This window comes from Spirosoma flavum, assembly GCF_042686045.1.
GTDB lineage: Bacteria > Bacteroidota > Bacteroidia > Cytophagales > Spirosomataceae > Spirosoma > Spirosoma flavum.
Window position 1 is genome coordinate 1 of record NZ_JBHUOM010000025.1, and the last position, 83286, is coordinate 83286.

An 83286-nucleotide genomic window follows, 5' to 3' on the forward strand; every position below is an offset into this window, starting at 1 on the left:
CGGCAGCCCCCCCGCGTCCGTTGGACAGCCACAGGGAGTAGGTGGTGCCGGGCTGCAGGGTGGGGGGCAGGGTGAGGCTGAGCTGGTAGGCATCGCTGGCGGGCAGGTTGATGGTGGCCTGCAGGGTGGGCCCGCCGTTGGTGGGTATTAGGCGGACCAGGGGGGTGGCCCCGCTCAGGAGCAGGTTGCGGCCGAAGACGCGCAGGGTACCGCCGGGGGGTGCCTGGGGGGAGTCCAGGTGGAAGCCGGTGGCCTGGTTGATCAGGACGGCGGGGCTGCGCTGGCCGGCGTCCTCGATCCAGACCTGGAAGAGGTCCTGGCTGAGGGTGGTGGGGATGCGGGCGGTGAGGTGGTTGAGGGTCTGGGTGAGGATGGGCAGAGGGACGGGGGTGGTGCTGGTGCCGGCCAGCAGGAAGGCGTTGGCGTTGGCGGTGAAGTTGCCCTGCAGGCTGATGGCCTGTCCGGGCAGGGTGGCGGGGGGGGCGTTGAAGATGCGGGGTTGGGCCAGGGCGGTGGGCCGGCCGGCGCCAGCCAAAAGCAGGCTAAGTACTACGTAAAATAGACGATAAGGGACAAATGGGATTGTTAACATTTTAATATATTCCGGATATATATAGTTAAAGAAATAATAAGATATTTTACCTGGTACGCAACTTATTTTATCAATACGTGTTGATCATTTAATATTACAAATAAATTAAGATTTACCAAGGCTTGAGAAGCTGTTTGAGTTAATCTTAATTGGATTATAAAAGCGGCTTTTCCGGTAGCCTTACTGATGCGTGAATAAGTCTATAACAGTTGCGCTTTGTTAGTGATATGGCAAAACACAAACAAGTAGATTTCGAAGTGTTCCTCCGAAGCTGTGTTGAATTGGATCAAGCAGGCTGGAGTCGGATCGATTACGCTTATCATCAATAGTATTTGTAAGGAGTTCTATTATATAAAATGGTTAGGCTATGGCCTCAGATTTAGGAACCGTTAAGATGTCATTATATAAGGCTTCTTCAAATCGAAAATAAATCACCAGTTTGGGGCTATTCTGCACCCTCTGATTCGTTTTTCAACCATTATTGGCCAAGATGACAATTTCATAAGGTTAGCCAGTGAACCGACGTATACACCCAGAAGATCTCCAAATCTCTCCCTACAAAGAAGTGATTTAAACACTTACATTTCAGTAGGTCTGCGCAAAATAACCAGCCCCAGGGTGACCGATATTAACGATGTGCTACTCGATAGGTACAACGAACAAATAAATCGTTATGCCACCCCTGGTGAGTGAAGTTCCCTTGTTCACAATGCCAGTATCTAGTGGGAAAACGGATTGAAAGATATGCCGATTTTCACCCCGCCCCATCGGTGAGCCAGACCCGTTTCAAATTCTCTGCTAAGCACCGACTGATAATATTCCAGATACAGGTTTTTGTAACTAAACACGGCGCCAACGTTCGCCTGGAAAGTAGTACGCGTCAGTTGGTCGGCTGTAATCACGTACGGGCTACTCCGATTGAAGAGGCCGCCTTGCAGGCTAGCATCGTAGGCCACTACACTGACTAAGGGTTGGGCATACACATACAGTTGCAGCGGCAACTGCCGATTGGTCGGGGTAGGACCGAAGGGTGAATTGAACCTACCCGCCATCACTACAACCCCCGTTTGCAACCGATCCGCGAATGTGCCAACCTGGGCCTGAGCCGTAGCACTGACCGACAGCGCATGACGATAGGTATAGAGTTGTTTTTCGTAAGTGAGGGCATAATTCAAGATCACGTCGTTGCGAATCTGATGTTGCCAGCCGTGGGGTTCGATCCCGTTTGTGAGCCGATGAAGCGCGGCCTGTATTTCGCCCCCAAACGCAACCGGCCCAATCATACCCGTACTCAGCTGCGACGACACTCTGATTCGGCGCAACGTATCAGTAGATATACTGAATGTTTTGAGCAGAATACAGCCCGCAAACGGACGGTCGCCGATCAAAATGGCATTGCTTTGGATACTAGTCGGAGTAAATCCGAAGTGCTCGAAGGCCAGCCCGTACTGTACTTGATTGCCGGTGGCTTTAACGAGTAGTTTGGTAAGCGGATTTTTTCGGAGCGCCGGATTGACGACTTCCAGATTGTAGCCTTGAGTATAGTAATAGTCCGTGGCCGTGAAGAAGTCGTTGTCGTAGTGTAGGCGGATGAAATTACCCTGGCCTATTTGTCGAAATGAGGCTGTATTGTCAATACGTTGCGCTAAGCCCAACCCGGAGACCAAGCTGCCTAAAAGGGCCAAAAAGGGTTTTATCTTCTGCATGCTAAGCCATCTACGACTATTCTGTGGTTGCGGATTGACGTGTGCTTTAACTCGGGTGTAGATTCCCATTTTGAACGCTCAGACACTGAACAACTGTCGTACATCGAAATTCGCATTGGCGACTACCAGCACGAAGCAGACAGTATCGATAATAACCAGGATCATGCGATTGCTGGAACGTACGGCTACTACTTTGGGTAATTGGTTAACATCCATCCACCTAGTGATTTCCATTTTTGGTAATCTGCCAGAAGAATACACCGGATTTGGGGGAGGCAGGCCAACTAATAAAACTTTTACCTAGATAAATTTGCGCAACCATTTAGTTGCACGTATATTTGCAACCAGTTAGTTGCATTTGATCAGTCAACACTATGAAACGAGATGTTTTCCAGGCGATTGCCGATCCAACCAGGCGAGCCATTCTGGTCTTACTGGCTGTTCAAGCCATGACGCCCAACGCGATTGCGGAGCATTTTATCAGCACCCGACAAGCTATTTCCAAACATATTCACATTCTGGTTGAGTGTGAACTCCTCAGCCAACAACAGCAGGGCCGGGAGATTTACTACCATTTCAATCCGACTAACGTACAGGAGGTAGACAAGTGGCTTCAACAGCTCAAAGACCTGGTTGAAAAACGCTTTACCCAATTAGATGACGTATTAACTAAACTCAAAACCCAACAGAAATGAATAAGGCCATCTTGATGAACTTTGTCGTTGATAAGGATAGTAAACAAATCAGGGTAGAACGCCAATTTGACGCCCCGCTTCCTATGGTGTGGGCAGCCTGGACCCAAAGCGAACTACTTGACCAATGGTGGGCTCCCAAACCCTGGAAGGCCAGAACAAAATCATTGGAGTTTAGGCTTGGCGGATCATGGCTCTATGCTATGATTAGTCCGAAAGGGGAAGAACACTGGTCGAAAGGCGACTATAAACAAATTGTACCCCTGGGAAGATTTTCGGTACTTGACGGGTTTTGCGATGAAAACGGGACGATCAACCCCGATATGCCCCAATCATTGTGGGACAACACGTTTACGGAAAAAGGAAATTCTACCCTCGTTACTATTGTCATCACGTATGACCAACTCGCTGACCTGGAGAAAATTATTGACATGGGCTTCAAGGAAGGCTTTACGGCTGGAATGGAAAACCTTGACCTATATCTAAGCACCAATTTAACCGTCGAAAACGGAATAAAACCACTAATCGGTCACAAGTGATTATGTGTTTAAGCTTCTTTGGAAAAACTGAAGAAGCTTAAACTTTTATGAAACAGTGTTTACCGATGAATTCACTGTTGAGGGCCTCAAAAGCTTTAGAGGACAGCAGTAACACCAGCCGCGAGCGAATCTAATAAAACTACTTCTTCATACCAAACTTCTACAGTCAAATGCATCAAGTCCAACCCTAGTATACTAACGTACATCCCTATCACTAAGACTATAACTTTGCTTTAGCGGCAACATGATCGCTGACCGTAGAAACTACTGATTGCAACTGATCCAGATTGATGGGCTTAATTAAATGGTCAGTAGCTCCCAACCTCATGTAGGCTTCTCGTTCCTGGTCGTTTACCTGAGACGATAGCATAATCATACAGGCTTGCTCACAACTGGGGTGAAGCAGTATCGTGCTTAACCACTTCGTTTCTTCGCCCCGGGGTACAACTCCATCCATGACCAAGGCTACAGGTCTGGACTTCCCCAGAGACGTGGCCGAAAGAAAAGCCGGGACCGATGTAAACCATTGAAGTTCCAGGTGAGAGGCCCAGGATTGAAAACCGTGTTGCCAAAATACGTAATCATCTTCATCCTCGTCTAGTAAAGCGACCCAGGGTTTGTTGGCTTCCATCATTTATTTGCCAATCCATTAATGGGGATAGACAACTATATAATCTGCCTTGGGTAAATTTGTTTAACCACTTTGTTTCATAAACCTCAGTGCGTGCCCTTACCCGAGGCTAGGAGACAGGGTGAAAACGAGTTTTTGGAGATCATGTGGGTCATCGGCGAACGGTTCGCATAGCACCCATTTTGGTAGCTTCACCCGTTCTTTTTTCAACCGTCAGTCGCTTGGTATTGGTATTAACTACGTTTTCTGATGTGAATAAACTAAGCTGAGTACTTGTTACTCTCGTCGTCTTCCACCTTGATGCGCCCTTCGGTGGGCGGGCAAATCACCGTTGTCAGTAATTTACGGTTGCCACAAATGGATTTTACTATTTTAAAGCTAATGGCTGGTATGTTTCTGGAAATAGAGGTTGCTTTTCAATCTAAAGAGTGAGCAGCGGCAGCCATAACAGGAAAGTAGACGTGAAAGGCGGCACCATGACCGGGCTGGCTGATTGCAGTAATGGCTCCTCCATGATTGATAGCAACTTTTTCACAGATGGCCAACCCGATGCCCGTACCCGGATATGTGCTCTTTCCGTGCAAGCGCTGAAACACCTGAAACACACGATCCAAATACTTCTCGTCAAACCCGATGCCGTTGTCGCTCACCTCAATCCGATGGTACAGCTCCGTCTTTCGGGCAGGCTTAATTAAGGAAGGTAGTTCTGTGGCCGGCATCGTTTGGACACTGACCCTGATCTGGAGCGGTACATCCAGCCGGCGAAATTTTAAGGCATTACTAAGCAGGTTTTGAAAGAGCTTCTCTAACTGCCCCCTGTTACCTTGCACAACAGGCAACGTGTCAATGTCCAGTTGGGCAGTTGATTCGCGGATTGACACGTCTAAATCCTGCAAGGCGGTAGCAATAACTTGGTTTAACGAAACGGGTAAAGCCGCTTCCTGTCGGGTAGTAATTCGGGAGTAGGTCAATAAATCTTTAATCAGAATAGACATCCGATTCGCGGCCATTTGCATACGCGTTAGCAGGTCAACATCGTCGCCTAATTCAGTTGCCCGTTTGGTTTGTAGCATATCCCCAAAAGACTGAATTTTCCGCAATGGCTCCTGTAGATCATGACTGGCGATGTAGGCAAACTGTTCCAGATTCTCATTCGAGCGTTGAAGATCATGAACGGTTTGCTGCAATTCGTGGGTACGCACCTGCACTTGCTGCTCTAATTCATCCGACAAATTCCGGTAGCGGGTTTCGCGTAATTCAAGGTGCTGTCTGGCCAACACTTGCTCGGCTATCGCCTGTTGACTCTGTTCGAGTGCTTCTATATGCCGTAAATGAAAAGCGATCAGATCGGCGAACAAGGTGAACAGGCCAATAATCTTGGGATTTTCGAGCTGGGCAGGGTGGGGATCGATAGCGCAAAGCGTACCAAAAAATTCGCCGGTTTTGAGAATAATGGGGAAAGAAATATAGCTCTGAAAGCCGTACATCAATGGGGTGGGATGATTACAGAACGTTTCGTTCTCCCGTACATGATCGATGATTACGGCTTGATGACTATCTCGAATTGCATTGCAAATCGTTGTTTCTACAGTTAATTCCCCCCCTGGCACTAGCCCGAACTGGATATCATCACGAACACTACAGACAATCCACCTGTCCTGAGTCACCCGAGCAACTGCCGCAAAGCCCATTCCCGTTGTCTGGCACACGACATCAAGCAGCGTAGTGATCAAGGGTATTTTCTGTACCCGGTCAATATCCTTGGCAAAATCAACGTCTGTGAAAGTCATTCTATGGGGAATGTTGGTAGACAAGGTCAAATATACCCATTCTGATACTGTGCATGATGGTTATACGACTAATGTCCACAAGGGTTATCTTTTGCCTGTCTTGTTGTTCAACAAACGTAGTGGTCGAACAAGTACCTGATTGTACTATTTGGGGCTCTTACACTCCGCTCCAATACGGTCTGCCGTTGCTGGTCCGCGCTGTTTTTTGTCGCACCTCTTCCTGCGAGTTTAGACAGCATTAAGTGCGTACAACACCTATAATGCTGGCACAGGGAAGCGAATCATAGAGCACACATATCCAGTGATTTAAGTGAGCGTGTGAAGAGAAATAGTGCATCATGCCCGGAATGTCAGTGGCGCAAAAGAGGTTTGCTTTTTGAAATAATTGGAAAAATGCGCCACATCATCAAAACCCAACGCATAAGCAATTTCAGCCACGCTCCAGTTGGTTTGCTTGAGTAATATTTTGGCCTCTTGTATCAGTCGCTTACTGATGAATTCAGTTGTGGTGCTGCCGGTTGCCTCTTTGAGCACCTTGTTAAGATGATTTACGTGTACGGCAAGGCGGTCGGCATAATCCTTTGGAGCACGTAAACTCAATCGTTGATGAGCCGAATCGAGGGGGAACTGCCGCTCCAGTAGTTCGATAAATAAAGAGGATATGCGCTGCGAAGCGTTCTGGGACGTGCTCAATGCCGACATGGGCTGAAGCTTTTGCCCATAATGAATCAACTCCATGACTAAGTTGGGTAGCAGATCATACTTATATTTATAATCGGAGCTCAGTTCCTTAAGCATTTTCCGGAAAATATAGTCAATCTCGCTAACTTCCTGCGGTGAAAGCTGAAAAACCGGCAACTGCCCCGGCTGAAACAGGGGCAGCTCCTCCAGGACGGTACCCGACTTTTGCGGAGCCAGGAAATCGGTCGTAAAGATGCAAAACATGCCGGTTTGATTACTGTCCTCTGGCAACCAGTGGTAAGGAATCTTAGGCGTAGCGAATAGCAACGCATTTTCCTGTATGTTGATCACTTTGTCGGCGTACTCCGCCCTGCTTTTGCCTCGAAGCCAGCTTATTTTATAGTAGGCTCTGCGGCTGTAAGGCATAGTCCGTTTACCTGTCGCTTTATCAAACAGCTTCTCGGTTTCAAATACATTGACGTGTCCTATCTCCCGGCTAATGCCTTCGGGAAGAGGAGCCGCATTGCGCTGATAAAACTCATCCAGTGAGGAATGCGTGTACATGGGCGTTTGTAAAAATCAACGTTACTATATTAAATATGTGTGCTAGTGAAGATAGGCAGGAAGTTAGCTCAAAGCCAAAAGCAGGTATCGGTCCATACCTGCTTTTGGCTTTGAGTAGCCTTACCGCTTTACACCTGCATACCACCCGAAGCTTCTATTCGCTGGCCGTTAACCCATCGTGCATCTTCGGAACATAAAAAGGCCACCACACCGCCAATGTCCTCCGCTACACCTGGCCTGCCCAAGGCTGTCAAGTTGCTTATAAACTGTTGCAATTGTTCGTTCTCTCTAAGGTGACCTCCGCCAAAGTCTGTCAGTATGGCACCGGGAGCGACAACATTGGCCCTGATTTTCCGTGCACCCAACTCGTTGGCCAGGTAGCGGGTAAATACTTCAACCGCCCCTTTCATTGACGCATACACTGATGAATTTGGCACAGCTATACGGGTTAAGCCGCTGGATATATTCACAATACCACCACCATCATTCATTAGGGGCAATAACTTCTGTGTCAAGAAGTAAACTCCTTTGAAGTGGATGTTCAGCAGTTCATCAAACATCTCCTCGGTTACGTCGCTAACAGGGGAGTAACCGCCAATACCTGCGTTATTAACCAGAAAATCAATGTGATCAGTGTTAAACTTACTACTCAAGGTATCCTTCAGTCGATTGACAAATGAATCAAAGCCCTTAATGTCGCCGGTATTGAGTTGAAGTGCTGCCGCTTTTTGTGCACTTTGTTCAATCTGGGCTACTACATTTTGTGCCTCTTGTGCCTGGCTGTTGTAAGTCAGAATGACGTCTATACCCTTTTCGGCAAGCCGTAAGGCCATATCTTTTCCTAATCCACGACTACCACCGGTAACCAGAGCTAGCTTACTTTTCTTTTCCATTTTGCGTTGTTTTTCGTTAGGCAAAGTTGGAGAGGAAACGCAGTTTCCTGTTTGTAAGCATCAATCCGTTATTTGCAAAATTCAAATTATTTAGCGCAATCCGTGTTTCTGGCAGTGAAGTTTATCTTGAGTTGCCAATTAAGGTGCTAAGTCCATAATCTTCTCCCATTGCCTGTCATTGATTTCGCGCACTCTGCAAATTTACCATTCTGCCATTCAGGAGATAACGTCTGGTAGACTATAGCTGATAGCCCAAAACTTGAGCGGTAGTGTGCTGATGGACCGGCCAAGAAGTTTAATTGACAACAAAGGCAAGACGTTTAAGTTAAGTAAGCCAGTATGAACAGCAAGATACAAATTGGCACTTGTGGAATCAGCAGCACTAAAGCAGCGTATGCTACGCTATTTTCCTGTGTCGAGATTCAGCAAACCTTTTATCAGCCTCCCCAACTTAGCACCTTGGAACGATGGCGAAACGAAGTGCCAACCGACTTTGAGTTCACTATAAAAGCCTGGCAACTCATTACCCACCCCGCCAAAAGTCCAACCTATAAACGGTTGAAACGAAGCCTCTCGGAGGTTGAGCGCGCAGGGGTTGGTTATTTTAAACCCACCTCTATTGTTGACGAAGCCTGGCAAGTTACCCTAAGTTGTGCCCAGGTATTGAAGGCAAAAACCGTTCTGTTTCAGTGTCCAGCCAGTTTTACCCAGAAGCCTGAGCATATTAGCCATTTGGTTGACTTCTTCTCCCGCATTGACCGGAAGGGCCTGACCTTTTGTTGGGAACCTCGTGGCACTTGGGACAAGCCTGTGATTAACGATTTATGTAAAGACCTTCAATTATGGCATGTCGTTGATCCGTTTACCAGTGCGACCGTAACTCCGGAACACAGTTACTTTCGGCTTCATGGCCGACAAGGTTGGCGTTATAAGTATGAGTCCTCTGAATTAGCCGACTTAACCGAGTTGCTACCAACCGATAAGCCTGCATATGTTTTCTTCAACAATAGTCACATGAAAGCAGATGCGTTGTTATTCAAACAACTTCTGGAAGCAGCACCTCGTTAATTGTAGTGCCCACCGCTGTTGTTTAGCAACCCTTAATATAGTTACCCTCTTCAAGTCCGAGTACTGGGTAATCCAGTGGTGGCGGTGATGGCCCGTCCTGAAAAGCATGGACCGTTTTATCCGTTCGAAGCTGTTATTAGCAGATCATGGCCCTTGGTATTCAACGCCCAATCCTGGCGATCAGCGATCCAGTGGAATAGCAACTCTCGTTCACAAGCTTTTCCAAAATCATCGGTGACGGTAAATTTAACGGCATAATGATGATGCTGGCCATCTTGGTTAGAGGGGAGTTGCCCAAAGGCCTCGACCAATTCGTCTAAGCTAACTTCTAAGTTGATCAGGGATTGCGTGTTCATTTTCATGGCAGCCGTGTTTTTGTTGGTATGTTCAGTTAATCAACAAGCCAGAAGCGGGGTAGTTTGAAGATAACCAAGTATGCACAGCTGACAAGAAGCCAGACTATAGGTCTACCAGGCAAGTATATCAAAATTCGCAGCTTTATAGTATGGGTAAATACTGTGGGGTTGAGCCTACAGCATTGGGTAAAAATCTCACCTTTTTTTCAATATTAATAAATTTTATAAGAGATAAAATGCTGAATATCAGAATTTTATCTTAATGGCATTCACTTTGGCATAATTTTGGTAAATGGGTGAGTAGATGAGTTTTTAATCTTCAGTTGTTCGCTGCTTGTAAAAGCGGCTCTACCATAGATCGATTACCTTTTTACTCAACGTTAAGACATTAAAAGATTTGAAAGCTCGGTTTTTAACCGGGCTTTTGTTTTACCTCTCTGACTATCTGCCATGAGTATGGACGAATACCCGATCCTTTTCATCGATGCTGATGAAGATGACCACACTATCTTTAAACAGGCTCTGGCGGAATTAGCCATACCTAACCCCGTGCTCGTCTTTTCGAATGCACAAACTGCTCTGGACTACCTGATAGCGACCCAAGAGTTACCTTTTTTGATTATTTCCGAGATCAGTATGCCGGGCATGAACGGGTTGGAGTTACGCCGGCAAATTGAGCAAGATCCCAACTTACGGCGAAAATCTACTCCATTTATTTTTATGACGCATCCCGTTGTAGACTACTTGGTTGACGAAGCCTACGAGTTAACAATCCAGGGGTTATTTGAAAAAAAGACTGCGTTCCAGGACTGGAAAAACCAGTTAGGAGCCATTATCGCTTACTGGAATGAGTGTAAGCATCCTAAACGCTTTGCCCGTTAAATTACCCTTCTGTAAGCAGGCTGATTTAAGGATCAAGGGGTTATATCTTGTCCTGTGCTACTAGCTGGTCTGAATGAATTAGAGGGCTAAATGCCTAATAATGCCAGTTATCCGTACATAGGCCGAGTCTTCTCTCAACAACTCATAACTGGTTGCTGGTTAACCAGCTAGATCAGTCATTTTACATATATCATAGCCTCGCTGGCACTGTCGAAGTTGATTTCTTAGCAATTTGCTTACAGGATTACTTTGTTGATTCGAAAAGCAATGTGTGGGTACTTTTTCGAGAGAAACGCCAGACGCGTCTCGGCTTCTTCCAGACTCAATTGCTCGGCTGAATCAAACACGGGCGAAAGTGTTCCGCTCGAGTCATCAAACTCCTTTACCGTAATCCAAACTCCCTGGATTGGGGCAATAAACTGAACCTGATAATAAACCATTGCCTGATTGATCTAACGTCTACATGGACTTACTTTATAAGGCTTCAATAGGGTCCTTTAAGCCTTGTAAATATAAGAGTTTTGAGAAAAATAATCGTCGGATCATTCATTACATGGAGTCATGCAAGCTGCTGGCGGACCCGAGGAGGATTTCAACTATGGCGGTTGGAACGCTCCGTATTACGATGAAGCGCTGGATCATATTGCGGAAAAACAAAAGCAACCGGCTAAGGGCCTTCTTTTGGGCAGAAAAACTTTGAGATTTTTGCTTCCTTCTTGAACATGAAGACATTTGGCCTGGCATTAATGATGTTACAAAGTACGTTATGAGTAACACGCTGGAAAAGTCAGATTGGAAAAATTCAGTTTTTCTGAAGAGCGAAGATGATATCAAAAAGCTCAAAAAATCGGAAGGTTCTGCTATTCAAATCCACGGTAGCGGTAACCTGGTCCAGACACTGTTTAAACATGATCTGGTCGATGAACTATGGCTTCTAATTCATCCGTTGATGCTCGGCACCGGAAAGAAACTCTTCGACGACGGTACGATTCCGGCGACATTCACCCTACTAGAGAGTTCGGTAATACCAAGCGGAAGTGATTGCTGCTCATTATATGCGGGCTGGAGACGTTAAGGCAGGAACTATGGGAGGTTGAGAGAAACAAGAAAATATAATTGTTTCATCAGGATGAATGGCGACCCAATACCGTGCCCGCGCCGTACTACCTTGATTTGCTCCCGTAACGAGTGCTATTAATTGTCCTTCGGTAACTTGTTCACGTTGATTTTCCATACGTTTTTTGCCTTACTAATACAGCAGCAAAGACGGGGGCTTATCAAGGGGTGTTTGTAGTTTAATCAAGAAGATTTGTAGTCAAAACAAGGTACCATTTAGGAGGAATCCTTGAGAGATGAATAAGACTTATCGAGCCTTGGTTTTAGCCCGTTCTAAATCGGATAAGAAGGGGTGAAATTCTGGAGTAATGATCACTATAAATTAGCGTTTTTACCATTCATTCCTCCGGGCTGGTTATCAAAATACCCTTACAAGCGTACCCAAACCTTTACTGGCTGAAGCACCTACCAAAAGCGACAGATCCGGCTACTTTATAAAAGTCTTGAATCCCAAAAATAATCCTCTATCCGCACCAACTGGATTTTTCGGTCAAACTCAGGGTGTTCGGTATTGATGATATAATTGTATTCGTAGACGATGATCGCCGAAGGAACTTTAAGCACTACAGTTTCCTGGCTGTTGTACCAGGTCGAACCAATTTTTTGCAGAGCAGAATAACCTGCCAAGGTTCGCCAATTGGCGGGAAGATCGTTTACCTGTACCTGTTTGATCAAGTAATCATCATCCGCGATGGAAATAACCATTACTTTATACATCGAGGCAGGCTGGATAGACCCTCGGTGAACGACTAACTCTAAGGATGATAAGGAACGGGATGAGCCGGTATAAATAACCTGCTGGCCTTTCGTATTCCATCTATTGGCACTACCTGACGAACTTAATGTACTGGCATGGATTTCTTTACTGATTCGAAATACCTCCATAGGTTATACATTATCTCCATATTCCATGGCCGTTAACCGATCGTCCACGAACTTCACGCCTGTCACCGTATTTAAGTAAGAATTAGGGCTTTTGTTGTCGAAATAAAAGTTTTTCCGGTTCAGCCACTGGTCAAATTCTTTAACCGAGCCAAATACCCCAATGCCATGTTTGATTAAGGACAAAAGCAGCAAAACCTGTTCCTTGACGTTTTCCTTAAAGGTATTTTGCGGCTTTTTGTATTCTCGAAATGTTTTGACACTAATATTGAGCCAATCCGATATGATGTCATCATTAAAATCGGTTAAGGTTTTAATGGCATTTACATACTGCCAGTTAATGTCCTTTGTATAGAGAAAGGAAAGGATTTCGCTGTCATTGATGTGCCCAGGCACATCTCGAAGAATAAGGCTCTCGGCCGATGCTACTCGTCTCATGTTGATTGATGTTTGAATCAATAACGTAAATTTAGGCAATTTTACCTTTGTTGAGAGGAATATTTTCTCTTTAGGCTAATTTGCAGGTATACATGTTCTTGGAAGAACAGGTGCGTACATTGGGATTGCGGTAGCATATTTGCAGTGAGTCTTTTTCATTAGCTTAGCATATGTATTTTCTCATTCAGTGTGTGCTTTGCGACAAGCGTCGTTAACGAACTATGGAATTTGAGTTTGCAGTCAATTCGGGATTTAATTTTTTAACCAGTTTTGGGGAGAAATTTGGCATTCCGGTTCACAGTGACACTTTAAGTATGCCGGCTACACTGGGCAAAGGATACGTCAGAAAGATTGATCTGGACCCTGAGTTTAAATTGCTCATTCATCAGTATACGTTAAAGGAAGAATTTGTTCTCAAACGACTGCCTGCGGATAAAATCTATGATTTAGTGAGCATCATTTTTCATAGTAACGAAGCACTGGCTAATCTGTCTACGGACACCCAGGAGCAGCCCGTTCAACTTGCTAAAAGTACCGAGTTCGCTATCCAGATTGCTTCGTCGGACTTAGCATCTGTCATTCGTTTTCCTGCCCATACGGCCATCAATTTTATGGTCATTGGGGTTACGGCGGCCCGTCTGAAAAGCTTGTTAGGTATTCAAAATCCTAACCCCGTCATCCAAACAATTCTGAGTGGGTCGCCTGGTTTTCTGTTCTACGAAAGCATAAGCCCGGACGTGCAGAAAACGCTTAATCAGATAACCAATGCCCGCCAAAAGGGTGAACTGAGTGACTTGTATTACCGCATCAAAGTACAGGAACTGCTGTTTGGGGTCTTTGAACAACTACTCAAGCGTGACCAGGTTCGCCATAGCCCGATTTATAAAGACGATATTGACAAATTGTTCATCGTTCGAACGGCTGTCTTATCGGATCTGGGGCAACCGCCCCACTTAGCTCAGCTGGCCAAACTGATCGGCATGAGTGAAACAAAATTGAAAGATCTCTTCAGGCAGGTGTTTGGAGACAGTGTCTATACGTATTACCAGAAAGCCCGAATGGAAGAAGCGGCATTTCTGTTGAAGCAGGGTGGCTACTCCGTTACGGATGTCGGTAATCAACTCGGCTTTACCAATTTGAGCCATTTCAGTCGGCTATTCGAGAAACATTACGGCGTTAAACCCAAGAAGTACGCTTCCGGCGGATAGGACTATTTATCCGTCTTTTCGGCCTATTTAAGGCGCAAATCAATACAGACATTTGTGGCGTGCTAACCCCCACAACTCATGAATAAAATTCTGATGCCCTATTCAAAAGGGGCACTACGCCTTAAAAATCATTTGGTGATGGCTCCCATGACGCGTAGCCGGGCCATTGATAACCTGCCCAACGCCTTAATGGCCGAATACTACGCCCAGCGTACCGGAGCCGGCTTACTCATCACCGAAGGAACAGCACCTACCCCCGAAGCCCTAGGGTATCCACGCATCCCCGGTATTTTTTCCCAGCATCAGGTTGAGGGCTGGCAAAAAGTTACGTCGGCCGTTCATGCCGGTGGCAGTAAAATCTTTGTGCAATTGATGCACACCGGACGAATCGGTCATCAGGATAACCTCCCCCAAGGAGCTGTCTTAGTGGGCGCTTCCGACCTAAAAGCCGCCGGGCAAATCTTTACAGATACCGCCGGGCTACAAGACTATTCTCAACCCCAGGCGTTGACTACCGATGGGATTGCCAACATAATAGGTGGGCATGTTGTCGCAGCTCAATATGCAATCCAAGCCGGGTTTGACGGGATTGAACTCCACGGAGCGAATGGCTACTTGCTCGAGCAATTCTTAAATCCCACTGTCAACAATCGAACGGATGAGTACGGAGGCAGCCTTCAAAACCGCAGCCGACTACTTATCGAGATGGCCAAAGCCATTGCCGATGCAATTGGTCCTCAAAAAGTTGGCATTCGTTTTTCGCCCTATTCAACGCTCGGCGATCTGCCGCCTTTTGCCGACGACGAGGTGTTTGAAACCTACCAGCATCTGGCCCAGGAACTGGATGCACTCGGTATTGCCTATATCCATATCGCGGTCAACATGCCCATTCCGCAACGAACGTTCGATGCGGTCCGCACGGCGTTTACCGGTACCATCATCCTGTGTAACGGCTTAACGCCCGAAACGGCCGAAGCGGCACTGCATAATGGCTTTGCTGATTTGGTTGCCTTTGGACGCTCTTTTTTAGCCAACCCCGATCTGGCCGAACGCATCGCTCAGCAGGCTGAGCTGAACCAGCCCGATTATACAACCCTATATACACCAGGGGCACAGGGCTACACTACTTACCCTACACTACTTAAATCAACCCTTGAATTGACCTGACATGAACGCAATCGTATTATCCAACTATGGTCCCGCTGAAAACTTACGTTTTCAGGAGATACCCACGCCCACTCCGGCGGCAACTGACGTATTGATTCATATACAGGCTTCGGCTGTCAATAAGCTCGATATTCTGAAAGCATCCGGAGCCATGCAAGCGGTTTTCCCACTACCTCTACCGTGGATTCCAGGCATCGATTTTGCCGGGGTCATCGAAGCCGTCGGCGCTCAGGTACAAGGCTTTAGTGTGGGCGATGAGGTGTACGGGGCAAGCCTACTGGGTGGAGCCAATGCCGAATACATCGCTATGAACCCCCAATTCATTGCCCACAAGCCCCGCACGTTAACCTTCATAGAAGCCGCTTCCGTACCCGTAGCCGCCGAAACAGCCTGGCAGGTGATCTTTCAGGATGCCCAGCTGGAAAGTGGCCAAACCGTTCTAATTCATGGGGGAGCCGGTGCTGTAGGTTCCTACGCGATTCAGTTCGCTCATCAGGCCGGTGCGAAGGTCATCGTAACGGCGGCCGCCGACTCGGAGGATTACGTAAAAAGCTTAGGCGCTGATGTGTTTATTGATTATAAACATGAGTCATTCGAATCCGTAGTTGACCCCGTGGATGCGGTGATTGACTTGGTTGGGGGCGAGGTGCAACAGCGCTCTTATGGGCTCATCAAAGCGGGTGGTTATCTGGTCTCGACCACCCAGCCGGTTTCGGCCGACTTGGCCGCGAAGTTTACCATTCAGGCTGTGTTTGCGCAGTTGCAACCTTCCCACCAAGGCTTATCCAACATAGCCAGCCTGATTGACGAAGGAAAACTGTCGATTAACCTCGGCGACGTATTTCCTTTAGCCAAGACCGTCGAAGCCTGGCATGCCATACTGGAAAATCCGACAGCTTCGATCCCGAAAAAGAACGGTCGGATTGTGTTGGATCACGCTTAACTCCGTAGTCGGCTTCGATTAGGCCTGGATATGCTCACAATAAATAACTCAACCTGTCAACTAAAAAAACATGGAAGACAATAAGTTAATAACAACGGCCGCTGACCAAGGTCAGCATATATCGGTGGTAGGGGATACCTATCGACTCGTGATCACAGGTGGTCAAACTCAGGGCGCTTATGCTGTCATTGATATGCTCATTCCGCCTAACGGGGGGCCAGGACCTCACGCTCATCCCCACTTTCAGGAGTCATTTTATGTCCTGGATGGTGAGATTGAAGTCAAAACCGAATCGGAGACCTACATTGCCCGGAAAGGCTCTTTTCTGAATATTCCAGCCGGGGGCGTGGTTCACTGTTTTAAAAATAAATCGGACCAGATCGCTCACCTATGGTGTACGGTGGTACCGGCTGGTTTGGACGATTTCTTTCAAGAAATTGGTACGCCTGTAGCTGCCGGTACGTTCTTACCTCCTCCCCCGATGGGTCCTGATGAGTTGAAGCGACTAGCGGCAATTGCCCAAAAGTACGGGCAGCAAGTATTCCCACCAGATTATTTAGGGTAGCCAGAAGGTTACGTTTTAGCCCTCATTGTCCAACTCAACAACTGACTCCATGACGTGGTTGAGTTGGTCTTACTAAATCAGGTGTCAAATTTCATCTTTTCGGGGGCAATTAACAACATGAATCAGCGTCAGCACTGAGGAAGCCAAGTTCGTCCAGACACATCAGCAGGTCAATCATCTTTCCTGTCGTCAGGTTATCGGCTACCCATTCATAGGTAGAAGCGTTACCGGTCTGGCTGGATGGCAGGGCATCTACATGGGATTTTTGCGATGAATCCTCTGCTTAGAAAATGAATTTAGCAATCATAGTAAATTTAATGATGGGGGTATTCCTGCCTCGGCTGCCCCCTTACCTACAACCTATAACCATCTCTCTAAAAACGAGTTGCCATCAATTCAGGTTAAACGACTGCTTGAATTCCAGGGGCGAAAGAGACATCTTAGCCTTGAAAAGTTTGCTGAACGATTGGGAATGCTCGAAGCCTAAGGCATACGCCACTTCACTAATTGATAAGTCCGTAGTCGATAGCATTTCTTTGGCTCTGTGAATCAGCTTTTCATGAATGTGCTGCTGGGCGGTTTGCCCGGTCAATACGTTGCTCCACGTTGTAGTGGAAGAGCAGGATGCCCGTGTCTTTATCCGTGTGAGCGCCGATGCTGCTCAGGTGCACCACCTTCCTAACGCCTGCGCGTTCCACAGCCTTCTTGTAATTCTGACCGATCTGGGTGATCTCGCCGATAAAGTCCAATGACTTAACAAACATATCGCCGACGGCTTCCATAGTTTCCATTAGATAGACGATGTCTGCGCCGGTGAATGCATTAGCCAAGAAATCGACGTCCTGCATAGTGCCAATGGCGGCTTTTGCGCCGATGGCGTTAATGTCGGTTTTTCGTTGGGCGTTGCTGCTGATCACAGTGACCGCGTGTTCATTTTGTACCAACGCCTGTGCGAGACGTTTGCCTATTTGGCCTAATGAGCCAGTTAATACGATGTTCATTTGCTTGTTTTTTTATACAAAAGTCCACCCTAATGCCTGAATCGCTGTTGCCAAAACTCCCTTTGTCGTAGCCAAAAGGAAGGGTGTGCACCAGGTATCCCTGCAAATTGATCCAGGTAGAGTAAAAAAATATCATTTGGCTATTCATTCAGTACACCTGATGCACAGCCTAGATAGTGCTTTCCTGGAATCAATCTTGGTGAACCCGCTCAAACGTAATGCCACCTTCAGGGAATGGAGTAAAGTTGGCCATGTACGTTTTTTGACAAGAACCCGGCAGACTACCCTGTAGGGGTTAAACTGAACTAGTTTACATTAAATTTGCTCAATTATTTATTCGTCTTTTCTCAAAAATGAAGGTTTACTTTCTGTTATCGCTCTTATTTAGCCTGTCTGTAGTAGGCAGCTACGCACAAACCGCTTCGTCCCCAACGGACCGTACCCCGAACGATCCGTTGGGGACGAAGCCGATTACCCTCAAACTAACCTTAGCCGATAATAATTACCAGAATAAGGCTCGTTCCCGCTCGGTGCTAACGCTCACCAACTCCGGCGACGCTACCTTGCCCGCTACGGGCTGGAAGTTGTATTTTAACGACGGAGACCCCGCTAGTGACGATACCAGCGTTGCGCAGGTGAAGCCCGTAAACGGTGATCTCTTCTATTTAAGTCCCGGTCCGGCATTCAAAGCTGTCCCGCCGGGCCAGTCGACGACGATGGCGTTTCTGTCGGGTAAAATTCGTAGTGCCACCGATTATGCAGCCGGGTTTTATTTGGTCTTCGACAGTAAACCGGCACAGGCCTTCCCTATTTCGCTAACCATCGACCCGGCTGGGCAGTTCGAGCGAGCCGACCGTCGTTTGGCTGAACGGATTTTTGATCAAAACGCATTGATCCAGCCAATGGCTGACGATAAATTGACGAATGTGTTTCCAACGCCCGTTTCGTATCAGGCAACAGGACAACCCTTCCTGCTGGATAATCAGGTTGTTATCGTGGCGGACAGGGAGTTCAGCGCGGAAGCAGTATTATTGGCCAACAGCTTAGCTACGGTGGTCAATAAAAAACTAACCATCCAGACCCAGGCAACGGGCAAGGCGATTACGCTACGTAAGAATTCGGCTATTGCGTTGGAGGGCTACGAGTTGCAGATTAATCAGGACGGCATAGTGCTGTCGGCCTCGGCTGGAGCGGGCATTTTCTATGGTATTCAGTCGCTGCAAACCTTACTTCCGGCCAGTGCGCTGTCGGCAAAATCGGGTTCGGTCACTCTGCCCGGCCTGCGGGTGAAAGACGCACCCCGGTTTGGATATCGCGCCCTGCTGATGGATGTAGCCCGGAATTTTCAGCCTAAATCAGAAGTACTCAAAGTGCTGAACCTGATGGGTTTATACAAATTCAACGTGCTTCATCTGCATTTTACTGATGACGAAGGTTGGCGGGTAGAGATGCCGTCTCTGCCCGAACTAACCACGGTGGGCGCCACGCGGGCGCATTCGACCGACGGACTAACCAGTATCCTGCCAGCCTACGGCTCTGGTCCGTCCGCCGATAACCCCGCCGGCACGGGTTTTTACAGCAAAGCTGATTTTGTGGAAATCCTCAAATACGCCCATGACCGACATATTGACGTGATCCCGGAAATCGAATCGCCAGGACACGCGCGGGCCGCCCTCCGGGCGATGGATGCCCGCTATGACCGACTGATGAAAGCAGGCAACAAAACCGAAGCCGAGCGGTATCTGCTCCGTGATTTAGGGGACAAATCGGTGTATCAATCGGTACAGGGCTTTACTGATAACGTGATTGATGTATCGCTGCCATCAACTTACGCTTTTCTGGAGCGGGTGGTTGGCGACCTGACAGGCATGTATAAAGAAGCCGGTGCCTCCCTGAAAACGATTCACTTCGGGGGCGATGAAGTACCAGAAGGTGTGTGGGCGAAATCGCCCGCCGTCCGGCGATTGATGGCCCAGAATTCATCTATAAAGTCTACCGATGATTTGTGGTACTATTACTTTGGGAAGATCAATCAACTACTGAAAACCCGGGGTTTGTTTTTATCGGGTTGGGAAGAGATCGGGCTGCGTAAAGTGGTACAAAACGGGAAGTCGGTGTGGGTACCCAACGAGGCTTTTGCCCACGAAAACTTCCACGTCAACGTCTGGAAAAACAGCCCCGGTTCGGGAGCTGAGGACTTAGCCTACCGCATGGCCAACGCAGGCTACAAAGTGATTCTGACACCGGTTACTCACCTTTATATAGACATGGCCTACAACCCCTCGTCGGGCGAACCGGGGCAGTATTGGGGCGGCTACGTTGATACCGACAAGCCGTTTTACTTTATTCCTTACAATTATCTGCGAAACCTAAAGGACGACAGAACCGGACAGCGTATCAATCCGTCGTCCATTAAAAGCCGGGAAGCGATTACGGAAAAAGGCAAGGCCAATATAGTGGGTATCGAGGCTGCACTCTGGTCCGAAACGAATCGAACTCCATTTCAGTTCGAGTATAAGCTACTGCCTAAACTGTTGGCGGTGGCCGAACGCGCCTGGGCTAAAGACCCGGCCTGGGCAATCGAAACAGACGACCGAAAAAGTGAACAACTATACAGGCAGGCTTGGTCTGAATTTGTTAACCGGGTTGGCAAACAGGAACTACCCCGGTTAGACGTGTATGGCGGTGGTTTTCAGTACCGAATACCAACGGCGGGGGCCAAAATCATCGAGGGAAAAGTAGTGGCCAATGTCCAGTTTCCCGGCCTGACAATCCGATATACGATGGATGGTACCGACCCCAATGCTACAAGCCAAACCTATTCCGAACCCCTGACTTTTACCAACACGATCAAACTCAAAGTTTTCAACGCGGCAGGCCGGGCCAGCCAAACGGTGACGATCAATAAATAAGGTGAACTCGGGATTGTGATTACCACTTATGAACAGGTTATATGGCCTAGGCGGGCCGATTTCTATGGTTTATGCAAGAACTGGCATATACTTTTTGTCATATTTTTTGCCCAGTGCCGAATTTTGGGATGACTGACTTGTAACCTAAAATAGGGTACTTTAGCCAGTTTATTACAAGTACTATCGACCATGCAATCCTTATCCGATTTGCTGTTATTGACTTGGGATTGATTCATTCAGGCGGTTTGCTCCAACAGTTTGGCGGCTCGCTCACAACACACAGTCTGATCTTGCTGGAACAGGATGGGGCTAGCCTACTAGAGCTGGATGGATACAATCGCATACGTGACGTTAAACCTGTTTAACGTCACGTATGCGATTGTATTGGACAGTTATTAAAGATCAATCGTACGATTAAAGAAGGGATTTCGTAAACAAGTATATTGTACATATAATAATCCTGAACGGTTGGTCACCAAAGGTTAATGCTAATCTGGACAATGTAGGTAATTTGACACTTACTAGATTTGTTTGCAGGCTCATTCTAGTTTAAATCATTCCGAGAAACGCCAAACAATAAATTATCCAGCCGATGCCGCTCTTCTCCGCCGAACTACTCCCCGTTTTCGTTTTGGCCGCGCCACGGTGGCCCGGTTTTGCACTTGCTGGACAGACGGTCGGTTAAACAATCAATGTCAATGAAGCTGCAATCGGGATCGGTTTTTCAAACGCTCTATTTTCATTTCCGCCCGCATAGGCAGGTACGCCGAGGTCCGGTGCCAGCCCCGCCGTTTTGCCGCTAGGACTCTCTTTCAGTGGCACGTTTTTTTTCTAGCCTGCCTCAATCTGGAGATTTCACCGGACAATCTATACTCAAAAAATATCTATGAGTTTATTTGGTTATCTGTTTAACTAATGACTTCAATCATGTGGGAAATGGCTTCGGGCGAATGCAATAAATCGGTTTGCTCTAACGACATTATTGCCGCTTTAGCCGCTCTATCCCGCATCTGGTTTTCGTACATGGCAATGGCGGATTGGCTGTCAGAAAACGCTTCACTAGTCAGACATTGGCTCAACTCCAAGGCGTCCAGCATCGCCATATTGACGCCTTCACCGGCATAGGGCGGCATCAGGTGAGCGGCATCACCGAGCATCGTCAGGTTGGGCAGCGCGTCCCATGTCTGGTCTACCGGCATACAGTACAGCGGCCGGACGACAAAATGAGGATCGGCCTGTTTGAATAGCTCTTGCCAACTAGGGTCCCAACCGGCGTATTCGTCGTTGAACCAGGTCAGTACCTGCGCTTTGTTGGCGAAGTTGATCCCGCTCGTGCGGTACCAGTATTCATCGGTTTTACAGCCAGTATAAAATATTAGGCTACCGTCGCCTTTGGCGCTAATGATCAGCGTTTTGTCGTCGCCGAATGCAAAGATTTTACCGCCATTGACAAGCCTATACATGCCGGGCGCTGCTGATTCCGAATCATATATCGTCCCTTCCACACTCGTGATGCCCGAATAAAAAGGCCGGATGGGCGTAATCAATGGTCGTATTTTTGAGTTGGCCCCGTCAGCGGCAATAACCATATCGGCCCGGGCCGAAGTACCGTTCTGAAACTGAAGCGCCCAAGTCGCGCCCACGAGTGTTAGTGACATTAAATAACTGTTCCACACCACCGTACCGGCTTGCAGCGAGTCCAGCAGGATGTTCCGCAACGGCCCCCGGTCGATCTCGGGTCGGAAGCCTTCGTGTCCGAAGGTTAGTCCGTCTGCTTCCGCATGTTGATTGACCAGAATAGCGGCCTGCTTATCCATGATGTGCAGCTTGTCGGCGCCGGGCCGGAAATTTGCCTTAAAAGCGTCCATCAATCCGGCTTCCCGGATCGCTTGTAAACCGGAATCGTCATGTAAATCCAAGGTAGCACCCTGCACCCGGACATCCTGGTTAACATCCCGTTCGTACACCTGTACGTCAGCCCCTTTCAATTGTAAAAGTCTTGCCAATGTTAGCCCACCGGGACCTCCACCAACGATGGCTATTGTTTTGCCTTGTATGATCATGGTTAAAAACCGTTTAAGTACAAGGCAAAATTATTTTTTTGGCATGAGCGAGAATTGTATAAATCGGTCTTTGAGATTTTTGCTTAGTTCTTTGGGAGCCACGCCCGCATATTTTTTAACCTCATGGATAAAGTGTGCCTGGTCGGTAAAGTTTTGCTCAGGAAATAATTTGCCTTCTTTGATGTGGCCAAATGAAGCCCGGAATCGTAAAATATTACAGTAAGTTTTTAGGGGTAGGCCAAACCAGTAATTAAAATACCGGTTTATTTGTCGGCTGCTCCAACCAACCGTTTCGGCAAGTTCGCTGACCGGTATGGAGCCATGAGAAGCGTACAGTAAGGCAACTAATTTTCGCTTTCGTTCATCTACTTCTTGGTTGACCAGGCTCGTTATGTGCTTGGATACCTTTTGGCAAAAACGATCAAAGTCGGTTAAGTCGTCAGGGCTAAGGCCCCAAAAATCGACAGGTAATACCGAACCCGTGTTCAGCAGCGAAGCAACCGATGTATGCAGGATATATTCGACCGCCAGTAAGGTTAAGCTGACGGCAAAAATTTTAGACTTGGGTACAATAGCTGTGGCACTTGGTTCGACATCTAACCCCCGAATCATTACATGATAGGCGTTTGTCGGAGAAACAGAAAAGAAAATATCGATTCGGCCATCGGGCAATACAACCACTTGCTGTTGCTGATCAGAAGGATTACAAAGCATCCAATAACTTTCTACAAAATCAGAAAGCGTTCGATCCGGTTCAACCATCTCAAAGTTAAGCGTACTTACTAGCATATTGTCTGGCCGAGTAGGTAATTAGATATGTATACTTAACTGAACCAGAAATACTTATAGCACTTACAAGGCAGATGAGGTGGACCCGTTTTGCGGCACACTGAACTTGCAAGTTTTGTGTGATACTCCTGCTCAAACTGTTCAGGGCTTTTGTAACCCAGCGATGAATGCTTCCGCACCTGATTGTACGGGGCCGCCCGTGCAGTATATTTCAATATAGTCGAAGATTTCGGTTCGAGCATCCTCTACACTTAAGGATGTACCTCCTTCTACTAGTTCCGATTTCAAGTGGCCGCACGGGTGGCCCCGTCCAGAACGACTCGGCAGCAGCATTGTCGTACGGATAGAGGTAGAAAAAGGAAATGATGGCTCCTATTCTGGCCGCCATGCAGCCCATAAAAGACGCCGTTGAGCATCATAACCGGGAGTTCGGATCTATGAAGAGGCTATCTCGGCCTACCGTAAATGGTATAGTCGGGCTATGGCGATGAAACATGTTTTCAACGGAGTACAAATTCAGAACACAATTACAATGAGCGTCCTGGCCTTTTTACAAACACCTTATACTATATGGGGGTAAGTCCTCGGTTATCCGATTATCGCTCACAAGCTCAGCAGTAGCTATTGGTTTTAGAAATTACGTGGCAATGGATTGAGTATTGATCTGTTTATAGCTGTTTTTTTTCATACAATGGATTACCAAACACGCTTTTATTCTTTACTGATTTTTAGCTGGTTATACAGAGTTGCTGGTTGTTTTTCTGATCTTCGGGAAGAAACCTCCGGGTTAGATAGAACTGGAAGGCATTTGAGTCGTAAGCAACCCACAAACAAGGCGTTTCTCGCTCGTCGCCTAGCCAAAAAGTTTACTTAAAAAGTGCTTAAGCAGTTTGACATCAGTAGACCGCTCATCACCCGTATACGCATTTTGATTCATCCGTCGAAACTCACCAAAGGTGCTAATTCCAAAGCCGATAAATAACATCATGACAAACGAAGTATATATAAGAATATCTAGATCTTCCATTTTATCGCTTAATTTTTAGATTGAAGTAAATCAGCACCAATAGGATAGTTGGTGGCCATAAGCCAATAAAGATGGCCCGTAACTTGTCATGGAGAAAAATATAAGTATATTCAGAAAAGAATATGAGTAGGATTGCCGATAAGAATATTGCCAATTCTGTTTTTTTGAACTTACTGTCCATGATAATAGGGATTTGTTTAGACCTACTCGCCAAGCGATATGCCTATCAAGTGTTTGGTATACGTTAATGTTTTAAATAAGTTATTTAAAATCAAGAGTTTACGGATTTGAATACGATCTTGTCTGATTGAGCTCTTAAGCCTGACTCAAATGCATCTACCCATTTTGTCGGAGTCGTTTATTGTTGAGAAATCCAATGCCTTATGATACCAGACTCCATAGAAAGTTGTATTTTTATTAGGATCATCTTGTAATCATCTCTATAGACTGTGTTCTAAATTAACGCTTACCGGATGGCTGTCATCAACTAGATCGGTGATTGTCTGAAGGTTGTACTTTGTTAAGAAGGGTGTTGCTTAACGTGGATGATTCGATATATGGTCATTGGAGAGACAAGCGCTCAAAGTAAAAAAGCGTCTTTGTTTATGCACAAAGCGATGCGTCCCCGTTGAATTAATTTTTTAAACCTGCGAATCCCTGGATTGAGCGCGATTCCAAGCATGTACATGTTGCCTTATCTATTGCCCGCCCCATACTCAGCATCGATGTAGAAGAGCGGCATTGGGCGGTCCGCCGATGCACTCCTCTACAGTCAGCGAAATGCTCCTTTGTTGACCCTAGATTAGACCATCAGATGCATTAATGTAGGTGGAAGCCTAAGCTTCGACGGGTCGCCGTTGCGCTGGTATCCGTTCAAGAAAGTGAGGTACGCCGGGCGCGAAATATACAATATGAAGCGCTGTTTCGCTGATTTTACTATCTGTCCAGTGGCCCGCACCGCTAAGCGCGGTTCCCCGCCGGGACCAGCGGCTTAATCAGTAGTATATGCCTTAACAATCTGTGTAAAATCGGCATAACGCTAGTACAAAGCCACATTTTAGCATATCTTGTTAATACTAAAGCCAATACAACCATGCAACCAGTCGCTCTTCCGATTATCGGCGTTAAGCATCCGTTAACGCCCCTGACGGCTCAGGAAATACAACGGGCCGTACGTATTCTGAATGAACAGGCTTCCATAACCGGAACCACACGGTTTGTTTCCATCTCGCTCAAAGAGCCGCCTAAAGAAACGGTTCTGGCCTTTCAGCCAGGCGGTGGGATGACACGGCAGGCTTTTGCCGTTGTATTCGATAATCAGACTAATGCCTGCTACGAAGCTGTCGTGTCGCTGGACGAAAAACGACTTCTGTCATGGACCCATGTGCCGGGTGTACAGCCAACCATGACAGCCGACGAGCAGATTGAGTGTGAACAGGCCGTACTGACGTCGCCCGAATTTCGGGAAGCATTGCTTCGATATGGCATTACCAACCCCGATCTGGTAACGGTCGATATCTGGACCGTTGGCAACTACGGAGCCGATGAAGAAAGTACCATGCGCTTGGCCAGGCCCCTATGCTTTCTTAAAGTAGATGAAACCGATAACCCCTACGCCAAACCAATTGAAGGCTTAAAACCAGTTGTAGATCTGAACACCATGCGGGTACTACGGGTTGAAGATTACGGCAAATGGCCTCTGCCACCCCAGCAGAGCAACTATCGCGCCGACCGGGTGCCCAACCAACGTACCGATCTTAAACCCCTCGAAATTACCCAGCCCGAAGGCCCCAGTTTTACGGTCAATGGCTATGAAGTGTCCTGGCAAAAATGGAATTTCGTTATCGGTTTTAATTCGCGGGAGGGCTTAACGCTGCATAACCTGACGTACGACGATAACGGAAAGAAACGGTCGATTCTTTACCGGGCTTCGCTTTCGGAAATGGTCGTTCCCTACGGCGACCCCGGTGTTACGCAGCGACGCAAAAATGCCTTCGATACGGGCGAATACGGTATGGGACAGTGTGCCAACAGCTTAGAATTAGGCTGCGACTGCCTGGGCCACATTCAGTACTTCGACGCGCACCTAACCGACAGCCGGGGCCAGTTATTGACCATCAAAAACGCGATTTGCCTTCACGAGGAGGACTATGGGATCCTATGGAAACACACTGACCGCCGGGACAACCACGTGGAGGTACGTCGGTCACGCCGGTTGGTAATCTCGTCTATCTCGACGGTTGAAAACTATGAATATGGCTTTTACTGGTATCTCTACCAGGACGGCAATATTCAGTTTGAAATTAAACTAACCGGTATTCTATCACTGGGCTCGGTACACGAGGGTGAAAAACCGAAGTGGGGAAATCTGGTAGCGCCCCTGGTGTATGCCCCAAATCACCAGCACTTTTTTAATGTTCGACTCGATTTTGCGGTGGATGGGCCACAAAACACGGTCTATCAAATGGACATTGTAGCCGATGAGGTAAACGAAGATAATCCGTTTGAGAATGGGTTTTATGCGCAGGCTACACCCTACGAAACCGAAAAACAAGCCTGCTCGAATCTCAACATCGATTCGGCGCGCTTTTGGAAAATTGCTAACGAAAATGCGCCGAATGCGCTCGGCGAATCACCCGCCTATAAATTTTTTGCGGGCGATAACTGCAAACCTTTTGCCACGCCAAACGCCAGTTGGCGCCGACGAGCGGGCTTTGTAAACAACCACGTCTGGGTAACGCCCTTCGATGAAACGCAATATTTTGCGGCTGGCGATTATCCGAATCAGCATGTCGGGGGTGACGGATTAATCAAGTGGGTCGAGCAGGATCGGCCCATCCGAAATACAGACGTAGTGTTCTGGTATACAATGGGTCATACGCATATTCCCCGGCCTGAAGATTATCCAGTGATGCCAGCGGCTTACATTGGTTTTCTACTTAAGCCACACGGTTTCTTTAACGAAAACCCATCTAACGACGTACCCCCAGCGGCTAAGACAAACAACGCGTCGGTCAGTTGCTGTCATTAATCAAGTGATGACACGAGGTTACAACAAATGTGTAGTACCAGCCTGTGATGGTGTATTTTCGCGACTAGAATTTCAACCAACCTATGGCGTAGTCGGGAAATTCAAGGACTATCCGATCGGCTAGTTGCGCGTGGATTTTGCCGAAATACAGACATACGCCGGTCGGAAACAGGCCTCATCAGCCTTAGGCTGGTCAACATATTTTCGACCGCGTTTGCCAAGAGCACGGTATTGAACACCGCTTTACCAAGCGGCTAACCCCTGGACCAACGGCCCGCCGAAGCGCGTGAACCGCACCATCTAGGAAGCCAGATTGCATAACTGAACAATGATCGAGGTTAAGACCACTAGTAAGCCTATTTGCTGGCTATTAGCCACGCTAAACGGTTGAAGATGTTGTGCGGTAGACCCCATACGAATTTGTCTGCGCTGAGTGGCAAAAAAAAATAACTATTTTTACTCGAGACCCGATTTAGTTTACTTTGGAACCATACAATCAGCCACCTGTAACATTAAAAACAATGAAAAGACTAGTATATTTCTCTCTTGCGCTATTATTGGCAGGAGCTTGTAAGCACGTTTCTGATACGGATACAAAACGTGTAGTCCTAACGGGAATTGACACTTCAAAAAAACCAGGGGATGATTTTTTTATGTACGCCAACGGCATTTGGTACGATACCGCCCGGATACCGCCCAGTCAGACAGGCGTAGGTTCGTATTCTTTTATGAATTTCCCGCAACGCATACGGTTGCAAGGAATTTTGGACAGCCTTTCGGCAAGCACTAATCCGGCAGGAGGCATCGAACAAAAGGTGGGCGATTTTTATGCGTCAGGAATGGACACATCTGCCATTAACAAACGCGGTTATGAGCCCATCAAGCCCGTACTCGCCCGCATCGATGCCGTGACCGATGTGCCTTCGTTGTTGAAGTTGGTGGCTGACGAACAAAAAGCAGGTGATGGTTCCATCGTTGGTTTTTCTGTAGGTCCCGATGATAAACACAGTTCGGTCAATATTGCTCAATTTTATCAAGCCGGAATTGGCTTGCCGGAACGGGATTATTATTTTAAGACCGATTCGTCAACACTCGCTATTCAAAAAGCGTATAAAAACTATCTCACCCGCTTGTTTGAATTGACAGGGACAGATGTCACTGCCGCCCAGAAAAACGCAGCAGTAGCCTATGAAATTGAAAAACAATTAGCCACCGTACACCGAACCAATATCGCTCTCAGGGATGTAAAGGCTAACTATAATAAACTGGCGGTCACTGCTCTGTCCAAAAAACAGCCTATCCTAAACTGGACAACGTTGTTAACCGACTTAGGCGTAAAGGCTGATTCCGTCAACGTAGGGCAACCTGCTTACTATGACAAGCTGAACACGATGTTAAGATCGGTTTCCCTCAATGATTGGAAAGTTTATTTAAAAGCCAATGCGCTAACTAATTATGCGAATTTCTTAAGTCAACCTTTTGTTGATGCGTCTTTTGCCTATACAAAAATTCTGACCGGACAAGCAGTTAAGAAAACACGTGCCGAAGAAATGACGCAAGCGGTTGATCGCTCGCTGGGACAGGCACTGGCTCAGTTGTATGTAAAAAAATATTTTCCGGAAGATGCCAAGAAACGTATGGGTGTATTGGTCGATAACCTGGAAAAAGCATTTGAAGCCCGCATAAACAAGCTGGATTGGATGAGCGATTCTACCAAAGTAAAGGCAAAAGAAAAACTGTACGCGTTCACAGAGAAAATCGGTTACCCGGATAAATGGAGAGATTATTCGAAAGTGGACGTGAAACGAAACGCTTATTTTGAAAACCGGTTGTCGGCGAATAAAAATGATTACCTCTACAGCCTGGCTAAAGTTGGAAAGACTGTCGACAGAACGGAATGGTTTTCGACTCCACCCACGGTAACGGCTTATAACAATCCTCCGCTCAATGAAATTGTTTTCCCGGCTGGAATCCTACAATCCCCTTACTTCGATTTGTATGCCGATGATGCGCTCAACTATGGCGGCATCGGTATGGTAATTGGTCACGAAATCACGCACTCGTTCGACGATCAGGGAGCCCAATATGATAAAGTCGGTAATGTGACCGACTGGTGGAAAAAAGCGGACTATACCAAATTCAAAGCCAAAACGCAACAGGTGATTGACCAATACAATTCGTTTACTGTGCTCGATTCGATGCATGTAAAAGGGGCCTTAACCGTGGGCGAAAACACCGCCGACATTGCTGGGGTTGCCATTGCTTATGATGCCTTTAAATTGACCGAGCAAGGAAAAGACACGACGAAACTTGATGGCTTTACACCCGATCAACGTTTCTTTATCTCGATAGCAAGAATATGGCGTGTCAAAACAACGGATGAGTTTATGCGTATGTATGTAAACACCAATCCGCATTCACCGGCCAAGTGGCGAGTGAACGGCCCGCTAATGAACTTCACGCCTTTTTACAAAGCCTTTGCAGTGCAACCGGGCGATAAAATGTATAAACCCGAAAATAAAAGGATAATCGTTTGGTAAGGTTTGGCCTAAAAGAAGCGCATCAAGCGGATAAGGTGCTCTGTGGTCACTTTGTCCGCTTGATGCGTCTTTGGTAGCTATCAACCCAGAAGACTAGTAACTAACCTAATTCAATTTTGCCTTTTTGCTCCGTACTCTTCTGTTTCACGCTGGAACTAGTATAAGGTATCGAAAAGGTAGTGAACAATGCAAGGGTGTATAACAACGACCAAAATAGGCTGGTAAGACTTAACCGAGGGTTAGGAAAGCGAGCGAACGGGCTGGGCCGAACGCGGAATCAGCAGCCGAAAGCAGGTGCCCGCCTGGTTATGAAAGCTCATCTCGCCCCCTAGTTGCCCGGTTAGTTCCCGAATCAGCCGCTGACCAAAGGTGGGTGGATTGACTTTACTTGTTGATCGATTGTCAATCCCGGCCCGGCCACCACGCGGCTTGTCCGTTGGGCCAGGTCGGGGTAAAACGGGCCACGTTAGTCCGGGACCGTCCAGTCCGGGACCGTTGTCCTGCACTTCAATGAGGAGTCGGTCGGCGGGCTGGTTTGGATCGGGCTGTAGCAGCACCTTCAAATACGGACGGGCTTCGTTGGTATAGGCGTATTTAAATGCGTTGGTTAACACCTCATTTAAAATCAGACCCAGCGGCACCGCTAGCTCCACATTGATCTTGATATCGGCTACCTCAATATGACAATCGAAGGTTTCCGGGTTAAATCCATAGCCGATTAGCAACCCCTTGGTCAAATCCGTTATATAGGATTTTATGGGCACATCCATTAGGTTCTCGGTTTGATAGATCTGCTGATGAATGAGCGAGATGGCTTCAACCCGTCGTTGACCATCCTGTACCGCCTGAACGGCCAGTGGATCAGTGAGTCGTTTCGACTGCATCTTAAGCAGGCTGGAGATTATGGCCAGGTTGTTCTTGACCCGGTGGTTAAGTTCACGCATCAGCATAGCTAACCGGTCAGACTGTTCGCTGATTAGCGTATTATTTTGGGAAACGGTTTGGTTGGTGTTCATCAACTGGCCATTCACCCGTTGAATGATCCGGTATTGCCACAGGCTAAGGCCCAGCAGGGCGAGTAGGGCCAGTAATCCCACCGCCTGCCAGCTGATCTGGGTGAGCTGTCGCCGATTGTCGCGATCAAGCTCATTGATTCGGGCTTGTTTCTGAGCCGTTTGGTAGCGGGTGTCGATCTCGGCAATTTGTCGACTTTTTTCTGTGCTAAGCAGGTTGTTCCGAGACTCATTGCGTAACCGCTCATAGGTTAGCGCCTGGGGATAGTCACCCTTCGATTCGGCAATCTGAGCCAATACCTGGTACACCTCCGTCAGGTGTTCCTCTTTTCGTTCCGGATCATGAGCTAGGCGGCTCAGGGCCAGCTTAGCGTAGCGTTCCGCTTCCTTGATCTGCTTCAGATGCAGCAGAACGACTGGTAGATGCAGGTATGCATAGAGGATACGCCTTTGGTCGTCCTGCTGGTGACCAAAGGCCAGACAGCGACGAAACGTCTGTTCGGCTTTCCTATAGCGACCAGCCTGTGATAAATGCTTCCCATACCAATCCAGCGCACTGTAGTAGTTATCCCAGTCGCGAGAAATTTGCATGATCGTCAGTACTTTTTGTTCAGACGAAAGCAGGGAATCAAGTTGACCCTGCCGTTCCCATTTATTCTGCTCAATAAAGAAGCCGGGAAGCCGGGTAGGCAACTGATTGTAGCGCTGGTTAAGTTGGGCAAACTGCCGGACATAGTGTTGGTAACTGGGTTCGTTTTTCTGAAAATGGTACACCTCACAAATCCGCTCAAAAACGATTTGTTGTTGATCATACAGATGAAGGGCTCGGTAGTGATTGAGAGTCTGAAGATAGGTTTGAATCGCCACCGGATGATTCCCCTCCGTTTCGGCCAAATGGCCCAGGCGTAGCATGAAGTACGCTTCCCAAGTGGTCAAATGGTTCTTCTGGGCAGTTTTTAACGCAGCCTGAATCAGATTTCTCGCTTCCGAAAACCGGGACTGCTGATTGAGTAATCGAAAATATTGGCCGATCCAAGGGAAGCGTTGAACTGGGGGCAAACGGGAGATTTGCTTACGTAAGCTCGTTTCCATTGGGCTGCGTGACACGGGTTGAGCGGTGCTAAAGAGCCCCGTTAGTAATAGGATCAGCAGCATGCCAGTGCGTATTGGACTCATCGGCGGTTTAAGTGGCTCAAGTGGGCAGGCTTTTCAAGCTTGCTTACCGGTAAGGTCTGGCTGGAGAGTAATACCTCCCGCTCAGTAAATGTACTATTTCGGTTTAGATTAATGGCGTAGAAGCGATGAAGGCTGACCAACTGTGGAAGGTTAAGCCGCGTTGCCACAAGACTTATCGTCAGCTGTATGGCATAGCGATGGGTTGCCGTCACCAGAATCGGGCTTTGTCTTCAACGATCAGCATATTGATGGGTGTTTCCATGGTTAGCGACAAATTTGATAGTCAATGACAACGGTATCCTGGATGGTCGTCAGGGCATCGGTGCTGAACTGTCCAGTCATATAGCCGTGTGAATCCCTTTGGTAGGTAAGCCTCAAATCGGAGCGTTTAATGAGTTGCGTCGGCTTGTTAGGAGGGGCGTAACGATACGTTTGGATGTGTCTGGCGAGATGAGGACTGAGGGGGAAGATTTCTCCCCAGGTCATCCACGGGAAACGGTTCAGATCATATGGAATACCCCGAACCAGCGCATAGGGACTATTCACAGAGACGTCAAAGTCACGTTGTATCACCCGGTAATAAAGAACGCCCTTGTCCGTTCGCACGTCGAGCTGCACGTATCGCCCCTGCTGATCCAATTGATAATGGGTCGAATAAGCGGGCAGGCCACTGTTATGTAAGGGCGTTCCACTTAGCCCAACAATCTGTCCGCGGGTATTGAGGCTGACCTGATAGCGATAGATGGGCTGCCCGGCCTGAGAAAACTCTATGGATGTCAACTGGCCATTGCGATAGGCATACTTGCTCGACCCAATGTGGTCTCGCACCTGCTCCAGTAGCCCCTTTCGGGTATAGGTAAGCCATTGATCTAAGGGATAATAGTGGCCACTGACAGTTAGCTCGGCGGCTGTGCCATGCTTGAGCCGGCTGGTGGAATCCATAGTATACACATAGTAATTTGAATTATAGGCCCGCCAGATCATCCGTCTACATAGACGGGTTGAATCTACATGAACGCTATGATCCGGCGGCTTGGTTCGGGCGTGTTGCTGGGCGTGTTGATCATTGGTGCAGCTACCCATAGCGGCTAGTAATCCTAAAAGAACAATCAGTTTTTTCTTCACCTCATTTACCCCAGATCATCGGACGAATACAGCTCAAAGTACGTATTTTTAGCTGTACGTACGTAGGTGCATCTTGGAAAAGTTGATAGTGACTGTTGTAAAAGTAGATCAGTATATAATAAAACTGATCAGGTATTGACAGGGCTAGTACCATACAGTCTTGTTCAACGGAAGTAAAGCGCAGGTACTTCTTCAGGTTATACGCTATAGCCGCTACGTACATTAGGTTGGCTGTTGCTTCCTGGCTCCGGTTAGTTAATTAGACTACTTAGGGCTCCATTGTTACCGAACGTGATAATGTTGCTGAGCCGTTGGCCAGCTTTGTTCGGCGTATCTTTTTGGATAGCAGCATAATAGCGGTAAATATGCTGTAAGCGCTTAGCCTGGGAGCGTTTAGTTTACCTAATGTGAGAATATATGCGCGTGGGATATACCCAAAACAGCAACATAAAAAGCGGGGAAACTATTGGGTGGTTCACTGGCTGGCCAAGCCGAAAAACGCTATCGCCTGCGTGGGCGTGTCTACATTTGTGGCGGTAGGGCCATTCAGGCGGGGAAATCGGAAATAGGCTTGAGGTACTACGTGTCCACCGCCCTTTACCGTATACAGCTCGACCACTGGCTGCTTTGCCCGCAACCAGGAGTGTTTGTCAACCGGGAGTGTTCCGGGGCCTTCTGAATGAATTAGCCTCTGCGATACAGGATTTTGCGCTATTCCGTTACGACTGGCAAAATATTCGGCGGTGGCATGGGCAGAGAGGGCCATCCCCCGGCTGGCGAAACCAAACAACGTTACCTCTCCCCCATTATAGGGCATGATTGAGTCTGCTGTTCCACTATGTCGGTCTAGCCCGGGCATGTATCAAATCGTATGTTTAGCGGGTTTTTAGTTAAGGTAATAAAGAAAAACAACCCTATCCCGTGCGTAGCGGTTTTCTTTAGTCATCTTCTATAAGGTGTAAATGGACAGGTGCACGCGTGTTCTTCTTTCCCGTATTGTCACACCAACCGATTACGAACAAGTTTAGCAGGCCGACTTTAATTTATAGTATATTTTGGTTCATAAACTACATCGCTTATGAGCAAGAAAATCATTGTCTGCTCGGACGGTACTTGGAATGACCCCGAACAACTCGACCGAGGAAGCCTGGTACCGACCAACGTCGTTAAACTAGCTCGGGCCTTGGCTCTGGCCGAGCAACCGGATCAGAAAATCTTCTACGACCCGGGCATTGGAACCGGCAATCTCATTGACCGATGGACGGGAGGACTGACGGGAAAAGGTCTCATAAAGAACCTCTTCGACTGTTACGGATTCATTGCCCAGCACTACGAACCCGGCGACAAAATTTACTTGTTCGGCTTCAGCCGAGGGGCCTATACAGTCCGTAGCCTTTCTGGACTTATCAGCCGGTTTGGCATCGATAAATCGCTCAGTCAGCAACAATTAGCCAAAGCGACTACATCTGCAGCAACCGGCCATGTGGCCGAAACACGGACTGACGAAATCCCTAACGAACTCCAATCCATTCAGCATCAGTACGAGCAGTACAAACGGGAGGCTACTGCAGAAAAAAAAGACGAGGTACTTAATGAGTTTAAGAATAAAACCGATTGTTACGAGCCTGAAATCGAAATGATTGGCGTATGGGATACCGTAGGCAGCTTAGGGATTCCGTTGCCCTTACCCCGGTTTCGCTACTTAACCATGTTCAACGCCTGGCTGGAAGGCTTGGTGCTGGGCAAATACCGATTTTTAAACGTTCAACTTAACGCCCGGGTGCATGGAGCTTACCATGCGCTGGCCATTGATGAAAATCGGAAGGCGTTTTTACCCACCCTGTGGAAGAAAGACCCAATTGCTCCGCCCGAGCAAATTCTGGAACAAGTTTGGTTTGCGGGTATCCACAGTAACGTGGGCGGAGGTTACGCGGATGCGGGTTTGTCCGACAATGCCCTGCTGTGGATGGTCAATCGGGCACAACGACATGGCCTTGTGTTTAGCGAACCGTACTTGAGCCGCCGGGTTAATCCGGATTCGTTTTACGGGGAACTGCGCGACGAGCGTAAAAAATGGACTAAGAAACTCTTGTTTACGCCCTGTCGCCGACCCATTGCCCAGCTTTGCGAAGAAGCCGGCATCCGGGTTGTTATTGCACAAAGTGCTTGCAAACGGGTAGAATCAGCTATATGCAAAAAAGTGTATCGGCTACCCGAAGGCCTTGGGCCAGCAGAGTTTGAGCCCGACTTTTGAGCTTGATAAAACTCAAACCGATTGACCTCTTACCTCAGCTATAAATAAAAGTCTATAGTGTACTAGTTCTTCAATTAAGTTATATATGATAGATCATTGTATCGTTTATGTGAGCAGCTCCGTTGAACTGCTCCGAGAGGTAGACCTATCCACTCTTCTTCTACAAAGTCGCCAGGATAATGCTTTGGCAGGTATTACAGGTGTTCTGCTGTGTCTGAATGGACGTATCATTCAAGTGCTGGAAGGAAACCAAGAAGCGATTGAGGCTCTATACAACCGAATTAAACAAGACCGAAGACATACTAATGTTACAACAATGTTTAGCCACCCAATTAAGCAACGCCTTTTTGCTTCCTGGAGTATGGGATATGAGACGCTAACGGCTCGCCAACTTGAAGAGATTACGGTAGTTGTGAATCTGGATAATGAGCAGGAAACGGTTTTTAAAGCAGCTGGCGCGACTATTTTAACGATGGTCAAAGCATTTTATGAAAGTAATCGCACTCATTAAGGGGCACTCGCCAGGGCTTTGGTATATGTCTTAAGTTGACTTGTCACTTTCCATTAAAAGGATTTTCAGGTATTCATCAGCCCCTTCAGGTAAATATGGATTCGCCGAAGGGATTTGAACTAGCTGTTGTGGGCCGTGTATACTACTGGTGCAGGATTATTAGTTTAAAGGTAGGAGGTTGTAAATGAGTCTGATACCTTACTACTTGGGTCGGCTGAATGAATTGAGAACTAGGCGGACTCCAATTGGGTGAGTCTATCTAATGCTACTTTTTGCTGAGCTTTAATTTTCACTACGTACGCTTGATAAGTACTCAACATTGATTCGTAATCGGTGACGAATTTAGCTTTTCGGTTTTTTTCGCAAACAAGATTTTTAGCCCGTTTCCGTCCTGTCTCAAGTTGGAGGATCATTTGACAAGATTGCTCCAGAGTAGCCTGACCAGCCTTGATTCGTTGCTTCGTTAGGTCAATCAACCACTGGTCGGCCTCTGAGATTATTTTTAGAGGCTTCCTCAAAATCTGTTGCCATTGCTTCTCCAGCTGCTGAAGTGCAAAAGAGATGGTGACTCCATCAAAGGCTTGGGGTGGCAATTGGGTTCGTTGTTCGTTGTCGAGAATCTCAGCCTTGACTATTTGGTTTTTTTTCAGTGAGACTGTGCTTAATGCATCGCAGGCTGTCTCTATGGTATTAAACCACCAGGAGTAATGATGAGACTGGTTGTATGGGTCAATCGTTGAGAAGATAAGAAGCATAGCGAAGAGTCTAATTTTGAGTATGTTACAAGATAGTTAATCCTTTTTAAGGAAGCAAGTTTAATTTCCTGGTAAGTTAAGCGCAGTGATCATGACCGGGTTAGCAGAAGGGGTCAACCTCATACGTAAAGGAGTTTGAATCAACCTTAGAGGGATGGACTGCTCAGTCGTTGGGTGAATCTTTGGAGCTGAACTACTGCGCTGGTGTATGATCAGATTCATCTTACCTTATTACCGATGAGACTGAACCCCGCGACAAATACACCACTTACTTGACAGTGTTTCGAATAAAATAACTATTGGCAATTCCAGGCTTTATGCAGGAATGTCGGAAGTCAACCATTTACTAACTACTTTGTAATTAATTATAATTGAGTAATTTAGTGTCTTTACACCCTGTTTTACAGGCGCCATGGATAGCCCAAAAAATACGCTTGACTGGACACTTGTCCAAGTAGATTACCTGGAAGATAACTATGGTTTTACCAGTTTCGTTGAGCTGGCTAAAGCCCTTTCCAAAGACCCTGAAGAGATTCGGGCTAAAGTCAAAGAAATGGATTTAGCTGGACTTTTTATTGTAACTGAGAACTCAACGATAAAGACCAAACTGGCTGTTCGACAGTTGATGCAGGACAACAAGCGGTTCCTGCCCAACGGATGGTTAGTTGGCTTATCTATGGGTCACTCAATGTTACGGTCACTGTGTAGTCAAATTAACGAGGGAGATACATGGTTGGAAGAGGTAGAGGAGGAGCTAAACTCGGTGCTGGATGCCTTGGTTCAACTCTTCGAACTATCTCCATTACTGACTGTTGGCGATATGCTTAAGGGTGAAGATGTCGGTCAGGCATACCGAATTACTGGACGGGAGTTTCGACCCGCCCAAAAAGAAATCAACTATTATTTGACCTATCTCTATGGGAGTGAGGGCATTCCGGAAGAGTATGACGATGAGGATGAAGAGAACGAAGACCCGCTTCATCAATCATCATAAAAATTAATGCGTTTTGGTACACAACCCCCGCTATCCGAATAATCATCCCGATTGTTCGGATAGCGGGGGTTGGTGGAATTGCTGATTAACCTAAAAATACACATCCTGTTGTCTAACTTCTGCCAGTTTGGCGATTTTTTAGGGAAGTAATTCGCAAATCGGTTCTTCACTAACTACCGGTAGCCATCGCTGATTTTTAGGGCCATAGTAGTCACCGCTTCTTATCTTGCATCACAAACACCTATCCGTACTCAATGACCGGTGAGCAAAAACCTTTTAATCAAGACATGGCCGCCAGGAATGAGCGGTTAAGCGGGGCCCTGCAAGAGGCCCATGTCGGTACCTGGGAGTTGGATCTCAGCAACCAGCAGCTATACTGGGACGAACAGTGTAAAAAGCTCTATGGGTTTTCCCAAGACGATAGCGTACTCTTTGAACAAGTCATTCGACATATTCATGTCGACGACCAGTCAAAGGTGAGGAATGCTATGATTTACGCTTTTAACCCGCGCTCAGGTGGTGATTATACCATTCATTTCAGGATGATTAAAGACGACGATCAGCAGTTGCATTGGCTTCATTGTCAGGGTAAGGCGTATTTTAATCAGGACGGGAACGTGTACCGCTTTTTAGGAATTGCTCAAGATGTTACCCAGGAAATGCAGACTCAGCAACAGCTACTGGATAGTGAAGTACGCTATCAGGTTTTAGTAGCCCAGTTGAATCGGCAAGTACAGGAACGCACTGAAGAACTGGGCGTAACTACCGAAGAACTATCCGTAAGCAATGAAGAACTAGCTGCCAGCATTGACGATCTTGTGGTTGCTAATAATGGATTACAGGCCAGCCGAGATCGCTTACAGCAACTATTTGAACAAGCTCCCCTAGCCATTGCCCTAGTTGAAGGACCCAACTACATCCTGGAGATTGCCAATTCGAGTCTCTGTGCGCTATTGGGCCGGACCTCGGTTGAATTGGTAGGGAAGCCTATGTCGGCGAGTTTCCCGAAAATCCTTGATCAATCCGTCAAAGCGCTTTTAGATGAGGTACGCCGAAGCGGTAAGCCTTTTGTTGGAACAGAGATGGCGGCTACTCTCCAGCGAGATGAACACGGTGCCATCGGCTACTACAATTTTGTCTATGAGCCCCTACGCGAACCGGATGGAATCAAGCGCGTGCTGGTCGTTATGCATGATGTAACGGAATCAGTATATTCTCGCCGAAAAATAGCGGTCATTAACAAAGAATTAGTGGCCACAAATGCAGAGTTGACTGAATCCAACGAACTGCTGAAGCGGTCCAACGAGAACCTGCAACAGTTTGCTTATATCGCAAGTCATGATTTGCAGGAGCCGCTACGCAAAATCCAATCCTTTAGCAATCTGTTGAAAAGTCAATATGCCCTCCAACTAGGTGAGGGGGTTACTTATCTGGATCGTACGGAGTTGGCCGCCAGTCGAATGTCTACATTGATTCGAGACCTGCTGAGTTTTTCGCGCATCTCCATTCAACGGGACACCAGCATTGTGGTATCGCTTACGGATGTCGTTCAGACAGCTATCAACGATTTAGATCTGGTAATTCAGGACACCAGAGCGATGGTAGAAATCGGAACTTTGCCCATGGTATTGGGCGATCCTTCACAATTAAGGCAGCTCTTTGAAAATTTGCTGAGCAATGCTCTAAAGTTTCGGCAGCCTGACCTACCTGTTCAGATTCGAGTCACGGCTCACCAGGTAGCGACGAGTGACTTACCGGCTTCGGTCAAGCCAGGCCGTGGAGCTGAGGCTTACTATCGCATTGACGTATCGGATAATGGCATTGGCTTTGATCAGAAGTACCTGGACCGTATTTTTCAGGTCTTCCAGCGGCTACATAACAAGAGTCAGTATGCGGGAACGGGTATTGGGTTAGCCATTTGTGAAAAGGTGGCTCTCAATCACGGTGGGGCCATCACAGCCAGCAGTCAACCAGGTAAAGGCGCAACATTCAACGTCTATTTACCCGCTTAAAATAGTATTATCAGTTCTTACACACCCGGCTAATCGTCGATGAACGTATTTGTCGTACCAGACTTCCTGAGGTTATCTAAGTCAATAAGCTCAATTATAAAGGTTGTTGTAATACCGCTTTAATTCCTCCAGCCGATTGCGGCTTTCCGTTAACCTAACTGCGTGTTTAGTTGCCCGAAGATGCGCCTGCATTGGGTTTTTCCCGTCTGATAACCAATCGATTGTTTCTTCCAGCCCCAGGATATGATCTTCGAGTAACTGTTTGTGATTATCCAAGATTGTGGCGTGATCTCACGGATTGATTTAACAAAAGAGTTATGCGTTTATCAGTTCCGGTTCCGTTTGGCTGTATTGACTGACTTCATCACCCATTGCGGTAAGATCATTTACCATAGCCTGCTCATCGGATAGGGTAATGCTGCCTTGTCTGATATATGTATAGTATACTCTACCCGCTATTGAAGCCTGAGCCCTGCTGCCGCTGGCTAATGCTTGGTCATAAGTTGCTCGAAGGCCAAGGGCTCTGCGTTCGCCTGCATACATTATTAGCCCCATAAGGCCTACCAAGGCCGTGCTTACTACAAGAAGTTCCATGATTGATTTGATTAAGAGGGAGTTGATTTAATTAATACCAGTGTTTTTATGATCCGCTTTTGCGGTGTTTTACTGCTTCTCGATCATAAGTCAAAACAATGTCTAGTGGCTAACTGCGCCTGTTATGCCGTAGTGGAATGGATTGCAAACAAAACAGTCTAGCTATCACCTTCCACCCTGTTAGCTATACTAGTCGAAAGAACTGTCTAATCTACCATGTCAGTCAGTGTGATACCCATCTGCTGAGGGTATATTGATCGACACTGTGGAGCAACCAGCAATAACTCTTGCCATTCGCTCTCAAGCTGTTGAATTTGACGACGGAAATTACTTCCATCAAATGCATCAACAGGCAACTGAGTGCACTGGTCATTATCAATGAGTTCAGCCTTAACAAGTTGATTGCCTTTATATAAAACCGAACTCAACATATCTAAAGCAAATTCCATACCGGAAAACCACCAACAGAAATTTCGAAGCTGTCCTTTGTTATCAATTGTAGAAAAAGAAATGAACATAAGATGACATTTTTTTTGAGAATGTTTGGTAAGAGTAACCCATAGTTGTTATTATGTAAAATTTTGCAAATTAATGGTAACTTATTATTTACCTTTTTTTCTATTAAGGTAATTTATGCTGTACAAGATAAGGGATATACGGCTATGTTACATTAGTTACGTCACAAATTATTCAATTAGATAAGCAACGAGGCAAAAGAATCAAACTGCCTTTTGATAAATATATTTTTAAGATACTAACTATTTGAAGAAATTAAGGCCGAAACTATCCACCTTATGCGCAAATTACCTGGCATAAAATTGCATACCTCTTCAGTGGATATTCTGAATCTTACCGGCAGAGGTAACACTACAGGATGTAACTAGCCAGGGTGTAGCTAACAATGGTCGGCGCGAATTGACGGGCCAAATTCTTTGCTGCCATATTCCTTTACTAGCAGACTTTGTTCCCATTCATAATGGTTATCTGGCCAATCCAGCCCAGCCAATATGCAAACTTTTGAACGAATCGGTTGAGAGTCAGCTGTAATCTTAAAGCAGGATATAACGAAATTGCCGGTTTACAAGCGACGGATTGGCGAGGTGCATCACACTCTTAAGCGAGAGTCCAGGGCGGATCAGCTCAAACAGGGAATCGCGTTTATGGATTAATTCGGGACTATGGCACAAACAAAACCGGACTAGGGTCCGGTCGTGTATATACTATCCTCTTTTTAACCAAATAGCGATGCTTTACATCTTAACGTATGATTATATATACTTATTGTTACTATAATAACAAAATATAAAACTCTTTGTAATCATAACAAGAGTATTGCATAAAAAGTTGTCGGATGACTTGCTTCTAACAATTAGTGGTCTAACATGAGTTGTAACGAAACTTACCAGAAAAGCCAACAAGCGGTTTATCGAGGTGCATCGTCTATAAGAACGGCGGGATATATTTTGATCGCGATACGCTAATGGTGAAAGCTTATTGCCTTATCGTTTCTGGTGACATTATGAGTAGGTACTCAAAACTCATTGACACATCCCTTATTGCTGACAATTGTACACGGCTGTTGTACTTAGTCATTCATCGGCCACTCTGCTGCCCGCATTAATACGAATACAGGCTTATTTGTCGGATATATGGAGATAAAAAGATTGCCCACCAGTAGCCATTTGCAAAGTAAACTAGTTTACCACTAAACTATTTATTCGATAAAAATTATCGAATAGACAAACTTCTGGTTTTTGAAATGATAAGGAAAGACATTTCAATGTAACCTATGACAAAGTATGGCAAAACGTGATATTGTAGTTATTGGCGCTTCAGCAGGTGGAGTAATGGCTTTGCGGGAGTTAGTTTCTGCATTTCCCGCCGATTTTCAGGCACCTGTATTCATAATCCAGCATGTATCATCTACATCGCCAAGCCTTATGCCGGAGATTCTTAGCCGGTCAGGTCCGTTGAAAGTGATACATCCACAGGATGGAGCCCCCATTCAAGCCGGATACATTTATATAGCGCCACCAGATCACCACATGATTCTGGAAAATGACCGTATTCTGGTCAAAAAAGGTCCAAAAGAAAACCGATTTCGGCCATCCATTGATGCATTATTTCGCTCGGCAGCGTATACATTTGGTTCACGTGTTATCGGCGTAGTTCTAACGGGTCTACTCAATGATGGTACTTCAGGTATGTGGTCGATTAAACGACTGGGGGGAATAGGTATCGTTCAGCAGCCAGAAGATGCTGCGTATCCAAGCATGCCCACTAGCGTACTGGAATATGTAGATGTAGATTATGTATTGCCATTATCTGATATTGGTGCTTTAATTTGTAAGTTGACGCAAGAGCAGGCCGCTTTAACACCCGAACTGACAGCGCACGAATTAGACCGCCTTGAAATTGAAGTTAGTGTTGCCGCACAGGGTGACGCGTTCGATATGGGTATTTTGACTATGGGAGAGCTATCACCTTTAACCTGTCCAGAATGTAGTGGTGTTCTGGTTCGCTTCGACGAGGGGCGGCTGATCCGATACCGATGCCATACGGGTCATGGATATACATCCGATGCACTATTGTCGGAACTGACTGAGTCTGTAGAAGCCTCTCTCTGGAAAACGTTACGTGGTCTTGAGGAAACTATTATACTTCTCGAACAAAGCAGTGAGGTTCTTTCTGACGCCGATGACACCACCATTGCCGACCAGTTTACGAAAAAAGCTCAGGAAACACGAAAGCTTGCTCAAGCCATTCGTAAGCTGACTTACAATCACGAACAATACAGCGAGGAAGATTTAGTGGAAAAAGCCAGAGAGGGGGAATAATCTAAAAAAGACCTTCGCTCTTATATTTCTGAAATTGGCCTTGGTAGTACCAACTGGGCTAGTAAAAAAATACGTCGTCAAGTGACGGATATAGATTTACAAAAACCAGCTTAAGTGGTTGCACTGGTAAGACGGCCATCTCACTTCATATACTTGCTAGCCGGTATTAAAACACCTTTGCGTGGATGATCAACACCTCGGTAACTGGTAGGGAAGTTCGGGTCTCCACGAAGGTATTTAGGCAGTTTTGGATAAGGGTAGATCGGGCGTTGGAAGCGGACGCCCTCTCTGGGCACACCGCCTGTAAAAGCCGTCGCAATAATTTTGTCGGGAGCACTACCTTGTTCAACCCATTTTACTAGGGCGGTTAACACGTCATGCTCACTATCTTGGGGAACGTTGAAAGAGAGATTCTGTCCACAATCGTTTAAACCAGGCCCACCTCCGCAATGAGCCATTCCGGGTACCAGAAAGAAGCGAAAAAAGTCTTCTGTTCGGGCTAGCCCTCCCTGCGCTTCAATCACTCGCTCATAGTAATTAATAGCATCCTGAAAGGGAACGAGGGGATCAGCCGTTCCAGAATACATCAAAATTTTTCCACCTTGTTTTTTCATAGCCCTCAAGTCGGGGTTGTTCGCGTTGAGAATCGGTGCCAGTACTGAATCCATCTTGGACTGATCGTGATCAAAGTCGAATGTTGTGTAATTAAAATCAGGCCCAAATACCCATTTGTACTGGTAAAAGAGCGAGGGCGGTGCCTGTTTAGGATTCTGTTCGTAGTCAAAGCCTAACGCTGAATTCTCGCTCCCCTGGGGAAGTGGTGTGTAAATTCGTTCGCCCGTTCTGGGATTTGTCGGCCCGGCATGTATTTTTTTCAGAGCGGTCAATTGGGCACTGGTGAGACAAGTGCCATCGTCGGTGCCATTTGGGCATTTAGGGAGTGTTTCCGGGTCAAAATTGCAGGCTCGGGGATCAGTCAGGAAATTATCACCGGGAGCACCGCCATCCTTCCCGGCACAGGCTTTGACAACCGCGTTGGTTATTAACGCTATTTTTTCTTTTGGCAGAAATGCACTGCCTGGTAGCTGATTGGTCGCTTTGTACGTCCAGAGGAAACCAGTATGTAAGTGAGTACGATTGTTGGCTGGAGCACCGGCCAGGATTCCGTTATAATCGTCGGGGTACCGTTGCGCTTCCATTAAGGCTTGCTGACCACCGGTCGAGCAGCCTGCGAAATAGGCGCGTTGGATCGGCTTCTGGTAATAAGCTTGCGTGATTGCCTTTGCGGTTGTCGTCATCTCGTGCGTGGCGCGATAACCGAAATCTGCCCATCGTTCGGGGTGTCCAGTGGCCTCATTGGCACTTGGGGCCGTTCCCATGTCAGTATTCGCTGTTGCAAATCCGCGCTTCAATCCATTGGCCAGGGCTGAATAGGCAATAGTTCCTGCTCCTCCTCCATTACCAGTACCCAGAAATCGACCGTTCCAACCGGTTTGCGGTAACCATACGTCTATTTTAATAGTTGATTCGGGCGTGGGTTTTAATGTGGCACTAACCCGGCAAAAGGCTGGTAAATCAGGTATGGCCTGGCTACTTCCCGACGGCGTAAATGCTCCTGCCGGCACACATTCAGCCGCTGTAATTGTCGCCCCTGCAAACGTCATTGTTGCTATTTGTTGACAGAGACAATCGGTATCAGACGAAGAAACTCCCATACCATTTTGGGCCTTCAAAGGACTGCTTGACAGCAACAAGAGCAATGCTATAATGAAAAGATAGTTTTTATAAACCATGTTAGCTACCAGTTTTGAGGTCTGCTTATTAAAGCTGTTTGGGACTGCCCTATTAGTTTTTCTACTCTGAACGATGCTCCTGAACAAGCCCGCACTGCCTTGAATAAGCTTATTTTGACAGTCATGAGGGTGCGCCTTTAGCTTTTTTTATCGTCTCATGATATTGCTGTTGCAATACATTTTTTAGAATTTTTCCAGCTACATTTTTCGGAAACTCGTCTGTCAGCATTATCGCAAAAATCTTCTGGTAGCGTGCTTCTATGTTTTTATTTGTCCAATCTTTTAACTCGTGCAGGGACACGTCTATAGCCAACCGGACGGCAGCAACGGGCGTTTCGCCCCAATCGTCATGCGGTATGCCAAACACAGCGACCTCAGCCACCGCCGGATGACGAATTATTATTTCTTCTATGTCTTTAGGATAGACATTTACCCCACCCGAAATAATCAAATCCTTCTTACGACCCGACAAAAACAAGTACCCATCTTCGTCAGTATAGCCTAAATCTCCGGTATAAAGCCAGCCCTTCCGAAGCGCATCAGCGGTTTGAAACGGCTTTTTATAATAACCTGACGTTAGAAACGGACCCCGGCCAATGATTTCGCCCACTTCGCCCGTAGGAAGTTCGTCACCATCATCGTTCACAATTTTCATGTCCGAAAACCAGATAGGCCGATCCACCGACCCAGTTTTTTGAGTCGAAACGGTTTTATCTAAAACGGTCATAAAACCTTCCGTCAACCCATACAATTCGTAGAACGTATTTGGAAACCGCTCTATCAGTTTTTCTTTGTATTGGTTCAGTAAAGGCGCGCCCACCGACAGAATATACTCGATTGTTGGTAGGGTGTTGATGGTGAACTCCGGGCTTTGCAAACACGATACGAGTTGAGTGGGAACCAGAATCGTATGCGTCACGCCCTCGCTGGCTATGGTCTGAATCACTGGCTGAGCCACAAACTCCTTCAGCAATACGTACGTGCAGCCAATAAACATTGCGGGCATAAATGTTAGCATGGCCCCGTTGAACACGATGGCACCGGAGTGCATAATTACGCTTTCGGGCTGGATGCGGAAGGCGTTGGCAAATAGAGACCCATACATGGACCGGACAAAGTGGGAGTGCATAATACCCTTGGGCGACCCGGTAGTACCACTGCTGTACATAATGTTATACAAGTCATCACTGGCCAAGTCGGGTGGAGGGGGCTCGGTTTGAGAAGCTGTCTGCCATAAAACGGGATACGATTGCCAGCCTGATAACTCTCCGTCAATAACCCAGTAGTTAGTTGCAGGGATTACTAATTCACTACGAACCTCGTCCAGAAAAGGCGCATGGGCAGTATCGGTCAGGACTAAACCAGAGTCGGCATCGTTCAGCAAGTTTATCAACCCTCGTCCCCGCACCATCGGACTCATCGGCACCAGCACAGCGCCCAGTTTAGCTACTGCCCAAAATGTTTCATACAGTTCCCGACTGTTAGGGAGTACCGTCGCCACTTTGTCGCCTTTTCCAACACCCGCCGTTCGTAGCGCATTGGCCATTCGGTTGACACTCCGGTTCAATTCGGCAAACGTAAGGCGGGTATCCCCAAAGACGAACGCCAGATGATCTGGTCTGAATTGCGCGTGCTGCGTTAGCCAATTGTTAATTGTAAGGGGATACATACATATGTGTTTAACGACTGACTGCCCGTAGAGGCTGATTCGTTGCTCAGACTCAGTAAGAGTTAGTAAATACAAAAACTGAATGCGCTGGCCCTAAACTCAACAACTCGCCAGTGATAGTTGGTCCTTGCTAAAAAAGCATTGTTTGCTGTGTTCGGCTACTCTCCACGGCTAAATCAATTACGCGGGCCAGATTCAAAATATCAGTTGGTGTAACGGCGGGTTCTGCTCCGTTGACAATGGCCTCGTAAAGATTATCGTAAAAAGGTGTGTAATTACCCCGCTCACTTTCTACCCGTTCGCTATGACCATCTCGGTAAAGTGTTCCCCATCGGTCCTGCGTTTCTGCTCCCCAGGCGGCCTGATTTGGCAACTGATTCAGCCGTAGATGTTCTTCCTGTATATCTAAACCGCTCTTAATAAAGGAGCCTTCTGTGCCATGCAGACTGTACCGAAGCTGATTGTGATAAACCATTAAACTGGATTCAAGCCTGACGACCTTATCAGGATAGCCCAGCATTATATCAAAATAGTCGGTGACGCGACTATGGGGGCGTATAATTCGGACGGTAGCTTGTACTGTATCAGGTTTACCAAATAGGTGGAGAGCCTGGTCGAGTAGGTGCGGCCCCAAATTGTATAGATTACCCCGGCTCACGCCCGGCTGTTCTTTCCAGGATTGCGTGTTCGGATCTACCGGCGAGTAACGATCATAGCGTCCTTCGAAGTCAACAACCGTTCCTATTCTGCCGTCAGCCAATAGCCGTTTGATTGTTAAGAAATCAGAATCCCACCGGCGATTCTGGTAGGCTGTGGCAAGACAGCCCTGCCGCTTGGCTAATTCCAATAATTGGTTGGCTTCACGCTCAGAAGTCGCAAACGGTTTTTCGACAACAACGTGTTTTCGATGTTCCAACGCTTTCCGGGCATAGTCGACATGCGTTTCGTTGGGCGAACAAATGAATACGAGGTCGATAGATGCATCGGCAAATAATTCATCTGCCGTAGCGACCCACTCAATGGAGGCATCGAACTGATGTACGGCATCAGGACGGCTGCTGGCTATTTTCTTTAAATGAAATCGTGGATTGACGGACAAAAACGGCGCATGGAAATATCGTCCCGACAGCCCGAAGCCAATCAAACCAACCTGAATAATGGTAGACATACCAAATAGAAAAATGCGTGAATTAGGGTACAGATAGTAAAGCAGCTGCTACCTGCTAATCTCCTGATTTGGTATTGAGTTTTTCACCCTACAACAATCACATTTGCTCGTAGGACTCCGAGTAGAAACGGTCAGAATTATTTCTCAATTACTCTAAACATACTAACAGCGGCCACCCCAAAGGAGTAGCCGCTGTTGGTATATTCGGTGAAAAAGGTCTACTCAATCTTGAGTCGCCATACGCCGTAAGGAGTTTTGCGGGTAGATTTACCACCGTTGTTTTTGGCCATGTGTTGAATTTGTGAGGTAGTCATGTATAAGTAGCCGTTATAAATGGCGTAACTGTCAGGCCATATCAACTGATTTTTGTCGGTAAGCAGAACCTGCTTTGTGAGCTGCGGACGACTTGAACTTGAGGCACCGGGTAGGCGGTATAACGTATACGCCTGATCGTCGCCCATGTATAAATTGCCCCGATTATCGATAATCATGCCGTCGGTAGAGGCTACCTTTCCCAAATCTTCGACATGGGTTGCTAAGGCGGTTGCACTCAGCGCCGTGTTGCGTAAGTTATCAGTTTTGATACGGTAGAGTTTATTGTCACTCAGCGGCTTATAGTACAAATAATTACCATCGGGCGTCATAGCAATTCCATCTGATTGAAACCGTACCGGACCCATATTGTCGCGCAATTCCCGTCCGTCAATGACGAATTTATATGTCGGATCCGCTTTTACCGACTTATCTCCCTTGAGCAGTAGCCGAGCTTTCCCACTCTTGATATCCAGGACGACGATTCCACCCTGTTTGGATTCGGTCAGGTAGGCTATCTCACGGTTCGTATCCACCCGAATGTCATTCAGATAGCTGTCGGAGCCTACCACGCCCTTCATAGGATACTCCTTCTCTACCCGATTAGTTGCCAGATTGATGCAGACGATACGATGGGCATTACCGACCACCCCGTTCTGTTTAGGACTAGCCGCATCTACTACCCAAAGTCGGTCTTTGGCATCTACGTGAACCGATTGTACACAAATCCAGCGGTTAGTCGTTATTGGCTGCCCTTCACGCCAGCTATTGTAAGGTGCATCGGGGTAGGGTTTTACGACACCATCGTTGCCGACCTCGGCCACGGCATAGCGGTAAGCATCAGTCCAGTAAGGATAATTGACAAACAGACGCCCACTTTTGGAGACTGCTACGCCGGTAAGCTGATACGTTTTATCCTGAAAGACAGACTCAAGTTTCGGTGATTGAGCGGCCAGGGGTTGGATAGTTAACCCAAGCGCAAAACCCAGCCAGGTTAGTGTGCTTCGTAAGGGAAAAGAATACATCATCGTCGAGTAATAGGCTTTGTGTTCACTATGAAAACTGTGGTATCAACTACTAATTTGCCCATTGGTTCAGAAAAGCAACGTAACGAGCCGCAGAATAGCTTGCGGATAACTTTTAGTAGACAAGCCGGTTTTTAACGGGTAAGTATAATCCGTTAAAGCACAGTGTTCATGAAAAACAAATCCCCTTTTAAAGTAATAAACTGCGGTTTGGCTGGCAGTTTATTACTACTTATTCTCAGTTTAGCCAGCTGTACGCAGAAAAAAACGTCTGAAACTGGTCAAGGCGCAGATACGTCGGGCTCCACCATGAGCAACGACAGTTCAATGGCTGGTAAGCTGGACGAGTTAAAACCCAAAGGACCAAAACCGGCCTGGGCTCCTTCCATATTACCCGCTATGCAGGTTGTGCTGAAAAAGCTAGCCAGTTACGGCTACCAGGATAAACCTATTTATGAACTACCGGCTAAAGAGGCCCGCTTAAGTCCCACTCCAACGATGGCGGTGATGGCTGTCATGAAAGATCATAACATAATGATGCCTGCTCCAAAGGTGGATACAGCCGGTCAGCAGATTCCGGTAGGAGAAGGACAATCCATTCACGCGCGTATTTACACCCCAAAAATTGGTCAGGCTCCGTTTCCGGTCATTGTCTATTATCATGGCGGGGGTTGGGTGATTGCCGATATAGATACCTACAATGCGTCGGCCCAGGCGCTAGCTGAGCAGGTTGGCGCCGTGGTCGTTTCGGTTGGCTACCGACTGGCACCGGAACACAAGTTTCCAACTCAGCAAAATGATGCTTTTGCCGCATACCAGTGGGTACTCAACAATGCCCAAACTATTAAAGGTGATCCGAAGCGGGTGGCTGTGGCGGGAGAAAGCGCGGGGGGTAATCTGGCCGCTAACGTCAGTATCATGGCCCGCGATAAAAAAATAGCCCTCCCCCGGCATCAGTTGCTGGTGTATCCAATTGCCGATAATGATGTTAATAGTGCATCTTATACTCGGTACGCATCGGCCAAGCCGTTGGATAAACCAATGATGGAGTACTTTTTCAAGCAAACGCTATCGACGGATGCCCAGCGTAGCGACCCGCGCATAGCCTTAGTGAAAGCTAACCTGCAGAGCTTACCCGGTACAACGTTGATTGCTGCTGAATTGGATCCTTTGCAAACCGAGGGTAAATTATTGGCCGATAAACTTCAGGCGGCTGGTGTAACGGTTACCTATAAACGTTACGATGGTGTTACTCACGAATTTTTTGGGATGTCTACCGTGCCGTCTGAAGCGAAGCAAGCCCAGACTTTGGCGGCTGACGAGTTGAAAAAGGCGTTGAAATGATGCCATGAGATAAATTTATCCTATTTTTGCCTAAACAGTCATTAGGTCCAATAATTAAGGATTATCAGACCTAATGACTTTAGTATATTTACACCATGAAGTCTGGACGAAAACAACCAAAGCCCACTCAGGAGGTAGTGCCCCTATCGGTAGCGAATATTAGCTTGTCGACATTACGCAGTAAAGTTGCCAACTATATGCAGTCGGGCCTGGAAGGGGCACCTAATACGCGACGGGCTTATGCAGCTGATTTGCGCCATTTTCGCCAGTGGTGCAGCGAACACCAGCAAGTGCCCGCACCAATTTCCCCCGAGGCCCTTTGTGCATATCTGGCCTTTACAGCCGAGACCGATAAGTGGGCCACGATCCAACGTCGTCTATCAGCTATTCGCAAACTTCATCAACTGCAAGGGGCTGACTTCCCTCAAAAAGACCTGCATGTGCAAACGGTAATGGAGGGTATCCGCCGTACTATCGGTGTGCGCCAGCATCAGGCTCCCGCTTTTTCCGTTGATGAGTTTCGGGATGTTATACAAAGTCTGAACATATTGGATCCCCAACAGCTTCGGGATAAACTTGTCCTGTTGCTGGGGTTTACCGGGGCCTTCCGACGTTCGGAGTTAGTAGCTCTTAATTCGGAAGATCTGTCGTTTTCGTCTGAGGGGGTGCTGGTTCGCCTTCACCGGAGTAAAACCAATCAATACGGTGACCATGAAGAGAAAGCCCTGTTCTATCATTCCGATGCAGCCCTCTGCCCGGTGCAAACTCTTCAATGCTGGCTAGGTCAGCGACCTGAGCGCGGGCCGTTACTAGTGCGCTTCCGTAAGGGGATGGAACCAGGATTGGTTCGGTTTACGTCTGAGCGACTTTCAGATAAAAGCGTGGCCCGTATTGTAAAACACTATCTGGGCGAAAACTATTCGGCTCACTCGTTGCGGGCTTCCTTTGTAACTATTGCCAAACTCAATGGAGCTGATGATCTGGAGGTTATGCAACAAACCAAACACAAGACTTCCGCCATGATTCAGCGCTACACCCGTGTTGGTAATGTCCGTCAGTTTAATGCCGGTAAGAAACTAGGTCTGTAAGGGTCTATCCGTATATAGTATATCTATTTAATGGTAACTCAGTTAGTTTATACGTGTTCATACCCACACTATGAAAATCGATTCAGTAACTCATTTTTCCACTACCGTTGAGGTAATTGGTTTAAAGTTAAAAATTTCCTGGTTTGCGCTGTAGCCAAATGTTGTTGATATCGCTTAAGGGCCACCTCATAATAATTGAGTAATCTGGACCGACTAGGTTCGTTGGGGATATTACACTGAACTCGTTGAAAGCTTTGTTCAGTAATTATAATAGCAAGTTCGAGATGTGCAATACGAACTTCATGACTCTTAATTTGCTGACGAGTTAGAGCGATAAGCCATTGGTCATGAACCGATTTTAAATTGACGGGCTTGGTTAAAACCTGTTGCCATTGTTTTTCTAACTGCTCGATTGGCATTAATAACGGTTGCTCACAGGTGGATTCACCTGGAGTAGAGGCCGTATCAACCGAACTAATTAATTTAATTAATTCAGTTTGTGTTTCCTGGTTCGCTAGGCCAATAAATTTGGCCGCCACGCTAAACACATAGTGCTCCAAAAGTTTATCGAACGATTTTTCGGGAGGAGTCATTTAGTTGGTATCGTTAAAAGCGTTATATCATAAACCCTTCTTAGCGTAACAACTCTTGGTTTATGCTGTTCCAGAACAGTCTAAGCCAAGAGCATTCTTGATATTCTTATTCCAATTAATAATGGTTTTAGTATGTTGATTGAGTTGCCATAAAGTAGCTGTCTCATCAACCAAATCACACTCTTTCTCTAACGTTGCCAGCGAATACATCAAGTCAAGTCGTAGCTTTATAAGATTTTCTATTGACCATTGGCAATCCTTTTTGAAACTACTGTTTATGGCAATATGTTCATTTGAATTTTTCCCGTTGATGACTTGATTAAGTTTATAGTGCCATTGGTGAAGTTCCTTAATAGCTTGAACCCAGTCCTCCAATAGAAAAGCGGGTTCATCTTTATCGGATGAATGTCTATCTAATGACTGATTGTTCATATCAGATAATGTTTTAGAGCCAAACTACACTAGAAACTATGATTACATGGTAATTTTTTCATTTAATGTGTAGTCTTACGACGCAATTTTGTTCAGCGTTATGATCACTCAAACAAAAAAGATATCTTGTAAAGTAAGAGATAATCCCTTGATAAACAATACTTAATAAATCAGTAAGCTTCTTCTAAAGCTCATCCTGATCGAGTTGATTAGTTGCTTTCTTCTCCTGAAGGCTAATAATCAAGTTTCTCGACAAAATAATTAACAAAGTTGATTATTTACTGATTACCAAGATCTTAGGTGCTGTGTGGTACTACAACCTCAATAAAACACTCGTTGGCTCATTAAGTCAAGGGTAGTACACCCATATAGCTGCTTTGAATTAGATTATGACTACACCTATCATCTGTTCCACCTGCCACTTTTGTTACATTATAGGCTGGTAGGGTAGAATTTTTTAATTAACCGTGAGGTTCTTTCAACCCTCTGGCTGTGACTTGACTTTCGGCGAGCCAGGTTTGTAGAACATCTGTCGCTGAGAAACCGTTGCTACGGTATGGCTTCTTCTAAAGTACCACTTTATACAGCGCTGGCGGCAAACTTGGGCATTGCCGCAACCAAGTTCATTGCGGCCAGTATTACGGGTAGTTCAGCCATGCTGTCTGAGGGAATTCACTCGATGGTAGATGCACTGAACGAGTTATTATTATTACTGGGCATAAGCCGGAGTCAGCGCCCCCCCGACCAAAAACGACCCTTTGGCTACGGCCGGGAACAATATTTCTGGTCGTACGTAGTCGCACTGCTGATTTTTGCTGTAGGCGGTGGTGTCTCATTTTACGAAGGGGTAACCCACATACAGCATCCAGAATCAATTAAAGACCCTTTCTGGAATTACATTGTACTAGGTATCGCATTTGTTTTAGACGGGTATTCATTGATTACCGCCTGGCGAGCCTTTAATGCCCAACGTGGGGGACAGTCAGTCTGGGGAGCTATAAAAGACAGTAAAGACTCAGCAACGTTTACAGTTTTGTTTGAAGACGCATCTGATGTGCTGGGCCTGATTATTGCCTTCCTGGGCGTATTTCTGGGTCATGAATTAAATAATCCTTATCTCGATGGCACCGCATCCATCTTGATTGGTCTACTTCTAGTGGCGGTGGCGGTTGTGCTGGCCCGCGAAAGTAAAAGCCTGTTGATGGGTGAGGGAGTTGACCTGGACACGACCCGTCGACTGGTGGCATTAACCGAAGCTGACCCGACAGTACTGAAAGCGATGCAAATCGCCACCATTTACTTGGGTCCGGAAGAAATTACATTGGTGCAGGGCGTTGCGTTCCAAACAGACCTGACGACTGACGCAATTAATAAAGCCATTGTGCGTATCCATGAGTCGATTCATAAGGTATTTCCCGCTATCAAACATGCTTATATACAGCCTGTACCCATGACCGAAACAGGCGAAGTAGCTCATCGGTTGCCTGGTTCGACGTAAGTATTTACCAGATCCCAGCTTACTGGTACTAATCAATAAATTGAAGCAACTCGAAGCGGTTGCCAAACGGATCCCGGAAGAAAAACCGCTGCCGGTCTTCGATCTCGGATGAGTACGAGATGTCAATTCCTTTAGCAGCCAACTCCATCTTCGCTTCGTCCAGATTAGTTATTTCAAAAGCTGGATGGCGTTTCGAGAAATTGCCCCCAGCTTCCTCGCGGACATGCAGTTGAATGTCTGCCAGCCGGAACCAAATGGCCCCTCCGGGATGCTGACCGGGAATTTCTTCCAGACCAAGTATCTCGTTATAAAAAGCTCTGGCCTCGGTTATTTTCCCTTTGGGAATGGAGATAAGAATATGGTCTAATCGCTTGAACTGGATCATGTTTCCTAGTGTGCTTTGGGTGTCGTAAATGTAAGATAACTCCCGGCTTCTTTGAATTTAACAGGTTCTTATACTTATTGCAGGTCTATTCATTTGTTCATGTTTTATAGTGATCAGCCCTAAAACATTAAAACTAAACTTATGGCTTGCCGTAGCGAAAGATTAGTTTTGTAAAGGGGCTGAACAAGCAGAATATTGTTTTTTAATCGCGTCAGTTCAAGTAGATGAAGAACATAATAGGTTAGTCGTCCAGTTTATCATAGGGTAATAGTCATTTGTAAAGCGGCTGCACCACATCTTTTTACGCTAACAATTATTACGTACTCCAGTATGAAAAAGCTATTTAGAAATGCCGCATTACTTGCTTCTTTAGCGCATTATTCCTACGGGCAGGTCAATAAAGCTGCTATGAAACCGGAATTTTACCGGCCACAGTACCACTTTTCAGCACCAAAAAACTGGATTAATGATCCCAATGGGCTGATTTATTACGAGGGTGAGTATCATCTTTTCTACCAACATAACCCCTTCGATAATGTCTGGGGGCATATGAGTTGGGGACATGCCGTCAGCAAAGACTTACTCCATTGGCAACACCTGCCGTTGGCCATTCCCGAATTTACGCACCCTGATGGCAAAACGAAAACGGCCATTTTTTCGGGGAGTGCGGTCATTGACAAGGGAAACCAGAGTGGCCTTTGCCCTGACGGTACCAAAGATTGTATGGTGGCTGTTTATACGGGCAATGTGTCGGTTGGTGAAAAGCAGACGGCTCAGTATCAAAATCTGGCTTATAGTGCCGACAAAGGGCGAACCTGGAAACAGTACGATAAAAATCCGGTACTGGATCTTAAAACAAAAGAGTTCCGCGACCCGAACGTATTCTGGTACGCACCTCAGAAAAAATGGGTGATGTCGTCAGTGAAGGCTACTGAACATCGGGTAGCATTTTTTGAGTCCAAGAACCTGAAAGACTGGAAACTGATGAGTCATTTTGGACCTCAGAGCGATACTACGAAGGTTTGGGAATGTCCTGCTCTTATGTCGGTGCCGATCGAAAATGAGCCTGGTAAGAGCAAATGGGTACTGTTCATTTCAGCCGGGCATCCACAGAAAGGATATGTGGGCATGCAATATTTTGTGGGTGATTTTGATGGTACACATTTTACGCTGGATAAAGACAACCCCAAACCGATTGCCCCCGCTGTTAGTAATGTAGTCGATTATGGTAAAGACTATTACGCAGCCATTCAGTACAACAATCTGCCAATTCAAGACAAAAATCCGGTCATGATTGGTTGGCTAAACAATTGGGAGTATGGCAATAAACTACCGACGACGCCCTTTAAGGGAGCCATGTCGCTACCTCGCCAAATTGCTCTGAAACGCACCACAGATGGCTTACAGTTAATTCAACAACCTATAGGTAGTAGTAGCAGTCTACGCGGAAAAAAAATTGAGCGACAAAACATAAAGTTGACGAACCAGATCCTGACACTGGAAAAACGCATCGCTAATTCTTACGAGATTGAGGCCGAAATTTTACCGGGAACAGCTAAACGCGTAGGTATACGACTGGCTAAAAATGGCAGTGAAGTAACCATAATTCAATATGCGAATGGTAAGCTGGAGCTTGATCGCCGGAAGTCGGGCCAGACAGATTTTAGTGACCGTTTTCCCAGCGTGGAACAAGCTCCTGTTAAACCGCAAAATGGCCTGATAAAGTTGCGCATTTTCGTTGACAAATCGGTTGTTGAAGTGTTTATCAACGATGGGGAGCGCGTGATTACTGACCTGATTTTTCCGAATAAATCGGAAGGGGAAATTGATTTATTCACTGAAGAAGGTAGTGCAGAATTTAAGAAGATAACCCTGTGGCCACTGGCCTCCGTCAAACAATAGTACTATTTGACTAACTGCTATCCTTATTGAAGTTAGGTAAAGTAGAGCAAACGAAAAACCGCTCTTTTATTCAACCGCATCGGCTTTTCTGATGACTTCCTTTTGAAGATAGGGGGTCTTCCTACATTCGTCCACTATGTCTCGTTAAAATGACATAAATATCTGAAAATCAATACAATAAAGTGTATTTTAAAAGTAATATAGCTTCATGTAAATACTGAGGCCGGTATGATTCCGTACTAAGGAACATGCCATTATGGGTCTATATAAAAGCCCTAATATGTAAACTATCCGATCGATGTCTAGTGGGGATTGTCTAAGCCCATATACTTTAAATATGGAATTAGAACGTTGGAAAGTAGTCGAATTACCCTCTACCCTTCTTTACCCCGGTTTTTACCCCTTTAACCACAATCATTCCCAAGCTCCAATTAATGGGTATACATTTGTTATCTAGTTAATGAATAAAATGGCAATCTGGTTAAGAGCCCATAGCACCCACGTATTGATTGGAATCGCGCTGGCCATTCTGCCACTGATTTATTGTATATACAACGGGATAAGCTTGTCCCCGCTTAGACCTCACGAACACCTTGTTCAGAATGCGTTGGCTTATCTTTTCCTGGTACTGTTTTCATATTTGAACCACACCGTATTTGTACCCCGCTGGTTTCTGGCTAAACAATACCGGAAATACACGCTTATCGTAATTAGCTGTATACTAGCCGCAGTCTATCTGCCATATCGTATCGAGCAATGGTTTTTCTTCAAATTGCCGTCAGAAAATACGCCACAGGCCTGGGCTCGACAATTATTTGTGGAGGAAATGATGCTGGATAAGCACTCTGGTCCTCCGTTTCAATTACATCCTGATGAACACAGGCCCTTTGATCCACAACGAGGTCCGCACCATCCGGATGATTTTTCTCATCCGTTATCCGAGGAGCCAGTCAATAATCACCATGGACCTCCTTTTATGTTACTGCTTCCGGTTAAGCTGGCCATTTTTTTCTTAGTGGGGAGTGTTAGTACCCTCATCTCCATCTCCATTCAGACGGCCACTCGGCTCCATCAGGTTGAGACTGATCAATTGCAGGCCGAGCTTCGCCAACTCAAAGCGCAGATTCAGCCGCATTTTCTATTTAATACGCTCAACAGCATTTACGCATTGGCCATCCGTAAGGATGAGCGTACCGCCGACACCATTGTTAAACTCGCGGAGTTCATGCGCTACATTATTCGTGATGCCCACCGGGATAAAGTGGCCCTGGCTAAGGAGATCAATTACATTGCTAATTACATTGATCTCCAGGAAGCCCGGCTACGCGATGCGGTTCTGATTAATTACCAACTGGATGGCGACGAAAAATCACTGGAAATTGCCCCTTTACTGCTGTTTTCCTTCATTGAGAACGCGTTTAAGTATGGTGTGAGCCCGGATGAAGAATCGCAAATAGACATTCATATACGCATTCAGGAAAAGAGTCTGAGCCTTTATGTGGCCAATAAAAAGGTGGAGGTCAGTCACCTGGAGACGTCAACGGGGGTGGGCCTGCAAAACGCCAGAGAACGTTTACGACTCCTGTATCCGGATACCCATAAACTAACCATTGATAATGGTCCGACCGATTTTCATGTCCACCTAAGCATGACCTTATTCGAATGAAAGCCATCGCACTCGACGACGAGCGCCCTGCTCTGGATGTTATTGAAGCCTTCTGTAGTCGAATTGATTCTGTAGATCTGGTTAAAACCTTCACCCGCACCGGAGAAGCCCGGCTGTATCTGGAAACGAATCCCGTCGACCTGATCTTTCTGGATATTAACATGCCGAAAGAGTCGGGATTAGTCTTTTTTAAATCCATTACCCAGCGAACCCTCGTTATTTTTACGACTGCCTATAGCGAGTATGCGTTGGAGAGTTATGAAGTAGAGGCTGTAGATTATCTCCTCAAACCCTATCTCCTCGAACGGTTTATGAAAGCCGTTCAGCGAGCTCAGGCGCGTTGGCGCGTTGATCAACAAACGAATACACTAGAAGAAACGGACCCCAAACAACTCTTCTTCCGGGCTGATTACGGCCTGGTAAAGGTGACTGTTTCCGATATACTGTTTGTTGAGGGGTTGGATAATTACTTAAAAGTCCATTTACAGGAAGGACCACCCATCGTTCTACGACTTACGTTAAAAGCCATATTGGAAAAGTTACCGACGAACAAATTCATTCGTGTTCATCGGTCGTTTATTGTCGCCATCGACAAGATCCAGTCTATTCGTGGCCGTATGATTCTGATGGAGGAAGAAGAAATTCCGATAGGAAGCAGCTATGAAAAAGAGTTTTTTAGCCTGTTTATGAAATAAAGATTTCGCCAGGATTTCGGCCCGCTCAATAAACAAGTAACTTGTTCACCCCCGTTCATAGGCCATTCACCCCAAAGGAGCGACGGCCCTGCAACACACCAACAGGCTGTTGAGTACATTTACTCAAAAAGCCTTTTTACTTGTCTAAGGTTATTTCGTATAGTATGAAAAAGAGTGTTCTGAATGCTACTGTCCTGATCGTGCTGATTCTTGGTGGTGTAGCAACAATAGAGTCGTGTAAAAAATCCAACGACTCGAGTACGGTTACACCAACTTCGGCGACCGTTAGCGCCCTGAGTTGTGGTTCAGCCACGTTTTCGGCTTCTGCTGTCAGTGGCACGGCCTACACTGGAACGGCTACGGTTCCTTACACCGGTGGCAATAGCGTGGCCTATTCAGCTGGCAGCGCGATTGGTTCTACCGGCATAACGGGGTTAACGGCCACACTTCAGGCAGGCACCCTGGCCAGCGGAGCCGGTAACCTGGCCTATGCTATTAGTGGTATCCCATCGGGAGCGGGCACGGCCAGTTTCGCTCTCAGTTTTGGTGGGCAAACCTGTAGTCTGGCCTTGACTGTTAGTTCGACCAGTTCGGGTACGACGACAACGACCAACTCCAGCACCGTGACGACCGCTTTATCGGCCACGACCAGTTCGTCGGCCAGCGGGGTAACGCAGGTGGTAGCCCTGGCCGAAGCTTTCAAAGCTACGCTGAGCAGTTCTCAGGTGACGACCATGCAGCTAACGTACACCAAGGCCAATGCTCAGAAATGGTCCAATCTACCAGCGGCTCTGTCGGCCCGTAACGGCATCAATCTGGGGGCTCTCACCACTACCCAATTAACGGCTTTTCGCAACCTGATGCAGGGATTGCTGGCACTGGGCGTTATCAACGAGGGCTACGACGAAATGATCGGCAACCTGGTCGCTGACGACTATTTGAACACCATCGGGGGAGGCTCGGACTACGGCGCGGGGAACTACTATCTCTCTTTTCTGGGTACGCCCAGCACCACGGGTTTATGGGCGCTCCTATTCACCGGTCACCACTACACCCAGCCCTATACCTTCAACGCTGGTGCGTTTACGGGCGTTACGCCCGCCTTCCGGGGCACTGAGCCACAAGCCGCTGTCACCGCAGCCAACCGCACGTATCAGGCGTTTGAGCAGGAGCGGGTAGCCTTTGCGGCTATGCTGACGGGGCTGAGCACTGCCGAACAGACAACGGCCAAATTATCGGGCACGTTCAGCGATCTGGTCTTGGGTCCAGGCCAGGATGGTAAGTTTCCGGCCACCAAGTCGGGTTTGCAGGTTAGTGGCCTGAGTGCAGCCAACCAAGCGCTGGTACTGAATGCGATTAAGCTCTACGTAAACGACTTAGAGGCTTCTGCGGCTGCTACTGTGCTGGCAAAGTACACCTCCGAGTTGGCTAATACCTACATTGCTTATTCGGGCACGACAGTGATGAGCACCCAGAATGACTACGTCCGAATTGATGGGCCAAGTGTATGGATTGAGTTTTCTTACCAGGGTGGAATTATCATCAAGAATACACCCCACTCGCATTCCGTCTGGCGTGATCATACCAGCGACTACGGCGGTAACTAAGGTCGCGGTTGATTTGATAAACTAGTTGAAGAAGCGCAGCAGTCGTTCAATTCGGAGCCTGCCGCGCTTTTTACTTATACAGGTATTGGTAGTTGATTTTCGGCTGATTCGACATCCTCATTTAACCCCGGAATTCCCCTTATTCACCACAAATTGAGGTTGATTAACCCCAAACAAGCAGCGTTGACTACACTTTTTCCGGCACCTATTTTCTACAGGCGACTTTTGCTATGTAAAGAAATTTTAGGCGTTGCAAAGGCTGCGGATTGAGCAGCTAGTCCGTCAATAAACTGCCTGTTCGCCACAACATTTTGGCTCTTTACCCCAACATCGTATTGGTTGTGCAACAGTGATGATTAGTCAGAAGTACTCATTACGTAAGCAATCAGTCGCCGGGTAAAATCGACTTAGCATAGAGTATGAAACGAAATAGCCTAACAATTAATGATCTGGTACTATAGCCGGGTAAAAACAAGTAAGTAATCAAGCATATAATGAAAAAAACGCTTTCTCTCGCCATCTTACTGGCCTCTTTCCTTTCAGTGGCCTTTTTTGCCTGTCAGGACCACGCAGTAGATCCAACCAATCCTGGTGGAACGACAGGACCGGGCAGCACCACCAGTGCCACGGGTACAAGTTCGATCGTTGACCTTGCCTCCTCTCTCACGGTTACTTCGGTCATGTCGTCATCAGCCAGCACGAACGCTACCTGCGCGACGTTCACTGGCCTAGCAAAAGTGGTCTGTCTGGCCCAGGCGTTCGAAGCGACGCTTTCTACTACCCAGTTAGCGAGTGTTCAGCTGACCTATAGCCTGACTAATGCGCAGAAGTGGTCAAACCTGCCCGCTAATCTGTCGGCACGTTACGGGGTCAATCTAGCTTCGCTCAGCACAACTCAGCTAGCGGCTTTTCGCGCCCTGATGGTTGCCATTCAGGGGCTGGGAACGGTTAACGAAGGTTATGATGAACTGCTGGGCAACCTGGTGGCTGACAACTATCTGTACTCGAACGGCGGTGGTGCTGGCTACGGAGCCGGTGACTATTTCGTGTCGATCGTCGGTACGCCGAGCACAACGGGGCTGTGGGAAATTCTCTATACAGGCCACCATTACACCCAGCCTTACACCTTCAACGGACCTACCGGTTCGGGCTATACGCCTGCCTTCCGGGGCGTTGAGCCGACAGCCGTTGTGAGTAATACGGCTACGGGTCAGACGTACCAACCTATGGAGCAGGAGCGACTGGCATTTGCCGCCATGCTAACGGGGTTGAACAGCAGCGAACAAACGGCGGCCAAGCTCTCTGGTACCTATTCGGATCTTGTGCTGGGGCCGGGGCAGGACTGGAAGTTCCCGACTACGAAATCGGGTTTACAGGTTAGTACGCTGAGTGTGGCCAACCAGGCGTTGGTGCTGAATGCGATTAAGCTCTACGTCAATGATTTGGATGCCACAACAGCCGCTATGGTACTGGCTAAATACACATCTGAAATGGCCAATACGTACATTGCCTTTTCGGGTACAACCACGGTGACGGCACAGAATGACTATATTCGTATCGACGGACCCAGTGTTTGGATCGAATTTTCGTATCAGGGCGGGGTCGTCATTCGAAGCACTCCGCACCCATACTCGGTATGGCGTGACCACACAACGGATTACGGTGGAACTAAGTAATTATTTCTTGTGAATCATTTATCTGTTTCCAACGGCCGGCCGGACGGATTGCTGTTGGTTTTAATGATCAGTCTTATCGCAATTAGTCTGCCAACAAAATCCAGGGCCCACCCTATGCCTAATTCTGTGGTGCTGCTGAACGTACACGCCAACCGAATTGACGCCGAACTTCAGATTCCTCTGGTCGAATTACAATCGGCTTGGGGTCATGCCGTCAATGATTCATCGGCGGGGTTGGTGGAGCGGCTAGGGCCGCAACTGCGGGCTTATCTCAAATCGCACATCCGTCCGCAAAGCCCCAACGGGCGTTTCTGGTCTGTATCGGTCGGCGAACTGACCGTCCGCCAGAGCCAGAACCCGATCAACGGGATATACCGCGAACTAACGGCCAAGGTGCAGATGATCCCTCCGGTGGGACCATCCAGTCCGGGTGAGGATGTGAGGCAGTTTACTTTTTACTACGACGCCGTGTTGCATCAGGTAATGACCCATAAAATTTTGGTATCGGTTCGTCAGGATTGGGAACGCGGGCAACTGGCCGAAGTCGAACCATTACAGGTCGGAACGATCAGTCTCGACATTGTCAACAACCGAATCTTACCCCTGTCGGTCAATCTGGCATCGGGTAGCGTCTGGTCTGGCTTTAGGGCGATGGTAAAGCTGGGAACCCAGCACATTGCCGAAGGTACCGACCATTTGCTGTTTTTATTTGTGCTGCTTTTGCCCGCTCCGTTGCTGGTGGCCGGGAAACGGTGGAGCGGATTTGGTGGAATTCGGTTTAGTCTTCGACACATCGTTCTCATTGTGACGGCCTTCACCCTGGGGCATTCCATTACGTTGCTGGTTGGGGCGCTAGGCTGGGTCCGGTTACCCTCGCAACCGGTCGAAATTCTGATTGCCGTATCGATTCTGGTATCGGCTGTGCACGCAATTCGTCCCATTTTTCCGGGTCGTGAAGCCTGGATCGCAGCCGGTTTTGGCCTGATTCACGGGCTTGCGTTTGCCAGTACACTGGCCAACCTGCAACTCGACGCTGGTCCAATGGCGCTGAGTATTTTAGGCTTTAACCTGGGCATTGAATTGATGCAGTTGTTACTTATTATACTGGTGATTCCTTGGCTAATGCTGTTGAGTCGAACCCCGGCGTACCCAACTGTCCGGCTGACGGGGGCTTTGCTGGCTATTATTGCCGCGCTGGCCTGGATTGCTGAACGCGTATCAGGCCAGAGTAATCAGTTGACACGAAGCATCGAGAAACTTGTTAGCTACGCGCCCTATGGACTGCTGGTGCTGGCCTTGCTGGCCATTTACCTAACTTGGCGTCAGAAGCAATCGAAGCAAATACCGGTTGCCTAATGAGCCTTGACATCACTAAACTGAGTTGGCCGGTAATGACTCCCCAGCGATTGATAAACTGCCTGGCACTGGTTTTGCTGAATAGCCTGTGCATCGTCGGGCGAGCACAATCGGTAAAAAGCGCCGGTTGGCAAGGGCAGATTGAGGTCGGGGGCTGGGCCGCTTCGGGGCAAGTCGTGCCATTCTGGCTACGGGCCAATCACTGGGGTACGGCCCCGCTGACATCACCGGCTGGAACACTTCGGGCCAGTTTCTGGAAACCCTACGCCCAGATCGACACGACTAAAACGGCCCGTCAGCGTCGGTTCGACTGGACGGTAGGGGTGCAGGTGGTAGGCAATGCGGCTACTAGTAACCAGGTCGTCTTACCTGAATTGTATGGAAAAGTCAGGTGGAAATCCGTTGAGCTGTCCGCTGGGCGCTGGCGGCAACTCACGGGCCTGGGCGATTCAACGCTCTCGTCGGGATTTATTAACGGGTCGGGTAATGCCATTCCCATCCCAAAAATTCAACTGGCAACGCTGGGGTACGTACCTTTGGGCTTCACTAAACGTTTCGTGGCAATCAATGCGGGCTACGTTCACGGCTGGTTTACGGGAGCCTATATTCAGGGGTCGTACCTGCATCAGAAATACCTGTACCTACGGCTCGGGAAACCAGCCAGTCGGGTCAACGTGTATGCCGGTATTAACCACGAGGTGCAGTGGGGCGGGCAGGCCGATTATCTGATCGGGTCATTAATTGCTGTCGATGGCAAGTTACCCTTACAGTTCAAATATTATCCGGACGTGGTTCTTGGCCTTCGTCCCAAAGACTGGCAGAATAAGGATTATACCAGTTTCGACGGTGCTTACTGGATCGGAAATGGCTTGGGTAGTACAGATCTCGGCGTTGACTTAGTTACTGATCAGGGTACCTGGTTCTTGTATCACCAGCACCTATTTGAAGATTTCTCCGGCTTGGTCTGGCAGAATGCGCCGGATGGTTTAACCGGAATCAGTTGGCACCGAAATCGGGATGCGCCTGTTAGCTGGCTGAATCGGGTTGTCGTTGAGTATTTAAGTACGATGGATCAGAGTGGCGCTACGTTCGATCTTACGTCATCCTATCAGGGAGAAGATAATTACTTTAATCATGGGCAGTATCGTGAAGGATGGTCTTATCTGAACAACACAATCGGCACGCCCTTCATTATGCCGCAAGGGGCTGTACAAACAGCCGCAAAAGGCGCTGCGTTTTTCCCAAACAATCGACTAAAGATGGTGTATCTGGGGGCTAGTGGTCAAGTCGGGCGAGGGCTGGCCTGGACCGTTCGGTTCTCGTATAGTCTTAATTATGGTACGTATTCGAACCCTTATCCGGTGGCCTACGATCAGTTTTCTGCCCTGGCCAATGTGCAGTTGCTACTGCCCAAACTAGCCAGTACCCGGTTGACCGCTTCCCTGGCGATTGACAAGGGGCAATTACTACCCAATACGGTGGGTGGATTTATTGGATTACGGAAAAACTGGTAATGAACTGTTTGCAATTAATGAAGCTGAAAAATATACTTACTACGCTGGCACTAGGACTGTTATCAGTCCAGGTAGCGCTTGCTCATTTAGGTAACATTGCCGGTGTTGTCTACGATCAATCGACTCATTTGCCATTGCGGAACGTATCGGTTCAGTTGACGGGGATGGGTAAACTGGCGCTCACCGATGAGCTGGGCCAGTTTCGCTTTACTAATCTGGTAGCCGCTCCCTATAAACTGGAGTTCTCGCATGTAGGGTGTCAAAATCAGATGATTACAGCCGTTGTGGTGAATGATCAGACTGCGTTAATCAACGTCACGCTGATTAGTGCTCCAATTCAATTGAGCCAGGTACGGGTATCAGCCACACGAGCACACGATCAGCAACTCATTAGCAGCCTGGACATTAAACTACGTCCTATCACCAATTCACAGGAAATTCTGCGGCTGGTGCCTGGTTTGTTCATCGGGCAACATGCCGGGGGCGGTAAGGCGGAACAAATTTTCCTGCGGGGATTTGACCTCGACCACGGTACCGATATTCGTCTGACGGTCGATGGCATGCCGGTTAACATGGTTTCGCACGCCCACGGGCAGGGCTACGCCGATCTGCATTTTGTGATTCCCGAACTGGTTGAGGGCGTAGATTTCAAAAAAGGGCCTTATACTACTGACAAGGGCAATTTAGCCACAGCAGGCTGGGTCGATTTTCGTACCCGTAAAGTCCTGGATCGCTCGTTTGTCAAACTGGAAGCGGGCCAGTTTAACACGTATCGTGCCGTAGCTGGTATTGATTTGTTAGGGAAGAGAGGAAAAGCAAAATCTCAGTCAGCTTATCTGGCGTCGGAATATTCGTATTCTAATTCGTATTTCGACAATCCCCAGCACTTCAAGCGGTTAAACGTAGTGGGCAAGTACCACGGCCATATTTCGGCTAACACAAACCTAACCCTGACAGGCTCTACATTCTGGAGCAAATGGAATCACTCGGGCCAGATTCCCAACCGGGTAATCGCAACGGGCTTGACCGGGTGGTTTGGCTCCGTTGATCCGACTGAAGGAGGAGAAACTAGCCGGACGAATGTGAACGCTCAACTGGTCACCGTGACGCCCAAAAATCACACGATCAAGAACCAGTTTTTTTACAGTAATTACAACTTCGAACTGTATTCCAACTTCACATTTTTCCTCAAAGACAGCATCAACGGCGATCAGATTCGGCAAAAAGAGCATCGCAATCTGTTCGGTTATGACGGCAGTTATGCTACCCAGACCAACATCGGCAAAACCAGTTGGACAACGACCCTGGGCGCGCAATACCGGCAGGACATCACCCACAGAACGGAGTTATCGCATACCAAAAACCGCGTGGAGACGCTGAACCAGATCCAGTTTGGGAACGTCAACGAAATTAATGCGGCTCTTTACGGGGATGAACTGGTTCAGGTTTCCAGTCGGTTTACAGTAAATGCAGGGTTCGAATCGATTACTTTCGGAGCCAATATGAAGATTTGTTAGCCGTTCCGGCCACCACAAAACGTGCGACGCAGGCCATTGTATCTCCCAAACTGAATTTTTACTATACCATAAACCCTAACGTTCAACTGTATCTGAACACGGGAAAAGGGTTCCATTCCAACGATGCGCGTGTGGTTACGGCTCAGAACGGACGTGAGATTTTACCCGGAGCTTACGGGTCAGATGTCGGGGTCATCGTCAAGCCATTTCCCAAACTGTTCATCAACGCAGCCGTCTGGTACTTATACATGAAGCAGGAGTTTGTATACGTTGGGGATGAGGGCGTAGTGGAACCCAGCGGTCAATCTCGCCGTCAGGGGCTGGACTTATCCGTTCGGTATCAGCTGACCAAGAGTTTGTTTGCCGATGTCGATCTGAACACTGCCACTCCTCGTTCGCTGGATGCTGAAGTTGGTCAAAATTACCTGCCGCTGGCTCCTGTATTTACCTCAACGGGGGGGGTATCGCTGCAAACGACGTATGGATTAAGTGGTTCAATGCGTTACCGATACATGGCCGACCGACCTGCCAATGAAGATAACTCCGTTGTGGCCAAGGGCTACTTTGTGACGGACATGCAGGTGAATTACGCCAGAAAGAATTACACACTAGCACTATCCGTACAAAACCTCCTGAACACGCGCTGGAAAGAAACTCAGTTCGACACCGAGAGTCGGCTGAAAGGGGAAGCGACTCCGGTCGAAGAGATTCACTTTACACCCGGTACGCCCTTCTTTGCCCGTCTGAGCCTGACCTACTTCTGGTAATTTCCCAATTGGTTCAGCGAGGGAATTTGCTCTGGTTTCAGGAAGTTGCCAGCCCATTTAATTCCTGAAAAAGATGCGCTCCGTTCGGTTTTAGTGTAAAAAAAGCAAGTTGATTCTGGAAGGCTGGCAGTCCGCGAAAGCACTTGCCCTTGACTAGGCACCTTGTCGGATCTAGCTTTTTGCAATATTGATGACCTAAGTCTCTATTTCCGGTTGATATTTTACTATTTATTGGCCCGTGAAACAGTTGATCGGGCCTTCTCATAGCATACAGCCAATAGCCGTTAGTTACGGAGATATCCAGATTCATACAGCTAAGAAAATACGTACTTCTATAAGACGAGATTGGAGTGCAACAAAATTTAAAACTTGGATGTCTTATTTTAAAAAAGATAAATTTAATTTTAATGTAATTATCTGAAATTCAATATATTGAATTATTTATTTGAGTAGATTGGAGTTTAATTTTATTGATACGATTTTTAAATTAAAGCTCAGGAAGCCCTTTTAAGTTTGACCAAAAATAGTTTTATGGCAAATAAAAAGTTGTTTTTCTAGGCAGTAACAGTTGCACTCGGATAATGACCTCCCTCCAGTTAAAACTGGCTCATAAAACTGGGTAAGAAAAGTAAGTCTGAAGAGATTACTGTTCTTATTTTATAGGGTTACATCTTTCCCTTTGCCTCAGATAAGGTCACCACTTTACCCAGCGCTCCAAACTCATGTAAATCCCCAAACACTTCCAAGCGGATCGACTCCCCGATGCCCCCCACCCGTAGGGGAGCAAAACCCGTGTCCCGAATCAGCTCCTCAATTTGTCCATCAATGCTCCGATCATCCGTCGCATAAAACAAAACAGCCGGATCGGGCTTTCGACCAGAAGCACTCGCCAGTGAGCCAGCCCCTAGGGTACCCAGCGCTTTAGCCATCTTAGCCCCTTCAGGTAGCAAAGCCGCATGGACCTGGCCCGCTGATTGAGCAGCATCGATTGTTTTGACAAAGCCTCCTTTCCCATCCGGAGCGACGGGATTAGATGGATCAACGATGATTTTACCGGCTAGTTGAGAAGCATATTGACGTAGAACCTCTTCGATGGACGCGAACCAAATAGCCAGTATGACCAGGTCTGCTTCCTCAAGGGCAGCCCCAATTTCCATCGGTTGAGCCAAGCCGCCCAGCTGCTCAGCCAGACGAGTAGCTTTTGACAAGTCCCGGTCAGCTAAAAGAAGCGGACGATTTCCTTTGGTCAGATTCGTGGCCAGCACCTGACCAATTGTACCCAGGCCAATGATAGCGTCTTTTAATCCAGTGTTAGTCTGCATAGTTTTAGATTGGTTGAATAACTATGCAAAGTTGACCTGGATCTGCGTGGGGTCTAATAAACTATCTTAAGAAATAAGATTAAGATAGTTTAAGTAGGGAACCGCTCGACGTGAGGTCTTTCCTGATTTTACTTAAGAATTCGGGAGTAATGCCCAGGTAAGACGCAATTTGGATATTGGGCAACCGTAAGGCTAATTGGGGATATTGGTCTAGAAAGGTCAGGTATCGTTCCTGAGCCGTCGAACTAATATTTTGTAAGACGTGATTTTGTAATTCGACAAACTTATTCTCAATGATGACTTTAAAAATTCGGTCGAACTTGGGAATCGTGTCATATAAAAAGTACAAGTCTTGCCGTTCAATTTGGAGCACCACAGATGGCTCAATGGCTTCAATAAACAATCGGCTTGGTTTCCGGGCATGAAAGCTGCCAATGTCGGCAATCCACCGGGCCGCCGGGCGGTCGTTTTCAGCCGCAAATTGGATATTGTGTTCAGTGCCTTTGTGATCAATGGCAAACAGCCTCAGACAGCCTGCCACCACAAAGGAGTAGTGATTACAGGGAAAGCCTTCCTGCAAGATCGCCTGTCGACGTTTTAGTTTGCGCTGGACGACGCGGGTTGACAGCAATTGTTTTTCACCTTCCGAAAAGGGGAGGTAACTCTCGAAGTGGGTGATAAGTGGCTCTAAGGTCAATGGGTGAGCCAGCAACCGGGTGAATGGCCGGTAACTGCCTAAGCCAAAGTTAAAAATTGTTTACCGGATAAGAAACGGTCTATTAATTCAGTGTCGATTTATGGAGTCACTGATGTTTTTAGCTGTTGGATCAACGTAAGCTAACAAAAAGGTCTCCAAACTCGTTACTTGAGTGCCTACTTTGTCACGAATGCAATCAACTAGTTTCCGGTCTAGTTACTGGTTGAAGGGCCTGTCAATAGCCATTCTACACTAGCGTCTTGACCGTATTCTAACCTAAACTATGGTCGATTCTCCAACTTATACATACACCTCCGAGATATATGACCGCCCGGCGCTGGCCAGTAATACCGAAATGACCGGGCCAGGTATACGAGTAGAACATTACCACCTGGAGGCTATGGCCTTACCCGCTCATTGCCACCAGAAGCACCTTTTACTGATCCATCAAGGCGTGCTACCCGTTGTTGCCAGGCGTCAAACAGGCCACCACCGAGATGTCGATCAGTTTCGCCGTGGGGATGTGGGGCTGTACCCAAGTGGGGAGTATGGCCCTTTCAGCTGGGATGGACCTGTCGACATTATTCATGTGCATTTGGATGCTCAGGAACTGGAAACCCGGGCCCGCCGAGACCTAGACCTGACCCACTTCGCCTTGCAGGAGAGGTTCCGCTCGGAGGACGGTTTACTGGCCCAATTAGGCCAGCAACTACTGGGAACTCTTCTCCAAGCTCAGGCCAATACGCTCGGGCATTTGTACGTCGAATCCTTAGCGAACACCCTCAGCTATCACCTCATTGAGCATCACGCCACCTGGAAGCGCCGTCCGATTAAAAGACCCAGCGCGCGACTGCCGACGACGGTACTGGCTCGGCTAGATGCCTACCTGGAAGCATCCGTTGAAGAACTGGTCTCGTTAGAAACCTTGGCCGGCTTAGCCAATTTAAGCGTGTTTCACTTCGCCCGTCTTTTTAAGCAAACCACCGGCTGTTCACCCTACCAATATGTACTGAAGGGGAAAATCCAACGAGCCCAGACGCTGCTACGCACAGGCGAATTACCCGTGGCTACGGTGGGCGACATTTTGGGCTTTACCTCGCCCGCCCATTTCTCGACTACCTTCAGGCGGATCGTAGGCGTAAGCCCCCGCGCGTTTCAACAGGGCTAAGTAGAGCACTTAAAGCGCAAGAAGTCATAAGAAGTGCGCAAGAATCAGGCCTTTGGCCAGAAGAGGTCAGACTACCTTTGAGTTAGTCAAAGCAGCTATTTTTCCACAGCTGCCTTACCCTCTTACGTTTATGAATCCTGTTATTTTAGTAGCCGGGGCAACCGGCGATTTGGGCGGTCGCATCGTGACCGCCTTGCGAGAGCGCGGTGTGACAGTGCGAGCTTTGGTACGGCCCGAAGCCAACCCAGCGAAGGTTGATCAGTTAAGCCAGCAGGGTGTGGATGTGCAGCGGACGGATTTTACGGACCTGGCAGCCCTGATTCGCATCTGCGAAGGAACAAGCTGCGTCGTGTCGGCACTGGCCGGCCTGCGTGACGTAATCGTCGATAGCCAGTCGACTTTGCTGGCAGCCGCTGTTGCGGCTGGTGTACCTCGCTTTATTCCTTCCGACTTCTCCAGCGACTACACGCAGCAGGAGGCTGGCACAAACCGGAACTTCGATCTTCGGCGGGAGTTTCGCACCCACCTTGACCAGGCATCTATTGCTGCGACGTCCATTCTTAACGGTGCTTTTGCCCATGTGCTGACCTATAATATTCCGTTGTTTGATTACAAGAAGCAGCAGGTAGGGTATTGGGAAGATGCTGATTGGCCAATTGATTTTACAACGATGGACGATACCGCAGCTTTTACCGCAGCGGCAGCCCTGGCCCCCGTCACGCCCCGCTTTCTACGCATCGCCAGTTTTCAACTCAGTCCGCGCGACTTGGTTGCCATAGCCGAGTCCGCTGGTAAGGGTTCGTTTGCGCTTGTGCGACTCGGTTCCCGGCAGGACTTAGCGGCACGTGCCCAACAGGCACGCCTGGCTAACCCCGCTGGCGAACACCAGCTTTATGCCGACTGGCAGCAATTGCAATACATGCTCAGCATGTTCAGTGTGCAAAATAACCCGCTTGACAACGACCGCTACACCGACCTGTCCTGGACCAGTGCCTCCACCTTTTTTAACTTCTAAACGGATGCAAACCTTACCGACTGAATCTTTAGGTGCCTACGCGGACGAAGAGCTGATCAAGCATCTGCCCGGATTCACCAACCATTATATTACCGTCAACGGTGTGCAACTCCACTACGCCGAAGGAGGCAGCGGACCGGCTTTGATCTGCCTGCCGGGATGGCCGCAAACGTGGTATTCGTATCATCCCATTGCCACTCAATTGGCCCAGCGCTACCGGGTCATCCTGGTTGACCTTCGCGGTATGGGCAGTTCCGACAAGCCGCTGGTGGGTTACGATAAAAAGACGATGGCTCAAGATATTTATGAGCTAACACGTCATCTGGGTCTGGAAAAGGTGTCACTGCTGGGGCACGATATCGGTGGGATGGTGGCCAGTAGCTTTGCCTTCAATTACCCGGAAGCGACGGAAAAACTCATTTTGGCGGATGGAGCTCATCCCAGCGAAGGGATGATGCAGATGCCCCTATTGCCGGCACCGGGCTCATTTACCGAGAAAATGAACGGGCAGTATCCCTACCCCTGGTGGATGGCCTTCAATCAAGTCAAAAAACTGCCAGAGCAATTATTAGCGGGGCGGTTTGAGTACCTGCTGGATTACCTATTTGGCTACGTCATGCTGGATGAACGTAAGATGTCCGCTTTCGACCGGGCCCTATACGCTACGGTATACAATCAACCCGGAAGCATCCGGGCCTCAAATGCATGGTACCAGGCCTTTGACCAAGACATAGCCGATGCCAAGATGTATGGCCGACTGACCATGCCGGTCTTGGGTATCGGCAGTTACGTATCCTACCAATACCTGCAAATGAGTTTGCCCTACATGGCTGAACAGGTTCAGGTCATCGGCATCTTAGATAGTGGGCACTATCTGTTTGAAGAAAAACCAGACCGCGTGCTAGAAGCGGTCTATGATTTCTTGCGTTAGAGCCTTACCATATTGTTGACCAAGCCCTTCCAGACCGGATGAACACGTCGCTTTTAGCCACAACAATTGGCCGACTGGAATTGCAATGACATACTTGAGAAGAAATAAAAAAAGAGTCCTGATGACGCTTTTTTTATTTCTTCTCAAGAAGCTGCTCGACAAGTCGCTTCAGTTTATTCATTTCTGTCTGTTGATCTTCAAGTCGATTCACTTTATTCTCTAACTGAATACTATACAGCGTCAGTTCTTCAATCTTCTCTAACAGCATAGCGTTTAGCTTGGTCAGATCTAGTCCCTTCTGAGCTACTTCCTCCGCTGAAGGAATGCCCGGTAAGTGGCCATGTTGGCCCACATAAGCCGCTAATGTGGAAAGGGGACGAAGGGAATAAGTCGGACTAAATACCTTATCGCTCCATTCAGTAGGGTTGTTGATCCTGAGCTGATAGCGAGCTTTGACCACATCGCCCCGTTCATTAACCGTTAAGAATTGATCGGTAGCTTGTAGGGGTTGGCTCTGACTGGTTAGGTTCGTTAGTCGTAGACCGCTTTCATCGGGTGACGCACTAACTACCTCCAGACGGGCTGCTGGCGCTGAGGTCCCGATGCCAATGTTGACTTGATTACCCAGGATAAGCGCATTGCTCATGGCCACCCGTGAACCAGCGCCAATAGCTGTGGCGTTGTGCAGCCCATCTTCGGCTTGGCTGTTGTAGCCCATCAATACGTTATCGCTCCCATCGGTAACAGCCGTACCTGAAAAGGGGCCAATAATGATATTGTTACTTCCCGTCGTCACATTCTGACCAGCCTGATAGCCGACAAACGTATTATTACTGCCGGTCGTAGTAGTTAGTCCGGCTGAGTAGCCTAAAAAGGAATTTTGCTTGCCCGTCGTATTGGCATTTCCGGCAAAAGCGCCAATAAATGTATTGACCCCACCAGTGGTATTGCTGCTACCCGTGGCATAGCCCAGAAAGGCATTGAGTCGGCCGGTGGTATTGGCCTGGCCGGTATAACTCCCAATAAAGGAATTTAACGACCCTTCTGTATTGTTCCAACCGGCTTGAGATCCCAGAAAGGTGTTATCCGTGCCCGTGGTGTTGACTTTGCCCGCCTGATAGCCTAGGAAGGCATTGTCGCCCCCCGTGTTGGCATAACCCGTGCTGGCTCCTACAAACACATTATGTATCCCTGTTGTATTGCTAAAGCCTGACTGCCAGCCCATAAACACGTTATAGTCAGCCTGATTCTTATAACCAGCCTGAAAGCCTAAAATGCTATTGCCTATGCTGCTACGAGGTTGTAAATAGGTCCAATTGGCCGAAACACCAGAGCCAACAAACACATTTTGAGAGCCACTTATAACCCAGCCTCCTGTATCATAGCCCACCGCCGTGTTGTTCGACCCTGTATTATAGTTGCCTGTGTTGGCACCCATAAAGGTGTTTCCAGTGCCGGTTGTGTAAGGCGGGAAGTCCGTAGCTCCTCCTGTATTATCAATGAAGCCGTAGGTGGTATTGAAGCTGCCACTCGTGTTATTATTGGGAATACCCATTAACAGATTGGTTCTACTGGCTTGGGCTCTCAGCTGGCTTGTCTGAGTTAGCCATAAGAGTATAGTGAAAAAAATAAATAGTTTGTTCATACTTGAGCTTGCTGAAAGAGACGTGATGTATAAAGTAAGCAATTGACTCATCAGCCGTTTTAGAACCAAGCGTACACTTGTTTTTTAGTGAGGGTATTTAGGGAGCGGTAAGGAGTAGAACTAAAGGGGTCGGTTGACTGAAATGGAAGTTGACGCCACAAAATTGTTCTCGCCTGGTTGTTGATCGGGATTAAGAGTAACGTACACCGCCATCTTGTGTTGATTGCCTGTTCCTTTGTATCCACGAAAAGGACATAAATATGGACGCCCAGAAAGCAATAAACCTAGTTCGGGGTGGCCCCGTGATTTGACACTCGCCCGGCTTCTACAACGTAGAGGAGCTGATGTGACCGTCTATGAACAGGACTATAGCCAAGAAGCACGCTTACAAAGTGCCATAGTTGACCTTCACTTTGTTTGACTCAGGCTTAAAAGTCATTAAAGCGGCCGACTTGATGGATGCCTTTAAAGCCAATTACATGGCGGGGGCTGACAAGTATCGTACCCTTGACCGGGATGCCACTATTTGTGTTGATGAACATAGTCAAGGTGCTGCGGCTGATTTTGATGATGAACAATCCAGGCCGGAGATCGACAGGGGGCAATTCGGAACGTGCTAGTAAACTCCCTTTTACCTGGTACAGTTGTTTGGAGTAGTCAATTGGCGAGCATGGAGGAGGTAAATAGTACTGGCACCTTACAGTTAAAAATGGGACAACCGCTGTGGCCGATATTGTAATCGGGGCAGACGGCTACCGGTCAAAAATCCGTCCTTATGTGACCGTTAGGCTTATGCATATTGCTCATGGGTAAATAGCGGTTCTAATATACTACGATGGTCTTCGCCCCATTTTGCGGTCAATTCAATGATGGGGATCAATGTTTCGCCTAGGGGCGTGAGCGTGTATTCTACCTTCAACGGCTTTTGATCAAAACTAATTTTGCAAACGATACCATGCGCCACCAACTGGTTTAACTGGGTATCTAATAATCTTCGTGACGCTTTAGAAATTTTGCGATGCAATTCTCCGGGCCGCCTGATGCCCGAATAAATGCTCCAGATAAGGCTGATCTTCCATTTCCCATTCATGACTTCCATAAACAGGTGGAGGCCGCAGTCGAGCTCGACCGGTAACTTTTTCTCGTACATCCGACAAATATACGGTAGCTGAAGATCGATTAAATACGGCTGAATTTAGCCCTACTTGTTTGGGCTTTACTCGCTCCTGACCTTTGTGCTATGAAACATAAATTATTCGGTACACAGACCGGTTTACCCGCTAGCGAACTGATACTGGGTGGCTCACAGTTGGGTGATCGTCGGGGTTACGGCACTGCCGCCCAGGACGCACTTCAGATACTCTCGGCTTATGCTGATGCCGGTGGCAACTTTATCGATGTATCTGACCAGTACCAGTTTGGCGAAGCGGAAGAGACTGTCGGCAGATTTACCCAGCACAAACGGCACGATTTTATTATTTGCACCAAGTACACCCGAAGTAACTTACCCAATCCGTCGCAGGCCAATGCCGGTAACCACCGCAAAGCTATGCGCCAGGCAATAGAGGGCAGCTTGAAACGCTTGAAAACGGATTATATCGACCTGTATATACCGCACTTTGATGACGGCAAAACGCCGGTAGAAGAAACCGCTCGTGGTCTGGAAGATTTAGTTACAGCGGGTAAAGTTTTATATACGGGTTTGGCCAATTTTCCCGCCTGGAAGGCGGCAGCTATTGCTACGTCTATACCGCTGACGGCTATACAAGTTGAATATAACCTCTTGCAACGGACAGCAGAACGAGAGTTGACGCCGATGGCGGAGTACTTCGGTTTGGGTATGATGGGTTATTCTCCGTTGGCTGGAGGATTACTGACGGGAAAATATCGGCAGGGATTATCTGGGCGGTTGACACTTTCTGCGGCTGGCGGTTATCAGGAAGACGAGCGAACGAAGACAATACTCGATCAACTGGAGCTGATGGCCACCGAACTCGACGCCACTCCGGGGCAGATAGCGTTAGCTTGGGTATTGAGTAAAGGCGTCTTCCCGATCATTGGCGCGCGAACACTAGCCCATCTTGAGACCAGTTTGAGGACGGTTGCTATTCGTTTACAGGCTGATCAGGTAAAGCTTCTGGATGAAATTAGTGCCATTGCGCTGGGTTATCCTCACGAACTGTTGGCAACCGTGCAGAAAAAATATTGAGCCATCTAGCAGACTCACCTAACTAGTTTACACTCAGCCTCCTGGCGGATAGTTTTTCCTTATGCAGTTGTGCAACGCATCATTTATTTTTCGCCCATCAGATGTTAGTAGGAGCAGCATATTTCTCTCTTAAGTAGGATAATCTCCCTTGCTTGGTGGCGAGAGTGGCCAACAAACTAAAGAGGGGTTCAGCTATTTTTTGTAGGCCCATCATGTGCGAATCATTCAAGCGAATAAACAACGCTAAATCAGTCAGCTTTTTCGGTGTTCCGCTCTTGCTGGCTAACCCATCTTTGGCCAAGCCCTTGTAGATTAACAGTGATTCCTCAAAATCCCGATTTCCTGGTGAAACGGTTACTTTAACCAGGCTTTCCTGACCTGATGTGTTGTTGAAAAAATGCTTTTGCCCCGGCTGGATCGTGGCCGTCTGACCTTCCTGTAGCCTGAGCGTCTGATCACCCTGACCAACGATTAATCCTCCTTTTAGCACCTCGAATGTTTCGGAGAACAACTGATGGTAGTGCCAGGGCGTACTTTCGCCGGGGAGGATAGTCAATACCAACACACTATTTTTGCCGTCCGATACCGACGAGATACGTTTAACGTAGGATTTTTCATTCCCTAACGGCTTTACTTCCGTTTCAGACATTGATTGCCGTAAAAAATAACAGAGTATCCACAGTGTGATAACCGTACCACCATGAATGAGCATGGCCCACAGGTTACTACCGGGGGTACGCCACACGATTAGCATATCAGCGAAGGGAATAACGGAACCGGCTAGTAAGGTTAAGAAGAGGGGTCGCCGATAATGAGACCAGGCCAGCGACACAATAATTAATCCAGAAAATATATCCCGGATGCCTTTGATATAGTGAAAAGCGTAATTAGGCTGGTTGAAATTAAGGCCAAATCCTGCTTCCCCAATTTCAGGTGCCAGCAAAAATCGAGCGCCGATGAAGAGTAACCCCAAACCAATCAGCAGGCTTATGAGCCTAACCGGGGACAAAATACGTTGCGTTGCCATAATCTTGCGCGTTTTAAAGTACAGCACAAAATTGATTAGTAACCGCAAGCTCTGCATTCACTCAGGTGAAGAAAGACGGGTATAGTCCTTACCCGCCCATCGCGCCCGGATACGGCTCAACGACTGGGGTTTTACCCCCACGTAAGAGGCAATATGATACTGGGTAATACGAGCCGAAAGCGTGGGATATTCATCTAAAAATGCCTGGTAACGGACCTCCGGGGAATCCGTATAAAGTGAGACCAGTTGCCCTATCGTTTTGACGAAAATTTGTTCGATCACTACCCGGCCAAACCGTTCACCATACGTCAATTCAGCGAATAAGCGTTGTAGGCTAGCGGATGAGATAACGACTAGGGATGAATCCTCAATGGCTTGAATAGTCCGTCGGCAGGGCTCTTGCGAAAGAAAGCTTTCATAGTCACAGACAAAGTCGCTTTCTAAACCAAAGCTATAAATTTTTTCGTTTCCATCCTGATTAACGAAATAACGCACTAAACCTGTCTGAATGAACCCTACGTGTTGGCAGATTTGACCTTGTTGGACAAAATAATCGCCTTTTTTCAGCAACCATGGCTTAAACAAGGTGCCTAGTAGCGTAATGTCCAATTCACTAAGTGGTACTACTCGTCGTATCTCCTCAATAAGAGCCGTCAGCGGATAACTCATCACTATTTCTGTTGTATAATCAGGCCATATGTTAGCTAATCAACCAAAATTCGACCTAATCAGTGAGTTATCAAAAAATGCTCACAATGCGAGAGGCTCCTATCCTGATTTACTCAAAAAAGTTGGTGTTTCTGGTGGCTGAATGACCAGTAGCGGGGTTTGCTTACTCATCGATTAAGTTGTCTTACAATTTGTATTACTTTACGTAAAAGTGATTGTGCAACAAATGGAATTACTTAGATGAAGTATTATGCAGTTCTACTACTCTGGTTCTATAGTACCCTCTTCGGGTATGGGCAAGATGGTTTCACCGAAGAACCTCCACGCTTGGCCTACTGGCAAGTAGGTCAGAATAAGGAAACGGTCATTGTGCTACATGGTGGACCGGGTGCTCCTCACCAATATCTGCGGCCTGAATTTGATGCGTTAAGTAAAACTGCGAGAGTGATTTACTATGACCAACGAGGATGTGGCAAAAGTGATACTTCGAGTTCCTACATTTGGCAAGGTCATGTCAACGACCTAAACCGATTGGTTCATACCCTTGCCAAAGATCAGAAAGTGTTTTTAGCGGGTTCATCCTGGGGTAGTGTGCTGGCCATTCTGTATACCTACACCCACCCTGAAGATATTAAAGGCTTAATCTTATCAGGAACGGTGCCTTGGTATGGCGATGAAGGGGTTTATGAGCGGAATTATGCCCCTCCCACTAAAATTCAAAAACTTACTATAATTGAGAAAAGGCTGATTACCCAACCAATTACCGGAGGACGAACCAAAACAGACACCGTAAAAATTACAAAGGAATTTGAAGCTTACTTGGGTTTGCCACAATATGAAGCAATGATGAGTAGAATAACTGCCCCTAAAGCGGAACGGTTAACCCAGATTCAAGTACCCATTCTACTTTTCAATGGCACCTATGATCGCCGGTTGGATTGGGTTGATGAATACGTAAAGCTATTTCCAAATGTCAAAGTATATACTCTTAGCGAAGCGGGTCATGACGCCTGGTTGAGTAACCCGGATCTGTTTTTTTCGATAAGTAACGAGTTTATCAAAAATAACAGTAAGTAGATGTCACTAGCTTAACACATTGCCACTTATACAACAACTTTGAGTCCTCAAACATGAGACTTGTAATATGGATTCTGCTTGGGCTTTTGGTAGGGAGTTGTTCTAAAAAAGTTCATACCTCTGCTAAGTCAATTCTATTAGAGCAGCTCAGAAACACTCACACGAATGAAGATTGGTACGTTCCTTTAAAAACCGCGACACAAGGTCTTACAGCCGAACAAGCTAACTGGAAAGACAGTACAGACAATCATTCAATCGGTGAATTAGTTTCTCATCTGATCTTCTGGAATGAGCGAATTTTAGCGGCTTTTCAAGGTAATGCTGTTGCAGATTTTAGTGGAAATAATGAAGAGACCTTTGCGAAATTCAATACTATAAGCTAGAATCAAGCTATTAGTAGATTAGATAGTATTCAAGCTAAATGGTACCAATCGGTAGAAAAAGCTACTGATGAACAATTAATTAAATGGGCCTCATCAGTAGCCAACATCTGTTCCCATAACTCCTACCACACGGGACAAATAATCTACATAAGAAAGAAGAACAAATGGTGGAGTAGACCTAAAACAGTGAAATAAATCTTACACAGCTGTTTAAAATAATTACAAGAATAGTGTACTCGCTAGTCCAAGCACTTATCTGGGGTGGTCCCGTTTGGCCGGACGCTTTACTTATGAGAGTTTGTTAAGTTTGATAAAATTGGTTTTCAAAGTAAATCTGTGAATGGTAGCCTAACGATGAGTGCAGCCTACGGACGTTGTAATACCCACGCACCATATAATTAAGCAACTCATCACGGGCATCTTGTAGATTCATATAACAGCCGTACGGGCGGCTCTGTTAAACTCGGCGGTATACTTTCGCTTTGGTTGCTGGGATTGGTTCATGGTACACTAAGTTAAAAAGTTTCGTGTCCGAATATTTAGGAACGTACTAATGGACTAATGTACAGATCAATAAGTTCTGTCCTTTTTCGATCTACGCCGAACCGTTAATTGAAGTGACCCTTCAAAAAAGTCGAGTAGTGCCTTTCCCAGATGTTCTTCCAGATCGATAACGCGGTAAATTTTTCCTTTAACCTCCAGTACTTCCTGTTTATCTGAATCAATTACCTTACTGGCGTGGCGACTATACCAGCTTATCACACCACTCTCGTTACGCCCGGTAAACGTTAAATTCATAACCAGATTTCGACGAGGCTTAAGCGCTTGTTCCAAAGAAGGTTGTATGACTGGTATGTCAAGTACCAGTTGACGATTTTTGATCGTCGGTTTTATGAGTTGTTCAGCAACCGATTCAACCGAATTGGATCGGGAAATGGCAAGAAATTTTTCTAAGCTCATATCGGGTTCATAGGTCCAACGCTCACCTTTACAGTAAACACCGTTGCTAAGACTAAGTAGACCCACTTTAAGGAGTTGTTTTAAAAAGGCAAAGCTTAGCTGGTAGGTAGTCATTAGTTGATCAGTGTCCTGGCAATCCATTTTGGCGAAAGCTGATCGAACCTGCTTAATTTGGTAATGGAATCGGATACCTTCAATACGCATAGTAAAGTGACAAAGTGGAGTCTGCAATACCTAGTAATTGTTGAATCTGTCGGTAAGCGGCTTATAAACTAGAAAATGCCCAAACTCAGTAGGGTTGACAACTACTACGAACTGCCTATTCATACAGGGTCACTAATGTCGATGGAAGGCAGTTACTAATCGGTACAGTAAACAACACGTTTACTTCAAGAGTTTTATTTTTCTAAATAATGTGACCCGTTGTTTTTTGTCGTAGTATAATGTCGGCCTTGAGCTTACCTCTATCTAACTGGTCACTAACCGATACAGTACCATTCGAATATGGTATCTCACCACGAATGGAATTGAGGGTGCCCAGAAAGCTAGGCTCTTCTACCATATCTGAATGGAAACCAGGGTATTCCTGAACACGGCCGGAACCTCGTCTCTTAACTAGTAAAGAATCACCCGTGAACGCTACTACCACTATCCAAATAGGCAGGCGACGGCCTTGGCCGATTACTATTTACGTTAAGCTCCTTGGTTAACGAATGATTGAGCCCATGTAGCCATTTACAACACTAATGCCGTGTCCTGTTCTTTAACACTAGTAATGGAAGATGCGTGTCCCAACGTGGCTTTAAATCAGTCTGATTGATAAAACCCTTCGAGAAATTACCCAGTATGATGTCTTGATCGCCGTCCTGATCCCAATCGCCTACATCCATGCATATCCAGCGTCCATAATCACTAACAGGCAGGGTATAGGGCTGAAACTGCATTAGTTCTTTATGCTCAAAATAAAGACAACCTTCTGCTGCGTTGTGTTGAAAATCAGCAAAGAAAGAAATACTGATAATGTCCATGTCTCCATCCAGATCAAAGTCAGCAGCCATGGCTTTCACGCAACCATTGATCGGATAAAAGTAAGTCTTCTTAAATTGAAGGTTGCCTTGGTTAATGTAGACATATACACCATGATAGGGCTTAAGTACTTGGGAATAATCGCTATTATCGCCACACGTATAAAGAATATCCAATTTGCCATCTTTATTAAAATCAACTAATTGGAAACTGGTAGAGCCATAAACTGGTGGAAATCGCAATAGATTCCGTTCGGTAAAACCGCCTTTTTTGTCATTTAGAAATAGCCAAATACCTTCATCAGCATGGGCAAACAACACCATAAAGTCGGGCCAGCCATCGGCGTTAAAATCACCAGCAGTGGCCTGAATGGCTCCCGCTACCTCTCGTATAGGCAATTTTGTAAACCGGTGATTTGTCTCTTGTTTAAGCCAGTATAGACCACCTGCCATATGTCCGAATCCACACACCAGCCAGTCAGTCAATCCGTCTTTATTGATGTCGGTAGCTATCGATTGTAAAGGACGGGGTAAACTACTATAGATCAGAGATGAGTCAGTAGGCTGTTTTTCCGAAAGTGCCAGATCAATCAGTTCACCCTTCGATATGTCAGCCGCTACCAGCGTACCTAAACAGGTAAACGCTCCCCGTTCATTCCCCTTGTCGTCACGAAAAAATGTCGCATTTACAGCCGGAGAGTTAAGTTGCTTCCGCATAGTCTGGTGCAAATTCCGATCCCAGCGAGTGAGATCCCTGCGCAGTCCATCACCTGAATATAATTGGTGACCGATTGTATCCCACTTTACTAATGTCGTTTCCGCCGTCTGCGTTGTATCGAGCGGGGGTTTTTCGAGGGAGAAAATGGCCCAATCATTTTCCGCAGATACAACGGGGCGGGCAGGTTTTAGCCTTGGCGGAGCCAGTGTGCTGAAGTAAGCGACAATTTTCTGCCAGTCACTATACGTAATAGCCGCTTTAGGCCCTGCATAGTATAGACCTCCTTCATAGGCTTCCAGTCCCAGCATAGGCGCCATAGCAGGCAAAACATGCTTAACCCATGTTTCTTTATCCAGCGCGTCAGGTGATACGGCCAAATGGCAGGTGCTGCAATGTTGACGTGCCAATCGCTGACCTTCTTTAATAAGTGGATCGGTTAATGCTTCATCTGAACCAGAATGGCAACTGCCGACAGCTATGCCCAGCGATACGAACGCTAGTAGCCAAATGTATACTCGCAAAGGGGATTTTTTTTTGTCAATCACTACCAGATGTATTACTTTATTATCGTGGCTTTGTCCAGCTAGTCTAAAACCTAGAGAAGATCAGACAGCTTCAGATAAGTTTTTCGTTAATGACCAACCAGATTAACCGAATTAAATTCCTGCCGTTTATGACCTCGTGAATCGGTTATTTCAACCGCTTTCACTTGTGGATTGACCAACAAGGTCCGGGCTGATTGCGACAGAAACGAGCTACCATAACTGAACTCTACCTTTTGTTTTTTCCCATCAACAAAAGTTAGCAGCGCCGACGCATCGGTTGGGCGTAGCCGTAGGCTCGTAGCCGGTTTACTATTACGGAATACGCATAGCTTTCCCCGATTTTGCGTGGCAATCACTAATTCACGGCCTTTACTGTCGGTCAGCTGCGCTAGCCCTTTGGCATTGCCAGGCACATAAAAGCCACTACTGGCCATAGACTGTGCCGTAAAACTACCTTTGCCGTCCCCCCGAAGAAACAACCCGTTCAGCGCATCGTAGCGCCCCGCCTGAACTTCTCCCCCATAATCGTTACCCACCAGCA

Annotated in this window: 73 protein-coding genes and 4 pseudogenes; 37 read left to right on the plus strand and 40 right to left on the minus strand. The window is 47.2% G+C overall.

The features are described 5' to 3' along the window. From ACFS25_RS26250 to ACFS25_RS26260, 3 genes are all read right to left on the minus strand, one after another. The coding region (locus ACFS25_RS26250) for a hypothetical protein (protein ID WP_381507145.1) at positions 1 to 592 on the minus strand (592 nt) is incomplete at its 3' end. Positions 593 to 1311: 719 nt separating this feature from the next. Continuing rightward, positions 1312 to 2298, minus strand: coding sequence for a lipid A deacylase LpxR family protein (locus tag ACFS25_RS26255; protein WP_381507147.1), 987 nt, complete (start codon positions 2296 to 2298; stop codon positions 1312 to 1314). 78 nt (positions 2299 to 2376) lie between these two features. Beyond that, positions 2377 to 2532, minus strand: a complete 156-nt coding sequence (locus ACFS25_RS26260; RefSeq protein WP_381507150.1) for a hypothetical protein — start codon at positions 2530 to 2532, stop codon at positions 2377 to 2379. 140 nt (positions 2533 to 2672) lie between these two features. Here ACFS25_RS26260 and ACFS25_RS26265 point away from each other — a divergent pair, with 140 nt between their 5' ends. Both ACFS25_RS26265 and ACFS25_RS26270 read left to right on the plus strand, forming a co-directional pair. After that, positions 2673 to 2993 carry a metalloregulator ArsR/SmtB family transcription factor gene (locus ACFS25_RS26265; RefSeq protein WP_381507153.1) on the plus strand — a complete coding sequence of 107 codons (321 nt, stop codon included), beginning with the start codon at positions 2673 to 2675 and terminating at the stop codon, positions 2991 to 2993. Then, positions 2990 to 3529, plus strand: coding sequence for an SRPBCC family protein (locus ACFS25_RS26270; protein WP_381507156.1), 540 nt, complete (start codon positions 2990 to 2992; stop codon positions 3527 to 3529). Before ACFS25_RS26265 ends, ACFS25_RS26270 begins: the two co-directional genes overlap by 4 nt. A gap of 220 nt (positions 3530 to 3749) precedes the next feature. Here ACFS25_RS26270 and ACFS25_RS26275 read toward each other — a convergent pair whose 3' ends face one another. From ACFS25_RS26275 to ACFS25_RS26290, 4 genes are all read right to left on the minus strand, one after another. Beyond that, the gene (locus ACFS25_RS26275) at positions 3750 to 4163 is read right to left on the minus strand and encodes a response regulator (RefSeq protein WP_381507159.1); all 414 of its coding nucleotides are present in this window, start codon (positions 4161 to 4163) and stop codon (positions 3750 to 3752) included. 413 nt (positions 4164 to 4576) lie between these two features. Further along, positions 4577 to 5950, minus strand: a complete 1374-nt coding sequence (locus tag ACFS25_RS26280; RefSeq protein WP_381507162.1) for a sensor histidine kinase — start codon at positions 5948 to 5950, stop codon at positions 4577 to 4579. Between the two features lie 336 nt (positions 5951 to 6286). Further along, positions 6287 to 7195 (minus strand): helix-turn-helix domain-containing protein, encoded by a 909-nt coding sequence (locus ACFS25_RS26285; protein WP_381507165.1) that lies wholly within the window; start codon positions 7193 to 7195, stop codon positions 6287 to 6289. Positions 7196 to 7323: 128 nt separating this feature from the next. After that, positions 7324 to 8088 (minus strand): SDR family NAD(P)-dependent oxidoreductase, encoded by a 765-nt coding sequence (locus ACFS25_RS26290; protein WP_381507168.1) that lies wholly within the window; start codon positions 8086 to 8088, stop codon positions 7324 to 7326. A 339-nt stretch (positions 8089 to 8427) separates the two neighbouring features. Between ACFS25_RS26290 and ACFS25_RS26295 the strand changes: the two genes are divergently transcribed. Then, the gene (locus ACFS25_RS26295) at positions 8428 to 9156 is read left to right on the plus strand and encodes a DUF72 domain-containing protein (RefSeq protein ID WP_381507171.1); all 729 of its coding nucleotides are present in this window, start codon (positions 8428 to 8430) and stop codon (positions 9154 to 9156) included. Positions 9157 to 9272: 116 nt separating this feature from the next. On the opposite strand, the gene ACFS25_RS26300 is transcribed toward ACFS25_RS26295, so the two are convergent. Continuing rightward, entirely contained in the window at positions 9273 to 9512 is a 240-nt protein-coding gene (locus ACFS25_RS26300) for a hypothetical protein (protein WP_381507174.1), read from the minus strand. Positions 9513 to 9962: 450 nt separating this feature from the next. On the opposite strand from ACFS25_RS26300, the gene ACFS25_RS26305 reads away from it, so the two are divergent. Then, a complete protein-coding gene (locus ACFS25_RS26305) occupies positions 9963 to 10394 on the plus strand; it encodes a response regulator (protein ID WP_381507176.1) in 432 nt (143 codons plus the stop codon). A gap of 236 nt (positions 10395 to 10630) precedes the next feature. On the opposite strand, the gene ACFS25_RS26310 is transcribed toward ACFS25_RS26305, so the two are convergent. After that, the gene (locus ACFS25_RS26310; protein WP_381507179.1) at positions 10631 to 10834 is read right to left on the minus strand and encodes a hypothetical protein; all 204 of its coding nucleotides are present in this window, start codon (positions 10832 to 10834) and stop codon (positions 10631 to 10633) included. A 121-nt stretch (positions 10835 to 10955) separates the two neighbouring features. Between ACFS25_RS26310 and ACFS25_RS26315 the strand changes: the two genes are divergently transcribed. Together ACFS25_RS26315 and ACFS25_RS26320 are read left to right on the plus strand one after the other, a co-directional pair. Beyond that, positions 10956 to 11114: a hypothetical protein gene (locus ACFS25_RS26315; protein WP_381507182.1), complete on the plus strand. Its 159-nt coding sequence runs from the start codon at positions 10956 to 10958 to the stop codon at positions 11112 to 11114. 46 nt (positions 11115 to 11160) lie between these two features. Further along, positions 11161 to 11469, plus strand: coding sequence for a dihydrofolate reductase family protein (locus ACFS25_RS26320; RefSeq protein WP_381507185.1), 309 nt, complete (start codon positions 11161 to 11163; stop codon positions 11467 to 11469). Positions 11470 to 11942: 473 nt separating this feature from the next. Here the strand turns inward: ACFS25_RS26320 and ACFS25_RS26325 are convergent, their stop codons facing one another. Further along, positions 11943 to 12395, minus strand: coding sequence for an RES family NAD+ phosphorylase (locus ACFS25_RS26325; RefSeq protein WP_381507188.1), 453 nt, complete (start codon positions 12393 to 12395; stop codon positions 11943 to 11945). 3 nt (positions 12396 to 12398) lie between these two features. Then, a complete protein-coding gene (locus ACFS25_RS26330) occupies positions 12399 to 12830 on the minus strand; it encodes an antitoxin Xre/MbcA/ParS toxin-binding domain-containing protein (protein WP_381507191.1) in 432 nt (143 codons plus the stop codon). Between the two features lie 221 nt (positions 12831 to 13051). Here ACFS25_RS26330 and ACFS25_RS26335 point away from each other — a divergent pair, with 221 nt between their 5' ends. The 4 genes from ACFS25_RS26335 to ACFS25_RS26350 all read left to right on the plus strand — a co-directional run bounded on the left by ACFS25_RS26335 (position 13052) and on the right by ACFS25_RS26350 (position 16713). Continuing rightward, entirely contained in the window at positions 13052 to 14038 is a 987-nt protein-coding gene (locus ACFS25_RS26335) for a helix-turn-helix transcriptional regulator (RefSeq protein ID WP_381507194.1), read from the plus strand. A 78-nt stretch (positions 14039 to 14116) separates the two neighbouring features. Next, the gene (locus tag ACFS25_RS26340; RefSeq protein WP_381507197.1) at positions 14117 to 15205 is read left to right on the plus strand and encodes an alkene reductase; all 1089 of its coding nucleotides are present in this window, start codon (positions 14117 to 14119) and stop codon (positions 15203 to 15205) included. A gap of 1 nt (position 15206) precedes the next feature. Then, entirely contained in the window at positions 15207 to 16148 is a 942-nt protein-coding gene (locus tag ACFS25_RS26345) for an NADP-dependent oxidoreductase (RefSeq protein WP_381507200.1), read from the plus strand. A 70-nt stretch (positions 16149 to 16218) separates the two neighbouring features. Beyond that, positions 16219 to 16713 (plus strand): cupin domain-containing protein, encoded by a 495-nt coding sequence (locus ACFS25_RS26350; protein WP_381507203.1) that lies wholly within the window; start codon positions 16219 to 16221, stop codon positions 16711 to 16713. A 391-nt stretch (positions 16714 to 17104) separates the two neighbouring features. On the opposite strand, the pseudogene ACFS25_RS26355 reads toward ACFS25_RS26350, so the two are convergent. Both ACFS25_RS26355 and ACFS25_RS26360 read right to left on the minus strand, forming a co-directional pair. Beyond that, a pseudogene (locus ACFS25_RS26355) lies at positions 17105 to 17305 on the minus strand (helix-turn-helix domain-containing protein); the annotation flags it as partial. Beyond that, positions 17271 to 17714, minus strand: a complete 444-nt coding sequence (locus tag ACFS25_RS26360) for an SDR family oxidoreductase (RefSeq protein WP_381507206.1) — start codon at positions 17712 to 17714, stop codon at positions 17271 to 17273. The pseudogene ACFS25_RS26355 and the gene ACFS25_RS26360, both read right to left, overlap by 35 nt. Positions 17715 to 18067: 353 nt before the next feature. Between ACFS25_RS26360 and ACFS25_RS26365 the strand changes: the two genes are divergently transcribed. Beyond that, entirely contained in the window at positions 18068 to 20626 is a 2559-nt protein-coding gene (locus tag ACFS25_RS26365) for a family 20 glycosylhydrolase (RefSeq protein ID WP_381507209.1), read from the plus strand. Between the two features lie 908 nt (positions 20627 to 21534). On the opposite strand, the gene ACFS25_RS26370 is transcribed toward ACFS25_RS26365, so the two are convergent. The 4 genes from ACFS25_RS26370 to ACFS25_RS26385 all read right to left on the minus strand — a co-directional run bounded on the left by ACFS25_RS26370 (position 21535) and on the right by ACFS25_RS26385 (position 24466). Next, entirely contained in the window at positions 21535 to 22689 is a 1155-nt protein-coding gene (locus tag ACFS25_RS26370) for an FAD-dependent oxidoreductase (protein ID WP_381507211.1), read from the minus strand. A gap of 30 nt (positions 22690 to 22719) precedes the next feature. Then, positions 22720 to 23478 carry a helix-turn-helix domain-containing protein gene (locus ACFS25_RS26375; RefSeq protein WP_381507214.1) on the minus strand — a complete coding sequence of 253 codons (759 nt, stop codon included), beginning with the start codon at positions 23476 to 23478 and terminating at the stop codon, positions 22720 to 22722. A gap of 141 nt (positions 23479 to 23619) precedes the next feature. After that, positions 23620 to 23811 carry an IS3 family transposase gene (locus tag ACFS25_RS26380; protein ID WP_381507216.1) on the minus strand — a complete coding sequence of 64 codons (192 nt, stop codon included), beginning with the start codon at positions 23809 to 23811 and terminating at the stop codon, positions 23620 to 23622. A 520-nt stretch (positions 23812 to 24331) separates the two neighbouring features. Then, positions 24332 to 24466 (minus strand): hypothetical protein, encoded by a 135-nt coding sequence (locus tag ACFS25_RS26385; RefSeq protein ID WP_381507219.1) that lies wholly within the window; start codon positions 24464 to 24466, stop codon positions 24332 to 24334. A gap of 1132 nt (positions 24467 to 25598) precedes the next feature. On the opposite strand from ACFS25_RS26385, the gene ACFS25_RS26390 reads away from it, so the two are divergent. The 3 genes and pseudogenes from ACFS25_RS26390 to ACFS25_RS26400 all read left to right on the plus strand — a co-directional run bounded on the left by ACFS25_RS26390 (position 25599) and on the right by ACFS25_RS26400 (position 30076). After that, positions 25599 to 27536 carry a primary-amine oxidase gene (locus ACFS25_RS26390; RefSeq protein ID WP_381507222.1) on the plus strand — a complete coding sequence of 646 codons (1938 nt, stop codon included), beginning with the start codon at positions 25599 to 25601 and terminating at the stop codon, positions 27534 to 27536. A gap of 191 nt (positions 27537 to 27727) precedes the next feature. Continuing rightward, positions 27728 to 27837: pseudogene (locus ACFS25_RS26395) on the plus strand (IS481 family transposase); the annotation flags it as partial. Positions 27838 to 28057: 220 nt separating this feature from the next. Continuing rightward, positions 28058 to 30076 carry a M13 family metallopeptidase gene (locus tag ACFS25_RS26400; protein ID WP_381507225.1) on the plus strand — a complete coding sequence of 673 codons (2019 nt, stop codon included), beginning with the start codon at positions 28058 to 28060 and terminating at the stop codon, positions 30074 to 30076. 239 nt (positions 30077 to 30315) lie between these two features. Here ACFS25_RS26400 and ACFS25_RS26405 read toward each other — a convergent pair whose 3' ends face one another. From ACFS25_RS26405 to ACFS25_RS26415, 3 genes are all read right to left on the minus strand, one after another. Continuing rightward, a complete protein-coding gene (locus tag ACFS25_RS26405; protein ID WP_381507228.1) occupies positions 30316 to 32181 on the minus strand; it encodes a tetratricopeptide repeat-containing sensor histidine kinase in 1866 nt (621 codons plus the stop codon). A gap of 348 nt (positions 32182 to 32529) precedes the next feature. After that, the gene (locus ACFS25_RS26410) at positions 32530 to 33207 is read right to left on the minus strand and encodes a hypothetical protein (RefSeq protein ID WP_381507231.1); all 678 of its coding nucleotides are present in this window, start codon (positions 33205 to 33207) and stop codon (positions 32530 to 32532) included. 658 nt (positions 33208 to 33865) lie between these two features. Continuing rightward, complete coding sequence (locus ACFS25_RS26415; RefSeq protein WP_381507234.1) at positions 33866 to 34249, minus strand: hypothetical protein; 384 nt, start codon at positions 34247 to 34249, stop codon at positions 33866 to 33868. 219 nt (positions 34250 to 34468) lie between these two features. On the opposite strand from ACFS25_RS26415, the gene ACFS25_RS26420 reads away from it, so the two are divergent. Beyond that, the gene (locus ACFS25_RS26420; RefSeq protein ID WP_381507237.1) at positions 34469 to 35644 is read left to right on the plus strand and encodes a DUF2235 domain-containing protein; all 1176 of its coding nucleotides are present in this window, start codon (positions 34469 to 34471) and stop codon (positions 35642 to 35644) included. A gap of 85 nt (positions 35645 to 35729) precedes the next feature. Then, the gene (locus tag ACFS25_RS26425) at positions 35730 to 36155 is read left to right on the plus strand and encodes a BLUF domain-containing protein (protein WP_381507240.1); all 426 of its coding nucleotides are present in this window, start codon (positions 35730 to 35732) and stop codon (positions 36153 to 36155) included. Between the two features lie 230 nt (positions 36156 to 36385). On the opposite strand, the gene ACFS25_RS26430 is transcribed toward ACFS25_RS26425, so the two are convergent. Further along, on the minus strand, positions 36386 to 36910 hold the full coding sequence (locus tag ACFS25_RS26430) for a hypothetical protein (RefSeq protein ID WP_381507243.1): 525 nt from the start codon (positions 36908 to 36910) through the stop codon (positions 36386 to 36388). Positions 36911 to 37322: 412 nt separating this feature from the next. On the opposite strand from ACFS25_RS26430, the gene ACFS25_RS26435 reads away from it, so the two are divergent. Beyond that, complete coding sequence (locus tag ACFS25_RS26435; RefSeq protein ID WP_381507246.1) at positions 37323 to 37904, plus strand: hypothetical protein; 582 nt, start codon at positions 37323 to 37325, stop codon at positions 37902 to 37904. A gap of 287 nt (positions 37905 to 38191) precedes the next feature. After that, a complete protein-coding gene (locus ACFS25_RS26440) occupies positions 38192 to 39916 on the plus strand; it encodes a PAS domain-containing sensor histidine kinase (protein WP_381507249.1) in 1725 nt (574 codons plus the stop codon). Between the two features lie 90 nt (positions 39917 to 40006). On the opposite strand, the gene ACFS25_RS26445 is transcribed toward ACFS25_RS26440, so the two are convergent. The 3 genes from ACFS25_RS26445 to ACFS25_RS26455 form a co-directional block, all read right to left on the minus strand. Further along, positions 40007 to 40192, minus strand: a complete 186-nt coding sequence (locus tag ACFS25_RS26445; RefSeq protein WP_381507251.1) for a hypothetical protein — start codon at positions 40190 to 40192, stop codon at positions 40007 to 40009. A 39-nt stretch (positions 40193 to 40231) separates the two neighbouring features. Next, the gene (locus ACFS25_RS26450) at positions 40232 to 40510 is read right to left on the minus strand and encodes a hypothetical protein (protein WP_381507253.1); all 279 of its coding nucleotides are present in this window, start codon (positions 40508 to 40510) and stop codon (positions 40232 to 40234) included. 206 nt (positions 40511 to 40716) lie between these two features. After that, complete coding sequence (locus tag ACFS25_RS26455; protein WP_381507256.1) at positions 40717 to 41028, minus strand: hypothetical protein; 312 nt, start codon at positions 41026 to 41028, stop codon at positions 40717 to 40719. A gap of 1281 nt (positions 41029 to 42309) precedes the next feature. Here ACFS25_RS26455 and ACFS25_RS26460 point away from each other — a divergent pair. Beyond that, the gene (locus ACFS25_RS26460; RefSeq protein WP_381507259.1) at positions 42310 to 43347 is read left to right on the plus strand and encodes a chemotaxis protein CheB; all 1038 of its coding nucleotides are present in this window, start codon (positions 42310 to 42312) and stop codon (positions 43345 to 43347) included. Between the two features lie 140 nt (positions 43348 to 43487). Here ACFS25_RS26460 and ACFS25_RS26465 read toward each other — a convergent pair whose 3' ends face one another. From ACFS25_RS26465 to ACFS25_RS26480, 4 genes are all read right to left on the minus strand, one after another. Beyond that, entirely contained in the window at positions 43488 to 45011 is a 1524-nt protein-coding gene (locus tag ACFS25_RS26465) for a tannase/feruloyl esterase family alpha/beta hydrolase (RefSeq protein WP_381507262.1), read from the minus strand. A gap of 250 nt (positions 45012 to 45261) precedes the next feature. Further along, on the minus strand, positions 45262 to 46809 hold the full coding sequence (locus ACFS25_RS26470; RefSeq protein ID WP_381507265.1) for a class I adenylate-forming enzyme family protein: 1548 nt from the start codon (positions 46807 to 46809) through the stop codon (positions 45262 to 45264). 130 nt (positions 46810 to 46939) lie between these two features. Continuing rightward, the gene (locus ACFS25_RS26475; RefSeq protein ID WP_381507267.1) at positions 46940 to 47977 is read right to left on the minus strand and encodes a Gfo/Idh/MocA family oxidoreductase; all 1038 of its coding nucleotides are present in this window, start codon (positions 47975 to 47977) and stop codon (positions 46940 to 46942) included. Positions 47978 to 48195: 218 nt separating this feature from the next. Next, on the minus strand, positions 48196 to 49317 hold the full coding sequence (locus ACFS25_RS26480; RefSeq protein WP_381507269.1) for an L-dopachrome tautomerase-related protein: 1122 nt from the start codon (positions 49315 to 49317) through the stop codon (positions 48196 to 48198). A 168-nt stretch (positions 49318 to 49485) separates the two neighbouring features. On the opposite strand from ACFS25_RS26480, the gene ACFS25_RS26485 reads away from it, so the two are divergent. Together ACFS25_RS26485 and ACFS25_RS26490 are read left to right on the plus strand one after the other, a co-directional pair. Next, positions 49486 to 50658, plus strand: a complete 1173-nt coding sequence (locus tag ACFS25_RS26485) for an alpha/beta hydrolase (RefSeq protein WP_381507271.1) — start codon at positions 49486 to 49488, stop codon at positions 50656 to 50658. A gap of 95 nt (positions 50659 to 50753) precedes the next feature. Then, positions 50754 to 51746, plus strand: coding sequence for a site-specific integrase (locus tag ACFS25_RS26490; protein ID WP_381507273.1), 993 nt, complete (start codon positions 50754 to 50756; stop codon positions 51744 to 51746). Positions 51747 to 51847: 101 nt separating this feature from the next. Here ACFS25_RS26490 and ACFS25_RS26495 read toward each other — a convergent pair whose 3' ends face one another. Beyond that, entirely contained in the window at positions 51848 to 52339 is a 492-nt protein-coding gene (locus ACFS25_RS26495; protein WP_381507276.1) for a hypothetical protein, read from the minus strand. A 60-nt stretch (positions 52340 to 52399) separates the two neighbouring features. Next, positions 52400 to 52771: a hypothetical protein gene (locus tag ACFS25_RS26500; RefSeq protein ID WP_381507279.1), complete on the minus strand. Its 372-nt coding sequence runs from the start codon at positions 52769 to 52771 to the stop codon at positions 52400 to 52402. 556 nt (positions 52772 to 53327) lie between these two features. Here ACFS25_RS26500 and ACFS25_RS26505 point away from each other — a divergent pair. After that, positions 53328 to 54269: a cation diffusion facilitator family transporter gene (locus ACFS25_RS26505; RefSeq protein ID WP_381507281.1), complete on the plus strand. Its 942-nt coding sequence runs from the start codon at positions 53328 to 53330 to the stop codon at positions 54267 to 54269. 28 nt (positions 54270 to 54297) lie between these two features. Here the strand turns inward: ACFS25_RS26505 and ACFS25_RS26510 are convergent, their stop codons facing one another. Next, positions 54298 to 54654, minus strand: a complete 357-nt coding sequence (locus tag ACFS25_RS26510; RefSeq protein WP_381507283.1) for a VOC family protein — start codon at positions 54652 to 54654, stop codon at positions 54298 to 54300. A 330-nt stretch (positions 54655 to 54984) separates the two neighbouring features. Here ACFS25_RS26510 and ACFS25_RS26515 point away from each other — a divergent pair, with 330 nt between their 5' ends. The 8 genes and pseudogenes from ACFS25_RS26515 (at position 54985) to ACFS25_RS26550 (ending at position 67354) form a co-directional block, all read left to right on the plus strand. After that, positions 54985 to 56556, plus strand: a complete 1572-nt coding sequence (locus ACFS25_RS26515) for a glycoside hydrolase family 32 protein (RefSeq protein WP_381507285.1) — start codon at positions 54985 to 54987, stop codon at positions 56554 to 56556. 469 nt (positions 56557 to 57025) lie between these two features. Next, entirely contained in the window at positions 57026 to 58222 is a 1197-nt protein-coding gene (locus tag ACFS25_RS26520; RefSeq protein ID WP_381507286.1) for a sensor histidine kinase, read from the plus strand. After that, positions 58219 to 58917, plus strand: coding sequence for a LytR/AlgR family response regulator transcription factor (locus ACFS25_RS26525; protein WP_381507288.1), 699 nt, complete (start codon positions 58219 to 58221; stop codon positions 58915 to 58917). Before ACFS25_RS26520 ends, ACFS25_RS26525 begins: the two co-directional genes overlap by 4 nt. A gap of 164 nt (positions 58918 to 59081) precedes the next feature. Beyond that, a complete protein-coding gene (locus ACFS25_RS26530; RefSeq protein ID WP_381507289.1) occupies positions 59082 to 60524 on the plus strand; it encodes a DUF3500 domain-containing protein in 1443 nt (480 codons plus the stop codon). Between the two features lie 494 nt (positions 60525 to 61018). Beyond that, entirely contained in the window at positions 61019 to 62200 is a 1182-nt protein-coding gene (locus ACFS25_RS26535; RefSeq protein ID WP_381507291.1) for a DUF3500 domain-containing protein, read from the plus strand. A 114-nt stretch (positions 62201 to 62314) separates the two neighbouring features. Further along, a complete protein-coding gene (locus tag ACFS25_RS26540) occupies positions 62315 to 63556 on the plus strand; it encodes a HupE/UreJ family protein (RefSeq protein WP_381507293.1) in 1242 nt (413 codons plus the stop codon). After that, positions 63556 to 65070, plus strand: coding sequence for a capsule assembly Wzi family protein (locus ACFS25_RS26545; RefSeq protein ID WP_381507295.1), 1515 nt, complete (start codon positions 63556 to 63558; stop codon positions 65068 to 65070). The genes ACFS25_RS26540 and ACFS25_RS26545 overlap by 1 nt, the downstream gene beginning before the upstream one ends. 17 nt (positions 65071 to 65087) lie before the next feature. Next, positions 65088 to 67354: pseudogene (locus ACFS25_RS26550) on the plus strand (TonB-dependent receptor). 665 nt (positions 67355 to 68019) lie between these two features. Here ACFS25_RS26550 and ACFS25_RS26555 read toward each other — a convergent pair. After that, positions 68020 to 68676, minus strand: coding sequence for an NADPH-dependent F420 reductase (locus ACFS25_RS26555; protein ID WP_381507297.1), 657 nt, complete (start codon positions 68674 to 68676; stop codon positions 68020 to 68022). Positions 68677 to 68755: 79 nt separating this feature from the next. Continuing rightward, the gene (locus tag ACFS25_RS26560; RefSeq protein WP_381507299.1) at positions 68756 to 69373 is read right to left on the minus strand and encodes a Crp/Fnr family transcriptional regulator; all 618 of its coding nucleotides are present in this window, start codon (positions 69371 to 69373) and stop codon (positions 68756 to 68758) included. Positions 69374 to 69656: 283 nt separating this feature from the next. Between ACFS25_RS26560 and ACFS25_RS26565 the strand changes: the two genes are divergently transcribed. The 3 genes from ACFS25_RS26565 (at position 69657) to ACFS25_RS26575 (ending at position 72487) form a co-directional block, all read left to right on the plus strand. Next, positions 69657 to 70541, plus strand: a complete 885-nt coding sequence (locus ACFS25_RS26565; RefSeq protein ID WP_381507302.1) for a helix-turn-helix transcriptional regulator — start codon at positions 69657 to 69659, stop codon at positions 70539 to 70541. A gap of 130 nt (positions 70542 to 70671) precedes the next feature. Beyond that, complete coding sequence (locus ACFS25_RS26570; RefSeq protein ID WP_381507304.1) at positions 70672 to 71556, plus strand: NmrA family NAD(P)-binding protein; 885 nt, start codon at positions 70672 to 70674, stop codon at positions 71554 to 71556. Next, a complete protein-coding gene (locus ACFS25_RS26575; RefSeq protein ID WP_381507306.1) occupies positions 71531 to 72487 on the plus strand; it encodes an alpha/beta fold hydrolase in 957 nt (318 codons plus the stop codon). The genes ACFS25_RS26570 and ACFS25_RS26575 overlap by 26 nt, the downstream gene beginning before the upstream one ends. Positions 72488 to 72620: 133 nt before the next feature. Here ACFS25_RS26575 and ACFS25_RS26580 read toward each other — a convergent pair whose 3' ends face one another. After that, complete coding sequence (locus ACFS25_RS26580; RefSeq protein WP_381507308.1) at positions 72621 to 74132, minus strand: hypothetical protein; 1512 nt, start codon at positions 74130 to 74132, stop codon at positions 72621 to 72623. 413 nt (positions 74133 to 74545) lie between these two features. Between ACFS25_RS26580 and ACFS25_RS26585 the strand changes: the two genes are divergently transcribed. After that, positions 74546 to 74752 (plus strand): hypothetical protein, encoded by a 207-nt coding sequence (locus tag ACFS25_RS26585; protein WP_381507310.1) that lies wholly within the window; start codon positions 74546 to 74548, stop codon positions 74750 to 74752. Between the two features lie 170 nt (positions 74753 to 74922). Here the strand turns inward: ACFS25_RS26585 and ACFS25_RS26590 are convergent, their stop codons facing one another. Beyond that, entirely contained in the window at positions 74923 to 75282 is a 360-nt protein-coding gene (locus ACFS25_RS26590) for a winged helix-turn-helix transcriptional regulator (RefSeq protein ID WP_381507312.1), read from the minus strand. 90 nt (positions 75283 to 75372) lie between these two features. Between ACFS25_RS26590 and ACFS25_RS26595 the strand changes: the two genes are divergently transcribed. After that, positions 75373 to 76341, plus strand: a complete 969-nt coding sequence (locus ACFS25_RS26595; protein ID WP_381507315.1) for an aldo/keto reductase — start codon at positions 75373 to 75375, stop codon at positions 76339 to 76341. Positions 76342 to 76438: 97 nt separating this feature from the next. Here ACFS25_RS26595 and ACFS25_RS26600 read toward each other — a convergent pair whose 3' ends face one another. Beyond that, positions 76439 to 77368, minus strand: coding sequence for a DUF4267 domain-containing protein (locus ACFS25_RS26600; protein WP_381507317.1), 930 nt, complete (start codon positions 77366 to 77368; stop codon positions 76439 to 76441). Positions 77369 to 77425: 57 nt separating this feature from the next. Then, a complete protein-coding gene (locus ACFS25_RS26605) occupies positions 77426 to 78037 on the minus strand; it encodes a Crp/Fnr family transcriptional regulator (RefSeq protein WP_381507319.1) in 612 nt (203 codons plus the stop codon). Between the two features lie 240 nt (positions 78038 to 78277). Here ACFS25_RS26605 and ACFS25_RS26610 point away from each other — a divergent pair, with 240 nt between their 5' ends. After that, the gene (locus ACFS25_RS26610; RefSeq protein WP_381507321.1) at positions 78278 to 79114 is read left to right on the plus strand and encodes an alpha/beta fold hydrolase; all 837 of its coding nucleotides are present in this window, start codon (positions 78278 to 78280) and stop codon (positions 79112 to 79114) included. A 53-nt stretch (positions 79115 to 79167) separates the two neighbouring features. Continuing rightward, positions 79168 to 79497 (plus strand): DinB family protein, encoded by a 330-nt coding sequence (locus ACFS25_RS26615; protein WP_381507323.1) that lies wholly within the window; start codon positions 79168 to 79170, stop codon positions 79495 to 79497. A gap of 570 nt (positions 79498 to 80067) precedes the next feature. On the opposite strand, the gene ACFS25_RS26620 is transcribed toward ACFS25_RS26615, so the two are convergent. The 3 genes and pseudogenes from ACFS25_RS26620 to ACFS25_RS26630 all read right to left on the minus strand — a co-directional run. Next, entirely contained in the window at positions 80068 to 80661 is a 594-nt protein-coding gene (locus ACFS25_RS26620; RefSeq protein ID WP_381507325.1) for a hypothetical protein, read from the minus strand. Between the two features lie 539 nt (positions 80662 to 81200). Further along, complete coding sequence (locus ACFS25_RS26625) at positions 81201 to 82721, minus strand: FG-GAP-like repeat-containing protein (protein WP_381507328.1); 1521 nt, start codon at positions 82719 to 82721, stop codon at positions 81201 to 81203. A gap of 110 nt (positions 82722 to 82831) precedes the next feature. Continuing rightward, positions 82832 to 83286: pseudogene (locus ACFS25_RS26630) on the minus strand (RNA-binding protein); the annotation flags it as partial.

Coding starts and splice junctions, on each gene's coding strand:
- ACFS25_RS26255 (WP_381507147.1), bottom strand. CDS start 2,298: ATGCAGAAGATAAAACCCTTTTTGGCCCTTTTAGGCAGCTTGGTCTCC.
- ACFS25_RS26260 (WP_381507150.1), bottom strand. CDS start 2,532: ATGGAAATCACTAGGTGGATGGATGTTAACCAATTACCCAAAGTAGTA.
- ACFS25_RS26265 (WP_381507153.1), top strand. CDS start 2,673: ATGAAACGAGATGTTTTCCAGGCGATTGCCGATCCAACCAGGCGAGCC.
- ACFS25_RS26270 (WP_381507156.1), top strand. CDS start 2,990: ATGAATAAGGCCATCTTGATGAACTTTGTCGTTGATAAGGATAGTAAA.
- ACFS25_RS26275 (WP_381507159.1), bottom strand. CDS start 4,163: ATGATGGAAGCCAACAAACCCTGGGTCGCTTTACTAGACGAGGATGAA.
- ACFS25_RS26280 (WP_381507162.1), bottom strand. CDS start 5,950: ATGACTTTCACAGACGTTGATTTTGCCAAGGATATTGACCGGGTACAG.
- ACFS25_RS26285 (WP_381507165.1), bottom strand. CDS start 7,195: ATGTACACGCATTCCTCACTGGATGAGTTTTATCAGCGCAATGCGGCT.
- ACFS25_RS26290 (WP_381507168.1), bottom strand. CDS start 8,088: ATGGAAAAGAAAAGTAAGCTAGCTCTGGTTACCGGTGGTAGTCGTGGA.
- ACFS25_RS26295 (WP_381507171.1), top strand. CDS start 8,428: ATGAACAGCAAGATACAAATTGGCACTTGTGGAATCAGCAGCACTAAA.
- ACFS25_RS26300 (WP_381507174.1), bottom strand. CDS start 9,512: ATGAACACGCAATCCCTGATCAACTTAGAAGTTAGCTTAGACGAATTG.
- ACFS25_RS26305 (WP_381507176.1), top strand. CDS start 9,963: ATGAGTATGGACGAATACCCGATCCTTTTCATCGATGCTGATGAAGAT.
- ACFS25_RS26310 (WP_381507179.1), bottom strand. CDS start 10,834: ATGGTTTATTATCAGGTTCAGTTTATTGCCCCAATCCAGGGAGTTTGG.
- ACFS25_RS26315 (WP_381507182.1), top strand. CDS start 10,956: ATGCAAGCTGCTGGCGGACCCGAGGAGGATTTCAACTATGGCGGTTGG.
- ACFS25_RS26320 (WP_381507185.1), top strand. CDS start 11,161: ATGAGTAACACGCTGGAAAAGTCAGATTGGAAAAATTCAGTTTTTCTG.
- ACFS25_RS26325 (WP_381507188.1), bottom strand. CDS start 12,395: ATGGAGGTATTTCGAATCAGTAAAGAAATCCATGCCAGTACATTAAGT.
- ACFS25_RS26330 (WP_381507191.1), bottom strand. CDS start 12,830: ATGAGACGAGTAGCATCGGCCGAGAGCCTTATTCTTCGAGATGTGCCT.
- ACFS25_RS26335 (WP_381507194.1), top strand. CDS start 13,052: ATGGAATTTGAGTTTGCAGTCAATTCGGGATTTAATTTTTTAACCAGT.
- ACFS25_RS26340 (WP_381507197.1), top strand. CDS start 14,117: ATGAATAAAATTCTGATGCCCTATTCAAAAGGGGCACTACGCCTTAAA.
- ACFS25_RS26345 (WP_381507200.1), top strand. CDS start 15,207: ATGAACGCAATCGTATTATCCAACTATGGTCCCGCTGAAAACTTACGT.
- ACFS25_RS26350 (WP_381507203.1), top strand. CDS start 16,219: ATGGAAGACAATAAGTTAATAACAACGGCCGCTGACCAAGGTCAGCAT.
- ACFS25_RS26360 (WP_381507206.1), bottom strand. CDS start 17,714: ATGAACATCGTATTAACTGGCTCATTAGGCCAAATAGGCAAACGTCTC.
- ACFS25_RS26365 (WP_381507209.1), top strand. CDS start 18,068: ATGAAGGTTTACTTTCTGTTATCGCTCTTATTTAGCCTGTCTGTAGTA.
- ACFS25_RS26370 (WP_381507211.1), bottom strand. CDS start 22,689: ATGATCATACAAGGCAAAACAATAGCCATCGTTGGTGGAGGTCCCGGT.
- ACFS25_RS26375 (WP_381507214.1), bottom strand. CDS start 23,478: ATGCTAGTAAGTACGCTTAACTTTGAGATGGTTGAACCGGATCGAACG.
- ACFS25_RS26380 (WP_381507216.1), bottom strand. CDS start 23,811: ATGCTGCTGCCGAGTCGTTCTGGACGGGGCCACCCGTGCGGCCACTTG.
- ACFS25_RS26385 (WP_381507219.1), bottom strand. CDS start 24,466: ATGATGTTATTTATCGGCTTTGGAATTAGCACCTTTGGTGAGTTTCGA.
- ACFS25_RS26390 (WP_381507222.1), top strand. CDS start 25,599: ATGCAACCAGTCGCTCTTCCGATTATCGGCGTTAAGCATCCGTTAACG.
- ACFS25_RS26400 (WP_381507225.1), top strand. CDS start 28,058: ATGAAAAGACTAGTATATTTCTCTCTTGCGCTATTATTGGCAGGAGCT.
- ACFS25_RS26405 (WP_381507228.1), bottom strand. CDS start 32,181: ATGGAAACGAGCTTACGTAAGCAAATCTCCCGTTTGCCCCCAGTTCAA.
- ACFS25_RS26410 (WP_381507231.1), bottom strand. CDS start 33,207: ATGGATTCCACCAGCCGGCTCAAGCATGGCACAGCCGCCGAGCTAACT.
- ACFS25_RS26415 (WP_381507234.1), bottom strand. CDS start 34,249: ATGCCCGGGCTAGACCGACATAGTGGAACAGCAGACTCAATCATGCCC.
- ACFS25_RS26420 (WP_381507237.1), top strand. CDS start 34,469: ATGAGCAAGAAAATCATTGTCTGCTCGGACGGTACTTGGAATGACCCC.
- ACFS25_RS26425 (WP_381507240.1), top strand. CDS start 35,730: ATGATAGATCATTGTATCGTTTATGTGAGCAGCTCCGTTGAACTGCTC.
- ACFS25_RS26430 (WP_381507243.1), bottom strand. CDS start 36,910: ATGCTTCTTATCTTCTCAACGATTGACCCATACAACCAGTCTCATCAT.
- ACFS25_RS26435 (WP_381507246.1), top strand. CDS start 37,323: ATGGATAGCCCAAAAAATACGCTTGACTGGACACTTGTCCAAGTAGAT.
- ACFS25_RS26440 (WP_381507249.1), top strand. CDS start 38,192: ATGGCCGCCAGGAATGAGCGGTTAAGCGGGGCCCTGCAAGAGGCCCAT.
- ACFS25_RS26450 (WP_381507253.1), bottom strand. CDS start 40,510: ATGGAACTTCTTGTAGTAAGCACGGCCTTGGTAGGCCTTATGGGGCTA.
- ACFS25_RS26455 (WP_381507256.1), bottom strand. CDS start 41,028: ATGTTCATTTCTTTTTCTACAATTGATAACAAAGGACAGCTTCGAAAT.
- ACFS25_RS26460 (WP_381507259.1), top strand. CDS start 42,310: ATGGCAAAACGTGATATTGTAGTTATTGGCGCTTCAGCAGGTGGAGTA.
- ACFS25_RS26465 (WP_381507262.1), bottom strand. CDS start 45,011: ATGACGTTTGCAGGGGCGACAATTACAGCGGCTGAATGTGTGCCGGCA.
- ACFS25_RS26470 (WP_381507265.1), bottom strand. CDS start 46,809: ATGTATCCCCTTACAATTAACAATTGGCTAACGCAGCACGCGCAATTC.
- ACFS25_RS26475 (WP_381507267.1), bottom strand. CDS start 47,977: ATGTCTACCATTATTCAGGTTGGTTTGATTGGCTTCGGGCTGTCGGGA.
- ACFS25_RS26480 (WP_381507269.1), bottom strand. CDS start 49,317: ATGATGTATTCTTTTCCCTTACGAAGCACACTAACCTGGCTGGGTTTT.
- ACFS25_RS26485 (WP_381507271.1), top strand. CDS start 49,486: ATGAAAAACAAATCCCCTTTTAAAGTAATAAACTGCGGTTTGGCTGGC.
- ACFS25_RS26490 (WP_381507273.1), top strand. CDS start 50,754: ATGAAGTCTGGACGAAAACAACCAAAGCCCACTCAGGAGGTAGTGCCC.
- ACFS25_RS26495 (WP_381507276.1), bottom strand. CDS start 52,339: ATGACTCCTCCCGAAAAATCGTTCGATAAACTTTTGGAGCACTATGTG.
- ACFS25_RS26500 (WP_381507279.1), bottom strand. CDS start 52,771: ATGAACAATCAGTCATTAGATAGACATTCATCCGATAAAGATGAACCC.
- ACFS25_RS26505 (WP_381507281.1), top strand. CDS start 53,328: ATGGCTTCTTCTAAAGTACCACTTTATACAGCGCTGGCGGCAAACTTG.
- ACFS25_RS26510 (WP_381507283.1), bottom strand. CDS start 54,654: ATGATCCAGTTCAAGCGATTAGACCATATTCTTATCTCCATTCCCAAA.
- ACFS25_RS26515 (WP_381507285.1), top strand. CDS start 54,985: ATGAAAAAGCTATTTAGAAATGCCGCATTACTTGCTTCTTTAGCGCAT.
- ACFS25_RS26520 (WP_381507286.1), top strand. CDS start 57,026: ATGGCAATCTGGTTAAGAGCCCATAGCACCCACGTATTGATTGGAATC.
- ACFS25_RS26525 (WP_381507288.1), top strand. CDS start 58,219: ATGAAAGCCATCGCACTCGACGACGAGCGCCCTGCTCTGGATGTTATT.
- ACFS25_RS26530 (WP_381507289.1), top strand. CDS start 59,082: ATGAAAAAGAGTGTTCTGAATGCTACTGTCCTGATCGTGCTGATTCTT.
- ACFS25_RS26535 (WP_381507291.1), top strand. CDS start 61,019: ATGAAAAAAACGCTTTCTCTCGCCATCTTACTGGCCTCTTTCCTTTCA.
- ACFS25_RS26540 (WP_381507293.1), top strand. CDS start 62,315: ATGCCTAATTCTGTGGTGCTGCTGAACGTACACGCCAACCGAATTGAC.
- ACFS25_RS26545 (WP_381507295.1), top strand. CDS start 63,556: ATGAGCCTTGACATCACTAAACTGAGTTGGCCGGTAATGACTCCCCAG.
- ACFS25_RS26555 (WP_381507297.1), bottom strand. CDS start 68,676: ATGCAGACTAACACTGGATTAAAAGACGCTATCATTGGCCTGGGTACA.
- ACFS25_RS26565 (WP_381507302.1), top strand. CDS start 69,657: ATGGTCGATTCTCCAACTTATACATACACCTCCGAGATATATGACCGC.
- ACFS25_RS26570 (WP_381507304.1), top strand. CDS start 70,672: ATGAATCCTGTTATTTTAGTAGCCGGGGCAACCGGCGATTTGGGCGGT.
- ACFS25_RS26580 (WP_381507308.1), bottom strand. CDS start 74,132: ATGAACAAACTATTTATTTTTTTCACTATACTCTTATGGCTAACTCAG.
- ACFS25_RS26590 (WP_381507312.1), bottom strand. CDS start 75,282: ATGTACGAGAAAAAGTTACCGGTCGAGCTCGACTGCGGCCTCCACCTG.
- ACFS25_RS26595 (WP_381507315.1), top strand. CDS start 75,373: ATGAAACATAAATTATTCGGTACACAGACCGGTTTACCCGCTAGCGAA.
- ACFS25_RS26600 (WP_381507317.1), bottom strand. CDS start 77,368: ATGGCAACGCAACGTATTTTGTCCCCGGTTAGGCTCATAAGCCTGCTG.
- ACFS25_RS26605 (WP_381507319.1), bottom strand. CDS start 78,037: ATGAGTTATCCGCTGACGGCTCTTATTGAGGAGATACGACGAGTAGTA.
- ACFS25_RS26610 (WP_381507321.1), top strand. CDS start 78,278: ATGAAGTATTATGCAGTTCTACTACTCTGGTTCTATAGTACCCTCTTC.
- ACFS25_RS26615 (WP_381507323.1), top strand. CDS start 79,168: ATGAGACTTGTAATATGGATTCTGCTTGGGCTTTTGGTAGGGAGTTGT.
- ACFS25_RS26620 (WP_381507325.1), bottom strand. CDS start 80,661: ATGCGTATTGAAGGTATCCGATTCCATTACCAAATTAAGCAGGTTCGA.